At 57.9% G+C, this 100,562-nt stretch carries 89 protein-coding genes, 2 tRNA genes and 2 pseudogenes; 36 read left to right on the forward strand and 57 right to left on the reverse strand.

Annotated features, from left to right (window positions below; genetic code table 11):
* Window positions 1-211 (forward strand): IS3 family transposase (locus tag G560_RS19315; RefSeq protein ID WP_022704795.1); only part of this gene is annotated, 211 nt, incomplete at its 5' end.
* A 4-nt stretch (window positions 212-215) separates the two neighbouring features.
* On the opposite strand, the gene G560_RS0113280 is transcribed toward G560_RS19315, so the two are convergent.
* Both G560_RS0113280 and G560_RS21760 read right to left on the reverse strand, forming a co-directional pair.
* Complete coding sequence (locus G560_RS0113280) at window positions 216-749, reverse strand: type I restriction enzyme endonuclease domain-containing protein (RefSeq protein WP_081647662.1); 534 nt, start codon at window positions 747-749, stop codon at window positions 216-218.
* A 41-nt stretch (window positions 750-790) separates the two neighbouring features.
* Window positions 791-1,069, reverse strand: a pseudogene (locus tag G560_RS21760) (IS110 family transposase); the annotation flags it as partial.
* 826 nt (window positions 1,070-1,895) lie between these two features.
* Between G560_RS21760 and G560_RS21055 the strand changes: the two are divergent.
* On the forward strand, window positions 1,896-2,123 hold the full coding sequence (locus G560_RS21055; protein ID WP_155947281.1) for a hypothetical protein: 228 nt from the start codon (window positions 1,896-1,898) through the stop codon (window positions 2,121-2,123).
* On the opposite strand, the gene G560_RS0113290 is transcribed toward G560_RS21055, so the two are convergent.
* Complete coding sequence (locus G560_RS0113290; RefSeq protein WP_022704798.1) at window positions 2,088-3,587, reverse strand: hypothetical protein; 1,500 nt, start codon at window positions 3,585-3,587, stop codon at window positions 2,088-2,090. The genes G560_RS21055 and G560_RS0113290 overlap by 36 nt on opposite strands.
* Window positions 3,588-3,832: 245 nt before the next feature.
* Here G560_RS0113290 and zwf point away from each other — a divergent pair, with 245 nt between their 5' ends.
* From zwf to pgi, 3 genes are read left to right on the forward strand one after another with little or no spacing between them, the layout of a single operon-like run.
* Window positions 3,833-5,287, forward strand: coding sequence for a glucose-6-phosphate dehydrogenase (zwf, locus tag G560_RS0113295; protein WP_022704799.1), 1,455 nt, complete (start codon window positions 3,833-3,835; stop codon window positions 5,285-5,287).
* Window positions 5,284-5,955 carry a 6-phosphogluconolactonase gene (gene pgl / locus G560_RS0113300; protein WP_022704800.1) on the forward strand — a complete coding sequence of 224 codons (672 nt, stop codon included), beginning with the start codon at window positions 5,284-5,286 and terminating at the stop codon, window positions 5,953-5,955. The genes zwf and pgl overlap by 4 nt, the downstream gene beginning before the upstream one ends.
* A gap of 4 nt (window positions 5,956-5,959) precedes the next feature.
* On the forward strand, window positions 5,960-7,573 hold the full coding sequence (gene pgi / locus G560_RS0113305; protein WP_022704801.1) for a glucose-6-phosphate isomerase: 1,614 nt from the start codon (window positions 5,960-5,962) through the stop codon (window positions 7,571-7,573).
* 129 nt (window positions 7,574-7,702) lie between these two features.
* Here pgi and G560_RS0113310 read toward each other — a convergent pair whose 3' ends face one another.
* From G560_RS0113310 to G560_RS21650, 11 genes are all read right to left on the reverse strand, one after another.
* Window positions 7,703-8,053, reverse strand: a complete 351-nt coding sequence (locus G560_RS0113310; protein ID WP_022704802.1) for a RidA family protein — start codon at window positions 8,051-8,053, stop codon at window positions 7,703-7,705.
* An 85-nt stretch (window positions 8,054-8,138) separates the two neighbouring features.
* A tRNA-Gly gene (locus G560_RS0113315) sits at window positions 8,139-8,212 on the reverse strand.
* Between the two features lie 76 nt (window positions 8,213-8,288).
* Entirely contained in the window at window positions 8,289-9,926 is a 1,638-nt protein-coding gene (locus G560_RS0113320; protein WP_022704803.1) for a vWA domain-containing protein, read from the reverse strand.
* Window positions 9,927-10,077: 151 nt separating this feature from the next.
* The gene (locus G560_RS0113325; RefSeq protein ID WP_022704804.1) at window positions 10,078-10,629 is read right to left on the reverse strand and encodes a fasciclin domain-containing protein; all 552 of its coding nucleotides are present in this window, start codon (window positions 10,627-10,629) and stop codon (window positions 10,078-10,080) included.
* Between the two features lie 94 nt (window positions 10,630-10,723).
* Window positions 10,724-11,383 (reverse strand): anti-sigma factor, encoded by a 660-nt coding sequence (locus G560_RS0113330; RefSeq protein ID WP_022704805.1) that lies wholly within the window; start codon window positions 11,381-11,383, stop codon window positions 10,724-10,726.
* Entirely contained in the window at window positions 11,380-11,928 is a 549-nt protein-coding gene (locus G560_RS0113335) for a sigma-70 family RNA polymerase sigma factor (protein WP_022704806.1), read from the reverse strand. Before G560_RS0113335 ends, G560_RS0113330 begins: the two co-directional genes overlap by 4 nt.
* A gap of 61 nt (window positions 11,929-11,989) precedes the next feature.
* The gene (locus tag G560_RS0113340; RefSeq protein WP_022704807.1) at window positions 11,990-14,026 is read right to left on the reverse strand and encodes an ASKHA domain-containing protein; all 2,037 of its coding nucleotides are present in this window, start codon (window positions 14,024-14,026) and stop codon (window positions 11,990-11,992) included.
* 195 nt (window positions 14,027-14,221) lie between these two features.
* Window positions 14,222-15,526, reverse strand: a complete 1,305-nt coding sequence (locus tag G560_RS0113350) for an HlyC/CorC family transporter (RefSeq protein WP_022704808.1) — start codon at window positions 15,524-15,526, stop codon at window positions 14,222-14,224.
* Window positions 15,527-15,601: 75 nt separating this feature from the next.
* On the reverse strand, window positions 15,602-16,540 hold the full coding sequence (locus G560_RS0113355) for a site-specific tyrosine recombinase XerD (protein WP_022704809.1): 939 nt from the start codon (window positions 16,538-16,540) through the stop codon (window positions 15,602-15,604).
* Window positions 16,537-18,087 carry a hypothetical protein gene (locus G560_RS0113360; protein ID WP_022704810.1) on the reverse strand — a complete coding sequence of 517 codons (1,551 nt, stop codon included), beginning with the start codon at window positions 18,085-18,087 and terminating at the stop codon, window positions 16,537-16,539. The genes G560_RS0113355 and G560_RS0113360 overlap by 4 nt, the downstream gene beginning before the upstream one ends.
* Window positions 18,077-18,211, reverse strand: coding sequence for a hypothetical protein (locus G560_RS21650; protein WP_022704811.1), 135 nt, complete (start codon window positions 18,209-18,211; stop codon window positions 18,077-18,079). The genes G560_RS0113360 and G560_RS21650 overlap by 11 nt, the downstream gene beginning before the upstream one ends.
* A 271-nt stretch (window positions 18,212-18,482) precedes the next feature.
* Between G560_RS21650 and G560_RS0113370 the strand changes: the two genes are divergently transcribed.
* Window positions 18,483-19,019, forward strand: coding sequence for a shikimate kinase (locus tag G560_RS0113370; RefSeq protein ID WP_022704812.1), 537 nt, complete (start codon window positions 18,483-18,485; stop codon window positions 19,017-19,019).
* A 3-nt stretch (window positions 19,020-19,022) separates the two neighbouring features.
* Window positions 19,023-20,138, forward strand: coding sequence for a 3-dehydroquinate synthase (gene aroB, locus G560_RS0113375; protein WP_022704813.1), 1,116 nt, complete (start codon window positions 19,023-19,025; stop codon window positions 20,136-20,138).
* A 46-nt stretch (window positions 20,139-20,184) separates the two neighbouring features.
* Here aroB and G560_RS0113380 read toward each other — a convergent pair whose 3' ends face one another.
* From G560_RS0113380 to G560_RS0113430, 10 genes are all read right to left on the reverse strand, one after another.
* Window positions 20,185-20,925: an ABC transporter ATP-binding protein gene (locus G560_RS0113380; protein ID WP_022704814.1), complete on the reverse strand. Its 741-nt coding sequence runs from the start codon at window positions 20,923-20,925 to the stop codon at window positions 20,185-20,187.
* Window positions 20,922-21,779, reverse strand: coding sequence for an ABC transporter ATP-binding protein (locus G560_RS0113385; protein ID WP_022704815.1), 858 nt, complete (start codon window positions 21,777-21,779; stop codon window positions 20,922-20,924). The genes G560_RS0113380 and G560_RS0113385 overlap by 4 nt, the downstream gene beginning before the upstream one ends.
* Complete coding sequence (locus G560_RS0113390) at window positions 21,779-22,687, reverse strand: ABC transporter permease (RefSeq protein ID WP_022704816.1); 909 nt, start codon at window positions 22,685-22,687, stop codon at window positions 21,779-21,781. The genes G560_RS0113385 and G560_RS0113390 overlap by 1 nt, the downstream gene beginning before the upstream one ends.
* Before the next feature lie 45 nt (window positions 22,688-22,732).
* A complete protein-coding gene (locus G560_RS0113395; protein WP_022704817.1) occupies window positions 22,733-23,791 on the reverse strand; it encodes an ABC transporter permease in 1,059 nt (352 codons plus the stop codon).
* Window positions 23,791-25,386, reverse strand: coding sequence for an ABC transporter substrate-binding protein (locus tag G560_RS0113400; protein ID WP_022704818.1), 1,596 nt, complete (start codon window positions 25,384-25,386; stop codon window positions 23,791-23,793). Before G560_RS0113400 ends, G560_RS0113395 begins: the two co-directional genes overlap by 1 nt.
* Before the next feature lie 50 nt (window positions 25,387-25,436).
* A complete protein-coding gene (locus tag G560_RS0113405; RefSeq protein WP_022704819.1) occupies window positions 25,437-26,498 on the reverse strand; it encodes a dipeptidase in 1,062 nt (353 codons plus the stop codon).
* A 145-nt stretch (window positions 26,499-26,643) separates the two neighbouring features.
* A complete protein-coding gene (locus G560_RS0113410; protein ID WP_022704820.1) occupies window positions 26,644-27,861 on the reverse strand; it encodes an NAD(P)/FAD-dependent oxidoreductase in 1,218 nt (405 codons plus the stop codon).
* 265 nt (window positions 27,862-28,126) lie between these two features.
* Window positions 28,127-28,468, reverse strand: a complete 342-nt coding sequence (locus tag G560_RS0113420; RefSeq protein WP_022704822.1) for a hypothetical protein — start codon at window positions 28,466-28,468, stop codon at window positions 28,127-28,129.
* Window positions 28,469-28,893: 425 nt separating this feature from the next.
* Complete coding sequence (locus G560_RS0113425) at window positions 28,894-29,343, reverse strand: hypothetical protein (protein WP_022704823.1); 450 nt, start codon at window positions 29,341-29,343, stop codon at window positions 28,894-28,896.
* A gap of 445 nt (window positions 29,344-29,788) precedes the next feature.
* Window positions 29,789-29,863 (reverse strand) — tRNA-Gln (locus G560_RS0113430).
* Window positions 29,864-29,991: 128 nt separating this feature from the next.
* On the opposite strand from G560_RS0113430, the gene G560_RS0113435 reads away from it, so the two are divergent.
* Complete coding sequence (locus G560_RS0113435) at window positions 29,992-31,167, forward strand: BaiN/RdsA family NAD(P)/FAD-dependent oxidoreductase (RefSeq protein WP_022704824.1); 1,176 nt, start codon at window positions 29,992-29,994, stop codon at window positions 31,165-31,167.
* A gap of 148 nt (window positions 31,168-31,315) precedes the next feature.
* Here G560_RS0113435 and G560_RS0113440 read toward each other — a convergent pair whose 3' ends face one another.
* Window positions 31,316-32,680, reverse strand: coding sequence for an ISNCY family transposase (locus tag G560_RS0113440; protein WP_028914081.1), 1,365 nt, complete (start codon window positions 32,678-32,680; stop codon window positions 31,316-31,318).
* A gap of 195 nt (window positions 32,681-32,875) precedes the next feature.
* Here G560_RS0113440 and G560_RS0113445 point away from each other — a divergent pair, with 195 nt between their 5' ends.
* Both G560_RS0113445 and G560_RS19320 read left to right on the forward strand, forming a co-directional pair.
* Entirely contained in the window at window positions 32,876-33,319 is a 444-nt protein-coding gene (locus G560_RS0113445) for a GNAT family N-acetyltransferase (RefSeq protein WP_022704826.1), read from the forward strand.
* 96 nt (window positions 33,320-33,415) lie between these two features.
* Window positions 33,416-35,173: a SulP family inorganic anion transporter gene (locus tag G560_RS19320; RefSeq protein ID WP_231575910.1), complete on the forward strand. Its 1,758-nt coding sequence runs from the start codon at window positions 33,416-33,418 to the stop codon at window positions 35,171-35,173.
* Window positions 35,174-35,428: 255 nt separating this feature from the next.
* Here G560_RS19320 and tsf read toward each other — a convergent pair whose 3' ends face one another.
* Complete coding sequence (gene tsf, locus G560_RS0113460; protein WP_022704829.1) at window positions 35,429-36,304, reverse strand: translation elongation factor Ts; 876 nt, start codon at window positions 36,302-36,304, stop codon at window positions 35,429-35,431.
* Between the two features lie 73 nt (window positions 36,305-36,377).
* Window positions 36,378-37,145: a 30S ribosomal protein S2 gene (rpsB, locus tag G560_RS0113465; protein ID WP_022704830.1), complete on the reverse strand. Its 768-nt coding sequence runs from the start codon at window positions 37,143-37,145 to the stop codon at window positions 36,378-36,380.
* A 306-nt stretch (window positions 37,146-37,451) separates the two neighbouring features.
* On the opposite strand from rpsB, the gene G560_RS0113470 reads away from it, so the two are divergent.
* From G560_RS0113470 to G560_RS0113480, 3 genes are all read left to right on the forward strand, one after another.
* The gene (locus G560_RS0113470) at window positions 37,452-38,345 is read left to right on the forward strand and encodes a PfkB family carbohydrate kinase (protein WP_022704832.1); all 894 of its coding nucleotides are present in this window, start codon (window positions 37,452-37,454) and stop codon (window positions 38,343-38,345) included.
* Complete coding sequence (locus G560_RS0113475) at window positions 38,342-39,268, forward strand: pseudouridine-5'-phosphate glycosidase (RefSeq protein WP_022704833.1); 927 nt, start codon at window positions 38,342-38,344, stop codon at window positions 39,266-39,268. Before G560_RS0113470 ends, G560_RS0113475 begins: the two co-directional genes overlap by 4 nt.
* Window positions 39,269-39,351: 83 nt before the next feature.
* Complete coding sequence (locus G560_RS0113480; protein ID WP_022704834.1) at window positions 39,352-40,149, forward strand: DUF502 domain-containing protein; 798 nt, start codon at window positions 39,352-39,354, stop codon at window positions 40,147-40,149.
* Here the strand turns inward: G560_RS0113480 and G560_RS0113485 are convergent.
* The 3 genes from G560_RS0113485 to G560_RS0113495 all read right to left on the reverse strand — a co-directional run bounded on the left by G560_RS0113485 (window position 40,138) and on the right by G560_RS0113495 (window position 43,280).
* Window positions 40,138-41,175 carry a patatin-like phospholipase family protein gene (locus tag G560_RS0113485; protein WP_022704835.1) on the reverse strand — a complete coding sequence of 346 codons (1,038 nt, stop codon included), beginning with the start codon at window positions 41,173-41,175 and terminating at the stop codon, window positions 40,138-40,140. The genes G560_RS0113480 and G560_RS0113485 overlap by 12 nt on opposite strands.
* Window positions 41,172-41,945, reverse strand: a complete 774-nt coding sequence (locus G560_RS0113490; RefSeq protein WP_022704836.1) for a 3-hydroxybutyrate dehydrogenase — start codon at window positions 41,943-41,945, stop codon at window positions 41,172-41,174. Before G560_RS0113490 ends, G560_RS0113485 begins: the two co-directional genes overlap by 4 nt.
* A 150-nt stretch (window positions 41,946-42,095) precedes the next feature.
* On the reverse strand, window positions 42,096-43,280 hold the full coding sequence (locus G560_RS0113495; RefSeq protein ID WP_022704837.1) for a Hint domain-containing protein: 1,185 nt from the start codon (window positions 43,278-43,280) through the stop codon (window positions 42,096-42,098).
* Window positions 43,281-43,558: 278 nt separating this feature from the next.
* On the opposite strand from G560_RS0113495, the gene G560_RS0113500 reads away from it, so the two are divergent.
* From G560_RS0113500 to G560_RS0113515, 4 genes are all read left to right on the forward strand, one after another.
* Window positions 43,559-45,373 carry an extracellular solute-binding protein gene (locus G560_RS0113500; protein WP_028914085.1) on the forward strand — a complete coding sequence of 605 codons (1,815 nt, stop codon included), beginning with the start codon at window positions 43,559-43,561 and terminating at the stop codon, window positions 45,371-45,373.
* Window positions 45,374-45,425: 52 nt separating this feature from the next.
* Entirely contained in the window at window positions 45,426-45,554 is a 129-nt protein-coding gene (locus G560_RS21375) for a hypothetical protein (RefSeq protein ID WP_022704839.1), read from the forward strand.
* Between the two features lie 92 nt (window positions 45,555-45,646).
* Window positions 45,647-47,290, forward strand: coding sequence for a phosphoethanolamine transferase (locus G560_RS0113510; RefSeq protein ID WP_050525277.1), 1,644 nt, complete (start codon window positions 45,647-45,649; stop codon window positions 47,288-47,290).
* The gene (locus G560_RS0113515; protein ID WP_022704841.1) at window positions 47,280-47,681 is read left to right on the forward strand and encodes a diacylglycerol kinase; all 402 of its coding nucleotides are present in this window, start codon (window positions 47,280-47,282) and stop codon (window positions 47,679-47,681) included. Before G560_RS0113510 ends, G560_RS0113515 begins: the two co-directional genes overlap by 11 nt.
* Before the next feature lie 55 nt (window positions 47,682-47,736).
* Here the strand turns inward: G560_RS0113515 and G560_RS0113520 are convergent, their stop codons facing one another.
* Window positions 47,737-48,357, reverse strand: coding sequence for a helix-turn-helix domain-containing protein (locus G560_RS0113520; protein ID WP_022704842.1), 621 nt, complete (start codon window positions 48,355-48,357; stop codon window positions 47,737-47,739).
* Between the two features lie 87 nt (window positions 48,358-48,444).
* Between G560_RS0113520 and G560_RS0113525 the strand changes: the two genes are divergently transcribed.
* The 3 genes from G560_RS0113525 to G560_RS0113535 all read left to right on the forward strand — a co-directional run bounded on the left by G560_RS0113525 (window position 48,445) and on the right by G560_RS0113535 (window position 52,040).
* Entirely contained in the window at window positions 48,445-49,977 is a 1,533-nt protein-coding gene (locus G560_RS0113525; protein WP_022704843.1) for a class I adenylate-forming enzyme family protein, read from the forward strand.
* A 21-nt stretch (window positions 49,978-49,998) separates the two neighbouring features.
* Window positions 49,999-50,664, forward strand: a complete 666-nt coding sequence (locus G560_RS0113530; RefSeq protein ID WP_028914088.1) for a DsbA family oxidoreductase — start codon at window positions 49,999-50,001, stop codon at window positions 50,662-50,664.
* Between the two features lie 158 nt (window positions 50,665-50,822).
* A complete protein-coding gene (locus G560_RS0113535) occupies window positions 50,823-52,040 on the forward strand; it encodes a multidrug effflux MFS transporter (protein WP_022704845.1) in 1,218 nt (405 codons plus the stop codon).
* Between the two features lie 3 nt (window positions 52,041-52,043).
* Here the strand turns inward: G560_RS0113535 and mfd are convergent, their stop codons facing one another.
* Window positions 52,044-55,505 carry a transcription-repair coupling factor gene (gene mfd / locus G560_RS0113540; protein WP_022704846.1) on the reverse strand — a complete coding sequence of 1,154 codons (3,462 nt, stop codon included), beginning with the start codon at window positions 55,503-55,505 and terminating at the stop codon, window positions 52,044-52,046.
* Window positions 55,506-55,508: 3 nt separating this feature from the next.
* Window positions 55,509-56,036 (reverse strand): hypothetical protein, encoded by a 528-nt coding sequence (locus G560_RS0113545; RefSeq protein ID WP_022704847.1) that lies wholly within the window; start codon window positions 56,034-56,036, stop codon window positions 55,509-55,511.
* 151 nt (window positions 56,037-56,187) lie between these two features.
* Between G560_RS0113545 and hemB the strand changes: the two genes are divergently transcribed.
* Together hemB and G560_RS0113560 are read left to right on the forward strand one after the other, a co-directional pair.
* Window positions 56,188-57,192, forward strand: a complete 1,005-nt coding sequence (hemB, locus tag G560_RS0113550; protein ID WP_022704848.1) for a porphobilinogen synthase — start codon at window positions 56,188-56,190, stop codon at window positions 57,190-57,192.
* Window positions 57,193-57,351: 159 nt separating this feature from the next.
* The gene (locus G560_RS0113560) at window positions 57,352-57,906 is read left to right on the forward strand and encodes a lipid-binding SYLF domain-containing protein (RefSeq protein WP_022704850.1); all 555 of its coding nucleotides are present in this window, start codon (window positions 57,352-57,354) and stop codon (window positions 57,904-57,906) included.
* Window positions 57,907-57,951: 45 nt separating this feature from the next.
* On the opposite strand, the gene G560_RS0113565 is transcribed toward G560_RS0113560, so the two are convergent.
* Window positions 57,952-58,815, reverse strand: coding sequence for an NAD(P)-dependent oxidoreductase (locus G560_RS0113565; protein WP_022704851.1), 864 nt, complete (start codon window positions 58,813-58,815; stop codon window positions 57,952-57,954).
* A gap of 81 nt (window positions 58,816-58,896) precedes the next feature.
* Between G560_RS0113565 and G560_RS0113570 the strand changes: the two genes are divergently transcribed.
* Together G560_RS0113570 and G560_RS0113575 are read left to right on the forward strand one after the other, a co-directional pair.
* Window positions 58,897-61,362 carry a penicillin acylase family protein gene (locus G560_RS0113570; RefSeq protein WP_022704852.1) on the forward strand — a complete coding sequence of 822 codons (2,466 nt, stop codon included), beginning with the start codon at window positions 58,897-58,899 and terminating at the stop codon, window positions 61,360-61,362.
* Between the two features lie 12 nt (window positions 61,363-61,374).
* Window positions 61,375-61,623: a hypothetical protein gene (locus G560_RS0113575; RefSeq protein ID WP_022704853.1), complete on the forward strand. Its 249-nt coding sequence runs from the start codon at window positions 61,375-61,377 to the stop codon at window positions 61,621-61,623.
* A gap of 205 nt (window positions 61,624-61,828) precedes the next feature.
* On the opposite strand, the gene G560_RS0113585 is transcribed toward G560_RS0113575, so the two are convergent.
* From G560_RS0113585 to dusB, 10 genes are all read right to left on the reverse strand, one after another.
* A complete protein-coding gene (locus G560_RS0113585) occupies window positions 61,829-62,104 on the reverse strand; it encodes a hypothetical protein (RefSeq protein WP_022704855.1) in 276 nt (91 codons plus the stop codon).
* A 281-nt stretch (window positions 62,105-62,385) separates the two neighbouring features.
* Window positions 62,386-63,666 (reverse strand): GTPase HflX, encoded by a 1,281-nt coding sequence (gene hflX / locus G560_RS0113590; protein ID WP_028914089.1) that lies wholly within the window; start codon window positions 63,664-63,666, stop codon window positions 62,386-62,388.
* A gap of 53 nt (window positions 63,667-63,719) precedes the next feature.
* Window positions 63,720-63,953, reverse strand: coding sequence for an RNA chaperone Hfq (gene hfq / locus G560_RS0113595; protein WP_022704857.1), 234 nt, complete (start codon window positions 63,951-63,953; stop codon window positions 63,720-63,722).
* Between the two features lie 140 nt (window positions 63,954-64,093).
* Complete coding sequence (locus G560_RS0113600) at window positions 64,094-65,551, reverse strand: TrkH family potassium uptake protein (protein WP_244870039.1); 1,458 nt, start codon at window positions 65,549-65,551, stop codon at window positions 64,094-64,096.
* A gap of 69 nt (window positions 65,552-65,620) precedes the next feature.
* Window positions 65,621-66,997: a Trk system potassium transporter TrkA gene (gene trkA / locus G560_RS0113605; protein WP_022704859.1), complete on the reverse strand. Its 1,377-nt coding sequence runs from the start codon at window positions 66,995-66,997 to the stop codon at window positions 65,621-65,623.
* 70 nt (window positions 66,998-67,067) lie between these two features.
* Window positions 67,068-68,486: a nitrogen assimilation response regulator NtrX gene (gene ntrX / locus G560_RS0113610; protein WP_022704860.1), complete on the reverse strand. Its 1,419-nt coding sequence runs from the start codon at window positions 68,484-68,486 to the stop codon at window positions 67,068-67,070.
* On the reverse strand, window positions 68,483-70,726 hold the full coding sequence (locus G560_RS0113615; RefSeq protein ID WP_022704861.1) for a sensor histidine kinase NtrY-like: 2,244 nt from the start codon (window positions 70,724-70,726) through the stop codon (window positions 68,483-68,485). Before G560_RS0113615 ends, ntrX begins: the two co-directional genes overlap by 4 nt.
* A gap of 109 nt (window positions 70,727-70,835) precedes the next feature.
* On the reverse strand, window positions 70,836-72,203 hold the full coding sequence (locus G560_RS0113620) for a sigma-54-dependent Fis family transcriptional regulator (RefSeq protein ID WP_022704862.1): 1,368 nt from the start codon (window positions 72,201-72,203) through the stop codon (window positions 70,836-70,838).
* A 3-nt stretch (window positions 72,204-72,206) separates the two neighbouring features.
* Window positions 72,207-73,301 (reverse strand): two-component system sensor histidine kinase NtrB, encoded by a 1,095-nt coding sequence (locus G560_RS0113625; RefSeq protein ID WP_022704863.1) that lies wholly within the window; start codon window positions 73,299-73,301, stop codon window positions 72,207-72,209.
* On the reverse strand, window positions 73,298-74,272 hold the full coding sequence (gene dusB, locus G560_RS0113630) for a tRNA dihydrouridine synthase DusB (RefSeq protein WP_022704864.1): 975 nt from the start codon (window positions 74,270-74,272) through the stop codon (window positions 73,298-73,300). The genes G560_RS0113625 and dusB overlap by 4 nt, the downstream gene beginning before the upstream one ends.
* Before the next feature lie 191 nt (window positions 74,273-74,463).
* Here dusB and ispD point away from each other — a divergent pair, with 191 nt between their 5' ends.
* From ispD to G560_RS0113660, 4 genes are read left to right on the forward strand one after another with little or no spacing between them, the layout of a single operon-like run.
* A complete protein-coding gene (ispD, locus tag G560_RS21715) occupies window positions 74,464-75,132 on the forward strand; it encodes a 2-C-methyl-D-erythritol 4-phosphate cytidylyltransferase (RefSeq protein WP_033419420.1) in 669 nt (222 codons plus the stop codon).
* Window positions 75,133-75,612: a 2-C-methyl-D-erythritol 2,4-cyclodiphosphate synthase gene (ispF, locus tag G560_RS21720; protein WP_028914093.1), complete on the forward strand. Its 480-nt coding sequence runs from the start codon at window positions 75,133-75,135 to the stop codon at window positions 75,610-75,612.
* Entirely contained in the window at window positions 75,609-76,106 is a 498-nt protein-coding gene (locus G560_RS0113655; protein WP_022704865.1) for a phosphatidylglycerophosphatase A family protein, read from the forward strand. Before ispF ends, G560_RS0113655 begins: the two co-directional genes overlap by 4 nt.
* Window positions 76,103-76,594 carry a CinA family protein gene (locus G560_RS0113660; protein ID WP_028914094.1) on the forward strand — a complete coding sequence of 164 codons (492 nt, stop codon included), beginning with the start codon at window positions 76,103-76,105 and terminating at the stop codon, window positions 76,592-76,594. The genes G560_RS0113655 and G560_RS0113660 overlap by 4 nt, the downstream gene beginning before the upstream one ends.
* 425 nt (window positions 76,595-77,019) lie before the next feature.
* On the opposite strand, the gene G560_RS0113670 is transcribed toward G560_RS0113660, so the two are convergent.
* Window positions 77,020-77,469 (reverse strand): type II toxin-antitoxin system RatA family toxin, encoded by a 450-nt coding sequence (locus tag G560_RS0113670; RefSeq protein ID WP_028914095.1) that lies wholly within the window; start codon window positions 77,467-77,469, stop codon window positions 77,020-77,022.
* Window positions 77,470-77,547: 78 nt separating this feature from the next.
* Here G560_RS0113670 and hpt point away from each other — a divergent pair, with 78 nt between their 5' ends.
* The 3 genes from hpt to G560_RS0113685 all read left to right on the forward strand — a co-directional run bounded on the left by hpt (window position 77,548) and on the right by G560_RS0113685 (window position 79,703).
* The gene (hpt, locus tag G560_RS0113675; protein ID WP_022704869.1) at window positions 77,548-78,093 is read left to right on the forward strand and encodes a hypoxanthine phosphoribosyltransferase; all 546 of its coding nucleotides are present in this window, start codon (window positions 77,548-77,550) and stop codon (window positions 78,091-78,093) included.
* Window positions 78,093-78,584, forward strand: coding sequence for a mismatch-specific DNA-glycosylase (locus G560_RS0113680; RefSeq protein ID WP_022704870.1), 492 nt, complete (start codon window positions 78,093-78,095; stop codon window positions 78,582-78,584). The genes hpt and G560_RS0113680 overlap by 1 nt, the downstream gene beginning before the upstream one ends.
* Before the next feature lie 225 nt (window positions 78,585-78,809).
* The gene (locus tag G560_RS0113685; RefSeq protein ID WP_022704871.1) at window positions 78,810-79,703 is read left to right on the forward strand and encodes a cytochrome c; all 894 of its coding nucleotides are present in this window, start codon (window positions 78,810-78,812) and stop codon (window positions 79,701-79,703) included.
* Between the two features lie 69 nt (window positions 79,704-79,772).
* Here the strand turns inward: G560_RS0113685 and lipA are convergent, their stop codons facing one another.
* Window positions 79,773-80,747, reverse strand: a complete 975-nt coding sequence (gene lipA, locus G560_RS0113690; protein WP_022704872.1) for a lipoyl synthase — start codon at window positions 80,745-80,747, stop codon at window positions 79,773-79,775.
* A gap of 248 nt (window positions 80,748-80,995) precedes the next feature.
* On the opposite strand from lipA, the gene G560_RS0113705 reads away from it, so the two are divergent.
* Window positions 80,996-81,586 carry a hypothetical protein gene (locus G560_RS0113705; RefSeq protein WP_028914097.1) on the forward strand — a complete coding sequence of 197 codons (591 nt, stop codon included), beginning with the start codon at window positions 80,996-80,998 and terminating at the stop codon, window positions 81,584-81,586.
* A 27-nt stretch (window positions 81,587-81,613) separates the two neighbouring features.
* Here the strand turns inward: G560_RS0113705 and G560_RS0113710 are convergent, their stop codons facing one another.
* From G560_RS0113710 to guaB, 3 genes are all read right to left on the reverse strand, one after another.
* Window positions 81,614-83,929 (reverse strand): ATP-binding protein, encoded by a 2,316-nt coding sequence (locus G560_RS0113710; RefSeq protein WP_197082902.1) that lies wholly within the window; start codon window positions 83,927-83,929, stop codon window positions 81,614-81,616.
* A gap of 92 nt (window positions 83,930-84,021) precedes the next feature.
* Window positions 84,022-85,188 carry an RsmB/NOP family class I SAM-dependent RNA methyltransferase gene (locus G560_RS0113715; RefSeq protein ID WP_022704876.1) on the reverse strand — a complete coding sequence of 389 codons (1,167 nt, stop codon included), beginning with the start codon at window positions 85,186-85,188 and terminating at the stop codon, window positions 84,022-84,024.
* Window positions 85,189-85,218: 30 nt separating this feature from the next.
* Complete coding sequence (guaB, locus tag G560_RS0113720; RefSeq protein ID WP_022704877.1) at window positions 85,219-86,667, reverse strand: IMP dehydrogenase; 1,449 nt, start codon at window positions 86,665-86,667, stop codon at window positions 85,219-85,221.
* A 131-nt stretch (window positions 86,668-86,798) separates the two neighbouring features.
* Between guaB and G560_RS0113725 the strand changes: the two genes are divergently transcribed.
* A complete protein-coding gene (locus G560_RS0113725) occupies window positions 86,799-87,500 on the forward strand; it encodes a type 1 glutamine amidotransferase (RefSeq protein WP_028914099.1) in 702 nt (233 codons plus the stop codon).
* Here G560_RS0113725 and G560_RS0113730 read toward each other — a convergent pair.
* From G560_RS0113730 to G560_RS0113765, 7 genes are all read right to left on the reverse strand, one after another.
* Window positions 87,497-88,498 (reverse strand): TDT family transporter, encoded by a 1,002-nt coding sequence (locus G560_RS0113730; protein WP_022704879.1) that lies wholly within the window; start codon window positions 88,496-88,498, stop codon window positions 87,497-87,499. The two genes, G560_RS0113725 and G560_RS0113730, sit on opposite strands and share 4 nt — an antisense overlap.
* Window positions 88,499-88,584: 86 nt before the next feature.
* Window positions 88,585-89,448 carry a hypothetical protein gene (locus tag G560_RS0113735; RefSeq protein ID WP_022704880.1) on the reverse strand — a complete coding sequence of 288 codons (864 nt, stop codon included), beginning with the start codon at window positions 89,446-89,448 and terminating at the stop codon, window positions 88,585-88,587.
* A gap of 176 nt (window positions 89,449-89,624) precedes the next feature.
* A complete protein-coding gene (locus G560_RS0113745) occupies window positions 89,625-90,710 on the reverse strand; it encodes an ABC transporter ATP-binding protein (protein WP_022704882.1) in 1,086 nt (361 codons plus the stop codon).
* A gap of 23 nt (window positions 90,711-90,733) precedes the next feature.
* Window positions 90,734-92,371: an alpha-amylase family glycosyl hydrolase gene (locus G560_RS0113750; RefSeq protein WP_022704883.1), complete on the reverse strand. Its 1,638-nt coding sequence runs from the start codon at window positions 92,369-92,371 to the stop codon at window positions 90,734-90,736.
* A gap of 17 nt (window positions 92,372-92,388) precedes the next feature.
* Entirely contained in the window at window positions 92,389-93,519 is a 1,131-nt protein-coding gene (locus tag G560_RS0113755) for a carbohydrate ABC transporter permease (protein ID WP_022704884.1), read from the reverse strand.
* Window positions 93,519-94,511 (reverse strand): carbohydrate ABC transporter permease, encoded by a 993-nt coding sequence (locus tag G560_RS0113760; RefSeq protein WP_022704885.1) that lies wholly within the window; start codon window positions 94,509-94,511, stop codon window positions 93,519-93,521. The genes G560_RS0113755 and G560_RS0113760 overlap by 1 nt, the downstream gene beginning before the upstream one ends.
* A 119-nt stretch (window positions 94,512-94,630) precedes the next feature.
* Window positions 94,631-95,983 carry an ABC transporter substrate-binding protein gene (locus G560_RS0113765; RefSeq protein ID WP_022704886.1) on the reverse strand — a complete coding sequence of 451 codons (1,353 nt, stop codon included), beginning with the start codon at window positions 95,981-95,983 and terminating at the stop codon, window positions 94,631-94,633.
* Between the two features lie 272 nt (window positions 95,984-96,255).
* Here G560_RS0113765 and G560_RS0113775 point away from each other — a divergent pair, with 272 nt between their 5' ends.
* From G560_RS0113775 to G560_RS0113785, 3 genes are read left to right on the forward strand one after another with little or no spacing between them, the layout of a single operon-like run.
* Window positions 96,256-97,287, forward strand: a complete 1,032-nt coding sequence (locus G560_RS0113775; RefSeq protein WP_022704888.1) for a substrate-binding domain-containing protein — start codon at window positions 96,256-96,258, stop codon at window positions 97,285-97,287.
* Between the two features lie 3 nt (window positions 97,288-97,290).
* Window positions 97,291-98,619: a GH1 family beta-glucosidase gene (locus tag G560_RS0113780; RefSeq protein ID WP_022704889.1), complete on the forward strand. Its 1,329-nt coding sequence runs from the start codon at window positions 97,291-97,293 to the stop codon at window positions 98,617-98,619.
* Between the two features lie 16 nt (window positions 98,620-98,635).
* On the forward strand, window positions 98,636-99,616 hold the full coding sequence (locus G560_RS0113785; protein ID WP_022704890.1) for a glucokinase: 981 nt from the start codon (window positions 98,636-98,638) through the stop codon (window positions 99,614-99,616).
* Between the two features lie 654 nt (window positions 99,617-100,270).
* Here G560_RS0113785 and G560_RS20720 read toward each other — a convergent pair.
* Window positions 100,271-100,562, reverse strand: a pseudogene (locus G560_RS20720) (transposase); the annotation flags it as partial.

The raw sequence follows: 100,562 nt of genomic DNA on the forward strand, positions 1-100,562 counted from the left end.
CTGGGACAATGCGGTGGCGGAAAGCTTCTTCAACCTGCTCAAACGCGAACGCATCCGCCGCAGAAAGTATAAAACGCGCGCCGAAGCCCGTCAGGACGTGTTCGACTACATCGAGTTTTTCTACAACCCGCAGCGCAAACACGTTAGGAACGGGATGCTGTCACCGATCGACTTTGAACAGCAGCAGAAACTGAAGCTGCAAGGTGTCTAGGAAACTAGGGGCTATTCAGCTTGCGGGTGGCGATCTCGTCATTCAGCAGCCGGCGCAGGGCTTCAATGGCCAGGTTCTTCTGGTCGATGCCCTGAATACCCAGCAATAAAGCCTCGTCCAGCATGCCGATGTAGGGGCGCGCGACGCCGCATTCCTTCAGGATGTCGATCACCTCGGTGGACCCGACAGCACGGTTGATCAGTTGCGAGATGGCCAACTCGGTATCCTCCACCGCACGGCCCGCCGATGACACTGCGTCCAACTTCCGGATCGCGACCTGCACGGCGGCGAAGAAGCCTACTTCGTCTTTCACATCCTCGGCCTCTGCGCTGCCAGATGCGATCCGGAAGGCGGTTATCAGGCGCATGACCCCAGTCACGAAGCGTTTCTTGCTGAGTTTGCGATCACCACCGTCGACCGCTTTCCCGTCTTTGTCTAAGACCGGGAGGGTCAGGGCATGCTCGATGGCCACCGGCAGGATATAGAGCCTATCCTGGGGTGGTCTTGCCCCGTTTTGGTTCCGGTCTTTTTCGAGCAATGTTTGCTATGAAGGAGATTAAGAATGGCAACGAGACACACACCCGCCTTTACGGGAATGAGCGAGGGCGCGATGACCACGCAGTCGTGGCCAAGCTCTGTGAGCTGTCGGTGCAGGCCATAACCGCATGGACCAGCCTCATAGCAGAAATGAAGCTGCCGCCCATCAGTCCCGAGCTTGTCAGCAAGCTTGCAAATATGATCAGCGCGGTTCGGGATCGTGCCCCAGTGCCGCACTTCGCCGCCTCGCTCGCCTTGGGCAAGCGCCACCGAAATCGTAGCCTTATGGACATCCAACCCGATAAACATGATATTCTGCAATTGGTCTCTCCCCCATTCTTGAGGCTCGGTGCCAGCCAATCCGGCGCAACCCTCGAAGGAGAATGCCGCGGGAAAGACCACCAAACCAGCCAGCTCACACTGCGATCATGGGGTCTAACTCCGACCTTTTCTGCCAAAGCCTGCGCACTTTCTTGACGGCTATAAAGTCCAACCACAGCAGCCTGTTGCACGGCGTCAGAGTGATTTCCTGCTCCATATGCCTCGGTGGAAACCGTCCCGGCCTCAGGAAAGGCCTCGCGCCGCCCGGCCGTCAGCGTGGCCCGGCCTGGATAGCCTAAGGCACGCAGCGTCCATGAAATGCAGCGCCCTTGGCTGGCAAAATACTCTACCGCCACCCGCCTTTGTGCCGCCGAGAATTTGGGCGGGCGCGGCACTGAACGGACCTGCAAATCCTGCCGACGCTCATAGTCTCGATGCCAGCCCTTCAGGGCATTCTTCAATGGATACCCAAACTCACGGATGGTGGCCCGCACGCGCTTGCCGCGCTTGATATAAAGCTCAAGCGCCCGCATTCGCTCTTCGTAGCGATACGTGAACTTCTCCAAGATGGTCCACGTTTTCGTCCGCACCCCCGATCCTCGGTATTTCGCCGAAGTCGGTCAAAAAGCTCCTTAACGCAAAGAGCAGCGGTCCACGGCTTGCGCCCGCGCCCGCTTCCGCCATCGCAGACCTGCAGGGCGCCATCTATGCCTCGACAGTTGAAATCGAGCGATTTCTCTCCGAATACATCACGCTTGCTTTGGGTGCCCACCATGTCAAACGGCATTCCACCTTCGTCCGTCGGGAGCTGGAAAAGGCTGGCATCGTGCCTGCCACAGATGCCTCGCCCCTCGGCGCTCGGATCTATCAGCGCGCTGATGTGGCGGCGTTCATCGCCTCGCAGGGCACGTCACCATCAGTGCCGCCTAATAATGGAAAACGCGCGCCCGTTGACGCTGTTTTCGGCAATAAAACCATGATATCTGGAAATAATAGCGATTTTGGTGAGTCCGATGCATTAATCGGCAAGATCCGAAAAAACGCACTCAAATAGAATAGTTACTTGAGGCACGGGATAGTGCTTTTTATGGTGCTCTCTACAGGTGGTGTCCATAAAAAACGCTTCGGCGTCGAGATCGAAGCGCAACTGGCCTTGATCCTTGCTGGCCTTTAGCGCGGTGGCCACATGGGCGGTATTGGCGACGATCATGTCGACCTGACTGTCATCAAGCCCCAAGCTGTCGCGGAGCCACAGGTATATCTGACCCCGCGTTTGGAAATCGTTGTTCAAGTCTTGCAGTCGCGCGTAAAGATCCGCATCGAAATGGCGCAGCGCGGCGATGGTGTTCGATTTCAGCAGATGATTGTCATATTCGATCCGCCCCGCCGCATCATTATCGTTCAGGCGCGAGCGTTTGAGGATGACAGCATCTGCGGGGATATCGCCGTCACCCGGGGTTTGGTTGCGCATCCGTTTGCGCGTTATCTTGCCGTTCTCCTGCCAATAAAAATATTCGCGATAGTCGATGTTCGAGGGGCGGTCTTGTTGCGCCAAAATGGTGTCGAGCATGATAATTTCAGCCATCTCGCGCATCCAAAAGGCCATTTGAACGGGGGTGATCGGTGCGTCATCGGCCGTAGCAAGGGCTTGGGACGAACCTGCCTGGGCAAGCCCTGCGGCAATTGCATCGGCCAACGGCAGATCCGTGGACAAGGCCAAAACGACCGGCGATTGCAGGAACGACGCGTATCGCGCCTCGGCCGTGTCAAACGCGACTGCGCCGTTCATTTCGGGCCCGTAGGGCGTGCCACCGCCATCATAAAGCGTGCCATAGGCTGCAAGGCCATCGGCTGTTAAGAAATCGGCAGCAGTGCCGTAGCTTCCATCGACTTCATAGCTTTTGGGTTGCGCAATTGCGGCGACAATCGTGTTCCACGCCGCGTGGTTCATTGCCAGCATGTCTTGGCCAGCGGTTAAATCTGCCCCGCCCAAAGCCACCTCATTCAGCAAAACCGATTTGTCGATGCTGCGCCAAACGGCAACGGGAACAGTGGTGGTAAAGGCAAAATAGCGCGAAAAGTGGTAGTAGAGCAGGGAGGACGGGGTGAAAGTGGCGCTGGTCGTGGCTTGATTAACGCTAAACTTCAGCCGTGCAATTTCATCCTTTGCGACATATTTCGCAATTTTCCCACCGGCACAAATTTTGGTCTGAAACCCTGTCCGATCATCTTTGAACCGGCCTTCGGATATATCATAAAATACGATTGCGGCGCTAGTCGACCAGATTTTGGGGCATATCGCGATGTCGGAACTGTAGACATCAAGATCGCAAAGTGCGGCCTCGTCGGACAGATCATCTTTGCTGAATTTTGCTGTGGGCAGTGGTGAAATCCGCGTGCAGGCCTCTAATACACCGTTATAGCTTTGATAACTCGTCGCTTTTCCGACCACCACATCGGTGGCGTGAACAGGCGGCGCTAGGATGATGATTGCGGCGGCTAGGATTACATGCTTCACTATAACCTCGGGGGATTTGGATCTAGGTCACGTCGAAAGCATCGGTGTAAGACTGGTATAATGGGCCAATTCAAAAGGTCTGCTAATCGCTTACGACACCGATCATTCCCTGATTACAGCGCATTTTAGCTTAAGAAGCTATTGTTAGTTTTTCCTGCTGCATCTGAGTGCTAGACAGGGCGGGTGTTGCGGGGTAAACACCCATCGTTAGCGCTAACAAATTCGATTACCCAGAGAGGAAGCTCATGGTCTCGCGCGTCATTCCGGTGGAACCCTTTGATCTTGTTGTATTTGGTGGCACGGGGGATCTGGCTCAACGCAAAATTATCCCGGGCCTCTATCGGCGGTTCTGGGCTGGGCAAATTCCGGCAGATAGCAACATTATCGGTGCTGCGCGGTCCGAATTGGACGATGCCGGCTTTCAAGACTTGGCCCGCGCGGCGATTGCCGAATTTGTGGCCAAGGATAAGCACGACAAAAAGGTGATCGAGGCGTTTCTGGCGCGGCTGTCCTATGTGGCGATTGACGCCAAGGGCAAAGGCGGTTGGGACGCGTTGAAGGCCAAGATGCGCGATGGCGTGGTCAAGGCGTTCTATTTTTCCGTGGCGCCGTCCTTGTTTGGCGATTTGGCGGAACGGTTGCACGCGCATAAAATCGCCGATGCAAATAGCCGGATTGTGGTCGAAAAACCCTTTGGCCGCGATTTGGAAAGCGCGCGGGCGTTGAATGCCGTGCTGGCCAAGCATTTCGATGAGGCGCAGATTTACCGGATCGATCATTATCTTGGCAAGGAAACCGTGCAAAACCTGATGGCTGTGCGCTTTGCCAACATCCTGTTTGAACCGCTGTGGAAGTCGGAATATATCGACCATGTGCAGATCACCGTGGCCGAAACCGTGTCGGTTGACGGGCGCGGGGCCTATTACGACAAATCGGGCGCTATGCGCGATATGGTGCAAAACCATATGATGCAGCTGTTGTGCCTGATCGCGATGGAACCGCCCTATCACTTTGATCCCGATGCGGTGCGTGATGAAAAGCTGAAGGTTATCAGGGCGTTGGACCCTGTGAAGCCGGAGGACATCGTGCGCGGCCAGTATCTGGCTGGGAACGAGCAGGGCGGGTATGTTGAGCATTCCGAGGACCCGACCAGCAAAACCGAAAGCTATATCGCGCTGAAGGTGAACATTTCCAACTGGCGCTGGAAGGGGACACCGTTTTACCTGCGCACCGGCAAACGCTTGCGCGCGCGGGCGTCTGAAATCGCGATCACCTTCCGCGAGCCGCCGCATTCCATCTTTGATGATGCCGAAGGCTGGCGTGAAAACGTGTTGGTTATTCGCTTGCAACCGAATGAGGGCATGAACCTTATGGTTATGATCAAGGAACCGGGGCCGGGCGGAATGCGTTTGACACAAGTGCCGTTGGACATGAGCTTTGCCGAGGCGTTGGGCGAAGAGGGAGCCGATATTCCCGATGCGTATGAACGGCTTATCATGGATGTGATCCGCGGCAACCAGACCCTGTTCATGCGCGGCGATGAGGTCGAGGCGGCATGGGCCTGGACCGATCCGATCATTCAGGGTTGGGAAAAGCGTGGCGACAAGCCAAAAGGCTATGATGCAGGGTCATCCGGCCCCGAGGATGCGTTAATGTTGATGCACCGCGATGGGCGGCGCTGGCGGGAGATCCGGGAATGAATATTGTCGAATATGCCGACCGCGAAATGATGATGATGGCGCTGGCGAATGTTATTGCTGGCGAATTGGGCGATGCCTTGCGCCAACATGGCCGGGCCAGCCTGTCAGTGCCCGGTGGCACGACGCCGGGGCCGGTGTTTGACATGCTGTCGGCGGTTGATCTGGATTGGGCCAATGTTGCGGTGTTTTTGAACGATGAACGCTGGGTTTCCGAAGATAACCCACGGTCCAACACCCGTTTGCTGCGTCAGCATTTGCTGCAAGGGCACGCTGCTGCGGCAAAATTGATCCCGCTTTATGCGCCCACCGACGCCCCCGAAGATGCGCTGGACGCATTGTCGGACGGTTTAACCCCGCACTTGCCGATTTCGGTTTTGCTGTTGGGGATGGGTGCGGATATGCACACGGCCTCCTTGTTCCCTGGGGCGGATCGGCTGAATGAGGCCTTGGCCGACGATGCCCCCAACCTTTTGCCGATGCGGGCGGATGGTGCGGGCGAGCCGCGGATAACGCTGACAGCCCCTGTGCTGCGTGGGGCAATTCACACCCATATTCTCATCACAGGTGCGGACAAACGCGCGGCCATTGAACGCGCGGCCAAGCTGTCCGAGGCAGAGGCGCCCGTTCGTGTCGTGCTGGCAGATGCAACGATCCATTGGGCGGAGTAAACCGATGAAAACCAACTGGCAGGGCCTGCGCGCCCATCACGCTGAAATTGCAGACACACGTATCGCAGGTTTGTTGAAAAACCCTTCCCGCGCCGCCGAATTCTCGGTGCGTCACGGCGAGATGCTGTTTGACTTTTCCAAGACAACTTTGGACGCTAAGGCCTTGTCTTTGCTTCTAAAACTGTCTGATGCGGCGGGGGTTGAGGCCAAGCGTGACGCGATGTTCTCGGGGGCCAAGATCAACGAGACCGAAGGCCGCGCGGTGCTGCATACGGCGCTGCGCAACCTGAATGCGGCGGTGATGGTGGACGGTGAAAACGTCATGCCACCGGTGCGCGCGACCTATGCGCGGATGGTCGAATTTGCGCGGGATGTGCGCGAGGGCAAGATCAAGGGCCAAGGCGGGGCCTATACGGATGTTGTGAACATCGGGATTGGTGGGTCGGATTTGGGGCCAGCGATGGCGTATCTGGCGTTAGCACCTTACGGCGATGGGCCACGCTGCCATTTTGTCAGCAACGTGGATGGGGCACATATTCATGACACGTTGCGCGGATTGAACCCTGAAACCACGCTGGTGATTATTGCGTCGAAAACCTTTACCACCATTGAAACCATGACCAACGCCGAAACGGCGCGGGTTTGGATGGCGGCGCAAGTCACTGATCCGGCTGCACAATTTGCGGCTGTATCAACGGCGGCCGATAAGACTGCGGCGTTCGGGATTGACCCGTCGCGCGTGTTCGGGTTTGAGGATTGGGTCGGTGGGCGCTATTCGATGTGGGGCCCCATCGGGCTGTCGTTGATGCTGGCGATCGGGCCTGCGGGGTTTGATGATTTCTTGGCTGGGGCCGCCGATATGGATGCCCATTTCCGCCATGCAGCACCGGCCCATAACCTACCGATTTTGCTGGCCCTTGTGGGGATTTGGCATAACCAGATCTGCGGTTATACCACCCGTGCGGTGCTACCCTATGACCAGCGGCTGTCGCGGCTGCCTGCCTATTTGCAACAGCTGGAAATGGAAAGCAACGGCAAGCGTGTTTCTATGGACGGCGTTGATTTGGTTGAACATTCCGGCCCTGTGGTCTGGGGGGAACCGGGCACCAATGGGCAGCATGCGTTTTACCAGTTGATCCACCAAGGCACCCGTGTGGTGCCGTGCGAGTTTATTGTGACGCGGCAGGGTCACGAGCCTGAACTGGCGCATCAGCACCTGTTGCTGGTTGCCAATTGTCTGGCGCAATCCGAAGCGTTGATGCGTGGCAGGAACTTGGCCGAAGCCACGGAAATCATGGCGAAAAAAGGTTTGACGGGGGCCGAGTTGGACCGTCAGGCGCGCCACCGTGTATTCCCTGGAAACCGCCCGTCTACCACCCTTGCCATTCCAAAACTGACGCCGTTCACATTGGGGCAAATCGTGGCTTTGTATGAGCATCGGGTGTTTGTGGAAGGCGTGATTTTGGGGCTGAATTCGTTTGACCAATGGGGGGTGGAACTGGGCAAGGAATTGGCCGTAGCGCTGCAACCGATCCTTGAGGGCCGTGTTTCGGCAGATGACAAAGACGCGTCGACCCGTATGTTGGTGGATTATTTGAGGGCGGCAAAACAAGCGTAAATTTTGCGTATGACATCTGTATGCCATCCGTATGTACACCCGTAAATTGAGACGAAAACAGGCGCGCCAAGGGATTGGTGCGCCTGTTTTATGGTTTATGAGCGGCAAACGCCCCGAATTTGCCCTGCGTTACGGCAGGGCCGCCGTTACGATCACCTCGACCTTATAGGCCGGTGTTGCCAGTTTGGATTCGCCTGTCGCACGGCCCGGGGTGTGGCCTTGTGGCACCCACGCATCCCAAACGGCGTTCATTTCGGCAAAATCGGCCATATCGGCCAACCAGATTTGCACCATCAGCATACGGGTTTTATCGGTGCCGGCGGCGGCCAGAATGCGGTCCACCTCGGCCAGACAATCCTGGGTTTGCTGGGTGACGGATGCGTTGGGGGTACCAACCTGTCCGGCAAGGTAAACGGTGCCGTTGTGAACGACGCCTTCGCTCATACGGGCGCCGACGCCGATGCGGGTGATGTCTGCCATGGGATGCTCCTGATTTTGCAAGTTATGCCCTTGGGTAACGCGTGGCGTGGGCTATTAAAAGGGGGTTTTGCACAGTGGAGGAGATTGGAGCGGGTGAAGGGAATCGAACCCTCGTATTCAGCTTGGGAAGCTGCTGCTCTACCATTGAGCTACACCCGCGTTCCGACTTCAGATAGGCCAGCCGCGCGCCGCCGTCAAGTGTGATCGGGGCGGCGCGGCTGGATTGAGGTGGTCGTTAGGGCAGGGTGATTTCAGTGCGTTCCCCTGCTGTGACTGTGGCCAAGGCCTCTATTTTTGCGCCGTCGATTTCGGCCTCGATCACATAGTCGCCTGCGGTCATGGTGGATTGCATCGTGTCGCCATAATCATAGCGTACGGATTTGCGGTTGCCTTGGATGTCTTTCTTGGCGCTAAACAATTCGATTCCACGCGCATTCGGGGCCGAGACGGACAGAACGCCTGCGTTCAGCTGGATGGCAACTTCGACTCGTTCGTTGGGTTTGACGGTAAAAGCGATTTCGCCCTTGGCCGAATCCTTGCGGCCAACGGCGACATAATCGCCGGGGGGAAGGGTGAATTCCTGAGCGGAGCCGTAGCTACCGACAACCGATTTGCGGCTGCCATCAAGGGCTTGTTTGGCCTCATACACATCAATGCCTTGTCCGATATCGTCCATCACCGTATCAGGGGTGTAATAGGTGTTCAAAACGGCAAGGCCGGTGGCGACGATGACATCAACGGTTTGGTGTTTGCCCGCCTCCATCACCACCTCGGTTGAGGCGTTGGCCTGACCGATGCGCACGTTGACGGTATAGGTGCCTGCGGGCAAAACCCGCGTAGACACCCCGTAATGGCTGGATGACTTGCCAGCGGAAGACACGATATCGACAGCGGCACGGTCGTTTGGTGTGCCGCCTGCTTCGGTCAGCGGATTGATGGTCAGTTTTGCGGCGTTCAGCACCACATTGGCGACGGTCATTTGGTCGGCGGTCACGGTGATGGGCATTTCGGCCTCGGCCTCATCGCGGTCGACGACCAGAATATAGGTGCCGGGGTCGATGAGCATGGGGGCGATGCTGTATTGCTGGCGGGCAAGATCGCCGCGCGTGCCATCGGGTTTGGTGTTGTAAACCTCGATCGAGGCGGAATCTTCTTCGGTCATCAAATCGCCGCCTTCGACCCAAAAGGACCCTGCGGTCAGGTTTTTATCCAGCACGGCGGGTTTGACGGGTTCGGGGGCGGGGGCAGGCGTGGGTTCAACAGCCACAGCCGTTTGCAAGGCTTGGGTCAGGCTGCCTGCATCCTTGGCCTCGATGTATTTGCCGCCGGTATTTTCGGCCAAACACGCCACGGTTTTACCCTCATCTGCGGTCAGGCCAAAGCCGACCACATGGGCGGTGAAATCAACGCCAGACGCCTCGAGTTCCGCACCCAAGGCACAAGGATCGGCCTCGCAAGTTTCAATGCCGTCGGTGATCAGGATCACGGTGGCTTTTTCCTCGGTCGAGCGCAATTCGGCAGCAGCGCGGCGCACCGCCTCGGTTAACGGGGTCTTGCCTAGGAATTGCATTTTATTGGCGGCTGCGGTGATGGCGGGGCCTGTGCCTGCCGCGGGCGCGACCATCAGTTCGATATCGCCGCAATTGCCCTTTTCGCGGTGGCCGTAGGCCATCAGGCCCAATTCGGTGGTCGCGGGCAGGCCGGTCAGCACGCCGGCCAATGCCTCGCGCGCGATTTCCAGCTTGGGGCGGCCATCAATCTGGCCCCACATAGAGCCGGAGCCATCCAAAACGATAATCGATTTTCCATCGGCAGCGGCAAGGCTGCCCGCACACATCAACAGAAAGGATAATATTGAACCAAGTCCACGCATCGTAGCTTTCCCCATATAAATTGAACGTATAATGGCGAAAGGTTAGAGCGGGACACGATTTGCTGCAAGAGAGATGAAAAGCGCCCCCCAGAGCGGTGTCTGGAGGGCGTTTCAGGGGCAGGTTTGGGGACGATACCCGCCCCTAAAGGGATTACATTGCGGGCAACATCACTGTGTCGATCACATGGATCACGCCGTTGGATTGCACGACATCCGCGATGGTCACGGTCGCCACGTTGCCAGCTTCATCTGCCAGTTTGACCATATCACCTTCATAGCTGGCTTGCAGGGTGCAACCGCCCAAGGTTGGGACTGGGTGCTTGCCGCCATCATCCGCGATCATCTTGTTCAACGCGTCGAGCATCACGGCCTTGCCAACCACATGGCAAGTCAGGATTTTGGTCAGCTGGTCCTTGTTTTCAGGCTTGAGCAAGGTTTCGACGGTGCCTGCGGGCAGTTTGGCAAAAGCGTCATTGGTGGGGGCGAAAACGGTGAACGGGCCCGCGCCTTGCAGCGTTTCGACAAGGCCAGCGGCCGTGACAGCGGCGACCAAGGTTGTGTGATCAGCCGAGTTCACGGCGTTTTCAACGATGTTTTTGGTGTCAAACATCGCGGCACCACCGACCATTGGATTTTCGGCCAATGCCATCCCCGACATCAGGGCCAAAGCTGCAGTAAAGGACGCGATACGTGTGATTTTCATGCTGTCTCTCCGTGTCATCCAAGGGCCAATCCCTTTGGTATGATGGAGATACGGGTGGGGCGCGCGGTAAGTTTCAGGCGTTGTGAAAAAACTTTCAGATTTTTTCGACAACGCCTGTCACGAGGACTGGACCGGTTGGCGCGCCAGTGGGCGAGCCGCCAGTTGGTTCCAAGCTAATCGCAAGGATCATGCCCGCGGATAGGCCCATGCTGGCAAGCGTAAGTTCGGCCCCGTCGATCAGGCCCAGCGAGACGGGCGGGGCGTTGCCGATGATGAGCCAGAGTTCATGCACGCGGCCAGCCTCGGCGGGCGCGCCTGCAACGCGGGAAATGCGCAATTCATTGTCGCGCAGGCCGACCTCATAGCGCAGATCGGACGCATCGGCGGTCAGTTGGGTCAGGGGTACAAAGGGCTGGGGTGCGGTTGGCAAGAACACCAGAACGGCCACACCCAATGCAGCGGCAACGGCCACGCCGCCAAACCAGCTTTGCCAAAAGGCGCGTTTGGGGGCCTTTGCGGGCACAGCGAACAAGCGCGCCTCGATTTGGGGCAGCAGGTCGGGGGCGGGGGCGTCTTCATATGTGTCGTTGAGCGGGGACAGGCGGTCTTCCCAACGCGCCACGGCCAGCGCGAAATGCGTATCGCGGCGGACGCGGGTTGCGGCAGCCTCGCGCTGGTACAGCGGCAAGGTGCCCAGCACATATTCGGCGGCCAGCATGTCGGCATCATCTTGGGGGGTATCTTGGTCGGTCATCGGTCCAAACACTCCCTTAGTTTCAGCAGGCTGCGGCGCAACCATGTGCGCATGGTGTTGATCGGCACGCCGTAGCGGTCTGCCAGCACCTCATAAGACAGCCCTTCAAGATAGGCGCCTTGCACGGCGGCGGAGCGGTCGGGTTCCAATTCGTCAAAACATTTCACTGCGCGGCGGGCCTCGCCTTCGGCCACAAGGCCGGACAGGGGGCTGCGGCTGGTATCGGCGATTTGGGCCACGGCGTCGCCGTCATCATTGCTGGATTGCACGGTGCGGCTGCGCAAACGGTCAATCGCATGGTTGCGGGCGATGGCGATCAGCCAAGTCATGCCACGGCCTTTGTCGCCGTCAAAACGGCCTGCGCGCAGCCAAACGCGGGTGAAAACTTCTTGCAATGCATCCTCCGCCTCTGCTCGGTTACCCAAGATACGCAGCAGAACGCCCATAAGTTTCGAGGAGGCCACAGAATAGATATCACGAAACGCCGCGCGGTCTTGGGCGGCGATGCGGGTCAGCAATGCGGCGATGGGGTCATCGTCCGTCATGGGCAAGGCGGTGTGTTATTCATCGCGCCAACTTAACAGGACCAAACGGTGCGTCAATCATTCAACCGCGCCGCCTGCGCCTGCCGCCATCGCCCTCGCCGCCGCCTGTGTTAAAGTTCACATCGGGCAGGGTGAGGATGGAAAACAGGTTTGGAAAACCCTCGACTGCGTTGGGAATATTCGAGGCATTGACGAAATGTTCCTGAAAGCGGGGTTCAATCGCCGTTTCGATCTTGTGGATCTGGCTGACGGTATATTCCACCTCGGCCCGCGCTTTGCGGTTCAACAGGGCGATACGTGCGCCGGTTCCTGCGGCGTTGCCCGCAGATGTGACCTTATCCAGCGGCACATCGGGGATCATGCCCAGCACCATCGCGTGCTTGGGGCTGATGTGCGCGCCAAAAGCGCCTGCGAGCACGATACGGTCCACGGTATCAACGCCGAATTTGTCCATCAGCAAGCGGGCACCGGAATAGAGGGCGGCCTTGGCCATCTGGATTTCGCGGATATCGCGGTTGGTGACGGTGATGCGGGGGCCACCATCGGCACTGCCATCGAACACGAGGTAAGAATGGGTGCGGCCATCTTTGAAAATACGGTCGGTGCCGGTTTGTTCGGGCGACCCGATCAGGCCCGGCCCGTCAACCAGCCCCGCCATGCGCATTTCGGCGACCATTTCAATGATGCCCGAGCCGCAGATACCCGTAATGCCTGTGGTGGCGATCGCTGCGTCAAAGCCCGCCTCATCCGACCACAGGTCTGATCCGATGACCTTGAAGCGCGGTTCCTTGGTTACGGGGTCAATTTCCACCCGTTCAATCGCACCGGGGGCGGCGCGTTGGCCGGAACTGATTTGCGCACCTTCAAAGGCGGGGCCCGTGGGCGACGAACAGGCCAGAACCTTTTCGGTATTGCCCAGCAGGATTTCGGCATTGGTGCCGACATCGACGACCAGCAACAAATCCTTGGATTTTTCGGGCGCTTCGGACAGGGCCACAGCGGCGGCATCGGCGCCCACATGGCCCGCGATGCAGGGCAAAAGGTAGACGCGGGCCGAAGGGTGGATGGTTAGGTCCAGATCACGGGCGGTCAGGTGCAGGCTGCCGGATGTGGCCAGCGCAAAGGGGGCTTGGCCCAGTTCATACGGGTCAATCCCAAGGAAGAGGTGGTGCATGACCGGATTACAGACGAAAACGGCGTCCATAATCAATGACTTATCAATCCCCGCCTCCTCCGCGATATTGGTGAACAGGGTGTTCATGCCGGCGCGGACAGCCGCCGTCATTTCGGCCGCGCCCGTTTCGTTCATCATGGAATAGCTGACGCGGCTCATCAAATCTTCGCCAAAGCGGATTTGCGGGTTCATCAGGCCGGAGGAGGCCAGAACTTCGCCCGAGCGCAGATCGCACAGATGGCCCGCGATGGTGGTGGAGCCAAGATCGACAGCCATGCCGTAGATTGTGCCTTCGTAAAGGCCGGGCCATAGGTGCATGATGCGCGGTGTGTCACTGTCGCGTTCGCGGTGAAGGGCGACCGTGACCTTCCATTCCCCCTTGCGCAGGACGGTTTGCAGGCGGGTCAGAACTGACAAATCGGCAGTTACATTTTCGACCTGCCACTGGTCACGCAGCGCCATTGAGACGCGTTCAAAGTCACCCGAAGGGTCGTGCATATCGGGTTCGTTGACTTCGATGTAATGCAGCGTGACCGATGGGTCGAGGTGGATTTGCCGCGCCTCGGCCCGTTTGCGAATAACCTGCTTGTGGACCTGGCTTTCGGGTGGCACGTCGATGACGACATCGCCTTGCACCTTGGCCTGACAGCCCAGACGGCGGCCATCAATCAGCCCGCGCTTGGATTTATAGCGTTCTTCGACCGCGTTCCATTCGGACAGCGCGCCTTGCGCTACGGTGACACCATGCTTGGCAAATTCACCGTAGCCGGGGCTGATTTGGCATTTTGAACAAATCCCGCGCCCGCCGCATACGCTGTCAAGGTCGACACCCAAGGACCGCGCGGCCTGCAAGACAGGCGTGCCGAGCGCAAAGCGCCCGCGTTTGCCGGACGGCGTAAAGATCACAAGTGCGTCGTCGCTCATATTATTTCTTCCTGCCAGAATTCATAGCTGTCCCTTACGCCCGTTCTAGGCCGTAACAAGGGCAATTCAACGCCTTAAAGCGGCAATTCAGCCACCAGTTTCGTCTTGTTCCAATTGCTTGCGCACCATTTCATCTTGGCAAAAATACCTGCGCCGCAGGCTCCGCATCTCGGCCAGCGCGCGCCAAAAGGTTTGCTACAGCGGGCGGATTTTCAGCACCGAAATGCGGTTTTCCTTGCGGGTCACCACCTCAAACCGGAAGCCGTGAAAGCTGAACACTTGACCCTCGCTGGGGATCAATTGCGCCTCGTGGATCACTAGGCCGGCCACGGTGTTCGCCTCATCATCGGGCAGGCCCCAATCGGTCACGCGGTTCAGGTCGCGGATGGTCATCGAGCCTTCGATCACATAATCGCCCGCTTCGGTCCGCGCCAAGGATTGGTCTTTTTCCACCACGTCGAATTCGTCGCGGATTTCGCCGACGATTTCTTCCAAAATATCCTCAAGCGTGATGAGACCGCGCAGCGCGCCATATTCATCGACCACAAGCGCAAAATGGGTACGCCGTTTCAGGAACTGGCGCATTTGTTCGTCCAAAGGCGTGGTTTCGGGCACGAAATAGGGTTTCATCGCGACCTTGAGGATATCAAGATCGGTCAGTTTCGCGATACGGCCCGACCCCATGCGCAGCAGTTTTTCCACCTCGCGCAGCAGGTCTTTGGCATGAACCACGCCAAGGATATTTTCGTCGTCACCACGGTAAACGGGCAGGCGGGTGTGGGGCGAGGCGAGGACTTGGGACAGGATGTCGCCCGGGGCCTTTTCGGCGTCGATCATTTCAATCTGGCTGCGGTGGCGCATGATTTCTTCGACCGTTCGGTCGCTGAGATCCAGCGCGCCCAGCAGGCGGTCGCGGTCTTCTTTTTCCACCGCCCCTTCGGAATGGCCAAGGGCGATGGCGCCTGCGATTTCTTCGCGCAGGGCCAGAAATTTACTGTTGGGGTCGGTGCGCACGCCGAAGAGGTACAAAATGCCGCGCACCAAGGCACGCACCAAGGTGACCACGGGCGAAAAGACGGGGATAATCAGGGCGATAATGGGGGCCACGCGCGAGGCGGCTGATTCCGCGTTGGTGATGGCATAGGTTTTTGGCAGCACCTCGGCAAAGATCAGGACAAGGGCGGTCATGATCAAGGTCGCAAGCGCCACGCCACTTTCGCCAAAGAGGCGGGTCATAAGGGCAGTGGCAAGGGCGGCTGACAGGATGTTGACGACGTTATTGCCCAGCAGCAGCGCACCGATCAGTTTTTCGCTGTCATCGGTGATGTGCAGCGCCTTGGCCGCCCCGACAGAGCCGCGATCGGCCTGACCGCGCAGTTTGCCGCGCGAGGCGGCGGTGAGGGCGGTTTCGGACCCAGAAAAAAAGGCGGACAAAAGCAGCAAGCCCAAGATGGCCCCAACGGTCAGCCATAGTCCGGTGTCAAAGATCGTCTCGGTCACGGTTATTCCTCGTTTGTTTTGCGGGCTGATTTGCGGCTTGGCCCGTTTCCCTTAAATAGGGGCAAAGCGGCGCGGTTACGACTGCTTTTTTGCCAAGGGGTGATGGTTCAGGACCAGCGCTTTGAGGTGGTCGTCCAGCACATGGGTGTAAATCTCGGTTGTGGACAGGTCGGCATGGCCCAAAAGGGTCTGGATCACGCGCAAATCGGCACCGCCCGCCAAAAGATGGGTGGCAAAGGCGTGGCGCAAGGTGTGCGGGGTGACGGTATCGGGGTCGATGCCTGCATGCAGCGCAAAGCCTTTAAGCAGGATAAAGAATTGCTGGCGGGTCATGTGGCCTGCGGCACCGCGCCCCGGAAACAGGAATTTCGACGGTTTTTTGCCTGCCGTTTGTGCGGCCTCTTCAAACCCATCGCGGGCCTTTAGCCATGCGGCCAGCGCCGTTTTGGCGGGGGGCGACAGGGGGACCATGCGTTCCTTGCCACCTTTGCCGCGCACAAGAATCATCGCGGGTGCGCCGCGCGCGGCGGCGACGGGCAGTTCCACCAGTTCGGATACGCGCATGCCGGTGGCATAGATCAGTTCCATCATGCAGGCGTTGCGGGTCGCCTCATCCGCCGTGCGGCCCGTGGCGCGGGCGGCGGCGATCAGCGCCTCGACCTGCGGCAGGTCCAGCGTTTTGGGAAGCTTGGCGGTGCGGCCCGGTCCTTTGATCCGCTGGCCGGGGTTGTCGCTGCGCCAGCCTTCTTCAAACGCGAAACGGTAGAGTTGACGGATAGCGGACAGGCGGCGTGCGCGGGTGGCCTTGGACAGGCCCTGCGCCTCGCAATAAATCAGATAGGATTCGATATCGCCTCGGGTGGCGGTGACAAAGGCTTTGGCGGCCTTTTCAAGCCAGCCGCCAAAATCAACCAGATCACGGCCATAGGCCAGACGGGTGTTGCGGGCGGCGTCCAGTTCGGCGGCTTGCGCCTCTAGAAAGGTGGATATCCAGCGGTCGTGGTCGGCGGTCATCCGCGCCGCTCCAGCAGCATCAATTCAAGGGCGGTGCGGCGGGCCAGATCCTCTAGGCCGACATGGCGAAACAGCGCCAAACCTTCGGTCACGCCGCGTAGATCGCCGTGCAGGCCGCGTTCGATCCGGTCAACGGCGTGCAAAATTGCCTCGCCCAGACGGTTTTCATCCAGCAGCGTTAGCAAATCCGTAGGTGGCGTGGCGCGGACAAAAACAGGGGCAATGGCGCGCGCAAGGCTGTTGGGCGGGGTGACGCCTTGCAGGTTGCCCCGCGCCAAGCCGATCAGAAACGCCTCGCCCGTGTCTTTTGGCGTGCGGGCATTGGCGGCGACTTCATATTGACCGGACAACAGCGCCACGCGAAAGGCGAGGGCAGCGGCGTCTTCGGTCAAGGGCAGGCGCAGCAGGCGTTTGGCGAAAAGTTCGGCAAAGGGCACCTCTAGCCCCGCATCAACCATCATCGCCCATGCTTGCGGCAAGGCCACGGCAACCGCGCCCGGGTCATTGGCATTGAGGGCGACTTCGAACCGCTGAAACGCCTCGACCCGATCCCAGACGCCACCCGATGCGGCGGGCAAGCGTTCGGTATAGATGCCAAGCAGGACATTCGGGTCGAGCACCGAGGCGCGGCCAAGGCGTTCGGCGGCCTCGATCTGTGCCTTCCAGCCTGCGGTTTCGCGCAATTCGGCATGGGAAAACGCGAGCGGCAGGTTGGCTGTGGGTAAACCTTCGCCAATCGCATCCAACATCCGCCATGCCAGCGGGGTCACGGGCGAGGGCGGCTCCAGCGGTGGTTCGCCTTCAAACAGATCAGGGTCCAGAAACCGCTCTAACAGCGCCTCGTCCGAGGGTTCGACATAGCCCAAAGCCTGCGCCATACGCAGGGTCAGCGCGCCGCCGGCCCAATCGCCTGCACGTGCTAGGCAAAAGATGCGGGCGGGGTAAGTGGGGGCAAGATTGGGGGTTTCTGCCAGATAGGCGCAGGCGTCATCTTCTTTGCCTGTCAGCATCGAGGTGTCGAAATAGCGGCGAAACACCTGCGGCGTCATTTTACCCGAGGCGAGGATAAGGGCGTTCGCCTCTTCCAATGCGCCCATGCCCAACAGTTTGTCGATCCGCGCCCGCAGCAATATCCCGCGGCCGCCTGCATCGGCGGGGGCTGCGGATTGCGCCAACATCACGGTCATCAAAACCCGCTGCATGGAGGGCAGGGAATCATCGCGTTTTTGCGAGATGAGGGCAGCGATTTTATCGGTTTCGCCCAAACCCCACAGATCGGCCGGAAAGCCTGTGGCGGACGGCGCCAAAACGCCTGCGGCATCGGGTGACGACCCGCCAAGGACCGATACAATCACATTTTGCGGCACGGCCCCGCCCACACCCGTGACGCTTGGTTCAGGGGGGGGCAGGTTTTGCGCCGGGGTTGAAACCGAGCTGGACAACCAGTCGATGGCCGACATCGGTGCCTCGGCCAAAGCCAAAGGGGGCGCGAAGGCTGCGACAAAGCTGCAGCCAATCACAAACCCATAGCCGGCCTTACTGCCCATCCAGCACCACCGGTTGGGAAACCGATTTCTGTTCGGGGGACAGATCGCCCAAATAGGCAAAGCCCGTCAGGCCGATCAGGCCCAATACCACCAAAATCACTATGCCTTTGAAAACCAGTTTCATTCTATCGCTTTCCTGCCCAAGCTCAATTCGCCGGCTTTGTGCCCGTGATCTGGGAAGAGGTCTTCCGCAAATCAAGGACAAGCCGGTCTTGCGCCTTGCGCTATACACCCATTCATAACCGACTTCACGCCCTTGCGCAAAGATTTGCACCCCAAAGGCGAGGGTTTGCCGAAAAACGCGGGCCACGGCAGGGGCACAGGGCTGGACAGTTTGCAATCGGGGCCGCTATTGGGTTAGTCAGGATAGAGTGCGTAAGGGGGTGGCGTTGGGGATGGGGTTGAAGAAATCTGTCGTCATGGTTGGGATGATGGGGTCGGGTAAAACCGCCGTCGGCACACAGCTGGCGCGGCTTTTGTCTGTGCCGTTTATCGATTCCGATGATGCCATTGTGTCTGCCGCGAACCGCAGTATTGCCGAGATTTTTGAGCGTGATGGCGAGCCGTTTTTCAGGGAAAAAGAAACCCAAGTTATCACGCGGTTGCTGGAAGGGCCTGCCTGTATTTTATCAACCGGCGGGGGCGCGTTCATGTCGGCGGTCAACCGTGATTTGATTGCCGCCAAAGGGGTTTCGGTGTGGTTGCGGGCGGATGTGGAACTGTTGTGGCAACGGGTGCGGCACAAAACGACGCGGCCTTTGCTGCGCACGGCGAACCCGCGCGCGACCTTGAAAGAGATTTATGACGTGCGGGTGCCGGTCTATGCGCTGGCCGATCTGGCGGTGGACGCCGAGGTTGATTTGTCGATTGATGCGATGGCGCGGCGGGTGAAAGAGGCGTTGTTGACCCGCGCCGATGTTTGGGAAGGATAGCCGATGCAGGCCGATGTCGTTCGGGTGGATTTGGGTGCGCGCAGCTATGATGTGCGGATCGCTGACGGGTTGATTGACCGCGCAGGCACCGAGATCGCGCCGTTTTTGCGCCGTGCCCGTGTGGCGATTGTCACCGATGAAACCGTGGGCGCGCTGCATCTGGCGCGGTTGCAAGCGGCATTGACCGCGCAGGGGATAGACAGTTCGGCGCTGGCGCTGCCTGCGGGCGAAGGCACCAAGGCCTGGCCACAATTTTCGCGCTGCGTGGAATGGTTGCTGGACCAAAAGGTTGAACGCAAGGATCTGGTTATCGCCTTTGGGGGCGGGGTTATTGGTGATTTGGTGGGCTTTGCGGCGGCAGTGTTGCGGCGCGGGGTGGGTTTCGTGCAAATCCCCACGTCGCTGCTGGCGCAGGTCGACAGTTCGGTCGGCGGCAAGACGGGGATCAACGCGCCGCAAGGCAAGAACCTGATTGGCGCGTTTCATCAACCGACTTTGGTTTTGGCCGATATTGGCTTGCTGGGAACGCTGACGCCGCGCGACTTTTTGTCGGGCTATGGCGAGGTGGCCAAGTATGGGCTGCTGGGCGATGAAGGGTTTTTTGGCTGGCTAGAGGCGAACGGGCCAGCGCTGGCGGCGGGTGATGTGGCGTTGCGGCAGCATGCGGTGCGCCGGTCGGTTGAGATGAAAGCCGAGATTGTAGCGCGCGATGAAACCGAGGAAGGCGACCGCGCGCTGTTGAACCTTGGGCACACGTTTTGCCATGCGCTGGAACAGGCCACGGGCTATGGCGACCGATTGCTGCACGGTGAAGGCGTGGCGGTAGGTTGCGCCTTGGCGTTTGAATTGAGCATGCGCTTGGGCCTGTGCAGCCAAGAGGCCCCAAGCCGTGTGCGCGCACATTTGCGGGCCATGGGGATGAAGGTGGATATCGCCGATATTGCGGGCGATTTGCCATCGGCCGAAGGGTTGCTGGACCTGATGGGGCAGGACAAAAAGGTGGTGGACGGGCAGTTGCGGTTTATCTTGTCGCGCGGCATTGGCCACAGCTTTGTGGCCAGCGATGTGCCAAGCGATGTGGTTTTGACGCTGCTGAAGGATGCGCTGCGCGGACGTTAAGGTGTTGCGTTAGCTTCACCTTGCAGTGCGTTGATTTATATTAATTTTACACTGATGCTGCCAACAGGCTTTGCGAATAGGGGTGCTTGGCTTCCATTTTGCGCAAGGTTTCCACGCCCATAATCTCGACAATCTGACCGTTTTGCATCACGGCCAGCCGTTCGCACATATGCCCCACGACCGACAGGTCATGCGACACCATCACATAGGTCAGGCCACGGTCACGGCGCAGATCGACCAGCAGGTTCAGGATTTCGGCTTGTACCGAGACGTCCAAGGCGGAGGTCGGCTCGTCCAACAGCAAAAGTTCCGGTTCGGGGGCCAAGGCGCGGGCGATGGCGACGCGTTGGCGTTGACCGCCAGAGAGTTGGTGCGGATAGCGGAAGCGGAATTTCTGACCCAAGCCCACGTCATCCAGCAGTTTGACCACGCGGGCATCAATATCGCCAAAACCGTGCAAATGCAGAGTTTCGCCCAGCACTTGGTCCACCGAATGGCGGGGGTGAAGCGAGGCATAGGGGTCTTGGAACACCATCTGCACGGTTTTATAAAACGCCTTGGGCCGCTGTTTGGAAAGCGCTGTGCCATCCACCGCCATGCCGCCAGACCACAAGGGCGCAAGGCCGGAAATGGCGCGCAGGATGGTGGATTTGCCCGATCCGCTTTCGCCCACCAGCCCAAAACTTTCGCCGCGTGCCACGGTGAAGGTGGCCCCTTTGACGGCATCCACACGGTCGCGGCCATGACCGAACCAGACGTTCAGATCGTTGATGTCCAGCATGCTCATACTCGGCCACTCACGCTTGGGGCCTGCGCCCACGCGGGGTCACGCTTAAGCACTTCCAAATGGTCGCGGGGTGCGTCGAGGCGGGGCAGGGAGTTTAGCAAGCCGCGCGTGTAGGGGTGTTTGGCCTCTGACAATTTATCCGCCTGACATATTTCAACAATCCGGCCTGCATACATGATTAAAACACGGTCGCAAAAATCGGCCACGAGGTTCAAGTCGTGGCTGATAAAGATCAGGCCCATGCCGCGATCCTTGACCAGCTTGTCCATGATATCAAGGACTTGACGCTGGACTGACACATCAAGCGCGCTGGTCGGTTCATCGGCGATCAGAATTTCGGGGTTCGGGATCAGCATCATCGCGATCATGATCCGCTGGCCCATGCCGCCCGACATTTCATGCGGATAGGCGCGCATCACGCGGTCGGCGTCGCGGATCGACACGGCCTCTAGCATCTCGACCGCCTTGGCATAGGCTTGGGTCTTGCTTGCGCGGTTGTGTTGGCGGTACGCCTCAATGATCTGGTCGCCGATGGTCATCACGGGGTTAAGCGAAAACTTGGGGTCTTGCATCACCATCGAAATGCGTTGGCCGCGTACGGCGCGCATTTCTTTTTCGGACTTGCCCATCAAGTCGACGCCGCCGAGGCTGATTTGCTTGGCCTCGACTATCCCCGGGGGCCGTATCAGGCGCAGAATGGCGCGGCCGGTCATGGATTTGCCAGAGCCGCTTTCGCCCACAATGCCTAACCGTTCGCGGCCAAGGGTAAAGGACACGCCGCGCACGGCATCGAACACGCCTTGGCGGGACGGAAATTTGACCCAGAGGTCTTGGACATCCAACAAAGTATCCATCATTCGCCGCCTTTCGGGTCAAGCACATCACGCAACCCGTCGCCCAGCAGGTTGAAGGCCAGCGATACGGTGAAAATGGCAAGGCCGGGCATGGTGGCGACCCACCAATGGTCAAGGATAAAGCGCCGCCCTTCGGAAATCATCGCGCCCCATTCAGGGCTGGGGGGCTGTGCGCCAAGGCCAAGAAACCCAAGGCCAGCGGCGGCGAGGATGATGCCCGCCATATCCAGCGTGACGCGGACGATAAGCGAAGAGATACACAGCGGCCAGATGTGGCGCGTGATAATGCGCATGGCACCTGCGCCTTGCAGTTGGATGGCCGAAATGTAGTCGGCGGCGCGGATGGTCAGGGTTTCGGCCCGTGCGATGCGGGCGTAAGGCGGCCAAGCGGTGAGGGAAATGGCGAGGACGGCGTTTTCAATGCCCGCGCCAAGGGCGGCCACAAAGGCGAGGGCAAGGACAAGGCGCGGGAAGGCCAGAAAAATATCGGTGATGCGCATAAGGACAACATCGACCCAGCCGCCGACATAGCCCGAAACGGTACCGACCAGCAGGCCGACAACGGGCGCGATCAAGGCCACGAGAGCCACGATATACAGGGTTATCCGGCTGCCATAGATCAGGCGCGAGAGGATATCGCGGCCCAAACTGTCGGTGCCAAGGATGTGGCTTTCGGTGCCCAAGGGGGCAAGGCGATTGCCGAGGTCTTGGACAAACGGGTCATGTGGCGACAAGATTGGCGCAAAGGCCGCGATGCCGACGAGGGCAAGCAGGATCCACAAGCCGATCATCGCCATCGTATTGCCGCGAAACGACAGCCAGCCTTGGTAAATCGCCGACAATTTGGCATGTCTGCGCGAGGTGGGGGTATCGGTTAGCAGCCATTGCCGCAGGGTTTGATCGGCCATTACAAGGGCTTCCTATTCTTTCGCATGGGACTTTTTGGCACGGCTTTACTTCGCACGGGGGTCAAAGACCTTGTAAAGCAGGTCCGAGAGGATGTTCAGCAAGATGAACACAAGGCCCACGACGACCGTGCCGCCCAGAACCGCATTCATATCGGCCGACAAAAGGGCGGTGGTGATATAGCTGCCGATGCCTGGCCAGCTAAAGATAATTTCGGTCAGAACCGACCCTTCCAGCAGGCCTGCGTAGGACAGCGCGATCACGGTGATTAGCTGCACGCGGATGTTGCGAAAGGCGTGTTTCCAGACCACATCCCATTCCGACATGCCTTTAACGCGGGCGGTGGTGATGTATTCGGCGCTGAGCTGTTCCAGCATGAAACTGCGGGTCATCCGGCTGATATAGGCCAGCGAGTAATAGCCGAGCAAAGACGCGGGCAGGACGATATGGCTGAAGGCGTCTTTCAGAACGGTCCAGTTGCGGTCGAGGAGACTGTCGACAAGGATCATGCCGGTCACAGAGGGGACAATATCTTCGTAAAATATGCTGACGCGGCCCGGGCCACCGACCCAACCGAGCATGCCGTAAAAGATCAACAGGCCCATCAGACCCAGCCAAAAAATCGGCATGGAATATCCCACCAGCGCTACAACACGGGCGACTTGGTCGATCCATGATCCTTTGCGCACTGCGGCAACAACGCCCAAGGGCACGCCCAAAACGATGCCAAAGAACACGCCAAGCGTGGCCAGTTCCAGCGTGGCGGGGAAAACCCGCGCGATATCTTCGGACACGGGGCGCGCGTTCAGCAGCGACATGCCGAAATCGCCGTGCAGCACATCCCAGACGTAATAGGCGAATTGTACAATCACCGGCTTATCCAGCCCAAGCTGCAAGAACACGGCATCATAGGTGGATTGTGACGCGCGTTCACCCACAATCGCCAAAACCGGATCAATCGGCATGACCCGTCCGATGATAAAGGTAATAAAAACAAGGCCCAGCATCGTCACAGCGATGGAGCCTATGGTTTTCAGCGTAGCGGTGACCCAGCGGGGCAGGGAGGCGCGATTGCGCGCGCCCCCCTCGTTTTCGGCCAATGCCATTACTTCGTGACTTTGCTGTAGTCAGCGGCGCTGATCGCCTGACCTGTGGTGAAGTTCATCACATTGTCACGCACGCCGTTTTGCTCGGACTGCTGGAACATCATGACAAAAGGCGATTCGTCACGGAACTTTGCCTGCAATTCATTATACATCGCGATCCGCTTTTCGGTGTCGACCTCTTGGACCGCGGCCTCGGTCATCGGGTTGAATTCGGATGTGTCCCACGCCAGACGCCATGCCAGATAGCCAGTGCCCTGCGCCTCTAGGCTGTTGTCGGGGTTATAGGCAAAAGTGCCTGCGTTGGTTTGCGGATCTGGGTAATCCGGGCCCCAGGATTCCAGCGACAAATCCAGTTCCCGCGCGCGGTAACGGTCTAGGATCTGCGAGCCGGTGCCAACGGTGATGTTGACTTTCACCCCTGCTTGGGCGGCAGTATTTTGAAACGACTGCGCCATTTCAATGCGTTCTTGCGCCTCACGCACACCGATTTCGACCTCAAGGTTTTCAACCCCTGCGGCGGCCAGCAATTCCTTGGCCTTTTCGATGTTCAGGCTGAACGGGTTCTCGGTCGACGCGCCCAGATAGGTTTTGGGCAAGAAGTTTTGATGCGTGGCCCATTGACCGTTGAGGAAGCTGTTTTGCATGCCTTCATAGTCGATCAGGTACTTGAACGCCTGGCGCACTTCGGGCTTGGACAGGACCGGATGGGTCTGGTTCAGGCCCATATACATCAAACGGCCTTTCAGCTCTTCTTGCACCTTGACGCCGGGGGCATTGCGCACGCCTGCGACATCTTCGGGGTTCAGGTTGCGGGCGACGTCAATATCGCCGGCCTCAAGCAGCAAACGCTGGCTGGCGGATTCGGCCACATGGCGCACGATCACACGTTCCATCGTAGGGGCGCCGCCGTAATAGCCAGGGAAGGCCTGCAAGGTGACGGACTCATTCGGCTTCCAGCTGACAAGGCTGTAGGCGCCCGAGCCTGCGGTGTTGGTGTTCAGCCAGCCATTGCCCATGTCGCCGTCGACTTCATTGGCCATGGCGGTTTTCATGTCGATAACCGAGCCGATGGTGGCGGTCAGGCAGTTCAGCACAAAGGATGTCGCATAGCGTTTGTCGGTGGTGATAGTCACGGTGTTGCCATCGGCCTTGATGGTGTCCGCCACGTTTTCAGGGGTAAAGCCGAATTGTGTCAGGATGAACGCAGGTGTTTTGTTCAAAATCACCGCGCGGCGCAGCGACCATGCGGCATCTTCTGCTGTCACGGGGTTGCCGGACTGGAACATCACGCCTTCGCGCATGGTGAAGGTGATGGATTTGCCATCTTCGGACACGACCCAGCTTTCGGCCAGATCGGGCACATAGCCTTTGTCAAAATCCAAGGGGTCAAAATTGACCAGCTTGCTGTAAACGTTCTGGTTCACGTCCGAGCCTGCAAATTCAAAGCTTTGCGCAGGGTCCATAGATTTGATGTCATCAATCCGGTTGGCGATGACCAGCATGTTGGCAGGGGTTTCGGCGACCACGGCCACCGAGGTAAAGCTGAGTGCCACGGCCATCGTGGCCCCGGCCAGTGTGTTTTTCCAAATTGTCATAGTATCAACCTCTCTGTTGTGATTCACATAATCGGGGTGCAGGGCAGGGGTTAGCCCCCCCAGGTTTTCTCGAGCACCCGAAGCCAGTTTCCGTGGCACAGCTTGGCAATCAGTGCTGCACCATATCCGTGTTGTTCCATCGCATCGCGCAAAACCGGCAAGCCGGACACGCGGGTCACATCTTGCGGCACCACGGCACCGTCGTAATCGGACCCAAGGCCCACGCGGTCTTCGCCCACCTGTGCGATCAAATGGTCGAGATGCCGGATCATCTGTGACATCGGCACATCTGCCAGCATCTTGCCATCATCTCGCAAGAAAGCCACCGCAAAGTTCAAACCGACCATGCCGTCGCTGTCCTTGATCGCCGCAAGCTGCTTGTCGGTCAGGTTGCGGCTGTGCGGGCAAATCACATGGGCGTTGGAATGGGTGGCGACCAAGGGCGCATCCGACAGGCGCGCGACATCCCAAAACCCTGCCTCGTTCAGATGCGACAGATCCAGCATGATGCCAAGGTCATTGCAGCGTTTGACCAGCCGTTTGCCTGTATCGGTCAGCCCATCGCCCGTATCGGGGCTGGACGGATAGCGGAAGGGCACGCCGTGGCCGAAAATGGTCGGGCGGCTCCATACCGGACCGATGGACCGCAGGCCCGATTGATACAGCACCTCAAGCGTGTGGAAATCGGGGTCAATCGCCTCGGCCCCTTCGATGTGAAAGATGGCGGCCATAATGCCTGCGGCCATGGCTGCGCGGATATCGGCCACCGTGCGGCAGATTTTCAGCGCACCCAGACGTTCCATTTCAAACAGAATGGCAGATTGTGCCATGACCACGGGAATAGCGTCCGCATAAGGAATTTCATCGGGCAGAACCAGCTGATATTCCGGCTTGGTCATTTCCTCGAACTTCAGGGCAAGGTCGGTGGGTGAAGGGACGTAGACCGCAAAGAACCCGCCCGCAAAACCGCCCGCCTTGGCCGCAGGCACATCAACCGCACCTGCGCATCCGGTCAGAAAACTTGCTGCCGCAGACACGCCGCCTGCGCGGTACAGTTTCAAAAGCACGTCATTGTGGCCATCAAAAATGGGTGGGTGCAGGTTGGCAGTCATATAAAGGTTCCCCGTTGGCTTGCCGGTACGCTACGCCAATTTCAGCGATGGTCCAGCCTTAAACCGATTACCCCAGACAAAAAATAACCATTTGATAAAAAAACAGGGGTTGGGTTGGGATAAAATGGCGGCGCAGTGGGGCAGACTAAATGATAGCCTTTTCCAAATAGGGCTGGTTGCGCAAAACGCGGTCAAACCCAAGTGGTGACAGGTCCAGACTGCGGTAGCCGCCATAGACCAGCCATTCGGCGGTGCCACGCCCCATTGCAGGGGATTGTTGCAGCCCGTGACCTGAAAAACCGTTCAGGAACAGAAAGTTATTAATGTCATGATGCGGCCCGACGATGGCGTTTTTGTCCAGCGTGTTCATATCATAATGGCCAACCCATTCGCGGATCACCTTGATCGCCTCGAACTGCGGGACGCGGGTGGCGATGGCAGGCCAGATGTGGTCTTGCCAGATCGTATGGTCCATTTCGAAATCTGTTTGATCGACAGCGGGGTCATAATCGGCGTGGCCGCCCGCCATATAGGTGGTTTTGCCGTCTTGGCGGAAATGCACACCTGATGGGTCAATGGTCAGGGGCAGGGGGCGGTCAAGCGGCTGTTCGGCGGTAAAAATCCAAGTAAAGCGTTTGCGGGGTTCAATCGGAATATCTATGCCTGCCATAGCTGCGGTCTTGGCCCCGCGTGTACCCGAAGCGTTGACAAGCTGGCCGCAAGCGATGGTTTCGCCGGTCGCCAAGGTGATTCTGTCGACACGGCTACCCGTAGGGTTTTTGGTGATCGCCACGACCTCATTCGCGATATATTCGGCGCCTTTGGCCCGCGCGCCACGGCGGAACATATCAAACAGGGTGATCCCGTCGAAATAGCCCTCATCCACCGTGTTGATGCTGCCCAAGGTCAGGTCATCGACGGCATAGAACGGATAGGCGGCTTTGATCTGATCGGGGGTCATAAGCTGCGTCGCGGCCCCTGCGGCCACTTGCACCTTATGGCTGGCGCGGAGCACATCTGCAAAGGCCGCGCTGTTGGCCAGATACATATAGCCGAAATTCTGGATGGTCAGCTTGGGCGCGTCAGAGCCCATAAAGCGCGGCAGATTTTGCACAAATTCCGCGCCGAATTGCGAAATTTTGACATTCAGCCCGGTGGAAAACTGTTGGCGGATACAGGAATTGGTGTGCGAGGTCGCGGCAAATTCGTAACTGGGGTCGCGTTCGACAACCAGAACCGTGCCGTTGAAATCAGGGTTCTGGGCCAAAAACCAAGCTGTCGATGATCCCATCATCGCGCCGCCCACAATCACCACATCATAAGACGCCCGTGCGGGCCTCTCCGTCTTTGCCACCTGTGTCATGTCTACCCTCTGGACCGTGCAAGACCCGCCTAGGGTTGCTGGCAAAGTTACAGCGCCGATTGCGCGCCTTTGCAAGCCGAAACAGCAAGATGCAGAGGTCTTGGGCGTTTTTGGCCGGGTGGGCGATCCGTGAAAACCGGGTGCTGCGCGCGTATCACAAGCCCGCCCCCGCAGGCCCAACCTGACGGGCCAACGGGGGAAGACACTTGATGTCACGCAGTGTTACAGTGTGCTTTGAACTTCTGCTGGGCTTGGTGTGGCCAGCTTAGCAGCTGCCTCCACCCCCTTGCGCTTCGGCTTGCAAGGCGTCTTTTACCGCATCCGCGCAATTCCCGCCAACACAGCGCACCCAATTGCCGTGAACATTGACTTGGGTTGTCGGTTTTAAATTGGAGTTGAACGGCTCAAGCACCCGTGTCGGAAAGGACTTGCCATTGACCGAGATAGGCTTGCGCGGCACAGCCTTTGGCGCGGGACCAAAAATGGTCGGCGGATTTTTTGTGGCATCAAAACCATCGCCATTTGGAATAACGGCACCACACCCCGATACTGCGGTAAGACCAACCATACAAACAACCGCAAGAACATTTTTAGAGATAAGACCCATGATCAACTCCTGTGTTTGGGACAAAAGGAGTCTATGCCAGATCGGGAAATTTATCGTTGATTCACATCAAGATTGATGAATGTGTTTGGAGGTTTTTACCCGAGTGTTGGACTTTAAACGGACCGCAGATCTGATAGCAGGACGGGGCCTTAGCGTGCTTGCTGTGGGCCCGAGCAGCTAGATGGAAACGCCAACAAAGGTGGGGCTGGATTTCCAAACTTGGCGCAAGACGGCAAAGGGGGAAGGGATGTCCGAACAGGCTTGGGGGGCAGCGGAGGGGTCGGTCATTCCATATTCAGGGGACAAAGCCCGCTGGTCAGCGTGATCCGAACAGCATCCTTGCGAAGTTCATCCGTCCTGACTGTGCCCGTGGTTCATCTCCTTTGCTGCACATTACACTATCAAAGGAGAGGCAATGACCTATGCTAGAACAACAGTTTATAGACATTCCCGTTGGTGTCGGTAGCCCGGCCTGTGCCGCTGGCGGTGCCCGATCCGATGGTGAAATTGCCTTGCACGCGGGTGCCGTCGTTGCACACAGCGTAGATCTCGCCATTGTTCACGCCCGGAACCGATTTGCGCTCGGTTCCGATGCGCCCGCCTGTATCGCGCAGGGTCAATGACACGCCGCGGGTTTGCGAGATGACCTTGGGCGACAGCGATGACCATGTGCCCTTGCACTTTAGCTTGCCCGGCAGCCGGAAAGTGACCTCACCCGAGGTCTTGTCGGTGTCGGTGGCAGTCGCCTTGATGACGCGCGATGGCTCGGACACGGCAATCGGACCTTCGAGCGGATAGAACAGCATGTCGCTGCTGTTGCCCCCACAGGCGGCCAGCGGCAACAGAACAAGCAGGGCAAAGCGGCGGATTGACATAGCTGTTGGGGGCTCCGGTTTGCATCTGGCGCGACGCAGGTGTGAAACGGGAAAGATGGCTAGGGTGCTAGGTTTAAAAGCCTGAGGCTGGTCTGTTGCCGAAACACTTTAGGATACGCTGAGGGTGGGGCGACGGGTTGAGTGATCGAGGGCTGGAAAGGCATGGCGAATTTATGATCTTCGCCCCGTAAACACATCGGAACGGATCGCTGAAACGAGGGATAGGGACATATTTTCCTCCAAAACTTCACCGACCAGAAGGCCCCAAAGGCAGCATAAAGTAAAGTCATCCCGCGCTTTGAAAACCTGATCTGTTGAAACTAAGTAATATATGACGATTTTCGGTTACCGAACTCTTTTATATGAAGACTCCACTCGGGCGCCCCTCAAAGCAATTGGTCAGCAAAACATCTATAATTAAAGGTTTTCAACCATCTAAGATGATTGGCTGGGGCGGTAGGATTCGAACCTACGGTACACGGTACCAAAAACCGATGCCTTACCACTTGGCCACGCCCCAACTTCGGCGGTATTTAGCGAAGGCCGCCGTGGGCCGCAAGAGGCATTTGGTGAAAAAAGCATATCTAATTTTTCTGTGCCAAACTGCCCCGTTGCGGTGGGGGCGCGCAGGCCTTAACAGGTTGGGTTATGCAGGTAGATGTAGCAATCATTGGGGCAGGGGCCGCGGGCATGTTTTGCGCGGTTGAGGCGGCGCGGCGCGGCAAGCGGGTTCTGTTGATCGAGGGCGCTGCGGCGCCGGGCGAAAAGATTCGCATTTCTGGCGGGGGGCGCTGCAATTTCACGAATCTGGGAATCGCGGCGGATCGGTTTGTGTCAGAAAACCCGCGTTTTGCGCTGTCGGCGTTGAAACGCTATACCCAATGGGATTTTATCGCGCGGATTGAAGGTGCGGGCATTGCCTGGCATGAAAAGACATTGGGGCAGCTGTTTTGCGACGGGTCGGCCAAACAGATTGTCGCCATGCTTGTGGCAGATCTTGAAGAATCTGGCGCAACGCTTTGGTTAAAAACGGAAATATCAGATGTTCAGCAGGCCAAAACTGGCTTTCGGATTGCCACCTCGCGCGGGGTGGTGCAGGCGGAAAAGCTGGTAATGGCTTGCGGTGGCAAGTCTATTCCCAAGATGGGGGCGACCAGTTTCGGCTATAAAGTCGCTGAACAATTCGGGCTTGGCATTGTGGAAACGCGGCCCGGTTTGGTGCCGCTGACCTTTGCCGAACAAGAGCTGGAGCCGTTGAAACCGCTGGCGGGGGTATCGGTCACGGGGTCGGTTGCAACCGGCAAAACGCGGTTTGACGAGGCGCTTTTGTTCACCCATCGCGGCCTGTCTGGGCCTGCGGTGCTGCAAATTTCAAGCTATTGGCGCGAAGGGCAACCGATTTCGGTCGATCTGTCGGGGCAAACCGATGCCGGCGCGCATTTGCGCGAGATGCGCGGGCAGGCGGGGCGGATCGCCATTCGTACGGCACTGGCCCAAATTCTGCCCGAACGCCTTGCGCGCTATATCGAGGATATCAGCGCCACCACCGGCAATCTGGCGGATCAATCCAACGCCACGCTGGACCGGATTGCGGGGCTTGTGCATGGGTTGGAGATGCGACCCGTGGGCACCGAAGGATACCGCACCGCCGAGGTGACATTGGGCGGCGTGACCACGGACGCGCTGGATGCCCGGACGATGGAGGCGAAAACCGTGCCGGGGCTTTACTTTATTGGTGAGGTTGTCGACGTAACCGGTTGGCTGGGCGGGTATAATTTTCAATGGGCGTGGTCATCGGGCTGGGCTGCGGGGCAAGCGGTTTAGGGGCCTGCTTGGACCATCTGATGTTGCAACCAAGTTGAACTGTCCTTCCGCCAACAAAGTAGAAATGTCCCACTTGGTTATGTGTAAGCAGGGCTGGGCAGGGCGGAGACGTCATATATCGTAGCCCTGAACAGCCCTGTGGGTTGGATCATTCGGCGGCGTGCGATGCAGCCATCTCAGCGCGTTCTTTTGCGCGTCGGGCTAGTTTGGAGTTCCAGCCGTCGTTCCGTTTGCCGGTTGGCTTATAGCGCGTCGCTTGCTTGCCAGCCCGGCGCTTTTTTGGAGCCGCTTTGTCCTGTTCAGCTTTGATATGTTCCAGGACTGCACTGAGGCGCTTATTCTCAGTGATCGCTGCATGGGTGACCCGCTGGTCTTTGTCGAAGACTGAGTAGGGGATCGACACACCCTTCCAGCGCACCTCAAATTGGCCGTCGGGGAAGGCGAAGGTGTCCACGTATTTGCCTGGCAGATCACGCGTCATCTCGTTCTCGGCCAGAATGATCCGCTTGCGCTCGTAGGAAAACGCCAATTGAGGGCCCACCACGCGTTCATCGCGGTAACAGAACACATCCCGCAACAGGTCCGGTTCAATGTTCATGGGGCGATGCAGGTTGTCTGCACGGCGCGGTGCCTTTGCGAACTTGGCGTTATAGCGTTCGGTGAAACCCAGCAGGAACGCATTGGCAGCCTCCATATCTGAGATGCCTTCAAGCCTAAGTTCTTTGACCAAACGATCCTGCAAGGTGCGGTTGGCACGCTCAACACGACCTTTGGCCTGAGAGCTGTTTGCACAAAGAATCTCGATGTTTAGCTCGTTCAATGCACGTCCGAACTGGGTCATGCCATGGCCCGATTTGGCCGATTGATTGGCAACACGGAACACCGTGTGCTTGTCAGAATAGAACGCCACAGGCCGACCATGTGCCGCGAGATATAAATCCAGTGCTTCAAAGTAGCTGAAGGTGCTCTCAGACGTCACAAACCGCAGCTGCATCAATGTACTGGTCGCGTCGTCGATGAACACGAGCAGGGTGCAAGCAGGTCCACGATCTTCAAGCCAGCGATGGTCCGAGCCGTCGATCTGGATCAACTCACCCAGACATTCCCGGCGAAGACGCGGTTGGTGAAATGTCCTGCGTTGCTTGCGGCTTAACCAGATCCCGGCGTCCTGCATCCACTTGCGCAGCGTCTCACGTGACACCTTCAGCCCATGATCTTCCGCAAGCTTCTCAGCTGCAAAAGTTGGGCCAAAGTCGATGTAGTTCTCGCGGACCAGCGTCACCGCAAACGCACGCACCGCAGGATCGATCCGGTTGTTGGACCGGCGACCACGTGCCTTATGGCGGATCGCTGCCGGGCCTTCAGTCTGGAAGTCCTTCAGCAATCGATGTACTTGTCGTCGGCTCAAATCCAGCACTTTGGCCGCTGTCACAGCCGTCATCCGGCCTTGTGTCACTTGGCTCAGTACTTCAATGCGGTTCAGTTCGCGTTCGCTCATGATCACCCATCCCACGGCCACACTCCAATCCTGCTTGATCAACAGGGAAGTGTGACACTTCTACTTTGCAGATGTGGGACATTCTAACTTTGCGGCGACATCTGAATATCCGATAATCAATATTATGTAATATAATGATGTATTGAATCCCTTGTATTTAGGGCTTTTCCCCAATCTATTGCCCAAAGATCCAATATAAAGGCCGCCCTGATGTCCCTGACCATCCGTCCACCAATGCCCGCCGACCGCACCACTTGGGATATGCTCTATCAAAGCTATGCCACGTTTTACAATGTCGCGCAAACGCCTGCGATGCGTGACACGGTTTGGTCTTGGCTGATGGATGATGCAAACCCCGTGCGCGGATTGGTGGCCGAAGGTTCGGCGGGTTTGGTGGGCCTTGCGCATTTCCGGCCCTTTGCGCGGCCATTGTCGGCATCCACCGGCGGTTTTCTGGATGATTTGTTTGTGGCGCCTGCTGGCCGTGGCCAAGGCGTTGCCGATGCGCTGATCGGGGCCTTGCGCGATCATGGTCGTGCGCAGGGTTGGACGGTTATTCGCTGGATCACAGCCGATGATAACTACCGCGCAAGGGCTGTCTATGACCGGCTGGCGGATAAGACAAAATGGGCGACCTATGACATTAATTTGTGATCCCTGCCCCGAAATGATGCTTCCAACACATTCAAATCTTGTAATGTGTCGGATAACCTTTACATAGACGCAAAGCCGTTTTGCAGGAGCCGCCCAGTGCGCCGTTATTTTCCCATTCTGACATGGTCGCGCAGCTATTCGCGCGACACGCTGACCAGCGACCTTGTGGCGGCGCTGATTGTCACGATCATGCTGATCCCGCAATCGCTGGCCTATGCGCTGCTTGCGGGCCTGCCGGCGCAGGTTGGGCTTTACGCCTCGATCCTGCCTTTGGTGATTTACGGCATCTTCGGGACCTCGCGCACCTTGGCCGTGGGGCCTGTGGCTGTGGCATCGCTAATGACCGCGGCGGCGGTGGGCAAACTGGCGGCCCAAGGCACGCCCGAATATTACGGTGCAGCGATTGCGCTGGCCTTTTTATCGGGGTTGATGCTGTTGGGTATGGGGTTTTTGCGGCTTGGGTTTATCGCCAATTTCCTGAGCCATCCGGTGATTTCGGGGTTTATCACGGCGTCGGGGCTGATCATCGCCGCCGGGCAAGTGCCGCATTTGCTGGGGATAAAGGCCAAGGGCGAAACCTTGCCCGAGTTGTTGCACCAGATATTTGCCCACTTGTCCGGTCTGAATGTCTTTACGCTGATCCTTGGCGCGGGGGCTGTGGGGTTTTTGTTCTGGTCGCGCAAGCATTTGAAATCATGGCTTTTGGCGCGGCAGGTTTCACCTAACATGGCCACCATCCTGACCCGTGCAGCCCCTGTGGCGGCAGTGGTTGCCACCACTTTGGTCACTTATCTGTTCGGCCTTGATGGGCGCGGTGTGGCCGTTGTGGGCACCGTACCGCAAGGGTTGCCCGTGCCAACCTTGCCGCCGTTCGACCTTGATCTATGGGCGCAAATCGCTGTGCCTGCGTTGCTGATTGCGATTGTGGGCTATGTTGAAACCATTTCGGTGGCGCAAACGCTGGCCGCCAAACGCCGTCAGCGGATTGACCCCAATCAGGAATTGATTGCCCTTGGCGCCTGTAATGTCGGCTCGGCCATGTCGGGCGGGTTTCCGGTGACGGGTGGGTTTTCGCGGTCGGTCGTGAATTTCGATGCCGGGGCGCAGACCCCTGCGGCAGGTGCCTTTACCGCGATTGGCATGGCGCTGGCCACGGTGTTTCTGACCCCTGCCCTGTTCTATTTGCCCAAGGCGACGCTGGCCGCGACCATCATCCTTGCGGTGTTGACGCTGGTCGATCTGGGCGCCATTCGCCGCACATGGGCCTATAGCCGCACGGACGGCGCTGCGATGATTGCGACCATCCTTGTGACGCTGGCGATGGGCGTGGAATCGGGGATCCTTGCAGGGGTGGCGCTGTCGCTGTTTTTGCACCTCTACCGCACCTCGCGCCCGCATGTGGCGATTGTGGGCCAAGTGCCTGGGACCGAGCATTTCCGCAATGTCGACCGCCATGCCGTGATTACAGCCCCTGATGTGCTGACCGTGCGGGTCGATGAAAGCCTGTATTTCCCCAACGCGCGGTTCCTTGAGGATTTTGTGCAGGATAAAATTGCCGCCAATACCGCGATCCGCCACTTGATCCTGATGTTTCCGGCGGTGAATGAGGTGGACAGCTCGGCGCTGGAAAGCCTTGAGGCGATCAACCAGATGCTGAAAGCATCGAACGTCACCTTGCACATGTCCGAGGTGAAAGGCCCTGTGATGGACCGCCTGCGCCGGAGTCATTTTATGGCTGATTTAACGGGCGAGGTATTTTTGACCCAATATGACGCAATGGCGCATTTGGCCCCTGATTTGACCGCGAAAACCCTTGCCGCCTGCCGCCGTGACACGGTTCGCAGCGCAATATAGGCCGCTATGGCCCCTAAACCTGTCTTTTTAGTCAGGTTTGCTGTTCAATTGTGGATTTACGTAAGGGAATGCCGTACGATTGATCATACCCGAAACAACTGGCGTTACGCCATCGGGGCAGGTTCATGTGGCGCTGGATCGCTATTTCGATTTATCCAAATGAAACCGACTGCCGGTATAGGTTCCGGTCAAGGACAAAGGAAAACGGCCCAGAGCGATCTGGGCCGTTTTTTTTGCAGTCAAAAGCGTTAAGCCTTAGCCAGCCAAAGTTTTCGCAACTTCTGCCGCGAAATCTTCTTCTTTTTTCTCGATGCCTTCGCCAACCGCGACACGCACAAAGGCCAGCACTTCAACGCCAGCGTCTTTCGCAGCTTGTGCCACAGTGATTTCTGGGTTCATCGCAAACTTTTGGCCCAGCAAAGTCACTTCTTCCATGTACTTTGCCATGCGGCCCACGATCATCTTTTCGATCACGGCCTCTGGCTTGCCAGACTCGCGCGCTTGCTCGGTCAGCACGTTCTTTTCACGCTCGACCAGTATCGGGTCCAGGTCTTTTTCGGACAAGGATGCAGGGTTGAAGGCCGCGATGTGCATGGCGATCTGCTTGGCAATCCCGTTGTCGGTGCCTTTCACAGCAACCAACACACCGATTTTGCCCATGCCATCGGCGGCTGCGTTGTGCACATAGGCCGCAACAGCATCGCCTTCAATCACAGCCATACGGCGGAGCGAGATTTTTTCGCCGATCACAGCGGTGGCCGACGAAACAGTCTCATCAACTGTTTTGCCACCAACATGGGCTGCTGCCAGCTCTTCCACAGTTGCAACACCAAGGGCGGCTTGGGTGATACCCGCAACCAGCTTTTGGAAATCTGCGTTTTTGGCAACGAAATCGGTTTCCGAGTTCACTTCGACAGCCACACCGCGGCCACCTGAAACGGCAACGCCTACCAAACCTTCGGCCGCAATGCGGTCGGCTTTTTTGGCGGCTTTGGCCAGACCTTTGGTGCGCAACCAATCGATTGCGGCTTCCATGTCGCCCTCAACCTCGGTCAGCGCTTTTTTCGCATCCATCATCCCTGCGCCAGACATTTCGCGCAGTTCTTTCACCATTTGTGCGGTGATCGCCATCGTGGCTCTCCTCATATCAAGTGGAAAATCCGGCGGGGATTGCCCGCGCCGGATCAATGAAGTTCAAAAGGCCTCAGGCCTCGGCAGCGTCTGCAACAGCCTCTTCAACCGGCGCATCTTCCAAAGCACCAAGGTCGATCCCGGCTGCACCCATCTGGGCGGACATACCGTCGAGGGCTGCGCGCGAAATCAGGTCGCAATAGAGCGCAATCGCGCGGGCCGCGTCGTCGTTGCCCGGGATCACATAATCAACGCCCTTTGGGCTGCAGTTGGTATCAACCACGGCCACAACCGGAATGCCCAATTTCTTGGCTTCCAGAATGGCGAGGTCTTCCTTGCCAACATCGATGATAAAGATCAGGTCGGGAACGCCGCCCATTTCACGGATCCCGCCGAGCGAGGCCTGAAGCTTGCCCTGCTCGCGTTCCATGTTCAGTCGCTCTTTTTTGGTCAAGCCTTCGGCGCCGTTGGCCATCAGCTCGTCATACTGCTTGAGGCGCTGGATCGACTGGGAAACGGTTTTCCAGTTGGTCAGCGTGCCACCCAACCAGCGGTGGTTCATGTAGAACTGCGCCGATTTTTCAGCCGCTTCTGCCACAGCTTTTTGGGCCTGACGCTTGGTGCCGACGAACAAAATCCGGCCGCCCTTGGCGACCGTGTCGCGCACAACTTTCAGCGCCTGATCCAACATTGGAACAGTCTGCGTCAAATCGAGAATGTGAATGCCGTTGCGGTCGCCATAGATGTACTCACCCATCTTTGGGTTCCAGCGTGCGGTCTGGTGACCGTAGTGAACGCCAGCTTCCAAAAGCTGACGCATGGTGAACTCGGGAAGAGCCATGCCGTTATCCTTTTCCGGTTTAATCCTCGGCAGGGCCGTCTTTAGAACAAATGTTCCAACCGGCGGACCAAACGGGATTTCTCCCCGTCAGGCCCAAGCCCCACCTGTGAAAGTGCGCAGGCCTTACCGCGCCATGTACCCGATTACAAGGCCCCTTCCCCAGCTTTGCACCCGTCCCCACCGTTTTTTGAGTATTTGGGCAAAGATGAAACCAGTCCGCCTTTCTTTTCGGTCAAAAATATCCCCGCCGGAGGCTCCGTCGCTTCACCCTTGCGCAAGTGTCGGGTTTGGGTGAAAACCCGCAACATGAATACACCTGATATCCTTTGCATTGGTTCCGTCCTATGGGATGTGATTGGCCGCTCGCCTGCGTCGATGCGGTTGGGGTCTGACGTTCCAGGGCGGATCACACGACTGCCAGGGGGCGTGGCGCTGAATATCGCGATGACGCTGGCGCGGTTCGGGGTGCGGCCTGCGCTTTTGTCAGCCGTGGGGCGCGACCCCGAAGGGGACGAACTGGTCGCGCGCTGTGCGGAAATGGGTTTGATTACGGACAGCCTGTACCGGTCCGATGATTTGCCCACGGATATTTACATGGCCATTGAAGGGGCGAACGGGTTGATCGCCGCGATCGCCGATGCGCATTCGCTGGAGGCGGCAGGCGACAAGATCTTGCGCCCGCTGGCCGATGGGCGTTTGGGGCGTGCCGATGCGCCCTATCAAGGCGTGATCGCGTTGGATGGCAATCTGACCCAAACCCTTTTGGCGCAAATCGCGACCTCGCCCCTGTTTGCCGCTGCCGATTTGCGTGTGGCCCCTGCCAGCCCGGGCAAGGCCGAACGGTTGTTGCCATTGTTGGCGCACCCGACTGCGACGCTTTATGTAAACTTAGAGGAAGCGGGTTTACTGGCAAAGTCGCCCTTTACCACTGCCGCCGATGCGGCCCTTGGCTTGCTTGCCCGCGGGGCTGCGCGCGTGTTGGTCACGGATGGTGGCAAAACCTGCGCCGAAGGCACACAAGGTCAAGGTGTCATTACCGCCGCGCCGCCGCAGGTGATGGTCACCCGCGTCACGGGGGCGGGCGATACGTTTATGGCCGCCCATATTGTTGCCACCCGCAGTGGCGCCACACGGCAAGACGCGCTGGACCGTGCGATTTTGGCCGCCGCAGATTATGTATCCGGAGATATAGAGACATGACAAACGCCCCTTTGACGATCCTGCCCGAAGTGGCCGATGCCTTGGCCCGTGGTGGCCCCGTTGTCGCGCTGGAAAGCACGATCATCACCCACGGCATGCCCTTTCCGCAAAATATCGAGATGGCCGCACAGGTGGAACAAGACATCCGCGATGCGGGTGCCATTCCGGCCACCATTGCCGTGATGGCGGGCAAAATCCACATTGGTTTGTCGCCGCAGCAGCTTGAAAAGCTTGGGCAAACGCCGGATGCGCGCAAGCTGTCACGGGCCGATATGGCGGCGTGTCTGGTGTCGGGTGATACGGGGGCTACGACGGTTGCGGCCACAATGATCGGCGCGCGGCTGGCGGGGATTGACGTGTTTGCCACGGGCGGGATTGGCGGCGTGCATCGCGGGGCCGAAACCAGTTTTGATATTTCTGCCGATTTGCAGGAACTGGCGCAGACCCCCGTCACGGTGATTGCTGCAGGGGCAAAGGCCATTCTGGACATCCCAAAAACGCTGGAGGTGCTGGAAACCCTTGGCGTGCCAGTCATCGCATATGGTCAATCCGAAATGCCTGCCTTTTGGGCCCGCGCGTCGGGCCTGATGGCGCCTTTGCGCTTTGATACGGCGGGCGAAATTGCTGCCGCCCATCTGATGCGCGCGCGGCTTGGCCTGACGGGCGGGCAATTGGTCGCCAACCCGATTCCCTTGGCCGATGAAATCCCCCTGCCCCAGATCCTGCCGATGATCGAACAGGCGCTGGCCGAGGCGGTGGCCCAAGGGATTGCGGCAAAGTCGGTCACGCCATTTTTGCTTGACCGTATCTTTGCGCTGACACAAGGTCGCTCGCTGACCGCAAACATCGCCCTTGTGCGCAACAATGCGCGTTTGGGGGCGGAAATTGCCGTGGCGATCAGCAAAGCACGTATAAACCCCTGACGCGCAGGCGCTTTGCCGCCGCTTTACCATTGTAAACGCGCCGTGCCGCCCTTAGGTTGCTTGGCGTCCAAAAGGGGCCCGACATGACCAACCAGAACCCTGCACCGCTAAAGAAACGTGGCCTGTTTGCGGGCTTGCGCACCAGTTTTCTGACCGGTTTGGTGGTGGTTTTGCCCATCGCCCTGACGCTCTATCTGATCTGGACGGTGACGGGCTGGATTGACGGGTTTGTGTTGCCGTTTATCCCCGAAAAGTACCAGCCGTCGGAATGGTTCGGCTATTGGTTTTGCCCCTCGCCGTTTGAACCCGCCACAGGGATCAGCCGCTTTTGGGCGTCAGACCCCACTAAACCGCCATTTTTCTGCAAGGAAAACGGGATCAACCTGCGCGGCACGGGTGTTATTATCTTTCTTGTGTTCACCATCTTCATGGGCTGGATCGCGCGCGGCATCATCGGGCGGTCGTTTTTGAACTGGGCCGAACGGCTGGTCGACCGCACGCCTGTGGTGCGCACCATTTACAGCGGTATCAAGCAAATCGCAGAAACCGTGTTCGCGCAAACCGATCAGAATTTTGAAAAGGCTTGTCTGGTTGAATACCCGAAAGAGGGGATTTGGGCGATTGGCTTTATTTCCACCAGCGCCAAGGGCGAGATCGCGGCGAAATTCCCTGAACACGCCGAAATGCTGTCGGTGTTTTTGCCCACCACGCCCAACCCGACCTCGGGTTTTTTGCTGTTCGTGCCCAGCACCGATGTACGGATGCTGGATATGAAGATCGAAGACGCGGCCAAGCTTATTATTTCGGCGGGCCTTGTCTATCCCAATGGCAAGGACAAAGACGGCGTGGCGATTACCCAGCCAAGCGGGTCAGTCGAGTAAGGCCAGCGGGTCAACAGTGCCGCGCTTGCCCAAAGCGTCGCGGTGATTGGTCAAAAACTGGTCCGCCGCCGCCTGCCCCGCCGCCTTGAGCCGCTCAAGCAGCGCAGGTGTCGGCAGCAGTTTGCTGCTGGCGGTCAGGTCGTTCATCAGCACGTCATCGGCAATCAGATGCAGCGCCACATCTTTCATGCTGCCCGGTTCCAATGCCCCCGAGCCGAGCAAGCGTTTCACAAAGGCCATCGCCCGCAAATCGCGCAATAAAGGCGCGTTAAAACTGATCTCGTTTATCCGGTCCTGAATTTCCAAAGGTGTTTTTGGCACGCGGTCGCGGTGAATAGGGTTGATCGCCACGATGATAAGATCGTCTGGCAAGCCCTTGTCGTACAACGGAAAAAGCGCTGGATTGCCGGAATATCCGCCATCCCACCATGCGTCCATTTCGCCCGTCACGGGGTCCGGCACCACCACCGCTTGAAACGCAGTGGGCAAACATCCCGAGGCCAAAATCGCATCAGGGGTGATGTTTTTTCCTGTAAACACCCCCGCCTTGCCGCTGCGGACATTGGTGGCACAGACAAACAGCCGTGGCCCCGCATCAGCGCAAACCTTGGAAAAATCGAACGCCGCCACCACAGGGGCCAGCGGGTTTTTCCACGCATCCCCAAGGGCATAGGGTGAAAACAACTGCGCCGCGATCCCTTGGGGCGAGGTGTTGAAGGCGGTTTCCCATGCGTTTGTCACGGCGGCTGCAAAGGGCAAAACCGGCTGCATCCATGCGCCCAAACGCATATCGCTTAAGGTGCCAACCTGCGCCCAAAGCTGATCCAGCGCCAAACGTGCGCCTGCTCGCCCATCTTGCGCCATGCCCGCCTTGAACGCGGCCCCATTCAACGCACCCGCCGAAGTGCCGGAAATAGCTGCAATTTCAAGCCACTCTTCGTCCAGCAGCCGGTCCAGCACGCCCCAAGTGAAGGCGCCATGCGCGCCGCCGCCTTGTAGGGCAAGGTTTACGCGGACGGTTTTCACATCGCGGTCCAGCCACCATCGACCGAGAGTGTGGTGCCGGTGATCTGGTCCGCAGCAGGGGAACACAAAAACGCAACCGTGCCCCCGATTTGCGCCGTTGTGGCAAACTGGCGGCTGGGTTGGCGTTCCAGCATCACCTGTTTGATCACGGTTTCGCGGTCCATCCCGTGCTTTTTCATCTGGTCGGGGATTTGCGCCTCGACCAATGGGGTCAGCACATAGCCGGGGCAAACGGCATTGCAGGTAATCCCTGCGCCTGCGGTTTCCAGTGCCGTCACCTTGGACAGGCCGACCACCCCGTGCTTTGCCGCGACATAGGCCGATTTATAAGGGCTGGCGGTTAAACCATGCGCCGAGGCCACGTTGACAATCCGGCCCCAGCCCTTGGCGCGCATCAAAGGCAAGGCGGCCGCCGTTGTGTGAAAGGCCGAGGACATGTTGATCGCAATAATGGCGTTCCACTTGTCGGTCGGAAACTCCTCAATCGCGGCGACATATTGGATGCCCGCGTTATTGACCAAAATATCGCAGACCCCCGCCTGTTCTATCAGCGCGCGGCAGGCTGCGGCATCGGACATATCCGCCTGAATATAGCGCACCGATACCCCATGTTCGGCGGCGATTTCAGCGGCCAGTGCGTGATCTTCATCACGGTTGGTGAAAGAGTTGATCACCACATCCGCCCCTGCGCGCGCCAGTTCATGCGCAACGCCAAGCCCGATGCCTGAATTTGATCCCGTTACAACTGCGGTTTTTCCTGCAAGTGACATCTGCGCCTCCGTTATTTTGCTAGTGCAGCAATAACGCAAAGCGGTTTCGGAATCGAGCCATCATTGGGCAAAAGCGGGTTTTGGCGCTATGGTCGGATCGCCCTTCTTAATTCATTGAAATGGTTCATGGATATGGATTGACCGCTGCAATCACGCGGCTGTGCTGTGCAACGCCGCCGTTGCGGGCTTGGCGATTTCACCGAAAACGGCCCGCGCTGTCCAACGGTCCAGCTCGGGATAGGCCAAAACCATTCTGTGTTTGCGGTCCAAAGTACGGCGCGCGGCAAAGCCCATCGCGTTGCGGGTGATCGGGCTGACATACAGGCTTTCAACGCGCGCACCATCGGCCAGTATCACCTCATGCTGGGCGAACAACAGGTTGTAAAACCCAAGGTTTGGCAGAGGTGCGACCGTGATGCCGCCAAGCCCTGCAATATGTGCCACCACCGCAAAGGCCCCATCATATCCCGTCAACAGCTCTAACTTTGGGCCATCAAGATAGATCCTGTGTTGCCCCGATAGAACCAAATCGCGCGCATTGCCAAGCACACCTTTGGGGACGGTGACGACCGGCCCATCGCCCGCGGCCGAGGCAACCAAGGCAAGCAAGGGTTGGAACCCGTGATCCTGGGTCCAGATCAGCTGCCCTGCGCGCAGGTTTTCGACGCGGCGATAGCCCTTGTAGGTTAGAACGCGGGTCCCTGCCCCCAAACACATCGCCGCAAATTCCAAGGTATTGATGGCAAAGTTTTCCCAAGCCTGGCTATTTTCATTATAGTAGTCCATCGGAATGCCGTAATATTGCACCGACCCTGCCCCGAAATCATAGACAAAGCCGACGGCCTTGCTTTCGTCATTATCACCCAGCGTCATTAGCACGGTCGCACCGGGGGGCAAGCTGGCCGCATTGACATAGCCGTGCGTTGTATAGTTCCCGCCATCAAGCGAGGCATCGGTGATAATGCCGCCAGCACCGTTGCCCAAATCCGCCTCTCCTGCGGCGGTCAGGTTTGCATCTGCCGTTGTGGCGCGCACATGGGTCAGGCTGGTTCCAGGCAAAATGAGTTGCGGGTTGGCGACGCCGGTAGCACGGTCAAAGATCACCATGTTCATGCCGTTATTCACCGCAGCGGTGATATCGGGCATCCGGCCCAAAAATTCGGCATTAAATCCCGAATTGTCACCGTTCCAAACATAGAGCGCGTCAATCCCTGCAAGTTGCGCGCTGCTTGGGTCGAAAATCTCAATCGGGTTGTGGCCCGCTGCGATGATATCATCGCGCATTCCGGCCATGCCTTGGCCGCTGTCCATCGAATAATAGCCAATATTCGCCATCGTCCAGCACTTTGCCCCCATTGATCGCACCATCGTGCAGGCAAAGTCTGAAAAAGCTGTGAATCCTGATAAGAGACCGCAATTTGCCAAAAAAAAACGCCAGCACGAGGCTGGCGTTAAGTTATTGAGGCAGGTTTCATACAGGCAAGAAACCTATCGAGCAGTTCCTACTTTATACGCGCTAAGTTGCCTGTGGCCAAGTTAAAAGTTTGAAAATCCACATAACCATCCGTAGTATCAGGACCAATAGATCATGGGGTTTAAGGATTGTTGCCGGAATGAAACATCAATTTTTCGCGATACGGCACAGTCTAATGGCAACCGTTTTGCTTTGTGTCGCAGCGATTCCCGCCCTTGCAGACCCCAAACATGGCATAGCTATGTATGGCGACCCTGCCCTTCCACCTGATTTTGTGTCCCTCCCCTATGCAAACCCTGCAGCCCCTGCGGGCGGGCGCATCATTTTTGGCGAATCGGGCAGCTTTGATTCCCTTAATCCGTTCATCCTGAAAGGGCGGGCCCCTTGGGGGCAGTCGGGGTTAACCTCGGAAACCCTTTTGGGCCGGTCTTATGACGAACCTTTCACGCTTTACGGGCTTTTGGCCGAATCGGTAGAGACAGACGACGCGCGGACTTACGTCGAATTTACCCTTAATCCGGCGGCAACCTTTTCCGATGGCAGCCCCGTGACCGCCGAAGATGTGCTGTGGACCTTTGAAACCTTGGGCACTGTCGGCCACCCGCGTTATCTGAATTCTTGGAAAAAGATCGCAACAGCCGAAATCTCTGGCCCGCGGTCTGTCAAGTTCACCTTCAATACGCCGGACCGCGAATTGCCGCTGATCCTTGGCCTGCGCCCCGTGCTGCAAAAGGCGCAATGGGCGGGCAAGGATTTCACAGAATCGACGCTTGAGGCCCCTATCGGATCTGGCCCCTATACGGTTGGGGCGTATGAGGCGGGGCGGTTTATTTCCTTTGTCAAAAACCCGAATTGGTGGGGCCGCGATTTGGCCTTTAACAAAGGCCGCCACAACCTTGACGCAGTGCGCTACGAGTTTTTTGGCGATGATGGTGTGGTGTTTGAGGCGTTCAAGGCGGGCGAGATCACCAGCTACCGCGAAACCAATGCCGCCAAATGGGCCGAACAATACAGCTTTCCTGCGGTCATGTCCGGCGCGATTGTGAAATCGGAAATCCCGCATTCCCGCCCGTCGGGCATCGACGGCTTTGTCATGAACACACGGCGCGCGCAATTTGCCGATTGGCGGGTGCGCGAGGCGATGATCCTTGCGTTCAACTTTGAACAGATCAACACCACCGTCACGGGGGGCACGGCCCCGCGCATCCAGTCGTATTTTTCAAACTCGGTGCTTGGCATGGCCACGGGTACGCCTGCGCAAGGCCGTGAATTGGAATTGCTGCAACCCTTTGCCGCCGATCTGATCCCAGGTGTGATTGACGGCTATGCCTTGCCCGTGGCCGACAGTGCGACCAACCGCAAAAACATCCGCGCCGCCAAGGCGTTGTTGGAACAGGCGGGCTGGGTGGCCGATGACAGTGGGGTGTTGAAAAACGCCCAAGGGCAGGCCTTTGCCTTTGACATCTTGCTGACCAATGGCGCGTCCGAGGTGGCCACCATCGCCAATATGTATATCGAGGCGCTGAAACCCCTTGGAATCACCGCCACGCTGACCACGATTGACAGTGCGCAGATGACCGAACGCACCAATGCCTATGATTTTGACATGACCCATATGATCCGCAACATGTCGCTGTCACCGGGCAATGAGCAAACCTTTTACTGGGGTGCTGCGGGCGTGACCGAGCCGGGCAGTCGCAACCTGATGGGCATGAATGTGCCCGCCGCCGAGGCGATGATTGCAACCTTGCTGAACGCGACGAGCCAAGAAGATTTCATCGCCGCCACCCATGCGCTTGACCGGATTTTGACCGCAGGGCGCTATGTCGTGCCGTTCTGGTATGCAAAAACTTCGCGTCTGGCCCATGCAAAGGAATTGAAATACCCTACAACCTTGCCGATTTATGGCGATTGGCCGGGGTTCCAGCCCGATGTCTGGTGGTATGAAAACTAAGATCCGCCCAAACGCCCTTAGGCGGCGGACAACATGAGGTGAAAGAGAGCACATGACAGGTTCCAAATTTCTGCCGCTTGCAGCGCTTTTGCTGCTGGCCACTCTTGCGGGCTGTGGCACGATTGACGGTATTGGCCGCGATCTTTCCGGCGCGTCCAACCGCGTGTCCAATATGCTGTAATGTCGCGGGGGCTTGAGCGTGCGTTCCGAAAGGCGTATCGCGTTGATGAGGGGTCTGACAGGCCCAAAAACATCGAGAAAAGGTCCATAGCTGTGACAGCTCCCCTTACCCATTCCGCACCGTTCTGGCAGCGGCGTCCCACCGTCAACGCGCTTGTGTTGAATGTGGCCACAGCCCTTTTCATTCTTGCAGCACACAACGTGACCTTTTGGGGCCGCGTTGGTGTGGCGTTTGACGGGCATGTGCTGACCGTTGCAATTTTCGCAGGCGCGATTTTTGCGCTGACGCTGCTTTTGATAGCCCTGTTTGCGGTGCGTTGGCTGCAAAAGCCGATGTTGGCGTTTTTCCTGATTTTGGGTGCGGTGACATCCTATTACCAAGACACGCTTGGCGCCACGATCGACCGTGAGATGATCCAGAACGCGATCACAACAACAGTCACTGAATCCAAACATCTGATCACGGCAAGCTTTGTGTTTCATGTGCTGTGGGCGGGCATCTTGCCGGCCGCAGTGGTGTTTTGGGTCAAGGTCGCGCGGGCACCGCTTGTGCGGGCCGCTGTGATCTGGGCAGGCACTGTGGCGGTGTCGGTGGTCTTGTGCGTTGGGTTGTTGCTGACGCAGTTTGCAACCTTTTCGGTGGTCTTGCGCGCGCAAAAACAGATGATGGCCGCTTACCAGCCCGGCGCGCCGCTGACCGGCACCTTGCGCTATGCACGGATGCTGCAAAAATCCAAGGCGCTGCCATTGCAGGCTTATGGCACCGATGCCAAGCCTTCGGCCCGTTTGGCCGCTGTGGAAAAGCCCGTTTTGCTGGTTGTGGTCGCTGGCGAAACCGCGCGCGCGCAAAACTGGAGCCTTGGCGGCTATGGCCCTGTTACCAACCCCGAGCTGGCCAAGCGCGACATTACCTATTTCCCGAATGTGTCGTCATGCGGGACGGCCACGGCCGTATCACTGCCCTGTATGTTCGCCAGTTACGGGCGGGCCGATTACAGCTATGACAAGGGTGTCAGCACCGAAAACATGCTCGATATTCTGGCCCGCGCTGGGTATCACGTCGAATGGTGGGACAATAACACCGGCGACAAAGGCATCGCCAAACGTCAAACGCTTGAAATGGTCCTCAAGTCCACCGACCCGCGCTATTGCGCCGATGGGGAATGCACGGATGGTATTTTTCTTGATAAACTGACGGACTATGCCGACAGCATAACCCAAAACACGGTGCTGGTGCTGCATATGATCGGCAGCCACGGGCCATCCTATTATTTGCGCTATCCTGCGGAATTTGAACATTTCACCCCGACCTGCAAGACGGCCGAGTTGAAGACCTGTTCGACCGAAGAAATCACCAATGCCTATGACAACACGATCGTCTATACCGATCATATTCTGGCCAGCATGATCGACATTCTGGCGGCGCAAACCAAGGCGACATCGGCGCTGTTCTATGCGTCCGATCACGGCGAGTCGCTGGGCGAAGGTGGGCTGTATCTGCACGGCGCACCCTATTTCATGGCGCCTGAATACCAGACCCGCGTGCCGATGCTGACTTGGATACCCGCAGATTACGAGGCGGCCCTTGGACTTCAGCCAGGCTGTCTTGCCGCTGGAAAGGCTGCCGAGATCAGCCACGACAATATGTTCAGCACAGTGCTAAGCCTTGCAGGGGTTGAAACCTCGGTGATTGACCCTGCCCTTGATCTGATCGGACCCTGCCGCAATGCAAGCTGAGCCTCACACCCCCCCCAAACCCCGTCCCGAACGGATTACAGGCATCCGGCATTTGTTTGCCGCAGCGGGCTATTCCATCGCGGGCGTGCGCCGATTGTGGGGGGAAACCGCCTTTCGCCATGAGATGCTGGGCCTGCCTGTGGTGTGCGTCCTGTTCTTGGCGATTGGCGCGCCGTTGTGGGCGTTCGGGGTGTTCGTGATCTTGTGGCTGCTGTTGATCGCGGTTGAGGCGTTGAACACAGCCGTGGAGGCGATTGTCGACCATGTGTCGCCCGACTGGTCGATTGCGGCGCGCGATGCCAAGGATCTTGGGTCACTGGCAGTGATGGCGCTGCTTTTGGCGAATGGGGTGTTTGTGGGCTATGTGGTGGTGCGGGGCTTGATGGGCTGATGGCGTTTTAAACCTTCGTTGGCTTATGAGTATTTTTTCAAAGATGAAATAGCCGTCAGGTGAGGGACGTGACCCAAAGGACCGTTGCGTCTTCGTCTGACAGGCTGACGACATTATGCCCCATCGAGGCGTCGTAATAGGCGCTGTCGCCGCGGCGAAGATCGACGGCCTCATAAAACTCCGTATAAAGCCGCGCGACGCCGGTGAGGACATAGAGGAATTCTTCGCCGTCATGGCGCACCCAGCCGTCGAAATCATCAAAGCTGCGGGCGCGGATGGTGGCGCGGTAGGGCAGCATGGTTTTTTGCACAAGGCCGGGGGCGAGGAGTTCATGTTCATACGTCGTGGTGGGATGGGCCTGCCCTTCGCCCGATTTGGTGACAGCCATGCGCCCCATGACCTGATGGCGGCTGGGGGGCGTGAACAGTTGCGGGACCGAAATGGCAAGGCCCCCTGCCAGTTTTTTCAAGGCGTCATAGGTGGGTGACATCTGCCCGTTTTCGATTTTCGACAAGGTGGAGCGTGCAAGCCCCGCATGGGTTGCCGCCTGTTCCAGCGTCCAGCCGCGCGCGCGACGCAGCTCGCGCACCCGTGCGCCAAGATCCAGCTGGGCCACGGGCTGGTCGGTCTTTTGCCCATCGCGGGCAATCCGGATCAGATGTTCGCCTTCGCTCATGCGCTGGTCCTTTGAAATGCTGTCCCTCGCAATACGCGCAGCCGCACGGCCTTGCAACGGCACGGGCTGCGGTTTAGCAACGATCCCATGATCCTTTCGCAAACCTTGGCCCTGCCTTACCCCGCCTTGCCTGCTGCATTCAACCTTGCGGCGCATGTGTTGGCGCGTGGGGCGGCATTGGCCGACCGTCCGGCGTTGGAATTGCTATATCCGGATCATACCGAGATTTGGACCTATGCAAAGCTGCAGTCTGCCGTGGCTGGGGTTGCGTCGGGGTTAGTGGCGCTTGGCCTTGGCCCCGGCGACCGTGTGTTGATGCGGTTGGGCAATAGCCCCGATTTTCCGGTGCTGTTCTTGGCGGCAATCACGGCGGGGCTTATCCCTGTGCCAACCTCGGCCATGCTGACGGGGCCCGAGGTGGCAAAGCTGTGCGATCTGGTGGAACCTGCGCTGATTGTGGTCGATGCAGGCGTGGCGCTGCCGGATGTGCCGCCCTGCCCTGTTTTGCCCGCAGCCGCACTGCACGAAATGCACGCCTTGCCGCCGCACCCGTTCGCGTTGGGCGATCCCAACCGCCTTGCCTATATCATCTTTACATCTGGCACCTCGGGGCGGCCACAAGCGGTGGCCCATGCGCACCGCGCGATTTTGGGCCGCGCGATGATGCTGCAAGGCTGGTACGGATTGACCGCGCAAGACCGCGTTTTGCATGCGGGCGCGTTCAACTGGACCTATACCTTGGGCACAGGGTTGATGGACCCTTGGACCGTGGGCGCGACCGCGCTGATCCCCGCACCGGGCACGGGGGCCGAGGCGCTGCCCGCACTTTTGGCCCGCAGCAAGGCCACGATGTTTGCCGCAGCGCCCGGGGTCTACCGCCAAATGCTGCGCAGCCCCTTGGCGCCTTTGCCCCATCTGCGCCACGGGCTTTCGGCGGGTGAGGCCTTGCCCCAAGCCACCCGCGACGCGTGGTTTGCCGCCACCAACACCCCGATATATGAGGCGTTTGGCATGTCCGAAATCTCAACCTTCATTTCTGGCTGCCCTGACTGTGCGGCCCCTGCAGGCAGCACAGGATATGCCCAACCGGGTCGCCATGTTGCCGTGCTGGATGATGCGGGCCACCCTGCCCCCATTGGCACATCCGGCATTCTGGCGGTGGACCGCAACGACCCCGGCCTGTTTCTTGGCTATTACCGTGACGCCGCCGCGACCAAGGCACGGTTTGCGGGCGATTGGTATCTGACCGGCGACACCGCACAGATGGCCGTGGATGGGGCCATCACCTATCTGGGCCGGCGTGATGACATGATGAATGCAGGCGGCTTTCGCGTGTCGCCCCTAGAGGTTGAAGGCGTGATCGCCACCTTGTCCGGCATCACCGATTGCGCCGCGATTGAGGTCGAGGTGAAACAAGGCGCGACTATTATCGCCTGCGTCTATGCTGCAAACGCGCCGCTGGCCGAGGATGTTTTGCGCCAGCATGCCGACCGCGCCCTTGCCCGCTATAAACAACCCCGCGCCTATCATCACCTGATGCAATTGCCGCGCAATGCCAATGGCAAGCTGAACCGCCGCGCTTTGCGTGCGCTGTTCGCAGCCCCCGAAACACCGCTTTAACCGAACCGAATGGACCCTGTTATGATCCGCCTTGATATCTTCTCCGACCCGATTTGCCCTTGGTGCTATATCGGCAAAACCCTGATGGACCGCGCGCTGGAAAGCCGGCCTGATCATCCGTTCAGCGTGGAATGGCACCCGTTTCAGTTGAACCCCACCATGCCCGCCGCAGGCATGGACCGCCGCGCCTATCTGGAAGGCAAGTTTGGCGGCAAACAACAAGCGGTCGAGGTCTATGGCCGCATTGCCGAGGCTGCGCAAAAGGCGGGGATTGAAATCGACTTTGGCGCAATTCAGCGTACGCCCAACACGATGAACGCCCACCGTTTGATCCATTGGGCGGGGCTGGAGGGGCGGCAAAATGCCGTTGTGATGGCCCTGTTTCGCGCCTATTTCAAAGATGGCCGCGATATTGGCAGTACCGACACGCTGGTCGATATTGCCCAAGCCTGCGGCATGGACCCCGAGGCAACCGAGCGCCTGTTTGCCACCGATGCCGATTTTGCCGACCTTGCCGCGCGCGATACCGATGCCCGCCAAAAAGGGGTCACAGGCGTGCCCGCCTTTCTGATTGCCCAGCAATATATGATGCCAGGCGCGCAACCCGTGGAGACATGGCAACGTGTGATCGACGATTTGCTGGAAACCATCGCGCAAGAGGCGGGCTCCGCGACGCCCACACCCTGACGCCCAGCCCCAGATAGGCCGCGGTCGCAAGTTATGCAGGCGGGCGGTTTTTACCTTGTCCTCCCCCGTTTTGCGGGCGATAGCAGGATCATTGTGCCGCGTTCTCGCGCTTGCCGCAGTTTGCAGGGCGGGCCGCGCGGCTGTAATCTGATAAAGGCATGGCGACAGTGACCCAATCCATCAAACGCATGGGGCAACCCGAATTCATCGCCATGATCGCGATGCTCTTTGCCACCATCGCCTTTTCCATCGACTCTATGCTGCCCGCTTTGCCCACCATCGCGGCCGAGCTGACGCCCGATGCGCCGAACAAGGCGCAGCTTATCCTGACCAGTTTTGTGCTGGGGATGGGGCTTGGGACGCTGGTGGCAGGGCCATTGTCTGACAGTTTCGGCCGCCGCCGCATTATCGTTATGGGCGCAATTTTGTATTGTGTGGCCGCCGCTGTGGCCTATTTTGCCCCCACGCTGGAAACCGTTCTGGCCGCGCGTGTGGTACAAGGGCTTGGGGCCGCGGCCCCGCGTGTGGTGTCGCTGGCACTGGTGCGCGATTTGTACAAAGGCCGCGATATGGCCCGCGTCGTCAGCTTTGCGATGATGATCTTTACGCTGGTCCCTGCGGTGGCACCTCTGGCCGCAAGTGGTGTGATCTCGGCCTTTGGCTGGCGCTTTATCTTTATCACCTTCATTGGGTTTGCCATTTTGTCTATGGCGTGGCTGCTGATCCGCCAACCCGAAACGCTGCCCATCGAAAACCGCCGCCCGTTTCGCGCGGCCCCCCTGATCGCGGCCCTCCGCGAGGTGCTGTCACACCGCACCATCGTGACTACAATCACTGTGCAAACCCTGATTTTGGGCGCGCTTTTCGCGACGCTATCGACCGCGCAACCCATCATCGATGTGCAATTCGGGCGTGGCGAGGCGTTTCCCTTGTGGTTCGCGCTGGTCGCCTTATGCGCAGGGACCGCCAGCCCCACGAATGCTGTATTGGTGGGCCGATTGGGGATGCGCTATCTGATCACGGCCACGCTGCTCGGACAGCTTGTGCTATCCGCGCTGATGCTGGGTGCCACCTTGTCGGGCCTCATGTCCGAAACGATGGGTTTTGCAGCGTTTATCCTGTGGATGATCGGCGTGTTTGCGATGGCGGGGCTGACGTTGGGCAACCTTAACGCGCTGGCGCTGGAACCTGTGGGCCATATCGCGGGGATGGCGGCATCCGTGGCGGGGTCTATTTCCACCGTGTTTGCCGTGGTGCTTGCCGCGCCCATCGGGCTTGCCTTTGATGGCAGCTACCTGCCGCTAATCGTCGGCGTAGCGGTGATGGCGGTCGTGTCATTGGCGCTTATGCTGTCGATCCCGCGCAATAAATCCTAACGATTACGGGCCCTTGACGGCTTTCTTTACCGCAACATCCATCAACTTTTCGGCCAGTGCCTTGGCAATGGCAAACGCGCCTTTGATCCGGTCGCTTTCGGTTTTCCAATCCTGCATCAGCACGATTTTGTTGCCCGACACCCGCGCCCCGCTTTGGGTTTTGATGAAATCCACCAGCCCTGCAGGGTTGGCAAACTTGTCGTTGTGAAACTGCACCGTGGCGCCTTTTGGTCCTGCGTCCAGCTTGGCAATGCCCGCCCGTTTGCACATCGCCTTGATCCGCACAACCAGCATCAGGGTGTTCACTTCCTTGGGCAGCGGGCCGAAACGGTCGATCAACTCGGCGGCAAACCCTTCCAGCTCGACCTTGGTTGCAAGGCCGGATAGGCGGCGATACAGCCCCAAGCGCAGGTCAAGGTCCGGCACGTAAGCCTCTGGTATCAATACCGGAACGCCCAAATTGATGTTCGGCGCCCATTGGTCATCAACCTCCGCCATCCCCGAAATCTCGCCCGACCGCAGCTTGGAAATCGTCTCCTCCAACATGGCTTGGTACAGCTCATACCCAACCTCTTTGATATGGCCCGACTGCTCTTCACCCAGCAGGTTCCCCGCGCCGCGCAAATCAAGGTCGTGGCTGGCAAGGTTGAACCCCGCGCCAAGACTGTCCAAAGACCCCAGCAGCCGCAAACGCTTCATCGCTTGCGGGGTCAGCGGCGCACGGGGCTTGGTGGTAAGGAAACAATAGGCCCGCGTTTTGGCGCGCCCGACACGGCCCCGAATTTGGTACAGCTGGGACAGCCCGAACATATCGGCGCGGTGAATGATCATCGTGTTGGCTGTGGGAATATCCAAACCTGATTCCACAATAGAGGTTGCGACCAGAACGTCCTGTTTTCCATCATAAAAATCGTTCATCCGCTGGTCAAGGTCGCCTGCCGCCAACTGCCCGTGGGCGACGATATAGGTCACTTCGGGTACATGGGTTTTCAAGAAATCTTCGACAAACGGCAGGTCAGAAATGCGCGGCACCACAAAGAAAGACTGCCCGCCGCGATAGCGTTCGCGCAGCAGTGCCTCGCGGATCGTTACAGTATCAAATTCAGACACATAGGTCCGAATGGCCAGACGGTCCACCGGCGGCGTGGCGATGATCGACAGGTCGCGCACGCCTGTCAGCGACAATTGCAAGGTGCGCGGAATCGGCGTTGCGGTCAGCGTCAGCACATGCACGTCCGACCGCATTTCCTTTAGCCGTTCCTTATGCCCCACGCCGAAATGTTGTTCTTCATCAATGACTAACAACCCGATGTTCTTAAACTTGATTGCCTTGGCCAACACGGCATGGGTGCCGATGACGATATCAACCGTGCCATCGGTCAGGCCTGCGCGCGTGCCGTTCGCATCCTTTGCACTAACAAAGCGCGACAAGGGTTTGATATTGATTGGAAAACCACGGAACCGTTCAACAAAACTGCGGTAATGTTGGCGCGCCAGCAAGGTCGTCGGCGCAATCACCGCAACCTGCATCCCCGACAAGGCCGCGACAAAGGCCGCGCGCATCGCCACCTCGGTTTTGCCAAAGCCCACATCGCCCACGATCAGGCGGTCCATCGGGCTGCCCGCTTCCAAATCGGCAATCACATCGCCAATCGCCGTTAACTGATCTTCGGTTTCGGTATAGGGGAACCGCGCCGCAAACGCCTCCCACATCGAATGCGGCGCCTCTAGCACAGGTGCTTTGCGCAAATGCCGCTCGGCCGCGATGCGCATCAGGCGTTCCGCAATCTCGCGGATCCGCGCCTTCAGCTTGGCTTTTTTCGCCTGCCACGCGCCACCACCCAGTCGGTCAAGCAACCCTTCTTCATGGCCGTATCGGCTTAGAAGTTCAATGTTTTCAACGGGAAGGTACAGCTTGGCGTTTTCGGCATATTCAATGCTCAGGCATTCATGCGGCGCACCAAGTGCCGTAATCATCTCAAGCCCGTGGTAACGCCCGACCCCGTGTTCGACATGCACAACCAAATCGCCGGGCGACAGGGTTTGCACATCGCGCAGGAAATTATCGGCCTTGCGCTTGCGCTTTGGTTTGCCGACCAAACGGTCGCCCAGCACGTCTTGTTCCGAAATCACCGCCAGCCCCGGTGCGGTAAAACCCGCCTCCAGCGGCCAGATCATCAGGTACAGACCGCCTGTGCCCCGAACGTCGCGAATATCCGCAACCTCAACCGCGCCTTCGATGCCTTGGTCGGCAATCAACCCGCGCAGGCGTTCGCGCGCGCCTTCGGACCAGCTGGCCACAACCACATTAGCGCCTTTGCGCAACACTTTAATGTGATCTGCCAAGGCATTGAACAGGCTTATGTTTTCCTGCTGACGTTCCGGCGCAAAACTGCGCCCCATCCGCCCGCCGGCATCCAAAACCTCCGGCCCCGGTGATTGCGCCAGTGGGGATAGTTGCACCACGCGCGTGCCAGACAAGGCCGCCTCCCACGCTGCATCATCCAAATACAGCAACCCCGGTGCGGCAGGTTTATAGACCGTGTCGACCCGCCCCTTGGCGCGCATCGAGTCCATCCGCGCATCATATTGGTCGTCGATGCTTTCCCACCGCGCAAGCCGTGCGGGCGTGACCTGATCATCCAGCATGACCGACGCATCCGGCATATAGTCGAACACAGTTTCCATTTCAGCATGGAAGAACGGCAGCCAATGCTCCATCCCCTGATGTTTGCGCCCCGCGCTGACCGCCTCATAGAGCGGATCATCAGACCCGCCCGCGCCAAATTCCACGCGGTAATTCTGGCGGAACCGCGAAATCGCCGCCTCGTCTAAAATCACCTCGGACACCGGTGCAAATTCAACCGATTTCAGCTTTTCCGTGGTGCGCTGGGTGTCGGGGTCAAAGCGGCGCGCGCCGTCCAGCACATCGCCGAACATATCCAACCGTACTGGCCCCAAAGGCCCCGGCGGGTAAATATCAATGATCCCGCCACGAATGGCATAATCGCCCGGTTCGGCCACCGTTGGGCTGGGGGTAAAGCCCATGCGTGTCAGGAAGTTGCGCAAGGACTCTTCGTTTATCCGCTTGCCCACTGTGGCGGTAAACGACGCCTCACGCAGCACAGCCCGCGCCGGCATCCGCTGGGTCGCGGCGTTCAGGGTGGTCAGCAACACGAACGGTCCGGGCACCCCTTGGGCCAATGCGGCCAAGGTCGCCATCCGCCGCGAGATGATATCGGGGTTGGGCGACACGCGGTCATAGGGCAAGCAATCCCACGCCGGCAGCTCCAGCACCACCACATCGGGCGCCATAACGGCCAATGCCTCGCGCATCGCCTCCAACCGCTTGTCATCACGCGCCACATGCACCACAGACACGCCCCGCGCCAACTCCCGTGCCAAAAGCTGGGCGTCATATCCTTCGGGCGCACCGCCCAAGATGATCCGGTCAACCATGGTCATAAATCAATTCGGCCAAATCGCATAAACTTGCATATTCTGCCACATGCCCCACAACGAGGTAATGAAAATAGACACCATTCCAATGGCTTGCACCTTCATCCGGTGGCGGGTCAACTGGCGATACAGCACTTCACCCTCAGGCTCAGTCGTGGCGATTTGCTGGGCTGTCGACAGGCTTAAGACGCGCACAATCGCCAAAGGGGCCAGCAGCAAGAACAGCGCCTGCGCAAATTCGACCCGATAATACAGCGCCAAAACCACCAGCGCCGTAAACAAAAACGCCGCAATCGCAACCAGCCAAAGCCCCGACACCCGCGCCACATACAGCAAACGGCGGATGTTGATGCCGACCAGATCGTGCAAGTCTTGGGCCGTAGACTCATCCTTACGCGCGCGGGCCACCATATCAAACGGCACCCCCAGCACCCAATGGCTGGTGGTCGACCACATCACCGCAAGCGCAATCCAGAACCAAAGATTCGAAAAAGACCGCAGGTCGATCAATTCGAAAATCGTTTTATACCAATCCACTATGCCAACCTTTGCAGCAATATTCGCGCCATCCGGCCAAAGTTCCCAGACCCTTGCGACATTCCTACTCTTGAGACGCGGGCTTTTCCATGCCAGCAAGACAAAAAAGCACAATTGCCGATGTTTATACCCAAGATAAAGGATCCCCCCGATGCGCCCCACGATTGGCCAGTACCCCGCCACCCGCTTTCGCCGCATGCGCACATCGGATGGTATGCGGCGCTTGGCACAGGAAAACACCTTGTCGGTGAATGATCTGATCTGGCCGCTGTTTGTCCGTGACGGGGTGAATATCCGCGAATCCGTGACCTCTATGCCAGGGGTAGACCGGCTGTCGATCGACCTTATCGTCGCGGCTGCCGAAACCGCAGCGGGTCTTGGCATCCCTGCCCTATGCCTGTTCCCTTATACCGACCCTGCCCTGCGCACCGATGATTGCGCCGAGGCGTGGAACCCCGAAAACCTGGCCAACCGCGCCATCCGCGCGATCAAGGCGGCCGTGCCGCAGATGGTGGTCATGACCGATGTGGCGCTTGACCCCTATAATGCCAATGGCCACGACGGTTTGGTGCGTGACGGTATCATCCTGAACGATGAAACCATTGAAGCACTGGTAAAAATGTCATTGGCGCAGGCCGAGGCTGGTGCCGATATCCTTGGCCCGTCCGATATGATGGACGGGCGCATCGGGGCCATGCGGGCCGCATTGGAAATGTCGGGGCACAAGGATGTAGCGATCCTGTCTTATGCCGCGAAATACGCAAGCGCCTTTTACGGCCCGTTCCGCGATGCCGTGGGCGCAGGTTCGCGCCTTGTGGGCGACAAAAAAACCTATCAGATGAACCCCGCCAATTCCGACGAGGCGCTACGCCTGATTGAACGTGACCTGACCGAAGGCGCAGATATGGTCATGGTAAAACCCGGCATGCCCTACCTCGATATCTGCCGCCGCGTCAAAGACACCTTTGGCGCGCCGACCTATGCCTATCAGGTGTCGGGCGAATACGCGATGATCATGGCCGCCGCGCAAAACGGCTGGATTGATGGGGAAAAGGCGATGCTGGAAAGCCTGATGGCCTTCCGCCGCGCAGGCTGTGACGGGGTACTAACCTATTTCGCCCCCCGCGTGGCACGCATTCTGCGGGATCAGGCCTAGAACACGGGCAAAAACACGCCCAAGTTGCGGGTTTGGTGATCCAAAAGGATGACAGCGCCGAAAATCCGCGCTACTGTTATGCAATCGGCCTAAAACTGGCCCAAGATATAGAGCAAATGGCGACCGGCCAACCCGGCGCAGCATAGAGGCGGCAGAGACATGGATATTTTAAACCGACGCAGTTTTATGGGCGCCACGGCGGCCAGTCTTGCGCTTGGCGGTTGTGCCAATGGCATTGGTGGCGCGGGCGGTCCACGGATGGACAGCCGTGTTGACACAACGCGCGACTATCTGTTTGGCCGCTATCCCGGCACCCGCGATCTGGCGCAAAAAGCCTATGGCGTTTTGTATATGCCCTTGATGACCGAGGCAGGCTTTGGCTTTGGTGCTGCCTACGGTCAAGGTGCGTTGCGGATCAATGATGTGACGGTCGATTATTATTCCGCCACCCGCGCCACCTTTGGCCTTCAAATCGGTGCGCAGCAATATGCCCACGCCCTGTTTTTCATGACCGAGGCCGCCTTGGGCGATTTCCGCCGTGCATCCGGTTGGGCCGCCAGTGCCGATGTGCGCTATGCCACCCCGAACGAAGGCGCAAGCATCGGCAAGGAAACCACCGAATATGCGCCGGTCATCGCCTTTGTCTTTGGCCAGTCGGGTCTGATCTTGGGCGCGACATTGGCAGGGTCCAAATACACCCGCATTATTCCGTAAAGTTGCAGCCTCGGTTTTTGCAATAAAAACCGAGGCTTGCGCGCCCTACTTCAACCGTTTTATCAGGCTCGATGTATCCCAACGTCCGCCGCCCATGTTTTGCACATCCTTGTAAAACTGGTCGATCAGCGCTGTGATGGGCAGGCTTGCGCCAATCTCATTGGCAGTGGCCAGACAAATCCCCAAATCCTTGCGCATCCAATCCACGGCAAACCCGTGGGTGAAATGATCGTCGAGCATGGTCTTGTGGCGGTTGTTCATCTGCCAAGATCCTGCGGCCCCGCCTGAAATCACCTCAACCACAGCTTTGCCGTCCATACCGGCCTTTTCGCCAAAGGCCAGCGCTTCGGCCAATCCTTGCACCAGCCCCGCGATGCAAATCTGGTTCATCATCTTGGCAATCTGGCCTGACCCGCTTTCACCTAGCCGTTTGCAAATGCGGGCATAGGCGGCAATCACGGGTTCAGCCGCGTCATAATCGGCAGCGCGGCCGCCGCACATCACCGACAGCACGCCGTTTTCCGCGCCCGCTTGCCCACCCGACACAGGCGCATCGACAAAGCCCACGCCAATTTCGGCGGCGGCTGCAAACAGCTCTCGCGTCACCTGCGCCGAAACGGTGGTGTGGTCGACAAACACAGCCCCCTTGGCCATACCAGCGAATGCCCCGTCCGGCCCAAAGCACACGCCGCGCAGATCGTCATCATTACCCACGCAGGCCATCACGAAATCTTGGCCCATCGCCGCCTCACGCGGGGTTGTCGCCGCACGGCCTCCATGCTGTGCCACCCAAGCCTCGGCCTTGGCAGCCGTGCGGTTGTAAACGGTCACCGCATGCCCCTTGGCCGCCAGATGCCCCGCCATCGGGAATCCCATGACCCCCAAGCCCAAAAATGCCACTTTCGCCATTGCCGTAACCCTTCCAATTGCCTCGCGCGTTCAGATCGCATAGGTAACCAGCCAAACCCTGCCGTCAAGAAAAGACCTGTCATGTTCACCGCGTTTCGCTGGCTCACCCGTATCCTCATGGCGCTTTTGGCACTGGCCGCGATCACGCTGGTGATTGCCTATTTGTTCTTGTCGCGTTCCTTGCCCGACTATTCCGCCGATTATCAAATTGACGGAATATCGGCCGAGACCGAGATTGTGCGCAATAACGCCAATGTGCCGCATATTTTTGGCGCGTCCGATGCCGACATCTATTTCGCCCTTGGCTTTGCCCATGCGCAGGACCGTTTGTGGCAAATGACCATGCTGCGCCGCACCGCCCAAGGCCGCTTGTCCGAGGTGTTTGGCGAGCGCACGTTGAAAATCGACGAACTCTTGCGCCGCTATGACCTTTACACCCTCGCGGGCCAATCGGTTGCAGCCCAAGACGCCGAAACCCAAACCGCCCTTGAGGCCTATTCCCGCGGTGTGAACGCGTGGATCGGCGAGGTGAACCTATCCGCTTTGGGCCGCGGCGCGCCCGAATTTTTCTTCTTTTCCAATGAGATCGCGGCCTGGCAACCCGCCGATAGCATCGCCATTATCAAACTCATGGCGCTGCAATTGTCGGGCCATCTGGAAAACGAGGTGCTGCGCGCCCGCACCTCCATGCTTTTGCCTGAGGACCGCCTGCGCGACATCCTGCCCGATGCGCCCGGCACTGGCATAACCGCCCTGCCCGATTATGCCAGCCTTATGCCCCCCCCCCCCCCCGGCGGCTTTCCTGTCCGTCAAGCGCTGGACCCGTTGTCACCCTTCAAATCGGGCGTGCTTGCAGGCGCGTCAAACGCTTGGGCAGCAGCCCCAGAACGCTCGGCCGCGCGCGGGTCGCTGCTGGCCAATGACCCGCATCTGGCCTTTACCGCGCCCACCCTGTGGTATCTTGCACGGCTGGATTTCGCCACCGGCGGCGTGATTGGCGCCACCCTTCCGGGCGTGCCTGCGGTACTGATCGGGCGGTCCGATGCTTTGGGCTGGGGGCTCACCTCCTCCTATCTCGACGATCAAGACGTGGTGATGGAACGCATCAACCCCGACAACACCGAACAATATGACAGCGGCGCGGGTTGGAAAGATTTCATCACCCGCCGGTCGATCATCACCGTCAAAGACCGTGACCCCGTCACCATCACCCTGCGCTGGTCCGAGGCGGGGCCGATCCTGCCCGGCAGCCATTATAACCTTGCCACCGTTACCCCCGCAGGCCATGTCGCGGCGCTGGAATGGACGGCCCTGTCGGCCAATGACACCTCGATGACCTCGGCCATCCGCATCATGAAATCGCGCAATATCCCGCAAGCGTTGGACGCCGCCAGCCTGTTCATCGCGCCATCGCAAAACCTGATGCTGGCCGATACTGATGGCATCGCTTTCCAACTGATTGGCGCGGTCCCCAACCGCAACCCCGCGCATGACACCATGGGCCGCATGCCCGCCACTGGCGACAAGCTGCAAAACCGCTGGGCCGGCACACAGCCCTACGCCAAAAACCTGCGCGTCCTTAAACCCACCTCGGGGCTTTTGGGCAATACCAACAACAAAACCACCGATGCACCTTTCCCCGATAATATCAGCTTTCACTGGGGCGATACGCACCGCATCCAGCGCTGGCTGTCGCTGATGAAAACGCGTGAGGTGCACACCCGCGAAAGTTTCATCGAGGCGCAGCTTGATACCGTCTCGCCCGTTGCCCGCTCGGTTTTGCCCCTGATTGGCGGTGATCTGTGGTTCACTGGCACGCCCTCGCCCGCTGGCACCCCCGAACGGCTGCGCGAACAGGCGCTGGAACTCTTGGCCGAATGGAACGGCGAGATGAACGAACATATCCCCGAACCGCTGATTTATGCCGCTTGGCTGCGCGCCCTCCAAGACCGCCTGATCCGCGATGAATTGGGGCCGCTCGCCGACAGCTTTACCCACCCCGACCCCGTGTTCATCGAACGCGTGTACCGCAACACCGACGGGGCTGCGAAATGGTGCGACGTAATCCAATCCGCCGCGATTGAAACCTGCGCCGACATCGCCCGCGTGTCGCTGGACGAGGCGCTGCTGCGCCTGTCCGAACGCTATGGCCGCAGTATCGAGACATGGCGCTGGGGCGATGCGCATCAGGCCACGCATGACCATCCCGTCATGGGCGATGTGCCTTTGCTGCGCTATTTCGTGAACCTGCGCCAATCCACATCGGGCGGCGATTTCACCTTGATGCGCGGGCTAACCTCGGGCGAGGAACCGGATCCCTACCTGAACGTCCACGGCGCAGGCTACCGCGGCGTCTATGATTTCGCCGATCCTGACAGTTCGGTGTTTATCCTGTCCACGGGGCAATCCGGCCACCCGCTGTCACGCCATTACGATGATCTGGGCGTTTTGTGGCGGCGCGGCGAATATATCCCAATGTCGCTTGATCCCGATCTTGCGCGGGCTGCGGCTGTGGGGATTACGCATTTGTCGCCAAAAGCACCCTAGGCGGCCTTTGCGATGCTGGAAAAAATCGGGCTGATTATGGGCAGCTCGGCCGTGTTCGGGTTTTTCGGCTATATGGGCAATTCCATCCGAACGGGGCATTCGCTGGATGTGCAGCCAAACGCAATTGGCCTGCTTGCACGCGGGATGAATCTGTTGATCGATACCTTCGGCTACACGCCCATCGGGCTTGGCCTTATGGGGCTGTCGCTGTTTGGCGGCATCTACGCCGCGATTTCCCTGTGGCGCAGCGAGATGTATTGAATTAACTTTTCAGGGCTTTGGTCGCAAATCCAGATCAGGTTTTGCCACGCAATTGCTTGATTATGGGGCGCATATGATCAACGCCAGTCAAAAGAATGGCACAAATTGGCCAAACCGGACCTTTATCAGCAAAAGGGCTACTGTCTGCTTTGCGGGACAAAGCCGCCATTTTATTTGAACCATTATTTATCGCCTTGTCGAGCTTTCAGGCATCTGGATTCCTGTCACGTGGTGGATGGTCATAGTCAAAAAGTCTGGACATATGAGAGCGGGCAGACAAGCCTATAAAAGCGCCGACCAAAGCACCAAACTTAATGCCAAATTGTGACGAGAAGCCAAGAATGTAGGCCATGGAAAATCCTATAACAGCACTGATAAAGACACTGCCTGCGATCACTATGATGTCGCGTACAAACGTTCTTAATACGCCGCGACCAAGAAAAGCCCATTCGTTTACTGGGTCTTTATCGTCGTTACTCATTTCGCACTCTCCGATCTTTGAATTGGTGAGCCGAATAAAGCCAAGAATAATGGCGATACTTGGGCCAGGACCACACAAAGAAGCGACAGTTTGGGCTCGTTGCTGTCATTCGCTGCGCACACACAAGTGGCAGCTTTGGACAATCACACTCACCCAAAACCAGCCAAGGCCCGCCGCACCGTTTGCACCGTGTACGCATTAAGATTTGGTAAACGCGAAACAACATCTATTTGTTATCAAACGATTTTCAGAAATGTCCGCGCGCGGTCATTTCTGGCTTCTCACAGTGCCGCAAAGGCCTTTTCCTGCCGCTCGGTCCAGATCACCTTCAAATTCCAGCCCGTATCCGACAGGGCTTCCTCAACGATCACCCCTTCGGAATACAGCCAAGCATGCGCCCTGCCCTTGCTGAAATCCAGGGTCAGGTCGGCCTCGGTTTTGACCTCTTCAAAGGCCCCAGATACCGCCTCCAGCAGCCGATCAATCCCATGCCCCGTCAAGGCCGACAGGGCAAAAACCCGCGCCGATTTTTCGGCTTTGGCTTCCAAAGTTGCCTGCGTGGACTCGTCCACCAAATCCAGCTTGTTCCAAATCTCAAACTGCGGCGTGTCCGATTTCACGCCCAGCGAGGTCATGATATCGGCCACATCCGCCGCCTGTTCGGCCGATTCCGGATGGCTGATATCGCGGACATGCAGGATCAGATCGGCCTCAAGCACCTCTTCCAGCGTGGCCCTGAACGCGGCAACCAGCTGGGTCGGCAGGTCGGAAATAAAGCCCACCGTATCAGACAGGATCACCTTGCGCCCGTCCGGCATTTCCATGCCCCGCATGGTCGGGTCCAGCGTGGCGAAAAGCATATCCTTGGCCAAAACCTCGGCGCCGGTGATCTTGTTAAACAAGGTCGATTTGCCCGCGTTGGTATAGCCCACCAAAGCCACCACCGGAAACGGCACTTTTCGTCGCGCGGCGCGGTGCAATTCACGGGTTTTCACCACGCGGTCCAATTGCCGCCGGATCCGGACCATATGGTCATCAATCGCGCGGCGGTCCGATTCAATCTGGGTTTCCCCCGGCCCGCCCACAAACCCAAAACCGCCCCGCTGCCGTTCCAAGTGGGTCCATGCCCGCACCAAGCGCGTCCGCTGATAGGACAGGGCTGCCAGTTCGACCTGAAGCACGCCTTCGCGGGTCCGTGCCCGATCGGCGAAAATCTCGAGGATCAGGCCTGTGCGGTCCAAAAGCTTTACGCCCCATTCCTCTTCCAGATTGCGCTGCTGGACGGGCGTGACAGGGCCGTCGATTAGGACCAGCTCGGTCCCCAAGGCCTTCATCCGCAGCTTCAGCTCGGCCATTTTGCCAGTACCAAACAAGGTGCCGGGCAACAATTTTGGCAGGCGCACGACCTCGGCCCCCACCACCTCTAGCCCCGGCAAAGCTTCGGCGAGAGCCGAGGCCTCGGCCAGCCCGTGTTCGGGCAAGCGGCGGGTGCGGACGGATTTTATCTCGGGGTGGATGACATAGGCACGCGTTTTTTCGGCACGGGTATCATGCCCGGCCAAACGTAGCTCTACCGAAAAACCATAATCGTCGTCGTGGTCAGTCGTTTCCAAGTCTATTCTTCGCCTTCATACAGGCTGATCGGCGCGCCCGGCATTATGGTCGAAATCGCATGCTTATAGACCAGCTGCGATTGCCCATCGCGGCGCAAAAGCACGCAGAAATTGTCAAACCAAGTGATAACACCTTGCAGCTTAACGCCGTTGATCAAAAAAATTGTCACGGGAACCTTGGCCTTACGGACATGATTCAAAAATGCATCTTGAAGATTTTGTTTATCGGAAGCCATTTTTTCTTTGCCTTTTTTTCTTTTGGTTACCGTCTTTGCCCTCGGCCCCTATGCGAAGACCACGAAACCACTATTAAACGGCTTTGGCGGAGTTTCCAGCCCCAAAACGGCGGAAATTCTGTCACTAGGCGGCGACAGTCTTACCTGCGCCACACTCCGGGGGCCAAAAGGGCCAGAATTGCGAGAATTTCGACCCGACCCACGATCATAGCCCCCCCCAGGATCACTTTCTCGGACACGCTAAGTTCGATCATTCGGATCGGGATCTCGGTGGCCAAAACGGCCAAAGGACCTGTGGTGGTCACGGCCGCGACCGTTAAAACAAGGCCTTGTTCAAATTCCAGCCCGCGCAGAGACAAGGCGGCGACGACAATGGCAAAGGTCATGGCGTAAAGCATGAAAAAGATCCACGCCACATAGGCCCCGCCTTGGCGCAAGCGGCGTTCGCCGTCACCGCCACCACCGATCGAGCTGGGATGAACAAGGCGGTCCATCTCGCGCTCTCCGTGGCGGGCAAGAGCATAGACGCGCAACAGCTTTAGCCCGCCCGCCGTGGTGGCGATGCCACCGCCCATCATGGCAAGCCCAAGCAACACCAAGCCAGGGCTGTTGAGCCCCGACCACATCCGCGCATCTTGCCAATCAGCACTTTCAAAGCCGGTGGTGGTGAGAAAGGACATGGTGGTAAACAACCCGCCCCACAGCGCGCGGAACGCAGCGCCAGCGTTCAGAATATCATTTTCCGCCAAGGCACCGAGCCAGTGGCGCAAAAATAAAAGTCCGGGCACTAGGATCAGGAAAAACGAGGCCAACTGCACCTCGTGATCGGCAAAGATTGAGCGGTTGCGATCCACCAAAACCGCACCGGGCAGGCTACGCCGGGTTATGGCCAGGGCCATGAAAGCAAACACCAAAACCTCGGATATCAGCCCACCTGTGGCTGTCGCCATGGGTTGGCCATTGGTGATCCCGCTGGTCGACAAGGTGGATAAGGCGTAGCAAAAGGCCGTTAGTCCAGTTTCGCCAGCGATCAACAAACAGACCCAAAGCAGCAGGGTTAGGCCGAAATATGCCGGAAACAGGGTGGCGGAATGGCGGATCATGCGGTCAGCGGGGCCAGCCGCATGGGTTATCTGACCCGCGCCTTGGGCACCGCGCCCCGGCACGCGGCCAGAAAGCACCTCGACCCCGCCAAGGTTCAAGGGTGCCAGCACGGCCACCGCAGACATCAACACAAAGAAACCGCCCATCCAGCCAACCAAGGCACGCCACAGGTGCAGCGATGGTGCAAGCCTGCCCGCGGTGTCGTACTGCGTGACGCCGGTAGTGGTGAAGGACGAAACCATTTCAAACCACGCATTGGCGAATGTGGTGTCTTTGACAGCTTGATCAAAGGGGACGGCAAAGAGGATTGGCAGCCAGATATAGGCCCCAACCAAGGCTGCAAGCTGGCTGCGGGGGACCGACTTGGGGCGGTAATTTGATGTGGCGATGCCCACCACGACGGAGAGTAGGAAAAACATAATCGCGCCGTAAAAAAACGGGCGCGCAACGTCAAAATCCGAAAATACCGCCGCATGGGCCGCCGGTAGCAGCATTGACAAAGACCCTACCCCGGATAGGATCACCAACAGCGGAAGTTCCAGGATGCGGCGCAACATGGCAGCTTAGAAGAAATCGACGGAGACTTGCAACAAACGCTCCACCTCTGGCACGTCTTTGGCCATACAGAACAGAGCGATCACGTCGCCTTCCTCCATACGCAAATCGCCCGTAGGTTTCATGACCTTGTCACCTTTCATCACAGCGCCGACCAGCACGCCTTCTGGAAATTCGGTATCGCGGATCAGCTTGCCCGCAAGCGGCGAGGTGGACAGAACCTGTGCCTCGATCATTTCCGCCTCGGCGTCGCCAATGGAATAGATCGCGCGGACGCGGCCGTGGCGGATATGGCGCAGGATTGACGACACAGTGGTCGCGCGTGGGTTGATGAAGGCGTCGATATCAAGCGCGCCCATAAGCGGCACCAAAGTTGGGTCGTTGACCAGCGCAATCGCCATCGGGCAGCCTGCCTGTTTGGCGCGCACAGCAACCAGAAGGTTGGTTTTGTCGTCATCGGTTACGGCCAAGACCGCATCGGCGCGGTCGATCCCCGCCTCTAGCAATATGTCCATATCCATACCGTCACCGTTCAAAACGATAGTGCGTTCAAGGCCATCAGCGGCCTTTTCGGCGCGGGATCGGTTTTTTTCAATAATCTTGGCGCGCATACGTTCGGTGCGCGATTCCAAGGCCCGGGCCACCGCAAGGCCCACGTTGCCGCCACCAACGATCACGATCCGTTCTTGCTTTCGGGTAGTTTTGCCGAAAATCTCTAAAGTACGGTTCAGGTCTTCGGTATGGGCGAACACATAGATACGGTCGCCCGCGAAGAGTTGGTCACCCGGTTCAGGGGCAAACAAGCGTTCATCGCGGCGTACGCCCACAACGATGGCGCGCAGGGTGGAAAAGAGTTCAGACAGTTGGCGCAGGGGCGTGTTCAGGACGGGGCAATCTTCGTCCAGCACGATGCCCAGCAACTGCGCTTTGCCGCCCATAAAGCTTTCAGTGTCAAAGGTGGCGGGGGCCGCGAGGCGTTGTAGCGCTGCCTCGGCCACTTCTTTTTCCGGGCTGATGACCACGTCGATTGGCATGTGATCGCGGCGGTAAAGATCGGCGTAAATCGCATCCAGATAGCTTTGCGACCGCAAACGCGCAATTTTGCGCGGGACCGAAAACACCGAATGCGCGACCTGACAGGTGACCATGTTCACCTCGTCCGAATGGGTGGCGGCGATGATCATATCGGCATCACGCGCGCCTGCACGGGCCAAAACATCGGGATAGCTGGCAAAACCGACGATGCCTTGCACATCCAGCGTGTCGGTGGCGCGGCGCACCAGATCGGCGTTGAAATCGACCACAGTGACATCATTGTTTTCACCCGAAAGGTGGCGCGCAATTTGCCACCCCACCTGCCCCGCACCGCAGATGATAACTTTCATGGCCTACACTCCGTGGTCGCGGCAATTGGGGCAATATGTGCCAGAAGCGGGCGGGATGGTCAATGTGGGCTTAATCGTCGCCCTCATCGTCATCGCCATCATCAATCCGGGCCATGCGGGCGCCCGATTTGCTGGTAGTGACCACGCCCAGCGATTTCAGTTTGCGGTGCAGCGCGCTGCGTTCCATGCCGACGAAACTGGCGGTGCGGCTGATATTGCCGCCGAAACGGTTGATCTGGGTCAGCAGGTATTCCTTTTCAAACAGCTCACGCGCCTCGCGCAATGGCAAGGTGGCAAGCGCGCCGCCAAGCACCAAGCGGCCATCTTCGCGGCCTGCGGGTTCATTGCCGGGCAGTTCTTTGACGTCAACTGGGCCAGAGCCATCACCAAGGATAAGCACGCGTTCAATCACATTGCGCAATTGGCGCACGTTGCCGGGCCATTGCATGGTTTGCAACATCGCCTCGGCCTCGGAGGTCAGGCAGCGCATGGGCAGGCCTTGGGTGCGGTGAAACATATCGATGAAATAGGTGGTCAGTTCGGGGATATCCTCGCGCCGGTCCTCTAGGCTGGGAACGGCGATAGGCACAACGTTCAAACGGTCGAACAGTTCCTGACGGAAGCGACCTGCGGCGATTTCGGCCTGTAGGTTGCGAGTGGTCGAGGAAATGACCCGCAAATCAACACGGACCTTATCGACCCCGCCAACCCGCGTGAATTGCTGGTCAACCAAGACACGCAGAATTTTGGTTTGGGTGCCCAGCGGCATTTCAGCGACTTCATCAAAATAAACCACGCCGCCATGCGCCTGTTCGAGCAAACCCTGTTCCACCCCGCGCTCGGCGGTTTCGCGGCCAAACAGCACCTCTTCCATGCGTTCGGGCTCAATTGTGGCCGACGTGACGGTGACGAAAGGTGCCGTAGCGCGATTGGAATTGCTGTGGATGAAGCGGGCGGCGAGTTCCTTGCCTGCCCCAGCGGGGCCGGTCAGCATCACGCGACCATTGGACTTGGTTACCTTTTCCAGATGAGATTTCAAGGTCTTATAGGCCGTACTTGATCCAAGCATTTCGGATGTGGTGACATCGCGGCGGCGCAAATCGGTGTTTTCGCGGCGCAGGCGGCTGGTTTCCATCGCGCGGCTGACCACGACCATCAGCTGGTCAATATTGAACGGCTTTTCGATGAAATCATAAGCGCCTTGCTTGATAGCGGCGACGGCAATTTCGATGTTGCCGTGGCCCGAAATGATGACAACAGGCACATCCGGATTATCGCGTTTCACAGTTTTCAGAATGTCGATGCCGTCCATCTGGCTGTCTTTCAACCAGATATCAAGGATCATCAGGGCCGGCGCTTCGGCGGCAATTTCAGCCATGCAATCGTCGGAGTTTCCGGCAAGACGCACCGCAAACCCTTCATCTTTCAAGATATCCCCTATCAGCTCGCGGATATCGCGTTCATCGTCAACGATCAGAATGCTACTCATATTTCCCCCTCGGCCTTGCGGCCTGCGTTTCTTGCCCGAAGCCGTGGCAGGATGATTTCGGCCATCGCGCCAGCATGGGTGTTTCCGTCAAATTCTTCGGCATCCAACAAGGCGAGCGTGCCGCCATGTTCTTCGATGATCTTTTTCACGATGGGCAGGCCAAGGCCCGTGCCCTTTTCACGGGTGGTGACATAAGGTTCAAACAGCCGTGCACGGTCAGGCGGTAGGCCGATGCCATTGTCGGCGATGCGGATGACGATATGGTCTGCTGCGGCGGTCATCGATATGCGCAATTCAGGCGTGAAATCCGCTGGGGTGTTCTTTTCCTCAAAGGTTTCAATCGCTTCGCCACCGTTCTTGATAAGGTTTGTTAAGGCTTGCGAGATCATGGTGGAGTCCAGATCCATCAGAACCGGACCCGCGGCGATATCGGTGGCAAAGCGCACGGTCGGCTGCCCCGCCTCTTGCAGAACCACGGCATCGTGCAGGATTTTGACGATATCCTCTTCGCGCCGCACAGGTTCGGGCATACGGGCGAATTTGGAAAACTCATCAACAATGCGGCGCAAGTCGTTGGTTTGACGAATAATAACATCGGCGTATTGGTCCAGATCACTGGCCTGATCGCCAACCAAAGGCCGGAATTTCCGCTTAATCCGTTCGGCTGACAGTTGGATCGGGGTTAGCGGATTTTTGATTTCATGCGCGATGCGGCGGGCGACATCCCCCCACGCGGCCATACGCTGCGCTGATACAAGGTCGGTCACGTCATCAAAGGCGACAACATAGCCTTCGAGCGTGCCCGTATCGGACCGTCGCACGCTCATCCGGACCAGCAGACTTTCCATGCGGCCTTTGCGGGTCAGGCGTACTTCCTCTTGCACCGAAGCACCAAGACTTTCGCGTAACTTTTTGAAAAGATTGTCAAATTCAGGCACCAATGCGGTCAGGTCCCGGCCATGAACGCCGCCTTGCATATCGAGCAACCGTTCAGCGGCACGGTTCACGAAATCGACGCGGCCGTCTGCATCCAGCCCGATCACGCCTGCCGTCACCGAGGATAGGACGGAATCAAACAGCCGCCGGCGGCCTTCGGTTTCCACGTTGCTTTCGACCAACGCATCGCGCTGACCTTTGAGTTGACGTGTCATCTGGTTGAACAAACGGCCCATCATGGCGATTTCATCATCGCCCTCTTCCTCGGGGATCTGGACGTTTAAATCACCACTGCCGACCTTTTGCGCCGCCCCCGCCAAACGCCCGATAGGGCGCGACAGACGCTCGGCCAGCCAGAGGCCCAGCCAGATTGCGGCAAGGATCAGGATCAACGCAAAGCCGAGGTACAAAAGCCCGAATTCAAACAGCAAGCGCCCACGTTCTGTTTCCAACTGCTGATACAGTGTCACGGTTTCGCGGGTTTCATCCAAGAGGCTGAGGATATTTCCGTCGACTTCGCGTGAGACATAGAGAAAACGGTCGACATAGGCGTTGAGGAAAATCAGCGCACGAAGCTCGTTGTTGGGCCAGTCGTCGATCATCACGGTTTCACCGGCCCGCGCTTGGGTGATTTGATCCGGCGTAAGGGATTCAAAATCAAAGAGATAAGAGCGTTCGCCGCGTGTTTTCAACGTGCCGGAACCGTCAATTAGATAGGCCTCTTTCAACCCGCGCTGGATGGCGCTTTGCCCTTGGGTCAAAATCGGGCGAAGTTGATCATCGGCCAGAAAGAAGGTGCTTTGCTTGGCGACGTTCAGGTAAGCGGCAAGGCTTTCGATATCTTCGGTCAAGTCTTGGCGGTGTTCGCCGTCATAGGCCTGGGCGGCGGCCAAAGAATTGCCGACTACGGCGCGGACACGTTCGGAAAACCAGCCCTCAAGTCCCACATTAAAGGTGATGGTTGCAAAAACGGCGACCAGAACGGTGGGGGTTAGCGCCAGCAAGGCAAAGATGCCCGACATGCGCAGATGCAGGCGCGACCCCGCAGATTGGCTGCGCCGGTCCGAAATCATCCGTGACACGCGCGCCAGTACAAGCGAGGCGACGACAAGCACGTAAACCAGATCGGCGAGCAGAATCAGGCGCAAGAAAAGTGAGGTAGCGCCTTGGTCGAACGGTCCCAAGGCCATGAATGTTGCGAGGGCGAGAACGGGACCAAGTGTGACCAGAACAAAGGTCATAATGTTTTGAAAACGCCGCTGACGGCGGAGCCGCGACAGCCGTAGCCAAGTATTGCTGCGCATGACTGCCGACACCTAAAAAACCCCCAACACTCACGGGCGCACGACGGTGCGCACCGTTTTAAGGCGTGTTTTCAGGGTGATCCTAAAAGCCACGCATCCTGTGGCAGTTTTACATCAATTTACGGCGCCGTGTCACGCGAATTTCCAGATCTGTGATCTTTTTGCGCAAGGTATTGCGGTTGATACCTAAAAGATCAGCACATTTAGCCTGATTTCCGGCTGTGGCATCCAAGGCAATTTCCAGCAAAGGGGCCTCAAATTCGCGCAAAATGCGGGCGTAAACACCAGGGGGCGGCAAGGACCCGCCATGTAGGTCGAAATAACGCCGGAGGTGGCGTGCGACCGAAGCCGACAGTTTTTCGCCTTCGCCGCCGCTGCGCATGGGTTCCATCGCGGGCTGGTTGATCAGCATCAGGTCCACTTCGGCACGGGCAATTTCGGGCTCGGCCGAGGTAACCAGCAGGCGGCGGACTGCATTTTCCAATTGGCGCACATTGCCGGGCCAGCTGTAATTGCGCACCAGATCGCGGGCATCGGGGGACAGTTTGCGCAGAACGCCCATGTCGCGCTCGCCTCGGGTCAGGAAATGCTGAGCCAAAAGTTCGATGTCCTCGACGCGTTCGCGCAAGGACGGAACTTGAATGGTCACACCCCCAAGCCGGTAGTAGAGATCCTGGCGGAAGGTGCCTGCCTCCATTCGTTGGGTCAGATCGGACTGCGAGGTGGCCATGACGCGCGGGGCATTGTCGCCAAACATATCCAGCATCCGCACGATGCGCGCCTGCGTGTCGTCGTCGTAATCCGCGATTTCATCAAAGATCAGGCTGCCACCTTTGGCGCGGGCCAAAAGGGCCGATGGCCCCTCCACTCCGGCCAGATCGGCGGCTTGGACCACGACGAACGGTTGGCTGCGGCGGTCGGAAAAATCATGGATCGCGCGCGCGATTAGGGATTTTCCAGTGCCAGATTCACCCGTGATAAGGACGGCAAGATCAGTGTTCATCACCCGCGCAACCAAGCGGTACAGCGATTGCATCACAGCTGTACGACCCACCAATGGCAAATCATCCCCCGCCTCACGCGGGGCCGAGGGCGCACGGACCGGCGCTCGACGCTTGAGGTCCAGCGCGCGGGCTGAGCGTTTCATCAGGTCAGGTAGATCAAAAGGCTTTGGCAGGTAATCATAGGCCTCGGCCTCGGCCGCTTGAATGGCGGTCATGATGGTGTTTTGGGCTGAAATCACAATCACGGGCAGCCCGGGGCGCAGCTTGGAAATTTGCGGCAGCGCCTCTAGCCCGTTCCCATCGGGCATCATCACATCTGAAATGACCAGATCGCCCTTCCCTTCCTCGACCCAGCGCATCAGCGTGGTCAGGCTGGAGGTGGCATGCACCTTGCACCCTGCCCGCGTCAGCGCTTGGGTCAAAACCGTGCGGATCGTGCGGTCATCGTCGGCGACAAGAACGGTGCCATCCATAGGTTAGACTCCTGAAGGTTTGGGTTTGGGCGCCAAGGGCAAGGACAAGCGAAAAACGGTACGGCCGGGAACGGAATCGACAGTGATCCAGCCCTCATGTTCGGAAATGATCTTGGACACCAAGGCAAGGCCAAGGCCTGTGCCGTTTTCGCGGCCAGACACGAAGGGTTCAAAGACATTATCGGAAATACCGGGGGGTAAGCCCGGGCCATCATCGATGATTTCGACCTGAAGCGCCAAGGGGTTGCCAGAGCCATCCTTGTGCCGCATGCGCAAGGACAGGTCATAAAACGTGCGTAACCGTATGGTGCCGCCTTTTGGGCCAGAGGCTTCGGCCGCGTTTTTGATAAGGTTCAAAAAGACCTGCATCAGCTGATCGGAATCGGCATAGGTATTGGGCAAGGATGGGTCGTAATCCTCAACAATCGTCATGTCGCGGGCAAAGCCAACGATGGCAGAGCGGCGTGCGCGGTCCAGCGCGTCATGCAGATTGACCGATTGGCGTTCGGGTGGGCGCAAGTTGCCGAACTGTTCGACCTGTTCCAGCAATTTCACAATCCGGCGGGTTTCTTCGACAATAAGGTCTGAAAGCTCTCGGTCTTCAACCGACAGGTTCATCGCCAAGAGTTGTGCAGCACCCGAAATGCCGGCCAAGGGGTTCTTAATTTCATGGGCGAGCATTTCCGCCATACCAATCGCCGATTTTGCGGCGGTTTTGACAGCCGTCGACCGCCCCAATCGGTCGGCAATATCGCGTGGCGATATTAGGACCATCAGCAAGTCCCGGTGATCTTGCATCGGGGCAATCTGAATTCGGCAATGCACGGGTGCGCGCTCGCCTGTGGTGATTTCGACATCATTGATCACGACAGGGGATTGGTTGCGAACCACACGCGCCATCGCCTCTTCCATTGGGGCGTCAATATGAAGGCGTTCGAGGAGGGCGTGCCCCTGCAGGTTGCGAACCGAGAGGTTCAAAAACAGCTCGGCTGCGGGGTTGATTTCAACCACCACACCACCTGCATCGACCAAGAGCGCAGGCACCGGAAGGGAGGCCCAAAAGGCCCCAGGGGTTGGAAGGGGATCAGGGTTCATCATGCCGCCACCTGCTGCGCATTGGCAAAAGCGGCATGCAGTTCTGCCACGACGCGTTTTGGGTCGGCTTGGGTCATGATCACGCCGCGCGCGCCGTTCAGGCCCGCCGTTTCCAGATACCAGCCCAGATGTTTGCGCGCGACCTTAACACCAAGGTCAGCGCCGTAGAATTCGAGCATATCCTCGTAATGACCGACCACCAGATCGCCCAAGGCGGTTCCTTGCGGGATCACGGGTGCAGGCGTGCCATAAAGGGCCGCCGAGATAACGCCTAAGGCCCAAGGCCGCCCTTGCGCGCCGCGCCCAACCATCACACCATCCGCGCCCGATTGCGACAAGGCTGCGCGGGCGTCATTTGGGCCCAGAATGTCGCCATTGGCGATAACGGGAATAGACACGGCGTGTTTCACGTGGGCTATTGCGGCCCAATCGGCAGCCCCTTTGTAAAACTGGCAGCGGGTGCGGCCATGAATGGTGATCATCGCAATGCCAGCGTTTTCCGCGCGCCGTGCGATTTCGGGGGCGTTGAGTATGCCATCATCCCAGCCCAAACGGGTTTTCAAGGTAACAGGAACCTTGACCGCGCCCACCACCGCCTCGATCAGCGACAGCGCGTGGTCTGGGTCTTTCATCAGGGCGGACCCTGAATATCCGGTCGTTACCTTTTTCGCAGGGCAACCCATGTTGATATCAATGACTTGTGCGCCTTGTGCTTCGACAAAGCGCGCGGCTTCGGCCATCCAATACGCTTCACGTCCGGCCAATTGAACGGAAGTCGCTTGCTGGTCAAACCCCAGCTCTGCGCGCGCGCGGGCCAAAGGGCGGGCTTGCACGACCTCTTGGCTTGCGACCATTTCGGAAACGACCAGCCCTGCCCCGAACCGCGCCACCAGCCGCCGAAACGGCAAATCTGTGATGCCTGCAAGCGGGGCGAGCAGGACGGGTGGCGAAATGGTGATGGGGCCGATTTGCACTGGATGGGGCCTTGTTTAGATGCGTTTCCTAACCCCACCTAGCCTTGCCACGCTGGAAAGACAAACCTTTGCGCCGAAATTTTGACCGAAAAGTAGGGTCTGCCTAATTTTTAATCAAAGCGGTCGCGACTGACTTGATTGCTCTCATCCCGCGCATCCCCTAAGACTTGTGTCAGATCCGAGGGTTTTGCATGACTAGCGCTGTTATCATCACTGCCGCAGGCCGTGGCACCCGTGCAGGCGGGGCGCTGCCAAAGCAATGGCAAATGCTGCGCGGAAAGCCTGTGTTGTGCCACACGGTGAATGCGTTTCGGGCGATATCAGGGTTTTCGCATATTTTTGTGACCATCCACCCCGAGGACCGCGCGCTTGCCGCCAGCCTTGGGCCGGATGTGACCTTGGTGATCGGGGCAGATACGCGGTCGGGTTCTGTGCGCAACGCGCTGGAGGCTATTGATGCGGGGGCGCTGGAGTCTGTGTTCATCCATGATGGTGCGCGCCCTTTTCCGTCCTTGGTGATGATTGAGCGGTTGCGCGCCGCGCTGAAAACCCACAAGGCCGCAGCCCCTGCCCTTGCCGTGACGGATGCGTTGTGGCGGGGTGAGGATGGGAGTGTGACGGGGGTGCAACCGCGCAAAAACCTGTTTCGGGCGCAGACACCACAGGCCTTTCACTATCGTGAGATTCTGGCGGCGCACCGCGCCTTTCAGGGCGACGCCGCAGATGATGTCGAGGTGGCGCGGGCCTTTGGCCTGCAAGTTACCATCGTCGAGGGCGAAGACGAGAATATAAAAATCACCCTTCCAAATGACTTTCTGCGCGCGGCGCGTATTTTGGCAGAACTTGAAAAGAGGTCCTGAATGGATATCCGGCTTGGAAATGGCTTTGACGTGCATGCGTTCTGTGCGGGTGATCATGTCTGGTTGTGCGGCGTTAAGGTGCCACATAGCGCGGGTTTATTGGGGCATTCCGATGCCGATGTCGGGATGCACGCCTTGACCGACGCGATTTATGGAGCCTTGGCGCTGGGGGACATTGGCCAGCATTTCCCGCCATCCGACCCACAGTGGAAAGGGGCTGCCAGCCATATTTTTCTGGCCCATGCGATGGAACAAGCCCGCGCGCGCGGTTTTTCGCTGGGAAATGCCGATGTGACGTTGATTTGCGAGCGCCCGAAAATCGGACCTCATGCCGTGTCGATGCGCGCCGCTTTGGCTGCGATACTGCAAGTTGATCTGGATCGGATCTCGGTCAAAGCGACCACGAGCGAAAAACTTGGCTTTACGGGGCGTGAAGAAGGCATCGCCGCCCTTGCCACAGCAACATTGGTGAAATCATGACCCTGAGCCGTATCGTATCAATCTTTTTTGGCGCGGGTTTGTTGCGCCCTGCCCCTGGGACTTGGGGGTCGGCCGCAGCACTTGCTGTAGGGCTTATTTTACACCGGATCGGGCATTTTCCGTTGTTGGCCGTTGCCACAGTTTTGGTCACGCTCGCGGGGTTTTGGGCGTGCCGGACCGAGCTTGCGGGAAAACCGGGCGAAGACCCGTCCGAGATTGTGATTGATGAGGTGGCAGGCATGTGGATTGCGCTTTTGTTCCCATCTTTCGGGTTTTGGTATGCAGGGCTTGCCAGTGACAACTTTCCCTATCCGGGTTGGGTCGCGGCGTTTTTGCTGTTTCGTCTTTTTGATGTTTGGAAACCCTGGCTTGTGGGGCGGGCCGATGCGCGCGGCGATGCGGATGGGGTTATGATTGATGATCTTTGGGCGGGGCTGTTTGCAGGCATTGGTACGGTTGCCTTTGCGATGCTGGCGCATTTGGTGGTGATGTGAAAAGTACCTCCGCCCTTGCGACCGCAGTGCTTGCCGCCGCCCGCGCCAAGGGGATCACGCTTGCCACCGCAGAAAGCTGTACGGGGGGTATGGTTGCAGCGGCTTTGACCGATATTGCAGGCGCATCCGATGTGTTTGACCGTGGCTTTGTGACCTATTCCAATGCGGCGAAGATTGCGATGCTTGGGGTGTCGCCGGAAACCCTTGCCACAGATGGCGCCGTATCCGAAGCCGTCGCGGTTGAAATGGCATCCGGGGCGCTGAAGGCAGCAGGTGTTGGTATTGCAATTGCAATCACTGGCATCGCTGGCCCCGGTGGGTCAGAGCACAAGCCAGAAGGTCGGGTGTGTTTTGGGGTCGCAGTACGTGGCCACCTCACCCAAAGTGAAACGGTTGAGTTCGGCGCCATTGGTCGTGAAAACGTGCGTATGGCGGCCACAAGACACGCACTTGACCTGATCGCGGCCGCGATTTCTTTGCGCCGCTGAGGGCAGGGTTTCCCCGTATAGATGCCCGACTGCAAGGCAATGAGAAAATGCGGTGGTGATGCGCAACGCATTCCTTCCTACTGCTTTTTGGCCCAAAATCGACGCTTCATGTCCAGCACTCGCAAGACCGCTGGAGATGCGGCTTAAACAATCACCGCATCAGCTCTGGTCTGTTACAGGCTTTGCCTGCCCACTGTCGCGCGACGGGTCTAGGGCCGGCTTTGGGACAGCACAGCAGGGTGCGCGGTTGTTCGGCGGTGCTTGGTTCCTTGGAACCGCCTATGTTACCTTAAAATGGGTGGCCATGCCCACGCGGATGCCCCGCAAGCTTTAAGGCTGAACATAGCGGATTGGATATATCGTCGCACGGCGACCATGGCTCTGACTTGGACAGATCACACACGTTGGGGGGCAGAAACGCCTCTTTAGCGTCCACCGTATAATTCTGCCGCGCGGCGTTCAAAGGCCCGCACCACGCGTTGCATTGCCTCGTTGAACACAACCCCAATGATGCCTTGCAAAATCGCGTTCTTGAATTCGAAATCCACCATGAAATCAACTTCGCAACCGCCCTCAACATCACGAAACGCCCAAGTCGAACGCATGTATTTGAACGGTCCTTCCAGGTATTCCGTGTCAATCTTGCGCGCCTGCGGCCACAAGGTCACACGGCTGCCAAAGCGTTCGCGAAAGACTTTGAAGCTGATCACCAAATCCGCCTCAAGTACCTCGCCACCATCTATTGGTTTACGCGACCGAATGCGCGCCGCCGAATTCCAGGGCAGGAATTTCGGATAGGCCTCGATATCGGCGACCAACCCATACATTTGATCGGCGGTATAGGGCAGACGTTTCGTTTCTGAATGGCGCGGCATTTCTTTGTTGGTATCCGACTTTGACGTGACTTGCACTTTGGTTTTGGATAAACAGACAACGGAAATCAAGGGGCCCCCATGCCAACGAGACCTTATGTCATAGACCAGATGATTTCGGCCAAGTCCATCGCGGCCCGAATCGAAGAGCTTGCAGACCAAATTCGGACCCATTTTGATGGCACCGATAAGCTGGTTGTTGTCGGATTGCTGCGGGGATCTTTCGTTTTTATCGCGGATCTGGTGCGCGAATTAGACCTGCCGGTCGAGGTCGATTTCCTCGAGGCCTCAAGCTATGGTGATAGCACTGTCAGCAGCCGAGAGGTTCGTATTCTCAAGGACTTACGGGGCGAAATTGCCGGGCGTGATGTGCTGGTGGTCGAAGATATTGTCGATACCGGATTTACGTTGCATCACGTGTTGCACCTGTTGGAATCGCGCAACCCTGCGCGGATTGAGGTGTGTGCCTTGCTGGACAAACCAACACGGCGCGAGGTTGATATCAAAGCCACGTGGACGGGCTTTACCATTCCCGATGAATTTGTCGTGGGCTACGGTATTGATTTCGCGCAACGTAACCGGAACCTGCCATATATCGGTAAAGTGCGCTTTACGGATGGGGGCTGATGCTGTCGGACCGTTTGGCCCACGGGTTGGAAGTGGTCTTTTGCGGCACAGCGGCCAGCCATGCATCTGCGGCTATGGGTCATTACTATGCAGGCCCTGGCAACCGGTTTTGGCCGCTTTTGGCCGAAACGGGCCTGACCCCGCGGCGCTTTGCTCCAAGCGAAGACCATCTGCTTTTGTCCCTTGGCATTGGACTGACCGATCTGGCGAAAGATGTCTGCGGCATGGACCGCGATATTCCAAAAGCGGCCTATGCCCCTGACCGACTGGCAGCGGTTATTGCAGAATTCAGGCCAAAACGTCTTGCCTTCACCAGCCTGACAGCCGCCAAGATCGGCCTTGGTATCCGCTGCCCTGCTGGAAGAGCCGAAGCGCCACGTTTCCCTGATCTTGCCGTCTGGGTCTTGCCCTCGCCATCCGGTGCGGCCCGCGCTACATTTGATGCAGCGCCTTGGCACGACTTGGGCAATCACGTCAGGGGGGCGTTGTGAACTATACTTGGTTGCTCCGTATGGCAAGATGGGCCCGAAATCCGCCATCCAAGGCCCGCGTGAGGCTTGTTCTTGGCGTGATTGTGATTTGCCTTATACTGGTTGGAATTGAATATTTCTGGGGTTGGCCGGACTGGCTTACCCTTGAAAGTGGTGGACGCGCTCACCGCACGCCAAGGCTTTAACGGGTCTCGTTCTCATCTATCCAGATTTAAGGATCTGCTCATGCGCCGCTTTTTCGCCTCTGCCATCGTATTTGCCGCACTAGGCGGGGGCGTGTTTTGGAGCATCACCGCGCCTGAAACCCTTGATCCCGCTCAGACTTTGGGGCTTGTAGGCGATCCTGTTCACGGCGGGCAGGTTTTTTGGGCGGCTGGATGTGCGTCGTGTCATATGGCTGACAGCGCCAAAGGCGATGGCGAACTGGTGCTGTCGGGTGGGCAACGCTTTGCCTCGCCCTTTGGCACGTTCCTTGCGCCAAACATCTCGCCGGATCCGGACCACGGGATCGGGGGGTGGTCATTGGCCGATTTTGCAACGGCGGTAACCAAAGGTGTTTCACCCGAAGGACGCCACTATTTCCCTGCTTTTCCCTATAACGCCTATAATAAGATGCAGCTTCAAGATGTCGCTGATCTAAAGGCGTTTATGGATACTTTGCCGCCCTCGCCCTCCGCGAGCTTGCCGCATGAGGTCGCTTTTCCCTTCAACATCCGCCGCAGTCTTGGCGGTTGGAAATTTCTGTTTGAAACCGATGACTGGGCCATCACAGCCGATTTGACCGACCAAGAGGCACGTGGCCGCTATTTGGCAGAGGCGCTGGCCCATTGCGGCGAATGCCATACGCCGCGCAATGTGCTTGGTGGCTTGCAGCGGGAGGCATGGCTGTCGGGTGGCGCCGATCCGTCCGGCAAGGGCCGTATCCCAAACATCACACCTGCCGCACTTGACTGGTCACAAGAGGACATTGCGGCCTATCTGACCACGGGGTTTACGCCGGACTACGATTCCGTTGGCGGGCATATGGCCCATGTCGTTGAAAACATGGCTCGCTTACCCCAAAGCGATCGCATGGCAATCGCGGCCTACCTTAAACGGGTCCCAGCTGTTCAAAACTAACGGCTTTCTTTTTAGTTCAAATATCCTTGCGGGACAATCGGCCGTCGAAAGCCCCCAACCACGGCGCTGTCAAACCTTGGTCAGCTTTGCCAGACGTGCAGCCCGCATTTGGGCAAAATCATCGCCCGCATGATAGCTTGACCGCGTAAGCGGCGTGGAAGAGACCATCAAAAACCCTTTGCCATAGGCCGCCGTTTCATAGGCCTTGAATTCCTCTGGGGTCACGAACCGCGCAATACGGTGGTGCTTTGGGGTTGGCTGCAAGTACTGCCCGATCGTCAAAAAATCGACATCTGCGGCGCGCATATCGTCCATAACTTGCCGCACACCCATCGCCTCTTCACCCAAACCGACCATGATGCCGGATTTGGTGAACATCGTCGGATCCAGCTCCTTTACCCGTTGCAACAAGCGCAAGCTATGGAAATATCGGGCCCCAGGCCGTACCTCTGGGTACAGTCCTGGTACAGTTTCCAGATTGTGGTTAAAGACATCGGGCCGCGCTTCCACAACCTTTTCCAACGCGTCGGGCGTACATTTCAGAAAGTCCGGTGTCAAAACCTCGATCGTCGTGTCGGGGCTGCGGTGCCGGATCGCGCGAATGGTTTGGGCAAAATGGTCTGCGCCGCCGTCGTCCAGATCATCGCGGTCAACCGAGGTCACGACCACATGGTTCAACCCTAACTGCTGGACAGCATGCGCCACACGACCTGGCTCAAAAGCGTCCAAAGTTTGCGGCTTGCCGGTGGCGACGTTACAAAATGTGCAGCCGCGGGTACAAATTTCGCCCATGATCATCATGGTCGCATGCCCCTGCCCCCAGCATTCACCAACATTCGGGCAACCAGCCTCCTCACAAACGGTGACGAGCTTTTGTTCCTTTAAAATGTCGCGTGTCTTTTTGTATCCGGCCGACGTCGGTGCCTTTACCCTGATCCAATCAGGTTTTTTAGGCTGCGCATTGTCAACGCGGTGGGCTTTTTCGGGGTGACGTTCTTCCGGTAATTTGAGATCGCGCACGATGTCCCCCTCAGGCTTTGTCAATTAATCATTTACGCCTTTTCGCACCCAGAGACAAGGCGGATGCGTCCCGCCAGCTTAGCGGTCTTGATAGAGTTGGCCAATGGCCCTTGGGCTTGCCTGCGACGGTCGCCAAACATCATGCAACGTGAAAGGGTGATGGGTTTTCGCGCTGCAGTGCCGAATGATACGGATTGTTTCGCGCGCCCCAAATTTGTAAAGTAAAAGCCTTGGCAGCATGTGGCTGCACAAAAATGGGTAGGATGTGGATTATGTTGGTATTCTGGGATCAGAGGCTTGCTTTTTTGGCCACGCCAAAGACGGGCTCCACAGCTATCGAGGCGGCGTTGGAATCGTTGTCTGCCCTTGTTGTGCAGCGCCCCCCAGTTTTGAAACATACCTCTGTACAGCGTTTCCATCGGTTTCTTGGACCCTATCTGGAGGTGGCCTCTGGTCATCCGTTTTCGGTCGCGGCCTTGATGCGCGAACCAAAGGATTGGTTGGGAAGTTGGTATCGCTACCGCCAGCGCGATGATGTCATTGAGGCAAAAAAAAGTACTGCCAATGTAAGTTTCGATGAATTTGTCAGCGCCTATTGCTCCGACACTCCGCCAGAGTTCGCCGCTGTCGGCTCTCAGGCGCGCTTCTTGAAATCCCGCAAGGACAAAGGCGTGGACCATCTGTTTCGGTATGAGGACATCGGGGGGTTCGTAACTTTTCTTGAGGATCGCCTTGGCTGTGAAATTATTTTGCCCCGGCTGAACGTCTCTCCTTCGGCGAGTATGGAGTTAAGTACAGCCACGGATGCGAAGCTGCGCTTATTTGCGGCAGAAGACTTTGCCCTTTACGCGACGATTCCCTGAGGCCTGCGCCATCACTGATGACGGTTTTCAGTGCATCAGTTGGCCTTGAACGACCGTTGCAAGTTCATTGAGTGAAAAGGGTTTAGCCAAAAATACCGAGTTGGGAATTTTGGCCTGATTTTCTGACAGGCAATCTTCGGCATAGCCCGATACAAAAACGACACGTACGTCTGGCCTTTCGATCAACGCCTCTCGGACCCACGAAGGGCCATCCATCCCCGGCATTACGACATCGGTTAAGAACAGATCAATTTCCAAGGATGGATCTTCAAGGGTTTTAAGGGCGATTTCGGCATTTTCCGCCTCTAACACAGTGTAACCCCTTAGGCGCAAAGCGCGCGAGGCAAAGGCGCGGACCGGTGCCTCATCTTCGACAAGCAAGATCACCCCTTCTCCCGTTCTATTCAACTGAACAGCGGGAGTTTTTTGGGCGGCCAATTTTTTGGGTTCGCGGGGCTCATTCACTGGAAAATACAGCGTGAAGACCGACCCTTTCCCAAGCTCACTTTCAACGAATACAAACCCGCCCGATTGTTTTACAATGCCGTAGACGGTCGAGAGCCCTAATCCGGTTCCTTTGCCCACACCTTTGGTGGTGACAAAAGGTTCAAAAATGCGCTGCAACTGATCTTGGGCAATACCGCAGCCCGCATCTATGACGCGGATGACCGAATAATTTCCGGCTGGTAGAACGACGTGGTCCTTTTGGGTGTCCTGCGTCAGTGTCACTGCTTCGGTCTCTACCCTAATCACACCGCCTTCTTCCATCGCGTCACGCGCGTTTACGACAAGGTTCATAAGGACCTGTTCCAGCTGTCGCTTATCCGCACGTATCATGCCAAGGTCAGCCCCGTGCATTAAAACCAGCTTTAGACGTTCACCAACCAGACGGTTTAAAAGATGGGTCATATCCGACAAAACATCTTGGAGATCAATATGTTCGGGTTTGAGCGTTTGTTTGCGTGAAAAAGCAAGCAGCTGCCCCACAAGGCTGGCCGCGCGGTTCACATTCTGATGAATTTGTACAAGGTCCGCGTATTCAGGGTCGGATTGACCATGCCGCAAGAGCAGCAAGTCACAATGCCCTGAAATCGCGGTCAAAAGATTGTTGAAATCATGTGCGATCCCGCCCGCGAGCTGCCCGATTGCCTGCATTTTTTGGCTTTGCACAAATTGTGCTTCCAGCGTTTTTAGGGCGGTCGCGTCTTGCAAGACAGCCAGAACCCCGGGGCGACCATTGTCGACGATCCGGCGGAGGGAAACCTGAATAAATACATCGCTGCCATCCCGCCGCAGGCGCATAACTTCGGCGGCGGTGGCAACCCGTTCGGCCAAGACATCATCTAGCCAATCCGTGATTGAGCGGCCCAGCCCTTCAAAAAGATCATGAATCGACGGCATCTGAGTGTTGTTGAGGCGCGTGAGGTCACGGGCGGCCGCATTTACCGAGCGCATCGTGCCATCTGCACGAAACTTTATCATGGCGATAGGCAGGCTTTCAAAATCTGCCACCATTTCTGTGCCGCCCGGTTGTTCATCTACCGGCAAAAGGTAAATTTCGCGGCGCTCTCCGATGCCGTTGATTTCCCCCAAAATCGCGCGGATAGGGCCTTCAGCACCAGCAATCAATACCTCTTCGCCAGACCGCAGAACAGGCGATGTAAAGACCTTGTCCATTCGTTTCGGGCGAGAGCCTAAAAGGCGGCGCATGGCCTCATTTGCAAACAGAACAACGCCGGCCTTGTTTGCGACCATCATTGGCAAACTCAGCATTTCCGCACCCCGCCCTGCTTGTGAGCGATCCACGAATTCTTCAAGGCGCCATAAATAGCGGCCTATTGAAAGGCTGTGTACCGACAGCCGAGTGTGACCGCGCCGTGTCACCACATCTTCACGTGCAGCGCCAGTCGTTTTCGCGCGGCTTTGCAGGCGGAACTGGACGGAGGCGGGACTTGCAAAATGGTCGCCCAATTTGGCGATAAGCGTTGTGCCTTCGGTAGACGTAAATTGGTCTTTTGCGGCAGCATTCATGTAGTGGAGATGGCCGAAGTCATCCGTTGTAAAACAGGGCGTCACATCTTTGCCTACGAGCGTTTGCAGGTCGCGTGCCAAACGGCGATCGGCGCGGTTGGCCCAAAATACAAGGCCGCGTAACAGCAAGACAAGGGACGCAAACGTAATCCCTGCGGCGGCAGCGGTGTGCTGCGATGTGCGATCGGGCGCAAACGCGCTAATCACGACACAGCCAAGGGCTGCTGCCAAAAGCAGCCAAGACTTGGACGCTAGGTCCTTTGCCGTTGTCACAAGATGACGCCGGATATCCAATGCGTTGACCACAGTCATCTCCAACCATTCATGCTTGGCTGACATTGGAGCAAAGAAATTAACCAGCCCTTAATGCTCAACCATAAACAATCATCGGTTGAGTAATGGGGCTAGTCAACACGCTTTAGGGTGGTTGCAAAAAAACCGTCACCACCGTCCAGCGGGGTGAATGTGTGCTGTGACACAATAAACCAATTTCCGTGCCGCGCCAAGAACGCGGCCACTTGGTCGCCGTTTTCGCTGTGCAACAGCGAACAGGTCGCGTAGGCGAAAATGCCGTTGGGCGAAACCAGAGCGCTTGCTTTGTCCATGACATCGGCCTGAATGGCCAAAAGGTCCGCCAGCCGTTCTGGGGTCAGCGCCCATTTTGCCTCGGGGGCCCGACGCCAACTGCCGGAGCCGGAACATGGCGCATCGGCCAGAACCAAATCAAAGCCCCCCACTTTTGTCAGGCCAGAGGTGGCGAGGGTTTCAACCTTAACCCCTGCCCGTTTTGCCCTTGCGGGCAGGTCTTTCATCCGCGAGGGGTTGATGTCATGGGCGAAAAACTGTGCCTTGCAGACCCCCGCCATCGCAAGGGATTTTCCACCGCCTCCGGCGCAATAATCCAAAACCCGCATTTGGGGGGTCAACGGCAACATATCGACAATCGCTTGCGAGGCGGCGTCTTGCAGCTCTATCAACCCCGTTAGAAAACTGTTTGAGGTTTGAACTTTTCGAGGGTTTTCATGCACTTCTAGCGCTGTTTTGGACAAGGCGATTGGCTGGGTCACAATGCCTTCGGACAGAAGCGACTGTTGCGCGCCCGCGCGGGTGGTCTTGCGCAAGTTGGCGCGCAAAAAGATTGGGGCGCGCGATTGAAGGCTGCGCAAGATCGGCTCAAAATAGCCCCCGAGTGAGCGGCGCAATTCGGGGGCAAGCCAATCAGGGCAATCAAGCGCCTCTAGTTCCGTTAAGACGGGCGAACCCGCGCTTTCCTCGGCTGACAAGCTGGCAGGCGCATAGCCCACACCGGTAAAAACCGTTTCAGGGTCTATGTTTGCCGCCCGAAGCCCACCCAGAACCAGGCCACGCCCCGTATGTGCGCCACCAATGGCCGCAAAGGACCGTTTGCAGCGCAGCACGTCATACACGATGTCGCGCAAGGCGTGCCGATCGCCCGACCCCGCAAAGCGGTTTGACCGCGCCCAATTGGTGAGCGCCTTTTCAGCCGCCTCACCCGCCAGCATCTTGTCAAGGATATCAATTGCGGCGGCGTAGCGGGCGGCTGGGGTCATGCTGATATGGCTCCGGACTGGCCGATTGGCCTACATGATACGGTAGTTCGGGCTTTCGCGAGTGATCTGCACATCATGGACATGGCTTTCCTTTAGCCCTGCCCCCGTGATTTTCACGAATGTGCAATTCGCACGCATATCGGCAATCGTGCCATTGCCGGTATAGCCCATCGCGGCCCGCAAGCCGCCAACCAATTGGTGAACAACCGCCGCAGCCGAGCCTTTATAGGGTACTTGGCCCTCAATCCCTTCGGGAACCAGTTTGTCACTGGCGGCGTCTTTCTGGAAATAACGGTCGGCAGACCCGCGCGCCATTGCCCCAAGGCTGCCCATACCACGGTAAGATTTGAACGAACGGCCTTGGTACAAAATCACCTCACCCGGCGCCTCGTCGGTGCCTGCGATGGCGCTGCCGACCATGGCGCAAGACGCACCTGCCGCAATCGCCTTGGCAAAATCGCCCGAATATTTGATGCCACCATCGGCAATGACCGGCACTTTGCCAGCCGCCTGTGCCGCATCCATGATCGCGGTCAGTTGCGGTACACCCACACCTGCCACAATCCGTGTGGTACAAATGGACCCTGGGCCGATGCCCACCTTTACCGCATCCGCACCCGCGCCTATCAACGCACGGGTAGCCTCGGCTGTGGCCACATTGCCAGCCACGACTTGCACGGCGTTGGAAATGGCTTTGATCCGTTCGACCGCACGCGCAACGCCTTCGGAATGGCCGTGTGCTGTGTCGATCACCACCATGTCCACACCAGCCTCGATCAGCGCCATCGAGCGTTCAAAGCCAGCATCGCCAACGGTCGAGGCTGCGGCCACGCGCAACCGGCCCAACTCATCCTTGCAGGCATGCGGGTTCAAAACAGATTGCTCGGTGTCTTTCAGGGTCAACAAACCGGTCAGCTTGCCTTTGCCATCGGTGATCAGCAACTTTTCAATCCGGCGGGCTTTCATCAGGGAAATCGCGGCCTGACGGTCGGCGGGTTCTTGCAAAATCGCCAGATTATCCGCGCTCATCATGGCCTTAACCGGCGTGCGATCATCCGAGGCAAAGCGCATGTCACGGTTGGTCACGATGCCCACCACGCGGCCCAACGCATCCACCACAGGAAAACCGGTGACGTTGTAGCGGGCCTGCAACGCCTTGGCATCGGCCAGCGTTTGGTCGGGCGTCAATGTGATCGGGCTGTACACGATACCGGATTCAAACCGTTTGACCCGCCGCACTTCCAGCGCTTGCTGGTCTACGGTCAGGTTGCGGTGAACCACACCAATCCCACCCGCTTGTGCCATAGCAATGGCCATGCGGCCTTCGGTCACAGTGTCCATCGCAGATGACAACAACGGGATGTTCATCCGAATGGATTGGGTGACAAATGTGGATGTGTCCGCATCGGATGGCAGCACAGAGCTTGCCGCCGGAACCAGCAGAACGTCATCAAAGGTAAGTGCCTCGCGAATCTCCATGAGTAGCCTCCGTGGGAGCGGTCGTTTGACGGTTTGCCTTTTCATGCATGGGGCGGAATGGCAAGACCAAATGCCCCACTTGCGTTCGTGAATTGGCCGTGATGTGGTTTGAAATACCGAAAGGGGGCGTTATGCGTGTGGCGATTGTGGAAAACACCGGCGGCACCCAACATGGCCAAGTCGGCGTGGCGCTGGCCGAAGCCGGGGCGATTATTGACCAGTATCGCCCCTATCTGGGCCAAGCCTTGCCCGACAGGTTTGACGGCGTGGACGCGCTTGTGGTGTTTGGCGGCGAGCAATGCGCCCTTGCCGATGCGACCCACCCATACCTGCGCCATTTGGCGGGATTGATGCAGCAGATGGTTGCCGCAGACAAAGCCGTTTTGGGGATATGCCTTGGCAGCCAGTTGATGGCGCGGGGTTTTGGCGCGAAAAACCACATTGGCACCGCACCAGAGTTTGGATGGGTTCAGATCGCCCCAAGCGATGCCGCAGCCAAAGATCCGGTATTGTCCGGTTTGGCAGGCGGTTTTACAGCATTTCAATGGCATTCGGACACGTTTGACCTGCCCAATGGGGCCATTCATTTGGCTAGCAGCGCCTCGGTTCAAAACCAAGCGTTTCGCGTGGGCCGCGCGGGCTATGCGACCCAGTTTCACTTTGAAGCCAACCAACAGGTCGTCGCCAGCTGGATCAATCGTTTCCCAAGCCAGATCGAGAGCATGGCATCCGATTGGATTGCGCAGCATGAAAAACATGCGGCGCTTTCGGGGGCGGCTGCCGATGCCGCGGGATTGGCTATCGCCCGCGCCTTTGTCGCGCAAATCCGCTAGGCGGTGGCGGCATTGGTTTTGGCGGCCAATGTGCCCTTTGTCCAGGCTTGCAGAACTTTCAGCGCAATGGCGGGCACGATCCCAATCGCGGCGGTTAGGACCGCGATACCGGCCCAAACCCAAACACTGTTCGGCCCCATTTTGGCACCAAGCCCCAAAAGCAGGCTTGCATAGGCGGCCAAAGGAAAGGTGAATGCACCCCAAAGGGCAGAGAAGCCCGATTCAGTGATCCAGCGTGCTGTGGCGATCATGGCAAGCAAAATGGCCCCACCAAACACCGCAAACCCCATTGCAAGCATCGGCATATCCAGCAGCAGCGCCACAGTGCCAAACAAGGCCGCGGGTGACAGGTGAATGGCCAGCAATGGACGCAGCGGCGCAGGTGGCACGCGCTTGACAAGTTGCACGATGCTAACGCCCCATATGCAAAGCGCGATGGCGCAGGTTGCCCACAAAATACCCGTCGCAAGGCTGGTGAAACCCAAAGGTGCCGCCGCCACGGCCGCAATGATAAAGCCGACAAAGGTCAGGTGCCAGACTGGGGTGATGTGCCGCCCTTCGGCGGGTCCTTGCAGCAAGGCCAGCGCAATCAGCCCCGCAATCACAACATGCAGGCCAAGTGCTGCAAACATCACGGCCGTGGCGGCACCGATGGAATAAGGCAGCAGCGTCACCGCCAGCAGCGCCATCCCAAGCGACATCGCCGCAAGCCCCGCACGACCAGGCAAAATGGCAAGATCGTCCATAATCACCGATGGCCGTTGGGACATCTTGGCAACGTAGCCCAGCGTGGCGAACACCCACAACAGACTAACCCCGCCCAGCAGAATTTCAGCAATTGCAACGGGATAGCCAATCGCATCGGCACCGCGCCGCAAGGCGATGCCAAGCCCAAACAACCCCATAATTACCGGAAACACCGCAGGTGGCATACGTTGAAAGGCGCGCAGCTTGACAGGTGGAAACTGCGGCGCAGGAAAGATTGGGGGGCGTTTCATGGGTGGTCCTTCATCGTTGCTGCCTAGGTGTAACTGATAGCAGCGTGGCTTTCATCGCGACGCGTTGTCACCCTGCCGCCCCAGTTCTAACGGCTTGGCACCACAAGACAAGTCGGACCTTGCGCTACGACGTCCGCCCCTGTGCCCAACTTGAAACGCGCAAGGTTTGCACCGGTGCCCGAGTTTACATCGCCAAGGTCGATAAGACGCACGCCGCTGTTTTGCAGGGTCAATGCCGCCTGCCAAAGCATCGGCCCATGTGCAAAGGCCTGGCGTGCGGCATCGCTGGCCCAGCCCAGAAAATAGGTGGCGGTTTGGCCGTGGATCAAGAACACCATGCCTGCTTGCAAGGCCCCGCCCATGTGCCAGCCCAGGCAAAGGCTGCCCGCACCCCAAATCTTTGCCAAATCGCCCGGCAGGTTGGCATAGCCGCGCGCGGTGCGGGTTGCAGCTTCGCGGGTAACCAACTCTGCCACCCCTCTTTTGCCCAGCAGATGGGGGGTGACCGCAGCCTCGGCCTTCAGCAAGCGATTGCGCCATTTACCCTGCAAACCTTTGCGCAAAATATCTGCGGGATGGTTGATAGACCAATGTGCGTAGGATTTTGGCGTGATAAGCGGAACCAACCCCCAGCCCGCCATCTGTTTGGTTGGCGTTACGATGGTTGCGCCTGTATGACATGCCAAGCGCCGGACGATATGGCGTTTTTGTCCCTCGTCCAGCGGTTCTAACCAAACCGGCCCCTGCCCCAACACCCGTACCCCACGGCGCTGCATGACTTGGGCAATTGCCACTAGCCTTGTGCCATCAAAAATGGCTGCCCGCCCAACATTTGCGCCCATTTGCTGCATCGCAAGTCCAAAATTCCAATCTTGTCGCAACCCATAGGATTGCGGGGCCAGACAGGCTTGCCAATCAAGTTCGGTCAACTGATCCCAACGAATATCCATGTCTTGTTAAGACATCATAAACCTAAATGCCGGATTAATGCGGTTATTGGTTTTGAAAATAGGACGTATTGATATGCAAAAAATCCCAGCACCGCGCCAGACACTTTGGGTTCCTGCTATGGTCTCGGCGGTAATCAGCGCGATTTTTCTAATGATTATCGCGCTGATCTAGGCTGTTAGCGATACAACAGCGAAAGCCCGTTGTGGAACAAATGGACCTTTTTGGGGTCTGCCGTCAGTTGGACGGATTTGTGCCGCAACCCCGCATGAATGCCAGGCAGCTTGCCGACAACCTGCGCCGCGTCTCCTTGGCGCTTGAAATAGAGTAAGGTCACTTCGCCCAAGGCTTCGGTTATCTCTACCTCGCCCGTGAAAATCGGGGCGGCGTCGGTTGCGACCAAATCCTCGGGGCGCACGCCGATATTCACTTTCATACCCAAATCGGCGGTCAAGGTTGGCACCGCAGACCGTGCCGTGCCGCCACCGTCCAGTTTGACCACCGTTTGCGCGCCCGTTTCCACAACTTCGCCCGCCAACAGATTCATCGCGGGCGACCCGATGAATTGTGCGACAAATTCGTTTTGCGGGCGTTCATACAAATCCAACGGGCTGCCAACCTGGCTGATCCCGCCCCCTGCCAAAACCACAATACGGGTGGCAAGGGTCATCGCCTCGACCTGATCATGGGTGACATAGATCATCGTGCGGTCGGCCATTTGTTCCTTTAGCTGGGCGATCTCAATCCGTGTGGCCACGCGCAAGGCCGCATCAAGGTTCGACAGCGGCTCGTCAAACAAATACACTTTTGGATCGCGCACAATTGACCGGCCAATTGCCACACGTTGACGCTGCCCCCCCGACAGCGCCTTGGGCAAACGGTCCAGATACGGCGTCAATTGCAAGATATCAGCCGCCTTGCCCACCGCCGCTGCAATCTCGGCCTTGGTTTTCTTGGCTATTTTCAGCGCAAATTCCATGTTTTCGCGGACTGTCATATGCGGATACAGCGCGTAGGATTGGAATACCATCGCGATGCCACGTTGCGCAGGCGGCACGTCATTCACGACTTGGCCGTCAATTTCCAACGTGCCGCCCGTAATCCGCTCCAACCCTGCGATCATCCGCAGCAACGTCGATTTGCCACAACCCGAAGGGCCGACAAACACGATCAACTCACCTTGTTTGATGTCGAGGTTGATATTGGCAAGCACCTTCACCTCGCCATAGGCCTTTTCGACATTCGTAAGCTTAAGATCAGCCATGTGTCTTCCCCCTCCCCTTCAATTCACGCTTTGGACGCGAGGCAAACTTGCCACGGACCCAAGGTAATGGTTTTGCCTAAGGCAGCACCTCCATTTGGCCAAACCGATTGCCACAGCCCCTTTGGCGCAGGCAGCTCGATGGATTGATCGCCAAGGTTAAAAGCGCAAAACAGCGCATCCTCGCCAGTGTCGGTTTCGCGGATAAACGTCAGCAAATCGCCTTGGGCTGTCAGCCCGCGCTGCACGCCGCTGCGCAATACCGGAAACTGACGACGCAGGCCAAGGGCTGTTTGATAATGGGCAAACAGGCTGTCCGCGCCTCTGGCCGTTTCACCTGCCAATTGCAAATGCTGGGCTGGCACGGGCAACCACGGCTTGCCCGCACTGAAACCGCCGGTTTGATTGTCTGACTGCCAAACCATCGGCGTACGGCAACCATCGCGGCCTTTGAATTCAGGCCAAAACTCTATGCCGTAAGGGTCTTGCAAATCCTCAAAGGCGATATCGGCCTCGGGCAAGCCCAATTCCTCGCCCTGATACAGGCAAGCAGATCCACGAAGGCACATGAGGAGAGTCGCATAAGCCTTTGCTGCCTTTACAGAAAGGCCCCAACGCGTGATATGGCGCACCACGTCATGGTTGGAAAATGCCCAACAGGCCCAGCCATCAGGGGCCGCGGCCTCTAGTGCGTCAAAAGTCTCTACGACACGCGCAGGCGTCAACCGCTTGGGCGACAGGAATTCAAAGGCATAGCACATCTGCATCCGGTCATCGCCGCGCGTGTATTCGCCCAAAATCTCTAGGCCGCGTTGCGCATCGCCCACTTCACCCACCGCCGCCGCATTATAGGGCTTCATTACCGCCCGCAGCTTTTTCAAAAACTCGATGTTCTCGGGCTGGCTTTTGTCAAACAGATGCATCTGGTGGTTATAGGGGTTCACGGCGGGCGCTGTATCGGCGTTGCGCTGTTCGGGTGGCAAGGCCGGATTGTCGCGCAGGTATTTGTCATGGGTGTAAAAGTTGATCGTATCCAAACGGAACCCATCGACGCCGCGGTCGAGCCAAAACCGCGCGACATCCAGCAGCGCGTCTTGCACTTGCGGTTCATGGAAATTCAGATCGGGTTGGGAGGTTAAGAAGTTGTGGAGGAAATACTGCTCGCGCCGCGCATCCCATTGCCAGGCCGATCCGCCAAAGATCGACAGCCAGTTGTTTGGTGCAGTGCCGTCCATTTTTGGGTCGGCCCAAACATACCAATTGGCACGGGTATTGGTGCGGCTGGCACGGCTTTCGCGGAACCACGGATGTGCATCCGACGTGTGCGACAATACCAAATCAATCATCACCCGCAGTCCCAAATCATGCGCCCGTGCAATCACCGCATCAAAATCGGCCAATTGCCCGAACATCGGGTCCACATCGCAATAATCCGACACGTCATAGCCGAAATCCTTCATCGGCGAGGTGAAGAACGGGCTGATCCAAATCGCATCGGCGCCCAGCTCGGCAATATGCGGCAGGCGTTGCACGATACCGGCCAAATCGCCAATCCCGTCACCATTACTGTCCTGAAAACTGCGCGGATAGATCTGATAGATCACCGTGCCGCGCCACCAATTTTTGTCCTGCGCCCAAGCGACCGCATTTGGTTTTTCTACCATTCCCATGGCCCTTATCCTTATTTCACAGATCCGGCCAGTAGGCCACGGACCAAATATTTTTGCATTGCAAAGAACACGACCAAGGGCACCGCAATGGTGACAAAAGCCGAAGTTGCGAGAATTTCCCAATCGCCGCCGCGCGACCCCATCAGGTTTTTCAGCTGCCCAGTCATGACCAATTGATCGGCCGAATTGCCAAGAAACACGAGGGCAACCAGCAGGTCATTCCATGTCCACAGGAACTGAAATATCGCGAAGCTGGCCAGTGCGGGGAACGACAGCGGCAGGATGATCTTCAGGAAAATCTGAAAATCCGTGGCGCCATCAACCCGCGCGCTCTCAATAATCTCTCGTGGCAGGCCGATCATGTAATTTCGGAGCAGGTATATAGCAAGCGGCAACCCAAAGCCGGTATGCGCCAGCCATATGCCGATGTAATTCTTGCCAATTCCGATATCATTATGCAGCTTTAACAAGGGTATAAGCGCCAGTTGCAACGGCACGACCAATAGCCCCACCACCAAGGCCACGATCAACGCCCGCCCCGGAAACTCCATCCACGCCAGCGCATAGGCGGCAAAGGCGGCGACCAAAATCGGGATCACTGTTGCGGGAATGGAAACAGTCAGCGTGTTCAAAAACGCCCGCCCCAACCCTTCGGCCCCTAAAACCCTGCCATAGTTTTCAAAGGTAAACCGCGCCGGCGTGACCGAGGTGGCAAAAATCCGCATGCCGCGGCCGCCTTCCATTGCGGTGGGCGAGGTGATGGTGAAATCGCCATTCGCCAAAACCGCAACGGTTTCGCCTGCGTCCGTCACGACAGGTTCATTCACCAAATGCGCACCCGGTTCGCGGATCGACGTTCCAAAGGCTGTTACCTTGCCAGGCCCGCCATCAAATATGTTCCCTTCCAGCACATACAGCCCGTCTTTCAAAACAGCTGTGTCAGGACCAGCTGCACGGTATTGCACCGATGCCTCGGCAGGGAACATCGCTTTCCACCAACCGGATGCCGAAATCTGGTCACGGTCGCGAAAGCTGGACACAAGCAGCCCAAAGGTCGGGAATGTCCACAAAACCACCAAGGCCAAGGCACACAGGTTCACTGCCCAGACCAGCCGCGATTTGGTTCCTACGATATTGTCCATTAACGGGCCTCCCGTGCGGCGTTGCGGATATTCCAGATCATGATTGGCGTCACCATCAGCATAATTATAATAGCCGCTGTTGACGCGCGCCCCGTGTCATTGCCGCGAAACATCCAATCAAACATCAGGTTGGCCAGAACTTGGGTGCCCCATTGGCCGTTGGTCATGGTCAGCACGATGTCAAACACCTTCAGCACGGTGATGGTGATTGTGGTCCAAACAACAAGAATGGTTCCCCAAATTTGCGGAACCTTGATTTTCATGAAAATCTGCAAGGGCGATGCCCCGTCAAGGATAGAAGCCTCGATCGTTTCTTCGGGAATGCCGCGCAAGGCTGCCGAAAGGATTACCATCGCGAAACCGGTTTGAATCCAGACCAGCACGATCATCAGCAAGAATGAATTGATGACGGGGGAGGTAAGCCATGTCTGCGCCTCGCCGCCCATATTCGTCCAAACGGCGTTCAGGATGCCGATCTGTTCTTGCCCGTCTGGGCGGTATTCATAAACCAATTTCCAAATGACGGCGGCACCCACAAAGGAAATCGCCATCGGCATAAAGATCATCGCCTTGGCGAAGTTGCCCCAGCGAATGCGGTCGGTCACAGCTGCCGCAATCAGTCCGAACAGCGTAGAGGCTGCGGGCACGAACACGAGCCAGAGAAGATTGTTGAACATGCTTTCGCGGAATTTATCGTCGTTGATTAGCCAGATATAATTGGCCGCCCCAACGAAATTATCACCTTCAGCATCCATGAACGACAAATAAATCGACACAAACACCGGATAGACCAGATAGACTGTCAGCAGCGCCAAGGCCGGAAACATAAACAACCAAGGCCGGATTTGGTTTGCGCGGTTGATGTTGGCACCCGCCATCGGACCGGATGCAGGATACAACCGATCCAGCGCCATGTTCGACAGAAAAAAGTAACAAATACAGCCAAATACGCCGATCAAAATTGTCACAGCCGCCATTACGAACTGTTCCATCACGCCCCCCTATTTCGTCATATTTGAAACCGGTATCATACCGGCGCCAAAGCTTTGGCAGCCGTAAAAGTGATGCCAGCCCGACAGGAGTGCCGGGCTGGGCAATGCGTTGGTTCAGCTTACTTAATGCTGTCCCAAGTCTTTTGGATATCGGTCGCAACCGCAGCGGCATCTTTGCCAGCAGTGTAGTCCACCATCCCAGTCCAGAACACGCCTGCGCCAATCGCGCCCGGCATCAGGTCGGACCCGTCAAAGCGGAAGGTGTCAGCCCCCAGCAGAATGCCACCCATTTTTTGCAAGGTCGGGTCGCCGTATGCTTCGGGGTTCACGCCTTTATGCGGGGTCAGGAAGCCCTTTTGCGCCATCCAGATCTCATGCGCGATTGGGGTTTGCAGGAACTTCATGAACGCTTCGGCCACTGGGCTGTCTTGGGTGATCACAAACAATGTGCCAGCGCCAAGGACAGGCTTGCCCAAGTCCTTGTCTGCATAGGATGGGAAGTAGAAGAAGTCCGCATCTTGCCCAACCACAGTGCCTTCTGGGAAGAAGGACGGGATAAAGCTTGCCTGACGGTGCATGTAGCAGGCAGGTGGCGATGCAAACAAACCTTTCGGGCTATCGCGGAAATCGGTGGACCCAACGGCACCGGCCCCCCCAGCGACGTATTTGTCGTTGCGCGCGAAAAAGCCGAAATCTTCAATCGCGGCGACAACCTTGGAGTCGTCAAACTTCATCTCGTTGCTGACCCATGCGTCATAATCTGCGGGGGTGTTGTTGCGCAGCATCATGTCTTCGACCCAGTCAGTCGCAGGCCAGCCCGTTGCCGGACCCGAGCCCAGACCGATGCACCATGGCGTGCCACCATCAGCAACGATCTGATCGGTTAATGCCTTCAGCTCTTCCATCGACGTGGGGATCGCATAGCCTGCATCTTCAAAGTTTTCAGGCACATACCAAACCAGCGACTTCACATCGACCTTATAGAACATGCCGTACAGTGCCTTGTTCCCGTCGGGGCCTGCATAGGTTGCAAGGTCGACCCAAGATTGGCCGGCTGCATAGTTTTCTTTCAACCAATCGGTCGTCTCGCTTGGCAATGCCGTCAGCTTGCCGCGCTTGGCAAGGTCTGCGGCAAGGCCGGGCTGCGGGATAACGGCGATACCTGGCGGCGAGCCTGCCTCAACATCAATCATCACGCGCTGCTCAAACCCGTCGCCGCCGGTGTATTCCACATCAGCACCCGTCGCCGCTTCAAAATAGGCAATAACGCTTTCGAACAGCTCTTTGTCAACGCCGCCCCAAGGGCCGTCAATTTTCAGGCTTTGACCTTTCAGGTCGGTGGCCTTAAGCGCTTCAAAGCTGTCCCAGTTGAAACGCGCATCCTCTCCGGGGGCGAATTTCAGGTCTTGCGCATGTGCTGCACCGGCCAGCAACGCAATCGCGGCGGCCCCCATAAGATAAGTGGATTTCATATTTCCCTCCCGATGATCCCGCCTTCAGGCGATTTGTTCATTTTTCCAGCGGTGGAATCAAATCCAAACCGCTTTGGAACCCTGACCATCCGCGATTTACCCCTTTGAGTCAATCATGAGTTGCAGCATCATGAGTATCGAAAATAACTATCTTAAACTTAAAAAGGCCGTTTTTAACACCAACCTCCCACCTAAGCCGTCAAAAATTGCCTTTGACCTCTGCTAACCTTGTCGCTAGTCTTTCAAAAGAATTCAAACCGCTTTGGGCCAAAATGAACCTGAAAGACCTTTCGCAAAAGCTTGGCCTGTCGCCAACAACTGTTAGCCGTGCGCTCAACGGCTATCCCGAGGTCAATGAGGCCACGCGCGAAAAGGTGGTCGCAGCCGCCAGTCGGTACAATTACAAACCCAACACGCGGGCGATCCGCCTTGCTACGGGGCGAGCGATGGCTGTGGGCCACGTGATCCCCGTTGAAACCCAACATGAAATCGTCAACCCGATCTTTGCCGACTTCATCGCCGGTGCCGGCGAAACCTATTCCAAGGCGGGCTATGATCTGATTTTGTCCATCGTTCCAGATGGCGACGAAGCGCGGGTTTACCGCGAAATGAAATCCCGCGGCAATGTTGATGGTGTCATCGTTCACTCCCCCAAGCATGATGACAACCGCATTCGCCTATTGCATGAAATTGGTATGCCTTTTGTGGTGCACGGGCGCGCAACCGGTGCCGACCTGCCCTATTCTTGGGTGGATGTGAACAATCGCCGCGCCTTTCGCCGTGCGACCGACTTCCTGCTCGACCTTGGGCATCGCCGCATTGGGTTGGTAAATGGTTTGGAATTCATGGATTTCGCGATCCGCCGCCGTAATGGTTATACCGAGGCGCTGGTTGCACGTGGGCTGACAGCTGCCCCATCCTTGATGCGGTCCATCGAAATGACCGAAGGTTTAGGCTATCAGGCCGTGCGCGACATGCTTGCCCTGCCCGACCCGCCGACAGCGGTTTTGGTGTCGTCGATGATTATCGCCTTGGGCGCGCGGCGTGCGATTGAAGAGCGCGGTTTGATCATGGGCCGTGATGTGTCGGTCATCATCCATGACGATGATCTGAGCTATATGAAAAACGGTGGCGATGTGCCGATCTTTACCGCGACCCGTTCCTCCGTACGCGAGGCCGGACGGCTGGCGGCCGCGATGCTTTTGGACACCATCGCAGGGACTTTGCCCTCTGCGTCCAACCGCTTGCTTGAGGCGGAATTGATTATTGGCCAATCCACTGGCCCTGCTCCGCAAAGGCCCTGACCGATGTTGCCAAAACGATCCGACTTCCCAAATGACTTTCTCTTTGGGGCCGCCACCTCTAGCTATCAAATCGAAGGGCATTCCTTTGGCGGCGCGGGCCGCACCCATTGGGATGATTTTGCCCAAACCCCCGGCAATGTGGTTCGCGCTGAAAACGGCTCGGTCGCTTGTGACCACTATCACCGCTGGCCCGAAGATTTCGATTTGATGCAAGCGGCGGGGTTTGATGCCTACCGCTTTTCTACCTCTTGGGCGCGGGTCATGCCCGAAGGTCGCGGGCCGGTAAACCAAGAGGGGTTAGATTATTACGACCGTTTGGTGGATGGCATGTTGGAACGTGGGCTGAAACCCGCCGCCACCTTGTACCATTGGGAATTGCCTTCGGCCCTTGCGGATATGGGCGGGTGGCGCAACCGCGATATTGCCGATTGGTTTGCCGATTATACCTACGTGGTGATGAAGCGGATTGGCGACAGGGTCTGGTCCGCCGCGCCGATAAACGAGCCGTGGTGCGTGGCGTGGCTGTCGCATTTTCTGGGTCATCATGCGCCTGGCTTGCGCGATATTCGCGCAACGGCGCGGGCAATGCATCATGTGGGCCTTGCACATGGTCGCGCTATTGGGGTGATGCGCGGGCTGGGCATGGGCAATCTTGGCGCTGTGTGCAACATGGAATATGCCGCCCCCGCCGATGACACGCCCGAGGCTGCGGCGGCGGCCAACCTTTATGACGGTTATTACAACCGCTGGTTTTTGTCTGCGATGTTCAAGGGGGAGTACCCCGCAGACGTACTAGAAGGGCTTGCCCCCCACATGCCGCCAGGCTGGCAAGATGACATGGCCACCATATCCGCCCCCGTGGATTGGGTCGGCATCAATTACTATACCCGCAAACTGATCGCCCCTGCCTCCGGCCCTTGGCCTGCCCATAAGGAGATCGAAGGCCCCTTGCCCAAAACGCAGATGGGCTGGGAAATCTACCCCGAGGGGTTGGAGTTTTTCTTGCGCCGCACCGCTGCCGAATATTCCGGTGATCTGCCGCTCTATGTTACCGAAAACGGCATGGCGGGTACGGATGTGCTTGAGGGCGGCATCGTGGCTGATACCCCCCGCATCGACTATCTCGCGCAGCATCTGGCGGCCATCCGGCGGGTCGTTGCTGATGGGATACCTGTGAAAGGCTATTTCACGTGGTCGCTGATGGATAACTTTGAATGGTCACTGGGCTATGAAAAACGGTTTGGCCTGATCCATGTCGACTTCGAAACCTTGCAGCGTACCCCCAAAGCATCCTATCACGCGCTCAGGGCTGCCTTGTCGCGTAGCGCCTGAGCAACGGAGTCTCTCAATGCCCCTACCCCTCAAATCCCGCCTGTCTTTGGTTGCCGATATCGGTGGCACGAATACTCGTGTGGCGCTGGCAGATGGGAAGGTGTTGCAAGAAGGTACAGTCCGCCGCTTTCGCAACGCTGATTTCCCCGGGCTGGAGACCATCCTACGCGCCTATCTTGAGGCGCTGCCTGATGTCGAGTGTGGGGGAGCCTGTGTTGCTGTTGCGGGCCCCGTTGCCCAGGGCGTGGCGACGATGACCAACCTTGATTGGACAATTGATGGACCAACCCTGACCCGCGCGACAGGGGCAGAAATGGTGGCAATTTTGAACGACCTCCAAGCGCAAGGTCATGCCTTGGGATATATCGCACCCGAAAACTTGCGGCCCGTCATCGGGCAGGGCGAGCCAGACCCTATTGCAGCCAAGCTGGTTATCGGGGTGGGGACGGGTTTCAATGCGGCCCCCGTTCATGAAACCCCTTGGGGGCGCGTGGTCGCAGCCTCGGAATGCGGGCATGTGAATATGCCCGTTAGAAACGAGGCGGACCTGCGATTGGCCCATTTCGTGGAAACGGCGCATGGCTTTCCCGGGGTTGAGGACGTGCTGTCTGGGCGCGGGTTGGAGCGCTTGTTTGCCTTTGTTTCCAAAGAAGCAGGCAGTCCGTCCGAGGCGACGGCGGCCGCGATTATGGGCGGGCTGGCCAACGAGGCCGAGGGCGGCTTTGCACCCGATGTGGCCCGCCTTTTTACGCGGCTTTTGGGGGCCGAGGCAGGCAATCTCGCGCTCACTCACCTGCCTTTTGGCGGGATTTATTTGTGTGGCGGGGTCTCTCGGGCGATTGCGCCCTATTTGACCCAGATGGGGTTTGAGGCCGCTTTCCGCGACAAGGGCCGCTTTTCCGGCTTTATGAAAAACTTTTCCGTCAGCGTGGTTGAGGATGATTATGCCGCCCTAACAGGCTGCGCAGTTTATCTGGATCAAGGTACGCAGGGGTAAATGTCTGCACATTGTCCGCGTGCGAACATTTCTGTAAGACTTTGAATTTATGTATAAATGTTATTTTTGTTAACCTGATTTTAACGCGAACACGGCGCCAGAATGCGGTGAGTTTCGGTTTTACCTTAACGCGGCAGGCTTGGCTTTTAAGGTGGCTTGCGAATGCGCTGCATTGCCCGGTGTGCGCTGTGTTCAAAAACGACTGAATGTAAGCGAACCGTGGCGGCGCAGCGAATGGCGGGTATGAACCGGATGCTCAGGATGCTGCGCGGTGCACGAATGGCCGCTTCGTCGGTTGCACAACTGAAATCGAAACATGTCCAAACAATGCGCGGTTAATCAAATATTCCTCGTGACCTTATAGTGCCGTGAGGAATAAAATACCTACTCCTGACCCTTTTGACCTTCCGGGAACCTTGATGATCTTTGGATTGTAGCCTCTGCACTATGAGAGTTGTATGCAAGTGTCCGGGCATCTGGATATACATTCAAGGGAGTCAAAACCGCGGCAGCTTTCTTTTCAATGCCGTCTAAAAGGACCGTGTCTTCACATCCTGCGAGGGAGCCGAATTACACACCTTGTCCTAGGTCGACCACCAGCTTGGCGTGTTCCAGAGACAGGAAACCAATAGGCAATGTCCCTAGGTTCAGGACTCATAACCAGAATATGACGGTTGCAGCGAGTGCAATTGCTGACAGGAATACCTTTGGACAGCGGTCGTAGCGGGTTGCGACGCGTCGCTAATCTTTGAGCCTGCCAAACATTCTTTCGATGCGGTTGCGGCGTTTGTAACGGCGCTTGTCGTATCGAATGGTCTTGTTGCGTGATTTGCGACCTGGGATACAGGGCCTTGTACCCCTTTCTGACAAGGCTTCGCGGAACCAGTCGGCATCATAGCCTCGATCTGCAAGCAGCCATTCTGCATTTGGCAAACTGCTCAGCAAA

The organism is Pseudorhodobacter ferrugineus DSM 5888 (genome assembly GCF_000420745.1).
GTDB classification, from domain to species: Bacteria; Pseudomonadota; Alphaproteobacteria; order Rhodobacterales; family Rhodobacteraceae; genus Pseudorhodobacter; species Pseudorhodobacter ferrugineus.

Excerpts from the sequence above, each read along its gene's own strand:
- G560_RS0113480 (WP_022704834.1), top strand. The coding sequence starts at position 39,352 with ATGACCAACCAGAACCCTGCACCGCTAAAGAAACGTGGCCTGTTTGCG.
- G560_RS0113655 (WP_022704865.1), top strand. The coding sequence starts at position 75,609 with ATGACCCTGAGCCGTATCGTATCAATCTTTTTTGGCGCGGGTTTGTTG.
- ispF (WP_028914093.1), top strand. The coding sequence starts at position 75,133 with ATGGATATCCGGCTTGGAAATGGCTTTGACGTGCATGCGTTCTGTGCG.
- G560_RS0113560 (WP_022704850.1), top strand. The coding sequence starts at position 57,352 with ATGGATATTTTAAACCGACGCAGTTTTATGGGCGCCACGGCGGCCAGT.
- G560_RS0113520 (WP_022704842.1), bottom strand. The coding sequence starts at position 48,357 with ATGAGCGAAGGCGAACATCTGATCCGGATTGCCCGCGATGGGCAAAAG.
- G560_RS0113330 (WP_022704805.1), bottom strand. The coding sequence starts at position 11,383 with ATGACCGACCAAGATACCCCCCAAGATGATGCCGACATGCTGGCCGCC.
- G560_RS0113785 (WP_022704890.1), top strand. The coding sequence starts at position 98,636 with ATGCCCCTACCCCTCAAATCCCGCCTGTCTTTGGTTGCCGATATCGGT.
- G560_RS0113615 (WP_022704861.1), bottom strand. The coding sequence starts at position 70,726 with ATGCGCAGCAATACTTGGCTACGGCTGTCGCGGCTCCGCCGTCAGCGG.
- G560_RS0113535 (WP_022704845.1), top strand. The coding sequence starts at position 50,823 with ATGGCGACAGTGACCCAATCCATCAAACGCATGGGGCAACCCGAATTC.
- hfq (WP_022704857.1), bottom strand. The coding sequence starts at position 63,953 with ATGGCTTCCGATAAACAAAATCTTCAAGATGCATTTTTGAATCATGTC.
- G560_RS0113755 (WP_022704884.1), bottom strand. The coding sequence starts at position 93,519 with ATGGACAATATCGTAGGAACCAAATCGCGGCTGGTCTGGGCAGTGAAC.
- G560_RS0113500 (WP_028914085.1), top strand. The coding sequence starts at position 43,559 with ATGAAACATCAATTTTTCGCGATACGGCACAGTCTAATGGCAACCGTT.
- G560_RS0113435 (WP_022704824.1), top strand. The coding sequence starts at position 29,992 with ATGCAGGTAGATGTAGCAATCATTGGGGCAGGGGCCGCGGGCATGTTT.
- G560_RS0113685 (WP_022704871.1), top strand. The coding sequence starts at position 78,810 with ATGCGCCGCTTTTTCGCCTCTGCCATCGTATTTGCCGCACTAGGCGGG.
- G560_RS0113670 (WP_028914095.1), bottom strand. The coding sequence starts at position 77,469 with ATGCCGCGCCATTCAGAAACGAAACGTCTGCCCTATACCGCCGATCAA.
- G560_RS0113715 (WP_022704876.1), bottom strand. The coding sequence starts at position 85,188 with ATGACCCCAGCCGCCCGCTACGCCGCCGCAATTGATATCCTTGACAAG.
- G560_RS0113710 (WP_197082902.1), bottom strand. The coding sequence starts at position 83,929 with ATGACTGTGGTCAACGCATTGGATATCCGGCGTCATCTTGTGACAACG.
- G560_RS0113765 (WP_022704886.1), bottom strand. The coding sequence starts at position 95,983 with ATGAAATCCACTTATCTTATGGGGGCCGCCGCGATTGCGTTGCTGGCC.
- G560_RS0113515 (WP_022704841.1), top strand. The coding sequence starts at position 47,280 with ATGCAAGCTGAGCCTCACACCCCCCCCAAACCCCGTCCCGAACGGATT.
- G560_RS0113565 (WP_022704851.1), bottom strand. The coding sequence starts at position 58,815 with ATGGCGAAAGTGGCATTTTTGGGCTTGGGGGTCATGGGATTCCCGATG.
- G560_RS21650 (WP_022704811.1), bottom strand. The coding sequence starts at position 18,211 with ATGAAACTGGTTTTCAAAGGCATAGTGATTTTGGTGGTATTGGGCCTG.
- ispD (WP_033419420.1), top strand. The coding sequence starts at position 74,464 with ATGACTAGCGCTGTTATCATCACTGCCGCAGGCCGTGGCACCCGTGCA.
- rpsB (WP_022704830.1), bottom strand. The coding sequence starts at position 37,145 with ATGGCTCTTCCCGAGTTCACCATGCGTCAGCTTTTGGAAGCTGGCGTT.
- zwf (WP_022704799.1), top strand. The coding sequence starts at position 3,833 with ATGGTCTCGCGCGTCATTCCGGTGGAACCCTTTGATCTTGTTGTATTT.
- G560_RS0113775 (WP_022704888.1), top strand. The coding sequence starts at position 96,256 with ATGAACCTGAAAGACCTTTCGCAAAAGCTTGGCCTGTCGCCAACAACT.
- G560_RS0113750 (WP_022704883.1), bottom strand. The coding sequence starts at position 92,371 with ATGGTAGAAAAACCAAATGCGGTCGCTTGGGCGCAGGACAAAAATTGG.
- G560_RS0113385 (WP_022704815.1), bottom strand. The coding sequence starts at position 21,779 with ATGGATACTTTGTTGGATGTCCAAGACCTCTGGGTCAAATTTCCGTCC.
- G560_RS0113400 (WP_022704818.1), bottom strand. The coding sequence starts at position 25,386 with ATGACAATTTGGAAAAACACACTGGCCGGGGCCACGATGGCCGTGGCA.
- G560_RS0113705 (WP_028914097.1), top strand. The coding sequence starts at position 80,996 with ATGTTGGTATTCTGGGATCAGAGGCTTGCTTTTTTGGCCACGCCAAAG.
- G560_RS0113625 (WP_022704863.1), bottom strand. The coding sequence starts at position 73,301 with ATGATGAACCCTGATCCCCTTCCAACCCCTGGGGCCTTTTGGGCCTCC.
- G560_RS0113735 (WP_022704880.1), bottom strand. The coding sequence starts at position 89,448 with ATGGATATTCGTTGGGATCAGTTGACCGAACTTGATTGGCAAGCCTGT.
- G560_RS0113575 (WP_022704853.1), top strand. The coding sequence starts at position 61,375 with ATGCTGGAAAAAATCGGGCTGATTATGGGCAGCTCGGCCGTGTTCGGG.
- ntrX (WP_022704860.1), bottom strand. The coding sequence starts at position 68,486 with ATGAGTAGCATTCTGATCGTTGACGATGAACGCGATATCCGCGAGCTG.
- hemB (WP_022704848.1), top strand. The coding sequence starts at position 56,188 with ATGCGCCCCACGATTGGCCAGTACCCCGCCACCCGCTTTCGCCGCATG.
- G560_RS0113310 (WP_022704802.1), bottom strand. The coding sequence starts at position 8,053 with ATGGCAGACATCACCCGCATCGGCGTCGGCGCCCGTATGAGCGAAGGC.
- G560_RS0113380 (WP_022704814.1), bottom strand. The coding sequence starts at position 20,925 with ATGAGCATGCTGGACATCAACGATCTGAACGTCTGGTTCGGTCATGGC.
- G560_RS0113395 (WP_022704817.1), bottom strand. The coding sequence starts at position 23,791 with ATGGCATTGGCCGAAAACGAGGGGGGCGCGCGCAATCGCGCCTCCCTG.
- G560_RS0113410 (WP_022704820.1), bottom strand. The coding sequence starts at position 27,861 with ATGACACAGGTGGCAAAGACGGAGAGGCCCGCACGGGCGTCTTATGAT.
- guaB (WP_022704877.1), bottom strand. The coding sequence starts at position 86,667 with ATGGAGATTCGCGAGGCACTTACCTTTGATGACGTTCTGCTGGTTCCG.
- G560_RS0113425 (WP_022704823.1), bottom strand. The coding sequence starts at position 29,343 with ATGTCAATCCGCCGCTTTGCCCTGCTTGTTCTGTTGCCGCTGGCCGCC.
- G560_RS0113780 (WP_022704889.1), top strand. The coding sequence starts at position 97,291 with ATGTTGCCAAAACGATCCGACTTCCCAAATGACTTTCTCTTTGGGGCC.
- G560_RS0113760 (WP_022704885.1), bottom strand. The coding sequence starts at position 94,511 with ATGGAACAGTTCGTAATGGCGGCTGTGACAATTTTGATCGGCGTATTT.
- mfd (WP_022704846.1), bottom strand. The coding sequence starts at position 55,505 with ATGACCATGGTTGACCGGATCATCTTGGGCGGTGCGCCCGAAGGATAT.
- G560_RS0113730 (WP_022704879.1), bottom strand. The coding sequence starts at position 88,498 with ATGAAACGCCCCCCAATCTTTCCTGCGCCGCAGTTTCCACCTGTCAAG.
- trkA (WP_022704859.1), bottom strand. The coding sequence starts at position 66,997 with ATGAAAGTTATCATCTGCGGTGCGGGGCAGGTGGGGTGGCAAATTGCG.
- G560_RS0113340 (WP_022704807.1), bottom strand. The coding sequence starts at position 14,026 with ATGAGCGACGACGCACTTGTGATCTTTACGCCGTCCGGCAAACGCGGG.
- aroB (WP_022704813.1), top strand. The coding sequence starts at position 19,023 with ATGCAGGCCGATGTCGTTCGGGTGGATTTGGGTGCGCGCAGCTATGAT.
- G560_RS0113445 (WP_022704826.1), top strand. The coding sequence starts at position 32,876 with ATGTCCCTGACCATCCGTCCACCAATGCCCGCCGACCGCACCACTTGG.
- G560_RS0113335 (WP_022704806.1), bottom strand. The coding sequence starts at position 11,928 with ATGACGGACGATGACCCCATCGCCGCATTGCTGACCCGCATCGCCGCC.
- pgl (WP_022704800.1), top strand. The coding sequence starts at position 5,284 with ATGAATATTGTCGAATATGCCGACCGCGAAATGATGATGATGGCGCTG.
- hpt (WP_022704869.1), top strand. The coding sequence starts at position 77,548 with ATGCCAACGAGACCTTATGTCATAGACCAGATGATTTCGGCCAAGTCC.
- tsf (WP_022704829.1), bottom strand. The coding sequence starts at position 36,304 with ATGGCGATCACCGCACAAATGGTGAAAGAACTGCGCGAAATGTCTGGC.
- G560_RS0113525 (WP_022704843.1), top strand. The coding sequence starts at position 48,445 with ATGATCCTTTCGCAAACCTTGGCCCTGCCTTACCCCGCCTTGCCTGCT.
- G560_RS0113490 (WP_022704836.1), bottom strand. The coding sequence starts at position 41,945 with ATGTCACTTGCAGGAAAAACCGCAGTTGTAACGGGATCAAATTCAGGC.
- G560_RS0113600 (WP_244870039.1), bottom strand. The coding sequence starts at position 65,551 with ATGCTGCTACCGGCGGCCCATGCGGCGGTATTTTCGGATTTTGACGTT.
- G560_RS0113570 (WP_022704852.1), top strand. The coding sequence starts at position 58,897 with ATGTTCACCGCGTTTCGCTGGCTCACCCGTATCCTCATGGCGCTTTTG.
- G560_RS0113370 (WP_022704812.1), top strand. The coding sequence starts at position 18,483 with ATGGGGTTGAAGAAATCTGTCGTCATGGTTGGGATGATGGGGTCGGGT.
- G560_RS0113360 (WP_022704810.1), bottom strand. The coding sequence starts at position 18,087 with ATGGGCAGTAAGGCCGGCTATGGGTTTGTGATTGGCTGCAGCTTTGTC.
- G560_RS0113325 (WP_022704804.1), bottom strand. The coding sequence starts at position 10,629 with ATGAAAATCACACGTATCGCGTCCTTTACTGCAGCTTTGGCCCTGATG.
- G560_RS0113470 (WP_022704832.1), top strand. The coding sequence starts at position 37,452 with ATGAATACACCTGATATCCTTTGCATTGGTTCCGTCCTATGGGATGTG.
- G560_RS0113620 (WP_022704862.1), bottom strand. The coding sequence starts at position 72,203 with ATGGATGGCACCGTTCTTGTCGCCGACGATGACCGCACGATCCGCACG.
- G560_RS0113420 (WP_022704822.1), bottom strand. The coding sequence starts at position 28,468 with ATGGGTCTTATCTCTAAAAATGTTCTTGCGGTTGTTTGTATGGTTGGT.
- G560_RS0113495 (WP_022704837.1), bottom strand. The coding sequence starts at position 43,280 with ATGGCGAATATTGGCTATTATTCGATGGACAGCGGCCAAGGCATGGCC.
- G560_RS0113405 (WP_022704819.1), bottom strand. The coding sequence starts at position 26,498 with ATGACTGCCAACCTGCACCCACCCATTTTTGATGGCCACAATGACGTG.
- G560_RS0113355 (WP_022704809.1), bottom strand. The coding sequence starts at position 16,540 with ATGACCGCCGACCACGACCGCTGGATATCCACCTTTCTAGAGGCGCAA.
- G560_RS0113725 (WP_028914099.1), top strand. The coding sequence starts at position 86,799 with ATGCGTGTGGCGATTGTGGAAAACACCGGCGGCACCCAACATGGCCAA.
- pgi (WP_022704801.1), top strand. The coding sequence starts at position 5,960 with ATGAAAACCAACTGGCAGGGCCTGCGCGCCCATCACGCTGAAATTGCA.
- G560_RS0113530 (WP_028914088.1), top strand. The coding sequence starts at position 49,999 with ATGATCCGCCTTGATATCTTCTCCGACCCGATTTGCCCTTGGTGCTAT.
- G560_RS0113745 (WP_022704882.1), bottom strand. The coding sequence starts at position 90,710 with ATGGCTGATCTTAAGCTTACGAATGTCGAAAAGGCCTATGGCGAGGTG.
- G560_RS0113680 (WP_022704870.1), top strand. The coding sequence starts at position 78,093 with ATGCTGTCGGACCGTTTGGCCCACGGGTTGGAAGTGGTCTTTTGCGGC.
- G560_RS0113585 (WP_022704855.1), bottom strand. The coding sequence starts at position 62,104 with ATGAGTAACGACGATAAAGACCCAGTAAACGAATGGGCTTTTCTTGGT.
- G560_RS0113320 (WP_022704803.1), bottom strand. The coding sequence starts at position 9,926 with ATGCGTGGACTTGGTTCAATATTATCCTTTCTGTTGATGTGTGCGGGC.
- G560_RS0113390 (WP_022704816.1), bottom strand. The coding sequence starts at position 22,687 with ATGGCCGATCAAACCCTGCGGCAATGGCTGCTAACCGATACCCCCACC.
- G560_RS0113475 (WP_022704833.1), top strand. The coding sequence starts at position 38,342 with ATGACAAACGCCCCTTTGACGATCCTGCCCGAAGTGGCCGATGCCTTG.
- G560_RS21375 (WP_022704839.1), top strand. The coding sequence starts at position 45,426 with ATGACAGGTTCCAAATTTCTGCCGCTTGCAGCGCTTTTGCTGCTGGCC.